This window comes from Lactobacillus sp. OTU4228, assembly GCF_001006945.1.
Lineage (GTDB): Bacteria > Bacillota > Bacilli > Lactobacillales > Lactobacillaceae > Lactobacillus > Lactobacillus amylovorus.
Genome location: NZ_CDLD01000004.1, coordinates 113,956 through 202,219, shown reverse-complemented (window position 1 = coordinate 202,219; position 88,264 = coordinate 113,956). Strand labels below are relative to the sequence as shown.

The 88,264-nt window shown below is 37.8% G+C and carries 94 protein-coding genes, 1 other RNA gene, 2 pseudogenes and 1 other annotated feature; of the genes and pseudogenes, 15 read left to right on the top strand and 82 right to left on the bottom strand.

The window, feature by feature from the left end; translation table 11 throughout:
* Positions 1 to 275: 275 nt before the first annotated feature.
* Positions 276 to 1,271 (top strand): NAD(P)/FAD-dependent oxidoreductase, encoded by a 996-nt coding sequence (locus BN1206_RS01825; protein ID WP_013641549.1) that lies wholly within the window; start codon positions 276 to 278, stop codon positions 1,269 to 1,271.
* Between the two features lie 8 nt (positions 1,272 to 1,279).
* Positions 1,280 to 1,930: a VTT domain-containing protein gene (locus tag BN1206_RS01820; protein ID WP_013641548.1), complete on the top strand. Its 651-nt coding sequence runs from the start codon at positions 1,280 to 1,282 to the stop codon at positions 1,928 to 1,930.
* 12 nt (positions 1,931 to 1,942) lie between these two features.
* On the opposite strand, the gene BN1206_RS01815 is transcribed toward BN1206_RS01820, so the two are convergent.
* Genes BN1206_RS01815 through BN1206_RS01795 form a run of 5 tightly spaced genes read right to left on the bottom strand, consistent with a single transcriptional unit; the run spans position 1,943 to position 5,659 of the window.
* Positions 1,943 to 2,551 carry a TIGR01906 family membrane protein gene (locus BN1206_RS01815; RefSeq protein WP_013641547.1) on the bottom strand — a complete coding sequence of 203 codons (609 nt, stop codon included), beginning with the start codon at positions 2,549 to 2,551 and terminating at the stop codon, positions 1,943 to 1,945.
* Entirely contained in the window at positions 2,548 to 3,318 is a 771-nt protein-coding gene (locus BN1206_RS01810; protein WP_013641546.1) for a TIGR01457 family HAD-type hydrolase, read from the bottom strand. The genes BN1206_RS01815 and BN1206_RS01810 overlap by 4 nt, the downstream gene beginning before the upstream one ends.
* Positions 3,318 to 3,947, bottom strand: a complete 630-nt coding sequence (locus BN1206_RS01805) for a YutD family protein (RefSeq protein ID WP_013437262.1) — start codon at positions 3,945 to 3,947, stop codon at positions 3,318 to 3,320. Before BN1206_RS01805 ends, BN1206_RS01810 begins: the two co-directional genes overlap by 1 nt.
* Positions 3,948 to 5,324, bottom strand: coding sequence for a bifunctional metallophosphatase/5'-nucleotidase (locus BN1206_RS01800; protein WP_013437261.1), 1,377 nt, complete (start codon positions 5,322 to 5,324; stop codon positions 3,948 to 3,950).
* A gap of 14 nt (positions 5,325 to 5,338) precedes the next feature.
* Complete coding sequence (locus BN1206_RS01795) at positions 5,339 to 5,659, bottom strand: hypothetical protein (protein WP_013437260.1); 321 nt, start codon at positions 5,657 to 5,659, stop codon at positions 5,339 to 5,341.
* Positions 5,660 to 5,752: 93 nt separating this feature from the next.
* On the opposite strand from BN1206_RS01795, the gene BN1206_RS01790 reads away from it, so the two are divergent.
* The gene (locus tag BN1206_RS01790) at positions 5,753 to 7,123 is read left to right on the top strand and encodes a glycerophosphodiester phosphodiesterase (protein WP_046433889.1); all 1,371 of its coding nucleotides are present in this window, start codon (positions 5,753 to 5,755) and stop codon (positions 7,121 to 7,123) included.
* Between the two features lie 54 nt (positions 7,124 to 7,177).
* Here the strand turns inward: BN1206_RS01790 and BN1206_RS01785 are convergent, their stop codons facing one another.
* Positions 7,178 to 8,179: a substrate-binding domain-containing protein gene (locus tag BN1206_RS01785; protein WP_013641543.1), complete on the bottom strand. Its 1,002-nt coding sequence runs from the start codon at positions 8,177 to 8,179 to the stop codon at positions 7,178 to 7,180.
* A gap of 145 nt (positions 8,180 to 8,324) precedes the next feature.
* Here BN1206_RS01785 and BN1206_RS01780 point away from each other — a divergent pair, with 145 nt between their 5' ends.
* Complete coding sequence (locus tag BN1206_RS01780) at positions 8,325 to 9,431, top strand: M24 family metallopeptidase (RefSeq protein ID WP_013437257.1); 1,107 nt, start codon at positions 8,325 to 8,327, stop codon at positions 9,429 to 9,431.
* Between the two features lie 48 nt (positions 9,432 to 9,479).
* On the opposite strand, the gene BN1206_RS01775 is transcribed toward BN1206_RS01780, so the two are convergent.
* Positions 9,480 to 9,854 (bottom strand): hypothetical protein, encoded by a 375-nt coding sequence (locus BN1206_RS01775; RefSeq protein WP_013437256.1) that lies wholly within the window; start codon positions 9,852 to 9,854, stop codon positions 9,480 to 9,482.
* Positions 9,855 to 9,871: 17 nt separating this feature from the next.
* Complete coding sequence (locus tag BN1206_RS01770) at positions 9,872 to 10,297, bottom strand: DUF948 domain-containing protein (protein ID WP_013641542.1); 426 nt, start codon at positions 10,295 to 10,297, stop codon at positions 9,872 to 9,874.
* 108 nt (positions 10,298 to 10,405) lie between these two features.
* Here BN1206_RS01770 and BN1206_RS01765 point away from each other — a divergent pair, with 108 nt between their 5' ends.
* Positions 10,406 to 11,251 (top strand): mechanosensitive ion channel family protein, encoded by an 846-nt coding sequence (locus BN1206_RS01765; protein WP_013641541.1) that lies wholly within the window; start codon positions 10,406 to 10,408, stop codon positions 11,249 to 11,251.
* 30 nt (positions 11,252 to 11,281) lie between these two features.
* Here BN1206_RS01765 and BN1206_RS01760 read toward each other — a convergent pair whose 3' ends face one another.
* The 4 genes from BN1206_RS01760 to murI all read right to left on the bottom strand — a co-directional run bounded on the left by BN1206_RS01760 (position 11,282) and on the right by murI (position 13,722).
* Positions 11,282 to 11,503: a hypothetical protein gene (locus BN1206_RS01760; protein ID WP_014565578.1), complete on the bottom strand. Its 222-nt coding sequence runs from the start codon at positions 11,501 to 11,503 to the stop codon at positions 11,282 to 11,284.
* A gap of 152 nt (positions 11,504 to 11,655) precedes the next feature.
* Positions 11,656 to 12,186, bottom strand: coding sequence for a transcriptional regulator (locus BN1206_RS01755; RefSeq protein ID WP_014565577.1), 531 nt, complete (start codon positions 12,184 to 12,186; stop codon positions 11,656 to 11,658).
* A 109-nt stretch (positions 12,187 to 12,295) separates the two neighbouring features.
* Complete coding sequence (locus tag BN1206_RS01750; RefSeq protein ID WP_013641539.1) at positions 12,296 to 12,916, bottom strand: XTP/dITP diphosphatase; 621 nt, start codon at positions 12,914 to 12,916, stop codon at positions 12,296 to 12,298.
* Positions 12,916 to 13,722, bottom strand: coding sequence for a glutamate racemase (gene murI / locus BN1206_RS01745; protein ID WP_013641538.1), 807 nt, complete (start codon positions 13,720 to 13,722; stop codon positions 12,916 to 12,918). The genes BN1206_RS01750 and murI overlap by 1 nt, the downstream gene beginning before the upstream one ends.
* 78 nt (positions 13,723 to 13,800) lie before the next feature.
* Between murI and BN1206_RS01740 the strand changes: the two genes are divergently transcribed.
* On the top strand, positions 13,801 to 14,220 hold the full coding sequence (locus BN1206_RS01740; RefSeq protein ID WP_013437247.1) for a YslB family protein: 420 nt from the start codon (positions 13,801 to 13,803) through the stop codon (positions 14,218 to 14,220).
* An 81-nt stretch (positions 14,221 to 14,301) separates the two neighbouring features.
* The gene (gene mscL, locus BN1206_RS01735; RefSeq protein ID WP_013641536.1) at positions 14,302 to 14,673 is read left to right on the top strand and encodes a large-conductance mechanosensitive channel protein MscL; all 372 of its coding nucleotides are present in this window, start codon (positions 14,302 to 14,304) and stop codon (positions 14,671 to 14,673) included.
* A gap of 51 nt (positions 14,674 to 14,724) precedes the next feature.
* Here the strand turns inward: mscL and trxA are convergent, their stop codons facing one another.
* From trxA to BN1206_RS01610, 24 genes and pseudogenes are all read right to left on the bottom strand, one after another.
* Positions 14,725 to 15,036 carry a thioredoxin gene (gene trxA / locus BN1206_RS01730; protein ID WP_052542799.1) on the bottom strand — a complete coding sequence of 104 codons (312 nt, stop codon included), beginning with the start codon at positions 15,034 to 15,036 and terminating at the stop codon, positions 14,725 to 14,727.
* An 80-nt stretch (positions 15,037 to 15,116) separates the two neighbouring features.
* Complete coding sequence (locus tag BN1206_RS01725; RefSeq protein WP_052542797.1) at positions 15,117 to 17,474, bottom strand: endonuclease MutS2; 2,358 nt, start codon at positions 17,472 to 17,474, stop codon at positions 15,117 to 15,119.
* Positions 17,475 to 17,533: 59 nt separating this feature from the next.
* Positions 17,534 to 17,845 (bottom strand): DUF1292 domain-containing protein, encoded by a 312-nt coding sequence (locus tag BN1206_RS01720; RefSeq protein ID WP_013437239.1) that lies wholly within the window; start codon positions 17,843 to 17,845, stop codon positions 17,534 to 17,536.
* Between the two features lies 1 nt (position 17,846).
* The gene (gene ruvX / locus BN1206_RS01715; protein WP_013437238.1) at positions 17,847 to 18,275 is read right to left on the bottom strand and encodes a Holliday junction resolvase RuvX; all 429 of its coding nucleotides are present in this window, start codon (positions 18,273 to 18,275) and stop codon (positions 17,847 to 17,849) included.
* Entirely contained in the window at positions 18,275 to 18,532 is a 258-nt protein-coding gene (locus BN1206_RS01710; protein WP_003549189.1) for an IreB family regulatory phosphoprotein, read from the bottom strand. The genes ruvX and BN1206_RS01710 overlap by 1 nt, the downstream gene beginning before the upstream one ends.
* 60 nt (positions 18,533 to 18,592) lie before the next feature.
* Positions 18,593 to 21,232 (bottom strand): alanine--tRNA ligase, encoded by a 2,640-nt coding sequence (alaS, locus tag BN1206_RS01705; RefSeq protein ID WP_013641530.1) that lies wholly within the window; start codon positions 21,230 to 21,232, stop codon positions 18,593 to 18,595.
* 240 nt (positions 21,233 to 21,472) lie between these two features.
* A complete protein-coding gene (locus tag BN1206_RS01700) occupies positions 21,473 to 22,834 on the bottom strand; it encodes a DEAD/DEAH box helicase (protein ID WP_013437236.1) in 1,362 nt (453 codons plus the stop codon).
* The gene (locus BN1206_RS01695) at positions 22,827 to 23,783 is read right to left on the bottom strand and encodes a DHH family phosphoesterase (RefSeq protein WP_013641529.1); all 957 of its coding nucleotides are present in this window, start codon (positions 23,781 to 23,783) and stop codon (positions 22,827 to 22,829) included. Before BN1206_RS01695 ends, BN1206_RS01700 begins: the two co-directional genes overlap by 8 nt.
* A 59-nt stretch (positions 23,784 to 23,842) precedes the next feature.
* Positions 23,843 to 24,964, bottom strand: a complete 1,122-nt coding sequence (dinB, locus tag BN1206_RS01690; RefSeq protein ID WP_022087054.1) for a DNA polymerase IV — start codon at positions 24,962 to 24,964, stop codon at positions 23,843 to 23,845.
* The gene (zwf, locus tag BN1206_RS01685) at positions 24,957 to 26,408 is read right to left on the bottom strand and encodes a glucose-6-phosphate dehydrogenase (protein ID WP_013437233.1); all 1,452 of its coding nucleotides are present in this window, start codon (positions 26,406 to 26,408) and stop codon (positions 24,957 to 24,959) included. The genes dinB and zwf overlap by 8 nt, the downstream gene beginning before the upstream one ends.
* Before the next feature lie 107 nt (positions 26,409 to 26,515).
* Positions 26,516 to 26,905 (bottom strand): preprotein translocase subunit YajC, encoded by a 390-nt coding sequence (yajC, locus tag BN1206_RS01680; protein ID WP_013437232.1) that lies wholly within the window; start codon positions 26,903 to 26,905, stop codon positions 26,516 to 26,518.
* A gap of 64 nt (positions 26,906 to 26,969) precedes the next feature.
* A complete protein-coding gene (gene ruvB, locus BN1206_RS01675) occupies positions 26,970 to 27,986 on the bottom strand; it encodes a Holliday junction branch migration DNA helicase RuvB (RefSeq protein WP_052542796.1) in 1,017 nt (338 codons plus the stop codon).
* 51 nt (positions 27,987 to 28,037) lie between these two features.
* On the bottom strand, positions 28,038 to 28,625 hold the full coding sequence (gene ruvA, locus BN1206_RS01670) for a Holliday junction branch migration protein RuvA (protein ID WP_013437230.1): 588 nt from the start codon (positions 28,623 to 28,625) through the stop codon (positions 28,038 to 28,040).
* Between the two features lie 2 nt (positions 28,626 to 28,627).
* Positions 28,628 to 30,508, bottom strand: coding sequence for a DNA mismatch repair endonuclease MutL (gene mutL, locus BN1206_RS01665; protein WP_046433572.1), 1,881 nt, complete (start codon positions 30,506 to 30,508; stop codon positions 28,628 to 28,630).
* Positions 30,509 to 30,510: 2 nt separating this feature from the next.
* Positions 30,511 to 33,087 carry a DNA mismatch repair protein MutS gene (gene mutS / locus BN1206_RS01660; RefSeq protein WP_136860415.1) on the bottom strand — a complete coding sequence of 859 codons (2,577 nt, stop codon included), beginning with the start codon at positions 33,085 to 33,087 and terminating at the stop codon, positions 30,511 to 30,513.
* A gap of 202 nt (positions 33,088 to 33,289) precedes the next feature.
* On the bottom strand, positions 33,290 to 34,921 hold the full coding sequence (groL, locus tag BN1206_RS01655; RefSeq protein ID WP_013437227.1) for a chaperonin GroEL: 1,632 nt from the start codon (positions 34,919 to 34,921) through the stop codon (positions 33,290 to 33,292).
* 21 nt (positions 34,922 to 34,942) lie between these two features.
* Positions 34,943 to 35,227 (bottom strand): co-chaperone GroES, encoded by a 285-nt coding sequence (gene groES, locus BN1206_RS01650; protein ID WP_013437226.1) that lies wholly within the window; start codon positions 35,225 to 35,227, stop codon positions 34,943 to 34,945.
* A 175-nt stretch (positions 35,228 to 35,402) separates the two neighbouring features.
* Positions 35,403 to 36,158 (bottom strand): LiaF transmembrane domain-containing protein, encoded by a 756-nt coding sequence (locus BN1206_RS01645; protein WP_013641519.1) that lies wholly within the window; start codon positions 36,156 to 36,158, stop codon positions 35,403 to 35,405.
* Complete coding sequence (locus BN1206_RS01640; RefSeq protein ID WP_014565570.1) at positions 36,158 to 36,613, bottom strand: LytTR family DNA-binding domain-containing protein; 456 nt, start codon at positions 36,611 to 36,613, stop codon at positions 36,158 to 36,160. Before BN1206_RS01640 ends, BN1206_RS01645 begins: the two co-directional genes overlap by 1 nt.
* Before the next feature lie 105 nt (positions 36,614 to 36,718).
* A complete protein-coding gene (locus tag BN1206_RS01635) occupies positions 36,719 to 36,994 on the bottom strand; it encodes a hypothetical protein (protein ID WP_041806866.1) in 276 nt (91 codons plus the stop codon).
* Between the two features lie 299 nt (positions 36,995 to 37,293).
* Positions 37,294 to 38,016, bottom strand: a complete 723-nt coding sequence (locus tag BN1206_RS01625; RefSeq protein WP_013437221.1) for an SLAP domain-containing protein — start codon at positions 38,014 to 38,016, stop codon at positions 37,294 to 37,296.
* Between the two features lie 13 nt (positions 38,017 to 38,029).
* Positions 38,030 to 38,920 (bottom strand): annotated as a pseudogene (locus BN1206_RS01620) (helveticin J family class III bacteriocin).
* A 220-nt stretch (positions 38,921 to 39,140) separates the two neighbouring features.
* The gene (locus BN1206_RS01615) at positions 39,141 to 39,950 is read right to left on the bottom strand and encodes a helix-turn-helix domain-containing protein (RefSeq protein ID WP_013437219.1); all 810 of its coding nucleotides are present in this window, start codon (positions 39,948 to 39,950) and stop codon (positions 39,141 to 39,143) included.
* 126 nt (positions 39,951 to 40,076) lie between these two features.
* The gene (locus BN1206_RS01610) at positions 40,077 to 42,026 is read right to left on the bottom strand and encodes a sucrose-specific PTS transporter subunit IIBC (RefSeq protein ID WP_052542794.1); all 1,950 of its coding nucleotides are present in this window, start codon (positions 42,024 to 42,026) and stop codon (positions 40,077 to 40,079) included.
* 221 nt (positions 42,027 to 42,247) lie between these two features.
* Between BN1206_RS01610 and BN1206_RS01605 the strand changes: the two genes are divergently transcribed.
* Both BN1206_RS01605 and BN1206_RS01600 read left to right on the top strand, forming a co-directional pair.
* Positions 42,248 to 43,696, top strand: coding sequence for a sucrose-6-phosphate hydrolase (locus BN1206_RS01605; RefSeq protein ID WP_052542793.1), 1,449 nt, complete (start codon positions 42,248 to 42,250; stop codon positions 43,694 to 43,696).
* A gap of 15 nt (positions 43,697 to 43,711) precedes the next feature.
* On the top strand, positions 43,712 to 44,698 hold the full coding sequence (locus BN1206_RS01600) for a LacI family DNA-binding transcriptional regulator (protein WP_014565567.1): 987 nt from the start codon (positions 43,712 to 43,714) through the stop codon (positions 44,696 to 44,698).
* A gap of 41 nt (positions 44,699 to 44,739) precedes the next feature.
* On the opposite strand, the gene BN1206_RS01595 is transcribed toward BN1206_RS01600, so the two are convergent.
* Positions 44,740 to 45,375 carry a redox-sensing transcriptional repressor Rex gene (locus tag BN1206_RS01595; protein WP_013437215.1) on the bottom strand — a complete coding sequence of 212 codons (636 nt, stop codon included), beginning with the start codon at positions 45,373 to 45,375 and terminating at the stop codon, positions 44,740 to 44,742.
* A 184-nt stretch (positions 45,376 to 45,559) separates the two neighbouring features.
* On the opposite strand from BN1206_RS01595, the gene BN1206_RS01590 reads away from it, so the two are divergent.
* The 4 genes from BN1206_RS01590 to BN1206_RS01575 all read left to right on the top strand — a co-directional run bounded on the left by BN1206_RS01590 (position 45,560) and on the right by BN1206_RS01575 (position 51,994).
* Positions 45,560 to 47,476 carry an ABC-F family ATP-binding cassette domain-containing protein gene (locus BN1206_RS01590; RefSeq protein WP_052542790.1) on the top strand — a complete coding sequence of 639 codons (1,917 nt, stop codon included), beginning with the start codon at positions 45,560 to 45,562 and terminating at the stop codon, positions 47,474 to 47,476.
* Between the two features lie 171 nt (positions 47,477 to 47,647).
* Complete coding sequence (gene oxc / locus BN1206_RS01585) at positions 47,648 to 49,360, top strand: oxalyl-CoA decarboxylase (protein WP_013437212.1); 1,713 nt, start codon at positions 47,648 to 47,650, stop codon at positions 49,358 to 49,360.
* A 34-nt stretch (positions 49,361 to 49,394) separates the two neighbouring features.
* Positions 49,395 to 50,738 (top strand): formyl-CoA transferase, encoded by a 1,344-nt coding sequence (gene frc, locus BN1206_RS01580; protein WP_014565565.1) that lies wholly within the window; start codon positions 49,395 to 49,397, stop codon positions 50,736 to 50,738.
* 68 nt (positions 50,739 to 50,806) lie between these two features.
* A complete protein-coding gene (locus tag BN1206_RS01575; RefSeq protein ID WP_052542789.1) occupies positions 50,807 to 51,994 on the top strand; it encodes a CoA transferase in 1,188 nt (395 codons plus the stop codon).
* Positions 51,995 to 52,055: 61 nt separating this feature from the next.
* On the opposite strand, the gene tsaD is transcribed toward BN1206_RS01575, so the two are convergent.
* The 21 genes from tsaD to rplJ all read right to left on the bottom strand — a co-directional run bounded on the left by tsaD (position 52,056) and on the right by rplJ (position 65,443).
* Complete coding sequence (gene tsaD / locus BN1206_RS01570; RefSeq protein WP_013437209.1) at positions 52,056 to 53,105, bottom strand: tRNA (adenosine(37)-N6)-threonylcarbamoyltransferase complex transferase subunit TsaD; 1,050 nt, start codon at positions 53,103 to 53,105, stop codon at positions 52,056 to 52,058.
* The gene (gene rimI, locus BN1206_RS01565; protein ID WP_013437208.1) at positions 53,102 to 53,674 is read right to left on the bottom strand and encodes a ribosomal protein S18-alanine N-acetyltransferase; all 573 of its coding nucleotides are present in this window, start codon (positions 53,672 to 53,674) and stop codon (positions 53,102 to 53,104) included. Before rimI ends, tsaD begins: the two co-directional genes overlap by 4 nt.
* A complete protein-coding gene (gene tsaB, locus BN1206_RS01560) occupies positions 53,658 to 54,392 on the bottom strand; it encodes a tRNA (adenosine(37)-N6)-threonylcarbamoyltransferase complex dimerization subunit type 1 TsaB (protein ID WP_052542787.1) in 735 nt (244 codons plus the stop codon). Before tsaB ends, rimI begins: the two co-directional genes overlap by 17 nt.
* 26 nt (positions 54,393 to 54,418) lie before the next feature.
* Positions 54,419 to 54,937: a folate family ECF transporter S component gene (locus tag BN1206_RS01555; protein ID WP_013437206.1), complete on the bottom strand. Its 519-nt coding sequence runs from the start codon at positions 54,935 to 54,937 to the stop codon at positions 54,419 to 54,421.
* A 54-nt stretch (positions 54,938 to 54,991) separates the two neighbouring features.
* On the bottom strand, positions 54,992 to 55,726 hold the full coding sequence (locus BN1206_RS01550) for an acyl-[acyl-carrier-protein] thioesterase (protein ID WP_052542785.1): 735 nt from the start codon (positions 55,724 to 55,726) through the stop codon (positions 54,992 to 54,994).
* 6 nt (positions 55,727 to 55,732) lie between these two features.
* Positions 55,733 to 56,587: a 16S rRNA (cytidine(1402)-2'-O)-methyltransferase gene (gene rsmI / locus BN1206_RS01545; RefSeq protein ID WP_022087064.1), complete on the bottom strand. Its 855-nt coding sequence runs from the start codon at positions 56,585 to 56,587 to the stop codon at positions 55,733 to 55,735.
* A complete protein-coding gene (gene yabA / locus BN1206_RS01540; RefSeq protein ID WP_013437203.1) occupies positions 56,588 to 56,938 on the bottom strand; it encodes a DNA replication initiation control protein YabA in 351 nt (116 codons plus the stop codon).
* A 10-nt stretch (positions 56,939 to 56,948) separates the two neighbouring features.
* The gene (locus tag BN1206_RS01535; RefSeq protein ID WP_014565564.1) at positions 56,949 to 57,806 is read right to left on the bottom strand and encodes a DNA polymerase III subunit delta; all 858 of its coding nucleotides are present in this window, start codon (positions 57,804 to 57,806) and stop codon (positions 56,949 to 56,951) included.
* Positions 57,806 to 58,126, bottom strand: a complete 321-nt coding sequence (locus BN1206_RS01530) for a cyclic-di-AMP receptor (protein ID WP_013641509.1) — start codon at positions 58,124 to 58,126, stop codon at positions 57,806 to 57,808. Before BN1206_RS01530 ends, BN1206_RS01535 begins: the two co-directional genes overlap by 1 nt.
* An 11-nt stretch (positions 58,127 to 58,137) precedes the next feature.
* Positions 58,138 to 58,776, bottom strand: a complete 639-nt coding sequence (gene tmk / locus BN1206_RS01525) for a dTMP kinase (RefSeq protein ID WP_022087065.1) — start codon at positions 58,774 to 58,776, stop codon at positions 58,138 to 58,140.
* A 102-nt stretch (positions 58,777 to 58,878) separates the two neighbouring features.
* Positions 58,879 to 59,115 (bottom strand): YaaL family protein, encoded by a 237-nt coding sequence (locus BN1206_RS01520; RefSeq protein WP_013437199.1) that lies wholly within the window; start codon positions 59,113 to 59,115, stop codon positions 58,879 to 58,881.
* Entirely contained in the window at positions 59,115 to 59,714 is a 600-nt protein-coding gene (gene recR / locus BN1206_RS01515; protein ID WP_013437198.1) for a recombination mediator RecR, read from the bottom strand. Before recR ends, BN1206_RS01520 begins: the two co-directional genes overlap by 1 nt.
* Complete coding sequence (locus tag BN1206_RS01510; RefSeq protein ID WP_013437197.1) at positions 59,715 to 60,044, bottom strand: YbaB/EbfC family nucleoid-associated protein; 330 nt, start codon at positions 60,042 to 60,044, stop codon at positions 59,715 to 59,717.
* A gap of 13 nt (positions 60,045 to 60,057) precedes the next feature.
* Positions 60,058 to 61,866 carry a DNA polymerase III subunit gamma/tau gene (dnaX, locus tag BN1206_RS01505; protein ID WP_013437196.1) on the bottom strand — a complete coding sequence of 603 codons (1,809 nt, stop codon included), beginning with the start codon at positions 61,864 to 61,866 and terminating at the stop codon, positions 60,058 to 60,060.
* Between the two features lie 62 nt (positions 61,867 to 61,928).
* Positions 61,929 to 62,009: signal recognition particle sRNA small type (gene ffs / locus BN1206_RS09355), an RNA gene on the bottom strand.
* Positions 62,010 to 62,060: 51 nt separating this feature from the next.
* On the bottom strand, positions 62,061 to 62,567 hold the full coding sequence (tadA, locus tag BN1206_RS01500; protein WP_013437195.1) for a tRNA adenosine(34) deaminase TadA: 507 nt from the start codon (positions 62,565 to 62,567) through the stop codon (positions 62,061 to 62,063).
* Between the two features lie 98 nt (positions 62,568 to 62,665).
* Entirely contained in the window at positions 62,666 to 62,848 is a 183-nt protein-coding gene (locus BN1206_RS01495; protein ID WP_013437192.1) for a hypothetical protein, read from the bottom strand.
* Positions 62,849 to 62,976: 128 nt separating this feature from the next.
* Positions 62,977 to 63,597, bottom strand: a complete 621-nt coding sequence (locus tag BN1206_RS01490) for a class I SAM-dependent methyltransferase (protein WP_013437191.1) — start codon at positions 63,595 to 63,597, stop codon at positions 62,977 to 62,979.
* Positions 63,598 to 64,443 carry an ion transporter gene (locus tag BN1206_RS01485; RefSeq protein ID WP_013437190.1) on the bottom strand — a complete coding sequence of 282 codons (846 nt, stop codon included), beginning with the start codon at positions 64,441 to 64,443 and terminating at the stop codon, positions 63,598 to 63,600. It lies immediately after the preceding gene.
* Positions 64,444 to 64,517: 74 nt separating this feature from the next.
* Positions 64,518 to 64,880, bottom strand: coding sequence for a 50S ribosomal protein L7/L12 (rplL, locus tag BN1206_RS01480; RefSeq protein ID WP_013641504.1), 363 nt, complete (start codon positions 64,878 to 64,880; stop codon positions 64,518 to 64,520).
* Between the two features lie 50 nt (positions 64,881 to 64,930).
* Positions 64,931 to 65,443 carry a 50S ribosomal protein L10 gene (gene rplJ, locus BN1206_RS01475; protein ID WP_013437188.1) on the bottom strand — a complete coding sequence of 171 codons (513 nt, stop codon included), beginning with the start codon at positions 65,441 to 65,443 and terminating at the stop codon, positions 64,931 to 64,933.
* A gap of 43 nt (positions 65,444 to 65,486) precedes the next feature.
* Positions 65,487 to 65,608 (bottom strand) — a sequence feature (ribosomal protein L10 leader region).
* 90 nt (positions 65,609 to 65,698) lie between these two features.
* Between rplJ and BN1206_RS01470 the strand changes: the two genes are divergently transcribed.
* A complete protein-coding gene (locus BN1206_RS01470; protein WP_013437187.1) occupies positions 65,699 to 66,070 on the top strand; it encodes a hypothetical protein in 372 nt (123 codons plus the stop codon).
* A gap of 1 nt (position 66,071) precedes the next feature.
* Here BN1206_RS01470 and BN1206_RS10215 read toward each other — a convergent pair whose 3' ends face one another.
* From BN1206_RS10215 to rpmG, 14 genes and pseudogenes are all read right to left on the bottom strand, one after another.
* The gene (locus BN1206_RS10215; protein ID WP_013437186.1) at positions 66,072 to 66,194 is read right to left on the bottom strand and encodes a hypothetical protein; all 123 of its coding nucleotides are present in this window, start codon (positions 66,192 to 66,194) and stop codon (positions 66,072 to 66,074) included.
* Between the two features lie 189 nt (positions 66,195 to 66,383).
* Positions 66,384 to 67,559: an AEC family transporter gene (locus tag BN1206_RS01465; RefSeq protein WP_013437185.1), complete on the bottom strand. Its 1,176-nt coding sequence runs from the start codon at positions 67,557 to 67,559 to the stop codon at positions 66,384 to 66,386.
* Positions 67,560 to 67,751: 192 nt separating this feature from the next.
* Positions 67,752 to 68,429, bottom strand: a complete 678-nt coding sequence (phoU, locus tag BN1206_RS01460; RefSeq protein WP_014565559.1) for a phosphate signaling complex protein PhoU — start codon at positions 68,427 to 68,429, stop codon at positions 67,752 to 67,754.
* 16 nt (positions 68,430 to 68,445) lie between these two features.
* Positions 68,446 to 69,201: a phosphate ABC transporter ATP-binding protein PstB gene (gene pstB, locus BN1206_RS01455; protein ID WP_013641503.1), complete on the bottom strand. Its 756-nt coding sequence runs from the start codon at positions 69,199 to 69,201 to the stop codon at positions 68,446 to 68,448.
* 1 nt (position 69,202) lies between these two features.
* A complete protein-coding gene (gene pstB / locus BN1206_RS01450) occupies positions 69,203 to 69,997 on the bottom strand; it encodes a phosphate ABC transporter ATP-binding protein PstB (protein ID WP_013437182.1) in 795 nt (264 codons plus the stop codon).
* A gap of 9 nt (positions 69,998 to 70,006) precedes the next feature.
* Complete coding sequence (gene pstA, locus BN1206_RS01445) at positions 70,007 to 70,894, bottom strand: phosphate ABC transporter permease PstA (protein ID WP_007126854.1); 888 nt, start codon at positions 70,892 to 70,894, stop codon at positions 70,007 to 70,009.
* A gap of 1 nt (position 70,895) precedes the next feature.
* The gene (pstC, locus tag BN1206_RS01440; protein WP_014565557.1) at positions 70,896 to 71,891 is read right to left on the bottom strand and encodes a phosphate ABC transporter permease subunit PstC; all 996 of its coding nucleotides are present in this window, start codon (positions 71,889 to 71,891) and stop codon (positions 70,896 to 70,898) included.
* A gap of 3 nt (positions 71,892 to 71,894) precedes the next feature.
* On the bottom strand, positions 71,895 to 72,761 hold the full coding sequence (locus BN1206_RS01435; protein WP_046433832.1) for a phosphate ABC transporter substrate-binding protein: 867 nt from the start codon (positions 72,759 to 72,761) through the stop codon (positions 71,895 to 71,897).
* A 189-nt stretch (positions 72,762 to 72,950) separates the two neighbouring features.
* Positions 72,951 to 74,108 (bottom strand): annotated as a pseudogene (locus BN1206_RS01430) (RNA-guided endonuclease InsQ/TnpB family protein).
* 267 nt (positions 74,109 to 74,375) lie between these two features.
* Positions 74,376 to 75,068, bottom strand: coding sequence for a 50S ribosomal protein L1 (gene rplA / locus BN1206_RS01425; RefSeq protein WP_013437179.1), 693 nt, complete (start codon positions 75,066 to 75,068; stop codon positions 74,376 to 74,378).
* 76 nt (positions 75,069 to 75,144) lie between these two features.
* The gene (gene rplK, locus BN1206_RS01420; RefSeq protein ID WP_013437178.1) at positions 75,145 to 75,570 is read right to left on the bottom strand and encodes a 50S ribosomal protein L11; all 426 of its coding nucleotides are present in this window, start codon (positions 75,568 to 75,570) and stop codon (positions 75,145 to 75,147) included.
* A gap of 126 nt (positions 75,571 to 75,696) precedes the next feature.
* Positions 75,697 to 76,254, bottom strand: coding sequence for a transcription termination/antitermination protein NusG (gene nusG, locus BN1206_RS01415; RefSeq protein ID WP_014565556.1), 558 nt, complete (start codon positions 76,252 to 76,254; stop codon positions 75,697 to 75,699).
* Between the two features lie 108 nt (positions 76,255 to 76,362).
* Positions 76,363 to 76,533 carry a preprotein translocase subunit SecE gene (secE, locus tag BN1206_RS01410; RefSeq protein WP_013437176.1) on the bottom strand — a complete coding sequence of 57 codons (171 nt, stop codon included), beginning with the start codon at positions 76,531 to 76,533 and terminating at the stop codon, positions 76,363 to 76,365.
* A gap of 8 nt (positions 76,534 to 76,541) precedes the next feature.
* Positions 76,542 to 76,691 carry a 50S ribosomal protein L33 gene (gene rpmG, locus BN1206_RS09350; protein ID WP_003549092.1) on the bottom strand — a complete coding sequence of 50 codons (150 nt, stop codon included), beginning with the start codon at positions 76,689 to 76,691 and terminating at the stop codon, positions 76,542 to 76,544.
* 185 nt (positions 76,692 to 76,876) lie between these two features.
* On the opposite strand from rpmG, the gene BN1206_RS01405 reads away from it, so the two are divergent.
* Positions 76,877 to 78,619, top strand: coding sequence for a 1-deoxy-D-xylulose-5-phosphate synthase (locus BN1206_RS01405; RefSeq protein WP_013437175.1), 1,743 nt, complete (start codon positions 76,877 to 76,879; stop codon positions 78,617 to 78,619).
* 166 nt (positions 78,620 to 78,785) lie between these two features.
* Here BN1206_RS01405 and BN1206_RS01400 read toward each other — a convergent pair whose 3' ends face one another.
* The 10 genes from BN1206_RS01400 to BN1206_RS01355 all read right to left on the bottom strand — a co-directional run bounded on the left by BN1206_RS01400 (position 78,786) and on the right by BN1206_RS01355 (position 88,195).
* On the bottom strand, positions 78,786 to 80,270 hold the full coding sequence (locus BN1206_RS01400; protein WP_013641498.1) for a gluconokinase: 1,485 nt from the start codon (positions 80,268 to 80,270) through the stop codon (positions 78,786 to 78,788).
* Position 80,271: 1 nt separating this feature from the next.
* Entirely contained in the window at positions 80,272 to 80,880 is a 609-nt protein-coding gene (locus BN1206_RS01395) for a hypothetical protein (RefSeq protein ID WP_013437173.1), read from the bottom strand.
* Between the two features lie 140 nt (positions 80,881 to 81,020).
* Positions 81,021 to 81,239 carry a P8 family protein gene (locus BN1206_RS01390; RefSeq protein WP_007126845.1) on the bottom strand — a complete coding sequence of 73 codons (219 nt, stop codon included), beginning with the start codon at positions 81,237 to 81,239 and terminating at the stop codon, positions 81,021 to 81,023.
* Positions 81,240 to 81,302: 63 nt separating this feature from the next.
* The gene (locus BN1206_RS01385) at positions 81,303 to 81,848 is read right to left on the bottom strand and encodes a sigma-70 family RNA polymerase sigma factor (RefSeq protein WP_013641496.1); all 546 of its coding nucleotides are present in this window, start codon (positions 81,846 to 81,848) and stop codon (positions 81,303 to 81,305) included.
* Positions 81,849 to 81,986: 138 nt separating this feature from the next.
* Complete coding sequence (rlmB, locus tag BN1206_RS01380; protein WP_013437171.1) at positions 81,987 to 82,739, bottom strand: 23S rRNA (guanosine(2251)-2'-O)-methyltransferase RlmB; 753 nt, start codon at positions 82,737 to 82,739, stop codon at positions 81,987 to 81,989.
* Complete coding sequence (locus tag BN1206_RS01375; RefSeq protein ID WP_013641495.1) at positions 82,726 to 83,169, bottom strand: Mini-ribonuclease 3; 444 nt, start codon at positions 83,167 to 83,169, stop codon at positions 82,726 to 82,728. Before BN1206_RS01375 ends, rlmB begins: the two co-directional genes overlap by 14 nt.
* On the bottom strand, positions 83,162 to 84,595 hold the full coding sequence (cysS, locus tag BN1206_RS01370) for a cysteine--tRNA ligase (RefSeq protein ID WP_013437169.1): 1,434 nt from the start codon (positions 84,593 to 84,595) through the stop codon (positions 83,162 to 83,164). Before cysS ends, BN1206_RS01375 begins: the two co-directional genes overlap by 8 nt.
* Positions 84,596 to 84,691: 96 nt before the next feature.
* Positions 84,692 to 86,191, bottom strand: a complete 1,500-nt coding sequence (gltX, locus tag BN1206_RS01365; protein WP_013641493.1) for a glutamate--tRNA ligase — start codon at positions 86,189 to 86,191, stop codon at positions 84,692 to 84,694.
* A gap of 76 nt (positions 86,192 to 86,267) precedes the next feature.
* Complete coding sequence (gene radA, locus BN1206_RS01360; RefSeq protein WP_013437167.1) at positions 86,268 to 87,644, bottom strand: DNA repair protein RadA; 1,377 nt, start codon at positions 87,642 to 87,644, stop codon at positions 86,268 to 86,270.
* Positions 87,644 to 88,195: a dCTP deaminase/dUTPase family protein gene (locus BN1206_RS01355; RefSeq protein ID WP_046433038.1), complete on the bottom strand. Its 552-nt coding sequence runs from the start codon at positions 88,193 to 88,195 to the stop codon at positions 87,644 to 87,646. The genes radA and BN1206_RS01355 overlap by 1 nt, the downstream gene beginning before the upstream one ends.
* Positions 88,196 to 88,264: the final 69 nt, after the last annotated feature.

Below are 88,264 nucleotides of genomic sequence, written 5' to 3'. Positions count from 1 at the left end.
TTCATCTCTTGCTTGACGACATTTAAATATGTTACCAGCTTCTTCTCCCTTTTGCAAGTACTTTTTTCATTTTATTGATTTTTCCTTTGCTCAGGCTTCTTATTCAAGCTGTGCCGCATCTCTCGAAGCGACTTTATTAATATATAATACTTGCAAACTAATTGCAAGCACTTTTTTATTAATAATTCGCCACCTCTAAAAACGTGACTTCAATAATATAACTTATTTGATCCGATCGAGCAAGCAAAATTTTCAAATGAATATTGCTCTAATTCATGTTAAAGTTGATACGTCAGCACTTAGAGGAGGTTTTTAAAATAAAAAAATATGATTTAGCCATTATTGGTGGCGGTCCTGTCGGATTATTTGCCGCACATTTTGCGCATTTACACGGTTTAAATACGATACTTTTTGATTCATTATCTGAATTAGGCGGACAACCGCAAATGCTCTATCCATTTAAACAAATAACTGACATCCCTGCCTTCGGCAAAATAAGAGCACATGAATTAATCCCAAGACTAACTGATGGGTTGAAGGATGAAACGGATATTGCAACTAACCATAAAGTAGAAAACATTGTAAAAACTACAGATGGTTTTACAATTGATGATTCAGTATTTGTACGTAGCATTATTATTGCTACTGGAGCTGGTGCATTTAAGCCAAAAGAACTTCCACTTAAAATGAATGAAGACATCAAAAAAAGAATTCATTACTTTATTAAGGATCCTAAAGAATTCGCTAATCAAACAATTGGTGTTTTCGGTGGTGGTGATTCAGCACTTGATTTGGCACTTGAGCTTGCAAATTATGCCGATATTAAGCTTATTCACCGTCGTGATCAATTCCGCGGCCTAGAATCTAACGTTCAAAAACTAAAATCTTTAAAAAACGTTGAAATTCTTACCCCATATCTTCCTAAAGATATTCAATTAATTGATAATAAGTTAGACATTAGTCTTAAGAAAATGGGTGGCGATGAAATACGTCATGAACAATTTGATCAAATTATGGTAGCATACGGCTTCAGAGCTAACAACCGCTTTGTTAAAAAATGGGGCATCGATCTTGATGGTACAACCATCCCAGTTGATCGTGCAATGGAAACTAACATCGATGGCATTTATGCAGTAGGCGATGTAGTTTCTTATCCTGGACGCGTCCCTTTAATTGCACTCGGTTTTGGTGAAGCCCAAATTGCTATTACATCAATTATGCGCAACCTATTTCCTGAAAAGACTTTAACAATTCATTCAACGAGTATATAGGGGTTTTTATGGCTTTAATTGATTTTATTCTGCATATTGACGATCACCTAGTCACGATCGTCAATCAATTCGGCGGTTGGTCTTACCTAGTTCTGTTCGCCATTATTTTTATCGAAACTGGTTTAGTCGTTTTTCCATTCTTACCGGGAGATTCTCTTATCTTTGCGGCAAGTGCAATGGCAGCCAATCCAAAGTACGGTTTAGATGTTTGGCTAATTTACGTAGTGGTCGCCTTGGCCGCAATTGTCGGTGATACGGTCAACTATGAAATAGGCGCTTGGTCTACTCGAGCTGGAGAAAAACATAGCTGGTTCAATAAACTAATCAATGAAAATAACCGATTGGCAGCTGAAAAGTTCTTCGAACGTCATGGTCCAACCACGATTGTTATAGGAAGATTTATACCATTTATTCGTACTTTTGTTCCGTTCATTTCAGGCGGCAGCAAGATGCATTATGGCAAATTCATTACATATAATATCGTAGGTGGCCTACTTTGGACGGGATTATTTACAACAATCGGATTCTTCTTTGGTAATATTCCATTTGTAGAGGATCACTTCTCAATGATCGTAATTGCTATTATCCTTGTTTCGGTAGTGCCAATTGCTATTGTTGCTTTAAATAAAAAATTGTCATTAAAAAAAGAATTCCATTAACGGAATTCTTTTTTATTTACGCAATAATTTTTCTGCAAAATAGAGTTCATAAATGATTCCCGCCACGGCAAAGCATGAAGCGAAAAATCCTTCGGTTAAAACATTAATAATCGGATCCGTATTAGGATCAAATAGCCAATCGTTGTTGTTGAACAAAATATGGTGAAATATCACAAAGAAACTATCAAAATTTGTCACCGCAAAAGGAAAAATAACAATCGGAAGCAAGAGCAAAATAAGTGCTGCTGATTTATTCAAATCTAGCAATGCTTTTTTTCTTTGCTTTTTAAAGATAAAATGCAGCACCAAACAAATGATAAAAACAAGTACGGCTAACACAAATAATTGCTTACATTCCGCAAAGTGTTCAGCAGCATTTGGTGATGTGGGAAAATCGTCCATTTTAAGCTTATTTTTAAAGGGCCAGATCAAATAAACCATCAACTGGTTATAGTTATGCATGACCTTAAATAAAGACATGTGAACCGTCTCATTTGTCTTCTGAACGATCATGAAAATAAAGAGCAAGGGCCAGCTTGCAATAATTGCCCCAACTACACTACTAGTTAAAGCAAATAAGAAGTGATAAACGACTGAAAAAATATTGTCTTTTGTGATCATAGTTTGAACTCGTCTAAATTATTAACCAAAATTGTTGGTTGTCTTTTGCCTTGAATATCTTCTTTTTGAGTCACGCCAGTCAAAGTTAACAATTGATCCACGTCACTATTAAAGCCAGCTTTAATATCCGTATTGTAATTATCGCCTACTAAAAGGGTATCTTCTTTGGTGTAGCCCATTTTATCCAAAGCCATATTAACAATAATTGATTCTGGCTTACCGATATATAGAGGCTTTACGCCACTAGAAGCTGCTACAAAGGCACATTGGGCACCGTTACCAGGGATTAATTCCCCTTCTGCCGGCAAATTCATGTCAGCATTTGTCCCAATAAAAGTTGCACCATTTCTAATTGCATTTGAAGCTACGCGTACCTTATGGTAGGTCAAATCCTTATCCATTCCGACAATCACATAGTCTGGATCTTTTTCATTTAGTTCAAACTCAGGGTGCTTCAAGATTTCGGTCCATAATCCAATTTCACCGATAATGTACACACCAATCTTTTTCTTATGATTGTGAGCCAGAATATAGCTAACCGTAGCCATGCTTGGAGTATAAACATGGCTAATATCAGTATCAACGCCGTGGCCTTTTAACTTATCAACCACCATTTGTGGTGTTCTGGTCGTATTATTAGTTAAAAATAAATAGTCTTTATTATGCTCGATCAAACGATGAACAAATCTTACTCCAGACTCTACAGTTTCTTTTCCACGGTAAACCGTACCGTCTAAGTCAATCATAAATAACCGGTAATCTTTCACTAGTTTCCCTTTCTCTTTTTAATAATAAATGAATGATGCCGTCCAAATTCTTTCTTTATTGCAATTGATTGCTTCTTCTTGAATTTAGTTTGATGAACGCGCCGTTTCTTAAATGGATTATTGTTATTATTCTCATTTTTACGCCGTCCCTTATAATGGCGCCGACTGCGAAAACGTTCTTTTTTATTATGCTCACGCTCATAACGTTCATGCGTCTTTTTCTTAGGATGCTGATAAAAATGCGTAGGATGCGTTAACTCCAAGATAAAATATGGTCCACCTGGATTACGATACTCCTTCAAGTAATCAACAATCGCCAACTCTTTTTTATCAATTGAAGTGCAGGCCTCATCTTTATAAAAGCCTTTCAAACGCAAGTGTTCACTAGAAACATCCCCCACTAAATAATCATATTGATCCAAATAGGGATCATACTTTTTACGCAAGGTTTCTAAATCCAGTGCATCCCTCTCATTGGCAATGATGCTATAAAGCTGATCATTGATTTTGATACTCCTACCATCTTGGACTACGTTAGCCAAGGGATGACGAAGCGGCTGTTCTTGTTCAAACTTATTCGTTTTCTCTTCGCTATTTTCTTCTGAGTTCTTCTTGTTCTTTTCAGTCATTTACTTCACATCTCTTGATAATGGATATTTTTTGGCTAAATAATTGCCTACAACTTCACGTAAAAATTGAGGGAATAAGAATTCATTTTCACCAACAATAGCCAACGTTGGGAAAAATGGAACCAAAACATAGTGGTCCAAACAGGCTAATTGATAATCTTTTTCTGGATCAACTTCACGACCATTCACATAAACAATTCGCTTACGCATATCTACTTTGATCCCTTTATAGTACATTTGACCAAAGATCTTGCCTCTGAAGCTCATGCCTTGCAAATGAAAATGATCAAGATAATGACGGTTCTTTTCAATTTCCATTACCAAACGCCACAAGTCGCTGCCCTTTAATGTTGAGCGCACCACGTGCATTGGGTGTGGCAAAGCGTTTTGTAAATCGAATTGAGTTAAAATTCCACTCTTAAATGGGGTTAAAAACAAACCTGAGCTTAGAATCGCCAAGTCAGTTTTCGCAAAATCAGCAATCGCATCAAGGGAAGCTTGAACTGCGGCTACCTTGTCATCTGCAAATTTTTCAGGTAAATCTGCCACTTTACGTTCAGACAGCAATTTTTTACCCTTTTCATAATAGCCGCGAATCACTGCTTCATCTCCTGGCTCTTCTGGCATAGATGCAGTAGCAACCGTATTCGGAACAATCTTAGTTACATGATGATCATCTAATTCAACATGAATGTCACCAACATAGTTACCCCATTTACCAGTTTGGGTAATCCAAGTATGATCTACTTTTTCTCCATGGGCGATTAAATCATGACTGTGCCCACCAACAATTAAATCAATTTGAGGATAATTCTTAGCTAACCAGCGATCCATCTTCAGGCCAACGTGTGTTAATAAAATAAGTACGTCATATTGACCATCGATTTCTTTAAGTTCCTTATCCATCGTGCTTCCTAGCATTTTTACGTGCCAGTGATTAGGACCATACGTCATTGGATAAGCGGCAGTCAAGCCGATTAAGGCAATGCGCGTATTCTTTTTAGTAGTTAAAATCTTGTGTCCTACTGCCCATTTAGGCATAGTTTCGTCTTCTTCACGCAAATTCGCCAAAATTGTAGGAAAATCAGCATGATCAAACAAACACTCTAACACCCAATGCGGGTTAGAAATTCCTTCGTTATTGCCAATCGTAAGGGCCGTGTATTTAAAGCCATTCATTAATTTAATATTGGCTTGACCTTCTGTGGCATCAGTAAGTGGATGGGAACGATCCATAAAATCTCCCGCGTCAAAAGTATAAACTTCATCAACAGAAGTATCTGCCTGCGCCTTTTTTAAATAGCGTCCTATCTTAGGAAAATGTTCAAAATGTGAATGAAGATCATTTGTATGTAAAATTCGCCATGTTTCTTCCATTTTTGTACCACTTTCTAACCAATTCGATTGGCTTTTAATACCATATTATACGCATCGAGGATTTTTCCTTTAGGCTTTTCCCATTCCACCCATTTTGGATTTTTCCAATCGTCTTCATTTGTTAAAGTCTGCAAATCATAAGTATCATTAATATATTTTTCGTATTCAATCAATGCCTTGGTTCGTGGAATATTCAGTTGCAATATTCTAACGCTCTTGATAGCGCCATGGTCTGCTGCTAATTCGGCAATCCCATTTTGATCGATATTAGAAATTTCATAATATCGACTGCCATCATTTCTTGTAATTTCTTCAATTAAATCCAATTGTTCCATCCAATCACCCTTAAGGAATAAAAGAATCATACTATAAAAAATAGAAAAAAATGTGTAACCATGCTATTGTAAGTATGCGATAGAGGTGTACACATGAAAATTAAAAGCCAAGTATTTTGGGCTATTTTTTTTAGCTTAGTCTTTTTTACAACTAGCGGTTTTACTGTCGTTGGTCACCGCGGCGATCCTATCAAATATCCTGAAGAAACAATTCAGGCTGATAACTCCGCCTTCAATTCTGGTGCCGACTACGTTGAACTCGATCTTCAGCTTTCTAAAGATGGAGTATTGGTCATCTCTCATGATGATGACCTTTACCGAGTTACTCATACACATGCAATTGTATCACAAAATGACTTTAAGACACTTAAACAGCTAAGGTACGATAATGGCGAACACGTCATGTCGCTGAATGAGCTTTTTAAGTATTATAAAAATAGGCCAAATACTAAATTTGTTTTAGAGACAAAAATAGATCATAGCATTAACCCTTCTTATGAGCTAGAAGATAAAATTGCTCAAGTAGTTAAAGAATATCATATGCAAAACAGAATTATGATCCATTCTTTTTCTGCCGCAAGTTTATTTCATTTAAGAGAACTAATGCCACATGCATATTTAATCCTAATTGTTGGTAGTCTTCGCCGCATTAACTTCAGTATTTTACCTCAGGTCAATGCAGTTAACGCCTCATCCGATATTGTTCAAGAGCATCCCTTCTTAATTCACTGGCTCCATAAATTGCATAAGCAACTTTATGTCTGGGCCAAAATGGATGAATCGCCTGCTTTATGGCATTGGCTAATCAACCGAAATGTCGACGGGGTTGTAACTAACTTTCCGGCTACTGGTTTTAAATATAAATTAGCCAAAAGTGGCACCAAAAAATATGCCATTAATCGTTCAGGAATCTATTTTGGCAAAACTAAAACTGCCACAATGATGAATCCTTATGTGCGAATCAAAGAAAAGAAATATGTCTATCCAGGACAAAAACTTAACGTAACTTATGGCGTACGAGTTGATGATCGTCTTTATTACCAAATTGCCGAAAAGACATTTATCTCTGCGGAATTTGTTAACTTAGATTTACGCCAGCAAGATATTGCCCCATATCAGAATAAAAAGATTATGGCTAAGCCCAACACTAAAGTTACGCTGTACAGTTATCCAGATAATCAGGCCCAAACCAATAAAGTTTTACCTGCTGACAAACTATTCAAGATTCAAAACTTTAACGGCAGTCCTAAAAATATGTGGCTCTACACCAAGCTAGGCTGGGTCAAAGCAAATCAAATTCTGTTCTACGGTTTCTTCAGTAAACAAGCTTTTGCAGATTACAAGAAATTGCCAAGAGTTAGTCATTACACTAACTTGGCCTTGTTAACATATAATCCAAATAACCCAATTAAAGAACTAACCTTTAGTGAAAAGCAAAAGGCCGTTAACCATATTATTTATTAAAGACAAAAAAGACCAGTTCCTACAAACTGATCTTTTTTAATTTACTGATTTTAATTATTGGTTTAAAGTACTTTGCTTCTTAACCAATTCATATGGCAATTCAATATGAGTATCGTCAACTTCTTCGTTGTTCATCAACTTAGTCAACATTCTCATAGCTACGGCACCCATATCGTAAAGTGGTTGCTTAATGGTAGTCAAAGCTGGACGAACAACTGAAGCCAATTGAGTAGCACTCGCAGTAACGATTTCAAATTCTTCAGGAACCTTAGTACCTGCATCCATTGCTGAATTCAAGATACCTACTGAAGAAATGTCACGAGTTACAATTACACCATCAATACCATCTTTAACGAGTTGAGGATATAAGTTGTAACCATCTGAGTAATCCTTAATGCCAGTATAAATATGTGGTTCACCCAAATTGTTTGCTCTAATGAATTCTTCGTAAGCTGGAATTCTATTTTCGCCATTAACTACGGCATCTTGATCGCCAACTACAATAGCCAAGTTCTTCTTGCCATCATGCATGAGCAAGTTCAACGCTTCGGTATCAGCCTTCTTGTAATCAATCGTAACTGAAGCGAATTCTTCACGATTGTCCTTGGTACCTGCCAAAACCACAGGCGTTTCAGTACGTTTAAATGCTTCCGCAGCCTTATCTGGCAAACGGTTTGACATATAAATTACACCGTCAACTTGCTTGTTAAGCAAACTTTGAATAACTTGATCTTCTTTCATCAAGCGATTCTCAATACTGGTAATGATAATGTTGTACTTGTACAAAAGTGCAATATCATCAATCCCCTTTGATAATTCCGCAAAATATAAATTGGTTAAATCTGGGACGATTAAACCAACAGTAGTGGTACGCTTAGAAGCTAAACCTTGTGCTACCGCATTTGGTTGGTAGTGCAATCTCTTAATAACCTCTAATACGCGATCACGAGTTTCTTTTCTAACATTATTATTCCCATTAACAACACGAGAAACAGTAGCCATTGAAACTTTAGCTTCTCGAGCAACATCATAAATAGTAACATCTTGCTTATGCATTCTCATCTCAGTCCTTCCTGAAACTCCTTCGCCCTAATAATGTATCATTATCTAGCCTCAAGCGCAAACGTTTACAGCTTTTCTTTCATTTTTTCATGCATAAATCATGATATACTTGTAATAAATTTAAGAAAAGAGGAACGCTATGAACTTAGATAAATTACAACAATGGTTGCAAGATTACGGCAATGACCTTGCCTTTATTTCTAACCCAATTACCATTTCATACTTCACTGGCTATTCAATGGATCCTCATGAACGAATTTTTGCCTTGGTCGTATTTAAAGACGCAGAACCATTCGTATTCTGCCCTGCTTTAAACGTAGAAGAAGCCAAAGATTCTGAATGGGACGGCGACGTTATCGGCTACCTTGATTCAGAAGATCCATGGGGTATTATTGCTGACAACGTTAGAAAACGCGCAAGTGAGCATCACAACTGGGCAATTGAAAAAGACGATTTATCTGTTGCCCACTACCAACGCTTACGTGGCGAATTTCCAAACTCCAGCTTCACTAACGACGTATCTCCTTTCATCGAAAGACTTCGTTTATACAAGACGCCTGAAGAAATTAAGAAACTTCAAGGTGCCGGTGCTGAAGCTGACTTTGCTTTCAAGATTGGTTTTGATGCCATTAGGACTGGCGTTACTGAAAGAAGCATCGCTGGTCAAATCGACTACCAATTAAAGATTCAAAAAGGCGTAATGCATGAAAGTTTTGAAACTATTGTGCAAGCTGGTAAGAATGCCGCTAACCCTCACCTAGGTCCAACCATGAACACAGTTCAACCTAACGAATTAGTTTTGTTCGACTTAGGTACCATGCACGATGGCTACGCATCAGACTCAAGTAGAACTGTGGCCTACGGCGAACCAAGCGACAAACAACGTGAAATTTACGAAGTCGACCGCGAAGCTCAACAAGCAGCAATTGAAGCAGCTAAACCTGGTATTACTGCAGAAGAACTTGATAGTGTTGCTCGTGACATCATCACCAAAGCTGGATATGGCGAATACTTCATTCACCGTTTAGGTCACGGTATCGGTAAAAACGTACACGAATACCCATCAATCGTTCAAGGCAATGACTTGGTACTTGAAGAAGGCATGTGCTTCTCAATTGAACCTGGTATTTACATCCCTGGCTTTGCCGGTGTTAGAATCGAAGACTGTGGTGTCGTTACTAAAGATGGTTTCAAGCCATTTACCCACACCGACAAAGACTTAAAGATCTTGCCACTCAAAGATTAAGACAAAAAGAAAAAGGCCGATTAAATCGGCCTTTTTTAGTAGATTTGATTAAGCTTCTGGCTTATCTTCTTCTGCATCTTCAGCGTTGTGTTCTTCTTCTGCGTTGTTTAAATCATCGACAGATTCTTGAGCATTGTCGCCTGCAGTAACATCGTCATCTTTATTTGAATCATCAATTACGATATCATCGAAGTCTTTTAATTCCGAATCATCTTCAACATTCTTTGGGAATGAAGCTAATTGATTCTTGACAATTTCAGTGCCATTATCGTATTTCTTCTTCAAATCTTGAAGCTTGTCGTTATCTTTAATTTTGTTCTTAACGTCATCTACTTGTTCATCACTAACAAGAAGTGAACCTGCGAGAAAACCTGCTGCACATCCAGCAACGGCACCTAATACAAAACTTGCAAATTTTTTCATGGTGAATTCCTCCTTTATTAATTTTCACCTCTGCGACGCTTACGTCTTGCGAATGCCGTCGCAGCTATTGAAGAAACAAGACCAGCATGGCTAAAATGATTGCTGCTAAAGCGTTTAGCGATCTTCTTGGATGAATCATTTAACTCTGATACGCTTTCGCCTAAATCTGCAGCAGCTTGAACTACTGGATCTAACGTCTTCATTTTACCATTAATATCGACCATCAGGTCATTAGTTTTATCCAACAAATCATTTGTTTGATCCATCAGACTATCCATATCTTCTGTCATCTTTTTTAATGATTCATTAGTTGTTTGAATAGTTGTACTGGTTTCTTTTAATAATTTTGCGGTTCTAGTAAGCATTGGAATTGTAAACAATACCAAAATCAAGAAAGCGATAGCCGCAATCAAACCAGCTAAAGCACCATAAGAAATTGTCATTTTTAACCTCCATTATTATCTAAAAAAAGTCTAGCATGAAAATGCTTTATTCTCAATCTATGTATTGTTATTATTTTATAGAATCATAATGTAAAGAAAGGACCATCTATGAAGCTTCCCTCACAATTAAATATTCAAAAAATAAAACTAGACTGGAATAAAATCGGTCAAAATTTACTTTCTACTGTTTGGCAGTTAGCAATTACGACCCTGATCTTTTATCTATTATCTCACTTTGGGCATAAATTAATTAACAATTATTTAGCTAAACACAATACATTAAAAAATAAACGCTCTAAAACAATTGCTGCTTTGATCAACAGTTTATTCCAATATACGTTGATCTTCTTTTATTTGTTTGGCGTCTTATCAATTTTAGGTGTGCCAGTTGGAACGCTACTGGCCAGTGCCGGAATCTTCTCCCTAGCTTTAGGGATGGGGGCCCAAGGATTCGTCAGTGATCTGGTCAACGGTTTCTTCATCTTGAGTGAAGACCAATTCGATGTTGGTGACTTGGTACAAATTGGCACTAACGTAGGAACTGTAGTTCAACTGGGGCTTAGAACCACTAGATTAAAAGGTTCAGATGGTTCAATTATCTACATTCCTAACCGTAATATTACCATCGTGCAAAACCTAGCTCATGGCGGTGTGGCACTTGATATTAACCTTGACCTTGATGCTGAAAACGATGTTACAGAAGTAAGCCGCCTCATCAAGCAATGCAATCAAACTATTCAACCCGAGAAAAAGACAATTGTTCAAGGTCCAACGATTACAGGAATCACGGAACAAACCGGCAACAAATTTGTTTACAGCATTCACTTTCAAGTTAAGCCAGGAAAACAAAGTGCAGTTAGAAATTTGTATTTAACTAAATACATTCAAACTTTGCAAAAAAATGGCATTAAATTTGCTAGTGTGCCTACCCCAAAAACAACCCAAGCTAAGTAAAAAATGTCCAGTTTTAAAAACTGGGCATTTTTATTTTTGATCAATATTTTTGATTTCTTTGTAAGTTCTATAAATAGCAATTATTCCTGAAAGATTGATCAGAATAAGTATCCACCAAACTTTTTTATCTGCCATGGAAATCGTAGTTAAAAACCAGATATCAAATAAAACATAAAGTAGAAAAATAATTAAAATATTCCAACATCCTAGCTTAGCCACATATCGTGAATAATATTTTCTAGTTACCGGCAAACACGCTGCCACCATCACAAAAATTGCTAGAATTCCGATTACCCATAATGCCTTAATTGCGCCTCTTTCAAAGCATGATTTATTTTTGCTATTTTTATTATCATGCTTTTAGTAGCACCCATTTACTTATTTCCGAAATCTCGGAAACCAATTTATTCACCATAGATCTGTTTAATTTGTGTAAATGCAACCTGAAAATCTGATTTCATATTTTTAAGTCCTAGAAAATCTAAATACTTAAACAAAGAAGCTATTTCAGTACTGTCATTATTCTTGGCATAATCAATCAAACTATGCATGAATTTTTTACGAATAGTTTCTTCCGCATACAGATTCATTATTTCTAACGTATCTAATTTTTCTAACAAACTTTCAGCTTTGGGCAGATCCTTTTTATTTAATGGCTCATCCTGATACCGCTTTAAATACTGCAACGAAATTGCTTTAAGCTGCTTGATATTATTTGCTCCATATGCATCGGCAATATCTTGAATTGAAAAATATAAATGTGAACTGACCGTATTTTCTAAAAATTCCATTGGTTGAACATGGATATTAAAAAGCAAGGCAATAACTTTACACCAGGATAAATTATCCTTGCCCTTTTCCCATTCTGCTAGCGTAGACTTGTTAGTAATCTCCTTTGCTGCATCAACTAAATTAATATGATGAGCTACACGCATTTTTCTAAATTTCGGGCCATAGATATTATCTTTTATTACATTTTCTTTTACAGAGGTCTCCTACTTATAAACACAAAAAGGTGTTCCAAAATGAACACCTTTTTTCTTTTTATTCAAATTGTTCAAGCCAAGCAGGTAATTCTTGTAATAATTTTTCTACTGCACGACCACGGTGAGAAATTTCATTCTTTTCATCAGTAGTCATTTGTGCAAAAGTTTTACCCTTTTCTGGTACATAAAACAATGGATCATAACCAAAGCCATCTTCACCTTGTGGCAATGGTAAAATGCGACCTGCGCATGTACCCGAAACGACTAAATCTTTATCAAATTCACCTGGCATCGAAACCACGATTGTGGTCCAGAACTTAGCCATTCTCTTTTCCTTGGGTACACCGCCAAGCTCAGCTAATAATTTAGCATTGTTTTTGGCATCATTATGAGCTTCACCAGCATAGCGAGCACTTCTTACGCCCGGTTCACCATTTAATGCATCAACCATCAAACCAGAGTCGTCCGCAATTGTTGGCATTTTACTAAAATCAGCCAATTCATGTGCCTTAATTTTAGCGTTGGCTTCAAAAGTATGACCACTTTCAATTGGATGTGGTGGATTTTCCAAATCCGCATTTGTTTTAATGATTACATCAACATCAGCTTGTTTGAAAGCTTCTTTTAATTCACGTGCCTTACCTTGATTGCTAGTCGCAAACAAAATTTCTTTAACCATTATTCGTTCTCCGTATCTACGTGTTTGGAAGTTAAAGTGTCATCATCCATAAACGTACGCGCTAATTTATCAAAGCTTGTTGAATTACCAGTAGTGTAGTATTCATGAACTGGCTTATGGCCTTCTTCACTAAACAAACCATCACGGCGCATTACGTTGAATGTATATTGTGCTACTTGATCAGCAGGATCTAAAATAGTTACATTTTCATCGTCAATTGCTTCTTTGAATTCTTGTTCAATTAATGGATAGTGGGTGCAGCCCAAAACCAAGGTATCAAAATCCTTACCCTTTAAAGGAGCTAAACTTTCTTTAACCACCTTTAAATTAGTCGCATGCTCTTCTTGTGCTTCAACTAATGGAGCAAGTTTTGGCGTAGCTAATTCTGTTACTTCAATTTCTGGATCACGGAAATGAATTTCTTTTTCATAAGCATGTGAACCTACGGTTACACTAGTTGCTACAACCGCTACCTTTTTATTCTTAGTAGTTCTAGAAGCTGCTAGTGCACCTGATTGAATAACCCCGATAATCTGCGGTTCAATTTCTTTTTCAATTGTCCCCATGGCCGCAGCGGTTGCCGTATTGCAGGCAAAAATTACCAGCTTCACATCATTATTAAGCAAGAACTTAACTGATCTGCGTGTTAAATTAATAATATCTTCTTTAGTTCGATTGCCATATGGCATATGTGCGTTATCACCAATAAAAACGGTGGATTCATTAGGCAGTTTTTCAATTACTTTTTTAGCGATAGACAGGCCGCCTAGACCTGAATCTAGTAGTCCAATTGGACGATTATCCATGATAAAAAACCTCTTATTAAGAAAAAAATTATTTTCTACTCCTACTAGTTTACGGTAAAATAAAAAAGAATAAAAGGGATGAACAAGTTTATGACAGAAAATACAGAACACTCTAACGAACACGTATATTTTATTAATCAGCTTTACCGCGACTTTCTTTTGCCAACCATTTTAGGCAACGATAATGCATCTATTCTTTACTGGGCCGGCAAACGAGTTGCTCGCAAATATGATCTAACCGATTTTGACGATTTAGCTGACTTCTTTGCCATGGCTGAATTCGGCAAACTCGAAAAGACCAAGGAAAGACGCTCTTCTACCACTTTTGAACTTAGTGGACAAACAGTAGAAGATCGTTTAGACAGCGACAGTAAAGAATTTTCACTTGAAAGTGGCATGATTGCTGAAGCAGTTCAAAAGGCTACTGGCAAGACTACCGAAAGTGAAATCAACATTTTGCCTAAAGAAAAGAAAGTGGAAATCACCGCTAGATTCTAAAATCTAGACTATAAATTAGGACTCCTATATAATTAATTTGTAACCGTATTACAACTAGATCTAGATATAGGAGTAAATAAAATGCTTAAGGAATTTAAAAAATTTATTGCCCGCGGAAATGTAATTGATTTAGCAGTCGGTGTAATTATTGGTGCAGCTTTTACTGCCATTGTGCAATCACTTGTTACGAATCTAATCAATCCTTTAATCGGATTATTCGTAGGCAGAATCAATCTTTCCAACTTAGTTCTTCAAGTCGGGGATGCTAAATTTAAATACGGCAGCTTTTTAAATTCAGTAATTAACTTCCTGATTATTGCCTTTGTTGTATTTTTAATTGTTAAAGCTGTTAACAAATCTACCAAAAAAGAGGAAAAAGAAGCGCCTGCTACACCAACTGAGGCAGATTACTTAAAAGAAATCCGTGATTTGCTTAAAGAAAAAGAAGCATAGTAAAAAGCCTGAGTCCGATTGGTCTCAAGCTTTTTTGATTATCTTTTTTCTTTAATCAGTGTATTGATCCAAAATTTGGTCCAACTTTTCCTTTGGAGTGTAACCAGTAATTCGATCAACAATGTTGCCATCCTTCTTGATAATCAAAGTTGGGATAGCCATAATGCCAAGGTTCTTAGCAGTATCTTGGTTTTGATCAACATCCATCTTGTAGAAGTTAACGTCTTGACGTTCTTCTGACAATTGTTCAATTACTGGTGATTGCATCTTACATGGACCACACCAAGTTGCCCAAAAGTCAACTAAAGCAACACCATCACTAGTTTCTTCATCGAAGTTTTGATCATTAATTGCATCAACCATAATATTTACCTCACTAAATAAATTTCTAAAGTTTATATTATTAGTATATTCATCTTACTTACTTTTCGCAAGTGAATTGCTTACTTCAATTCAACAATCGTTGCTCCGTTACCGCCTTCGTTAGCTGGCGCATAGTTAAAGCTCTTGACGTGTCTGCTGTTACGCAAATATTGCCATACTCCTTTACGGATTGCACCAGTACCAATTCCGTGAATTATCGTTACTGTGCCAAGGCCGGCTAATAAAACAGAATCGATATAACGATCAAGGTTAGTCATTGCTTCGTCATAGCGTTGACCGCGCAGGTCTAATTCACTATGAGCATTGCTTCTTCTAACTGCACTAGTAGCTCTAACTAGATGTTTAGGCTTAGTAGATTCGTTCTTTTCAATTCGCTCAATATCACGATCGCTAGCTTTTACCTTGATAATTCCCATCTGAACCTCATATTCATGTTCGGACAGCTTCTTGGTAATAGTCCCTGTTTGACCGTATGATAGGACTTTTACACGGTCACCTACACTTACATGATGACGACGCTTTTCACGCTGTAAGACCTTGTTATGGGCCAAATTGTTAGCCTGACGTTCCAGATTGTTTAATTCACCCTTAGCTTCAATGATCTTGTTTTCTTTTACGCCAGCATTCTTTTGCTTTTCAAGTTGTTCAATAATTTGATCAGCCTTTTTACGACGCTTGGCAATGATTTCATTCGCTCTTTCTTGAGCAAAATCAAGCTGCTTTTGTACGCGTTGGTTGTACCAATCAAGTGCTTGTTGCAATTTTTGTTCCAACTTTTGGCTACGATCTAAACTAGTCTCCAAACGATTGCGTGCACTAGTGGCCGCCTTAGTTTGCGCATTCAACTTAGAAATCATCTTGTTAATGTCTGAATCTTCGTCTGACATTAAGTTTTGCGCATTTTTAACTACGTCTTCACGCATCCCCAATCGACGAGCAATCGCAAAGGCATTACTGTGACCAGGAATACCAATTTGCAAATGATAAGTTGGTGACAAAGTCTTCAAATCAAATTCCATTGAGGCATTTGTAGTACGAGGACGGTTGTAGCCGTAAAGTTTTAATTCAGGATAGTGCGTTGTAACCATGATCTTGGCATCTTTTTGACGCAAAAAGTCCAAAATACTGATAGCCAAACTGGCACCTTCTTCTGGGTCGGTACCTGCACCAATTTCGTCAATTAAAACCAAGGTTTCCTTGTTCACATTTTTCATAATGGCTACGATGTCATTGATGTGGGATGAGAAAGTACTCAATGATTGCTCAATCGATTGTTCATCACCGATATCAGCGTAGACCTCTTCAAACACGCCAACTTTACTACCTTCTTCGGCTGGAATAAACAAACCAGATTGAGCCATTAATTGCAACAAACCTGCAGTTTTTAATGTGATAGTCTTACCACCGGTGTTTGGACCAGTGATTAACATCGTATCAAAATCATCACCCAAACGAATATCATTTGGTACAACTTTTTCAGGATCAATCAATGGGTGACGCGCGTTGCGTAAATTAATTGAGTGATCCTTAGTTAAAATTGGTTCGCTAGCCTTCATGTTTTTAGCCAATTTAGCTTTAGCTTGCAAGAAGTCTAGTCGTGTTAAAGCAGTCGCAATATTATTCAAACTGTCAATTTCCTCTCTAGCTAAGCCAGACAAGTGCTTTAAAATATTGCGGATCTCTTGTTTTTCTTGAGCAATCAAATTTTGTTGACGGTTGTTCAAGTTTAAAACTGCTTCTGGTTCAATAAACAAAGTTTGACCACTGGCACTTTGATCGTGAACTACCCCACCAAATTTTGCTCTATATTCTTGTTTAACTGGAATAACGTAACGATCATCACGAATAGTTACAATTTGTTCAGATAAGTATTTACTGCTGTTGCCCTTGGTATAAGCATTCATCTTATCCTTGATTTCTTCTTCATTGCTTGCAATATCGTGACGCAAACGAGCTAAAGCACTTGAAGCCGTATCAAGTACTTCACCATCATAATCAAGGGACTTCTTTAATTCTCTAAAAAGAAGATCTGGCACATCTAATTGATCCAAGATTGAATCAATAGCTGATAAATCTATTTTTTCATCATCAAGATCTTCCAAAAAACTATTAATTTCATTAGCCAAGCTTAAGACAAGCAATAAGTTGCCCAGCTCTTTAGCATTCAAATTTGCCTTTACGCCCAAACGTTTAGTACTTGGACGGACATCTTTAAAGTCAGTTAAAGGAAGTTGCCCTTTGATTCTAAGCAAATCTGCTAATGCCAAAGTTTGTTTTAATTCCGTTTGTACTTGGTCAAAATCATCACTTGGTACTAGCCTTTCAGCTTCTTTCTTAGCTGGTTCAGTAATAGCTAGTTCACTTAAGCGTTTGGTAATTTCGCCAAATTCTAAAATTTTTAAAATCTTTTTATTCATAGCTATTTATTTTTCTTAAAACTAACAAAAAGGACCAGCCACAGCCAGTCCTTTTTTATTTACTTACCACTCAAGCGGTCATCGTTTAAGAAAGTATTCAAAACTCCTTGGACCATGTCCCACTCATCATCAGATTCGATTTCGTGCAAATCACTGCTTGTTACATCGCCTGCATCATCTGCATCGTAACTGAAAGCTTGTACTTCGATGTCTTCATCATCGCCAACAGCGGCTGGATAAAGAAGCACGTATGATTTGTCATAATCATCAGAATGAAAAGTAAATAATACTTCATACAATTCTTCATTACCTTGATCGTCGATCAAAGTAATTTGACGATCTTCATCGTCACCATTAACTTGTGCTGCCATGTTAATCCTTTCGGTGTAAATCTAAATAATTTTGCAAGATGAGCACCGCTGCCATCTGATCAATCACTTGTTTACGTTTCTTACGGTCATGAATACCAGCATCTTCTACAAGTACTCGCTGCGACTCAATTGTTGTTAATCTTTCATCAGAATAATACACAGGTAAACCAAACTTTTCTTCAAGTCGTTTGCCATATGCCTTACTTCGTGCAACAGAAGATCCTGAAGTCCCATCCATATTCTTAGGCAAACCCAATACGAATCCTTCTGGATCATATTGTCTTACCAATTTCTTTAAGGGACGCATACCAAAATTATATTTGGTTTCATCAATTTGAATAGTTTCTAACTTTTGTGCAGTAATGCCTAGCTCATCGCTAACAGCAACCCCTACGGTTTTAGAACCTACATCTAGACCTAATAATCGCATTATTTATTCTTACCAAGATAACTCTTAACAAGTTCTTCAATAATCTCGTCACGTTCGTGCTTAAGAATCAAGTTACGGGCATCATTGTGCCGTGGAATATAAGCAGGATCGCCAGAAAGTAAGTAACCTACAATCTGGTTGATAGGATTATAGCCCTTTTCTTCAAGCGCATTGTAAACATCTTGCAGAGTATCATAAACATTTTTCCCCTTATTCTGGTTAAAGTCAAAATGCATAGTCTTATCTAGCGAACTCATATTTATTCCTCCTGTCAACAATTTTACTTGAAAAAAAGCGTAAACACAATTAATTAATGCTTAGTTCTTAGAAATTTCGTCAATAACAGCTTTAATAGCGTCATTCAAACCTTCTGGTTTCTTACCACCGGCTTGAGCCATGTTTGGACGACCACCGCCGCCACCACCAAAGATTGGGGCAGCAATCTTGATCAAGTCGCCGGCTTTAAGACCCTTGTCTAATGCCTTTTGGTCCAAGCTGATGATCATGTTAGCCTTGCCATCGTTATTAGCAGCTAATACCAAAACATCTGACTTGTTGCCACTCTTCCAGTTGTCGGCAAGTTCACGCAAGTCATTCATGTTGTTTACATCTGCAATAGCTGAGATTACAGTCAAATCGCCAGCTTGCTTTACATTGTCAAAGATTTGACCAGCCTTAGCTTGGTTGATCTTCTTAGTCAAAGCTTCAACTTGCTTTTGGCTATCGTGAAGGTCACTTTCAAGTGAGTCAATCTTATCAATAATGTTGTCTGGCTTAGTTGCCTTAACATCTTCTTGAATGTCATCAAGCAAGCTTGAACGTTCTGCTAAGTATTCGTAAGCCTTCTTTGAAGTTACGGCTTCAATTCTACGCATACCTGCACCAACAGCTGATTCGGAAGTGATCTTGAAGATACCGATTTGGTTAGTGTTGTCTACGTGAGTACCACCACAGAATTCAGATGAGAAGTCACCCATTTGTACGACACGAACCTTGTCACCGTACTTACCGTTGAACAATGCTAAGGCACCCATCTTTTCACCTTCTTCAGGTGTAGTGATAGTAGTCTTAACTTGAATAGCTTCCCAAATCTTTTGGTTTACTAATTCTTCAACAGTCTTGATTTCACGTGGAGTCATTGGTTCCAAAGCAGTGAAATCAAATCTCAAGTAATCAGGATCAACTAATGAACCTGCTTGGTGAGTGTGTTCACCCAATACTTGACGAAGGGCTGCGTGAAGAAGGTGGGTTGCTGAGTGAGAGTGACGAAGACCTTCACGACGTTCCTTATCAAGCTTCAATATGTATTCCTTACCCTTTTCTACAGGCAAAATAAGGTCAACGAAGTGTAAGTTTTGGTCGTTAGGAGCGTGTTGAACGTCAATAACCTTAGCAACAAGTTCGCCATCTTGGCTATAAATGTTACCATGATCGGCAACTTGACCACCACGTTCTGCGTAGAATGGAGTCTTATCAAATACTAAAGTTGCGTGTTCTCCATCAGCCTTGTCGACTAACTTATCGTCAACAACGATATCAAGCAACTTAGCATGTGGTTCTTCGTAAGTATCACGTTCAAATACTGACTTGTCCTTAATGTTCATCAAGGTTACATCTTGACGACCCATTGATTGAAGGTCACCACGAGCTTTACGTGCACGTTCCTTTTGAGCTTCCATTTCAGCATCGAAGCCCTTCTTGTCAACCTTAAGGCCAGCATCTTGAGCTGATTCAAAAGTTAATTCGTATGGGAAGCCGTAAGTATCGAACATCTTGAAGGCATCCTTACCTGAAATGGTCTTGTCCTTTGAGTTCTTAGCCTTGTCGATTAAGTCGTCAAGCAAAGTCAAACCAGTATCAAGAGTTGATTGGAATCTTTCTTCTTCGTTTTGAATAACGTTTTCGATGAAGCCACGTTGATCCATTACTTCTGGGTAGTGACTTTCCATGATCTTACCTACAACTGGTACAAGCTTGTAAAGGAAGGCACCCCTAATACCCAAACGTTGACCGTTTAAGTCAGCACGACGGATCAAACGACGTAAAACATAACCACGGCCTGAGTTTGATGGAAGAGCACCATCAGCAATAGCAAAACTTACAGCACGAACGTGGTCGGCAATAATTTTGAATGCAGTAGTGTCTTCTTTGTTTTCACCGTACTTCTTGCCATCAGTCATTTCTTCAGTTGCATGAATAATTGGCAAGAATAAATCAGTTTCAAAGTTAGTTGGTGCATCTTGCAAAATTGAAAGTACACGTTCAAGACCCATACCAGTATCGATGTTCTTGTGTGGTTGATCAACGTACTTACCATTTGGCAAGTGGTTGTATTGTGAAAATACGATGTTCCAAATTTCAAGGTAACGAGCATTTTCACCACCAGGGAAGTTTTCTGGATCGTCTTCAGCAACATCGTTGTTTTCTTGACCACGGTCGTAGAAGATTTCAGTATCAGGACCACATGGACCTTCACCAATATCCCAGAAGTTATCTTCAAGTTTTACAATGTGGTCTGCTGGCATACCAGCTTTTACCCAAACCTTGAATGAATCTTCATCTTTTGGATAAACAGTACAGTATAATTTATCCTTTGGTAAGCCTAACCACTTAGGACTAGTTAAGAATTCCCATGCCCAAGGAATAGCTTCATCTCTGAAGTAGTCACCTACTGAGAAGTTACCAAGCATTTCAAAGAAAGTTTGGTGACGAGCAGTTTTACCAACGTTTTCAATATCGTTAGTTCTGATAGATTTTTGTGAAGAAGTAATTCTGCGGTTCTTTGGTACAACTGAACCATCGAAGTATTTCTTCATCGTAGCAACACCAGAGTTAATCCACAAAAGAGTTGGGTCATCTTGTGGAATAAGTGATGCACTAGGCATAATCATGTGACCATGTTCTTTGAAGAAGTCTAAGAACATTTGACGAAACTCTGAACTATTTAGTTTCTTCATTAATAATTTCTCCCTAAAACAAATAAAAAACACCATTGCAGTTATTCAAGGACGCTCCGCGCGCGGTACCACCTTGATTGCAACAGTGTTTGTTACCTCTTAATATTCTTAATTATTAAACTTAAAGGAGCATTTCTTGACCATTACTAAGCCTTCCCATCCTTCGGCTCTCTCTATGAAATAATTAATCAAAAAACATATCTTAAGCTGAAAATAATTGTACTACAAAATTAACGTCTGTCAACGCCCTTGCTCTCTACGACGTTTTCTTTGTCGTTTAGCTTTCCTAATTTCATGACGTTGTTCAAGCTTGCGCTTTTGACGATTGTCTTCGGCAATTGCACGCTTGATCTTCTTCTTGTAGCCTGGCTTACGCTTTCTCTTTTCTTTCTTAACGTAGCCAACTAACTTGGTATCAAGCTTGCGGTTCTTGCTTTGACGATTTTCACGACTGCGGTAGTGCTTACGTGGTACAAGTTCGCCATTCTTAATTTCGACAAAGTCAAAGTGAACGCCCATCTTTTCAAGTTCTTCAATGCGGTTCATTTCTTCTTCACGAATCAAGGTAATAGCATGACCTGATAAACCATTTCGACCAGTTCTACCAATTCGGTGAATAACGAATTCAATATCACGTGGAATTTCGTAGTTAATGACCAAACTAATCCCATCGATATCTAGGCCACGAGCGGCCAAATCGCTGGCTACAACGTATTGATATTGACCTTGTTCAACCTGACGCAGAGTTCTTTTTCTTTCTCTTTCGGTAACTCCGCCGTGAATCTTGGCTACTTTTAAGCCTTGATCTTGCAAGTACTTGGTCAATTCATCAACGGTTTGTTTAGTATTGGCAAAGACTAAAGCCAAATATGGTTGGCCCATCGTAAGCAACTTGTACAAAACGCTCTTGCGGTTCTTAGAACCAATATCGATTAAGTCATTCTTAATCGTTGGTGCAATTACGCTTGGGTTATCAATGACGATTTGGTCAGGGTGAGCCATGTATTTACGCAAAAAGTTAGACAACTTAACTGGAATTGTAGCTGAGAAGGCTGCAATTTGAACATCCTTAGGCAACTTAGCGGCTACTTGATCGATATCTGCTAAAAAGCCCATGTCTAACGTCATATCAGCTTCATCGATGACAAAGGTCTTCACTTGATCTACTGCAAAAACCTTCTTTTGTACAAAGTCCAAAAGTCGACCAGGTGTCGCAATTACTAACTGTGGCGTATTATTTTGGTACTTTTCAAGTTGACGTTCTCTGTCAGTTCCGCCAGCCAAGTGAGCAATTGAAAAGTTCATCCCTGAAGCTTTTCTAAGTTCACGTGCTACTTGATAAAGTTGATCAGCTAATTCACGACTAGGCAAAGTAATAATTGCTTGCACAGTATGAGCAGCTTCATCAATTTCATTAAAAATTGGCACCAAATATGCATGTGTCTTACCTGATCCTGTAGCAGCTTGAACTACTACGCTTAAATCAGAAAGCATTGCAGGAATAACCTTTTCCTGCACCTTAGTTGGCTTTTCAAAGTGGATCTTCTTTAAACCGGCTTGAACGGCAGGCTTAATTCTGGAATCTTCAAAAATATTATTCATGATCTTCTTTATACTTCTTAGTTACTTCAACGACTTCCGCAAAGATTTGCTTTACTTCGTCCAAATCCTTGGCGTTGGCACCACTTGCAAGAGCATGGCCACCACCATCATGCTTAGCAGCAAGTTCATTAATAACTGGGCCCTTTGAACGGTAGTGTACACGGTAAGTGCCATCTGGCTTTTCTACAAAGACGTTCCAAGCCAAAACATCTTTAATGCGGCCTGGAGTTGATACTGCTACGTTAGATTGATCATCAGTTAACCCTAACTTCTTAAGGTCGTCTTGAGTCAAAATAGTGTAAGCTGCGCCAACTGGATCAATTTCCATCTTGTCCATTGCAAGTGCTTGAAGCTTAGCTTCATCAAAGGTTACATCGGCAATGTTTCTAGCGATTTCAGTAATATCAATCCCAGTTGAAGCAAGTTGAGCAGCTACCTTAAAGGTGTGTTCTGAAGTTTCAGGGTACATAAAGCGGCCAGTGTCACCTACAATACCTGCGTAAAGTGGGTAAGCAATTTCCTTAGTAATCTTGAAATCTTCAGCGTTTAAGAAATCAACAATGATTTGGCAAGCTGCAGGAGCATCTGGATCAACGTAGCTCATGTCTGCGTATGGATCAACATCTGGGTGGTGGTCAATCTTAATCAAGAAATCACCCTTGTTGTAAAGCTTGTTAGAAATTCTTGGTGTATTGGCAGTATCAGTAGTGATTACCAAAGCACCTTCATAATCAGTAGCCTTAACTTGGTCCATGTGGTTGATCCAAGCAAGATCGCCTTCGTCGTTTTCACCAGCACAAAGCACACGCTTGTCTGGGAACTTTTCCATAATTGCACGAGCTAATCCAGCTTGTGAGCCAATTGCATCTGGGTCTGGACTAGTGTGACGGTGCAAGATAATAGTTGGATATTGTAAGATTTTTTCGTAAATGTCATCAAAACTACTCATTGTTTTTCCCTCGTCTTCTAAAAATATCTGTATCTAGTTTAACAGAAAAACGCGTCTGATTAATAATCGAACAAATTAATTGCCTGATAATTTTCTTTTTTAAAGTCCGTCGCTGTTACGCCTAACAAACGAATACCATCTTCTAGAAAGCCATGTGTACTCTCAAATAATTCTCTAGCTACCTCATAAAAATCAAAACGATCGTCAGATGGCTTTACCAATTTTCTCCGTTTCGTAACCGTATCAAAATTATTATTGCGGATTTTCAAAACAATCGTAGAAGCGCGAAAGTTGCGCTTTTTTAATTCTTTTTCTAAATAATCACAATAAACGCGAATTCTGCTGAGAGCTTCATCTTGCGTGAAAATCGCTGGTTCATAGGTACGCTCGATGCCAATTGATTTTCGGTTGACCTCTGAATCGGTCACTACCGGATTTAAATCGATGCCACGCGCATGTTGGGCCAAAATATAACCCATCTTTTTAAACTTATTAAGCAAAACCAGTACATCAACTTGCTGCAAATCGGCACCTGTATAAACACCCAACTTATGCAATTGTTCCTGCGTTTTAGGGCCAACACCCGGAAACTTCTCGATTTTTTGCATCCCTAAAAATTGTTTAGCCTCACTTGGCAAAATCACGGTACGGCCAAACGGCTTGGCATATTCTGAGCCCATCTTGGCTAAAAATTTATTGTAGGAAACGCCAAAAGATGAATTTAACCCTATTTCTTTTCTGATCCTTTTTTGTAAATCAAGCGCTAACTTAACAGCTGATTCCTCACCCAATTTATTATGAGTTACGTCAAGATACGCTTCATCAAGTGCAACTGATTCTACTCTGTCAGTAATATCATGCATAAAAGAATGAATCTGAGCCGAAACGCTACGGTAAGTTTTAAAATCAGGTGCTACAAAAACTAGCTTATCCTGGGGAACCAAACGCACAGCCTGAATACTAGCCATTGCTGAGTGGACCCCATATTTACGCGCAACATAATTACAAGTTGCCACTACGCCGTGCCCATTATTCTCACACGGATCTTGTCCTACAATCAGCGCCTTATCTTTATATTCTGGATGTCTTCTAGTTTCCACTGAAGCGTAAAAAGCATCCATATCCAGATGAATAATCCGGCGATGGATGTCATTTTGCGGTAATAAATTTTCTTTATTCATAAATCCAATGTTCAGTTGGTGATTCAAAGATATTGTCTGCTTCCTTTGGACCCATTCTATATGGCAAGTATTGCGCAATTTCTGGATTGCCTGCTTCGTTTTCTTTTTGCCATGCATCTTCAACAGCATCAATGAATTCCCAGTAACGCTTCAATTCGCTCCAGTGAGTGAAGTTGGTTGAATCGTTAACAAATACATCATGAAGCAAACGTTCATAACCATCTGGCACCTTAGCCATTTCTTCCTTTGAAAAGACGTAGGTTAAATCTTCACGACGAATACCTGGTTCGTCAATCTTCTTACCATTGATAGTGATATAAATCTTACTTTCAGGATCAACTTCAATCGTAATGTTGTTTGAATGAGCTTGACCATATGGATTATTGATATGCTTTAAAACAATATCAATTCTGGTCTTCTTTTCCTTAAATTCCTTACCAGTTCTGAAGTAAATTGGCACGCCAGCAATTGGGCCACTTGTAAACTTAGTCTTACCAGCTACATAAGTTTCAGTAGTTGAATCAGGATCAACATTAGGTTCTTTCTTGTAAGCAAAAGTAGTATCGCTGCCTAAGTATTGGCCTCTTACAAAGTTCTTCTTAACTTCTTCTGGAGTTGGAATAATTAAACTCTTAAGCAATTCTTGCTTAGCTTGGTGAACGCTGTCTGATGACAAGTCTTTAGGTTCTGGCATTGCAAGCAAAGTAATGATTTGGAAGATGTGGTTTTGAACCATATCACGCAAAGCACCTGAAGTATCATAGTAACCACCACGTGCTTCTACACCTAAACGTTCTGCCAAAGTAATTTGAATATTCTTAATGTATTCGCCTGACCAGATATTCTTAATTAATGGGTTGGTAAAGCGCATTGGCATAATATTTTGAATCATTTCCTTGCCTAAGTAGTGGTCGATTCTGAAAATATCATTTTCATCAAATGAGGCGGTAATTTCTTTATTTAATTGTTCAGCTGAAGCTAAATCATGACCAAATGGCTTTTCAACTACGATACGGTTAAAGCCGCTACCGGTTAAGTGTTGATCATTGATGTGAGTGGCAATTGTACCAAAGAATCTTGGTGCCATAGCCATGTAAAATAGACGGTTACCTTGAGCTGAGTAGCGATCATCAAGTTCTTGAGCCAATTTCTTCAAAGTTACATAGTGTTCAACATTAGTAACATCGTGAGATTGGTAATAGAAGTGACTAGCAAATGCCTTTACTTCGTTTTCATCTACTTGATCATGAGTTTCGTGAATAGCATCTGAAACTTGTTCACGTAAATACTCATGTGACCATGGACGACGTGCAGTACCAATGACTGCAAAGTTGTCATGGATCAAACCTTGTTCATATAAATTAAACAAGGATGGGTAAAGCTTACGGTGAGCTAAGTCACCACTACCACCAAAAATAATCATTATAACTGGGATATTTTTCATAACTAAGTCCCTTTCTTTAATTCGTTATTTCATTCATATTCTATTTTACAACAACCAATTTTTAGGCAAAATAAAAAGCGCATTATTTTGCGCTTTTTGTTGGTCAATTATTTATCTTCTTTTTTAGCTTCATCTGAAGAAGCAGGCTTAGCTGGTTCTGCTGGTTTAGCAGCTTCGGCTGGAGCTGCTGGCTTAGCAGCAGCTGGCAATACACGACGAATAGCCATTCTTTCGAAAGTTAAGTAAATGCCGTCTGCATCAACAACAACAGTCTTATCACTGTTGATCTTGTCAATCTTTGCGTGCAAACCGTCTACTAAAATAACTTCGTCGCCCTTCTTCAACTTATCCATCATTTGCAATCTTTGTTGTTGTTGCTTCTTTTGTGGACGGATCATACCAAAGTAAGTAAAACCAATCAAAATAATGAATAAGATGATCATCATCCAGTTGTTGCCGGCAGCACCGCCAGCGTTTGCTAAAAATACAGTATTCAAATTTTTCACCTCATAAAACTATTAAATTTTTCAATATAATATATCCATTATACAGAAAATTTTGCTATTTATCACCCGGAATAGGCAAACCTAACTGTAAATATGCCTTATCGGTCACCATTCTGCCGCGGGGCGTTAATAAAATAAAACCATGTTGAAGCAAATATGGTTCATAGAGTGACTCAATCGTCTCCATATCCTCACCAATATTTGCGGCCAAAGTTCTAATACCAACAGGGCCACCATTATAGCCCTCAATCATGGTTCTTAACAATTTACGGTCAGTTTGATCTAGCCCTTCATCGTCAACCTGCAGCTGCTTTAATGCATTTTCGGTAGTGGCAAGCGAGATCGTCTTTTCGCCTTTTACTTCCGCAAAATCACGTACACGCTTTAACAAGCGATTAGCTACACGGGGCGTTCCGCGTGAACGACGAGCTAGTTCATGCGCAGCCTCTAGCGCAATTGAAGTATGGAAAACATCGCTTGAACGTTGCACAATCTTTTCCAATTCGTCAACAGTGTAATACTGCATGTGCTCCACGATTCCAAAACGGTCACGCAAAGGAGCAGATAACTGTCCAGCAAGTGTCGTTGCCCCAATTAAAGTAAATGGTGGAAGCGGCACGTGAACTGCGTGCGTAGTTTGCCCTTCACCAATTACGATATCAATGTAGTAGTCCTCCATTGCGGAATAAAGGACTTCCTCAACCGGTTTAGCAAGACGATGAATTTCATCGATAAATAAGACATCGCCTGGATCAAGATCAGATAGCAATGCTACCAAATCGCCGGCTTTTTCAATTGCCGGGCCACTAGTACTCTTTAAGTGAACGCCCAATTCATTGGCAATTACAAAAGCTAATGTCGTCTTACCTAAACCCGGTGGTCCATATAGCAAAACGTGATCTAATGCCTCATCACGTTGTTTTGCGGCTTTAATATAAATGGACATTTCTTTTTTAACACGCTCTTGACCCAAATACTGGTCCAAAGTTTGCGGTCTCAAAGATAATTCCATTGCTTCTTCTTCAGAGCCTTCAACTTGTCCTGAAGTTACTGCATCATCGTTTTCTGCCACCAGTTTCACTTCCTTATTAAAAATCCATTGCTTGTACTATTATAACAAGAACTACTTCTTAAGCAGCAATGCTAAACCTTTTTTAATATATTGATCTGCTGTATCGGCATCGACCTCGATTAACTTAGGCGTAATGCGGTCAACTTCTTTTTGGGTATAGCCCAAAGCAATTAATGCTAATAATGCATCATTTAATGCTGGAGAAATTTCTTCATCGTTATCCTTACGATCAAGACGAGCAACGTAGTCGCCTAACTTCCCCTTTAGATCAAGCACAATCTGTGAGGCGGTCTTTTTGCCCACACCAGGGAAGCGAGTTAAGTATTTAACTTCACCTTGTTCAATTGCTTCAGCTAAGGAATTGCTGTCTTCGGCTGCCATAATTGCCATGGCACTCTTAGGACCAATGCCGCTTACACTAAGCAACTTAAGGAAAAGTCCTTTGTCATCTTGACTCTGGAAACCATATAAAGTAATGCCGGTATCACGCACAACTTGTTCGATATAAACCTTGGCCTTTTGTCCTTGAGTATAAGCAAATGGCGTTGGACTATACACCTTATAGCCCACTCCGTTAACATCTACTACGATATAGCTTGGCGTAATGACGGAAATTATTCCTTCAAAATATTCATACATTATTAATCATCCCTTTTGAACATCTTTTTTAATTCATTTTGGCTCATGCGGACCAAAACTAGACGCCCTGAGGCATCATGATATGGATCAGCCGTTTTGCGCAAATCACTAATAATTTGTTTTGCTTCTGCGGCAGACAAATCGATTTTCCCCGTTACTGCATGTTTGGCTTCCATCTCAGCTACACGTTTAAACAGCTTCTCAGATTGACCCTTATCCAAATTCAGATAACTATCTAAGATTTGGCGAATCGTTTCTTCGATATTTTCATGAATCCAAGTTGGATATGAACGCACAATAAAACTATTTTGACCAAATTCTTCTAAGTAAATGCCAATCTGTTTAATCTGCTCCAGCTTATCTTTAATTTGGATAAAATCTAGATTGCCGAGTTCTAAGACAATTGGCGTAAGCAGACCCTGCTGCACAATTTTTTTAGAAGCTAGTATCTGATATGTTTTTTCAAATTGCAGTCTTCTTCTAGCTGCAACCTGATCGATCAAGAACAGATCCCCTTCATTCTCTGCAATGATGTAGGTATCGGTCTGACCAACATAGGCTAGACGTGGCAAATTATTGGCTAAAACTTCATCCCCGCTGGAAATCACCTCTTGATTAGCAGGAGAGGCACCAAAAGGCGTAAGTTTTTGCTGCTCTTCTACATTTTGATCCCAGGTTTTGGTGATAATGTATTTGTCATTTTCACGCGGAATGTTTAGATCAACGTATTTGCCAGTTTCCTTAGCAGCCTTAAATTTTGGTTTTTCTACCTGATCATGAATTTCTGGTACTTCTTTACGTTCTGTATTTACCACATCTTGATTCAAGTTGAATTGCAATTGGTCTACTAATGTTTCACGCTTATTTTCTAGATTGGCAAATGCACTAGTTTGCTCAACTTTTTCCACAAGTGCATTACTGATTGCAGTTGTAATCAATCGACTAAGTTCTTTTTCCTTAGATAAACGTACCTCTTGCTTAGTGGGATGCACATTTACGTCGACTAACAAAGGATCGACCTTAATAGACACAACAGCAATTGGATAATGCCGCACCTCAAGTTTGGAGCCATAACCATCCATAATTGCTGTATTCAGTTGGAAGTTTCGAATATAACGTCCATTAAGCAGAATTGAAATAAAGTTGCGGGTTGAACGAGTCAATTCTGGTTTAGAAATTAAGCCCGTAACTTTAAAATCAGTATCTTCTGCCTCGATGTCTTCCATTTTTTCCGCAATATGGCGCCCATAAACATTGGCAACAGTTTGTTTTAAATTACCATTGCCAGTTGTTCTGAGTAAAATTTTACCCGTATTCGACAAGGTAAAAGATACTTGTGGATAACCTAATGCTAAGCGATTAATAATATCCACAATCTTCATGATTTCGGTTCGCGGACTGCGCAGATACTTCAATCTCGCTGGCGTGTTGAAAAACAGGTCTTGCACCGTAATCTTGGTCCCTTTTTGCGATGCCGCATCTTCTTGACCTTTTTTATTGCCGCCACTAAAAGTAGCTCTTGTACCAATTGCTCCGTCTGTTGCCGTTAAAATTTCTACGTGACTTACCGCGGAAATTGAAGCCAGAGCTTCACCTCTAAAGCCTAAAGTCGAAACTTTAAACAGATCATGCTCGTTGCTAATTTTACTAGTCGCATGACGCGTAAAAGCCAGGTCAACTTGATCACGTTCAATTCCTGTACCGTTGTCCTGTACTACAATTTGCTTTAATCCTGCATCCACAAAATCTACTCTGATTCGGGTGGCTCCAGCATCAAGGGAGTTTTCCACCAATTCTTTAACTACGCTGGCAGGACGTTCAATAACTTCACCTGCCGCAATTTGATTGGTTAAAGTTTCAGATAATTCATGAATTTTAGGCATAATTAGTTATCATCCTTCAAGTCTTTTTGCCAATCCGCTACCATTTGCATAATTTGAAGTGGTGTCTTATCGGCCAAATAAAGATTAGAAATATCGTCAAGCACATCTTGTTCCGCATCGGTCATAGCTGGCTTGTCATTTTGTATTTGCTCTTCCTCATCTGAACTATCCACAGGCTCTGCGAATAAGTCTAATTGCTGACTAACTGGAGCAAGTTCACTGCCTTGTGCTTCAAGACGTTTTAATAATTTGGTTGCTTCACGCAATACGGCACGTGGTAAACCAGCAAGTTGGGCAACGTGAATACCATAACTTTGGTCGGCTGGTCCTGGTAAAATCTTGTGCAAAAAGATCAGCTTGCCATTTTCTTCAGTCGCACCAACGTGGATGTTCTTTAAATGATCCAGTGTCTCATCAAGTGCAGTTAATTCATGGTAGTGGGTCGCAAATAATGCCTTAGCTCCTACTTTATCATGCAGATACTTAACGATCGCCCCAGCTAAAGCCATACCATCGTAAGTTGCAGTACCACGACCAATTTCGTCAAAGAGAACCAAACTGCGTTTAGTTGCATATTGCAAAGCATCGTTTGCTTCGCTCATTTCAACCATGAAGGTACTTTGACCAGAAATCAGGTCATCGGCAGCACCAATTCGAGTAAAGATTTGATCAAATATTGGCAAATCAGCACTATCAGCTGGGACAAAGGAGCCCACTTGCGCCATGATTGCGATTAAAGCCATTTGTCTCATGTAGGTACTCTTACCAGACATGTTAGGACCAGTAATCAAGAAAATGTTGGTAGCTGAATCCATTTTGACATCGTTAGGGATGTAGGAACCGGCAGTCATAACTTTTTCAACTACTGGGTGGCGGCCATTAACCACATCGATATCCTGATTATCGGTATGGAAGTGAGGTCTGCAGTAATTATTTTGTTCAGCTACGGTCGCAAAGCCGCAGTAAACGTCTAAGGCTGCAAGTTGCCCACCCAATTTTTGCAAGGCAGGAATATACTTCTTAACTTCCTCACGTAATTTAACGAACAAGTCATATTCCAAGTCAGTTGAACGAGTTTGCGCCTCCAAGATTAAGTTTTCGTGTTCCTTCAACTCTGGCGTAATGTAACGTTCAGCGTTGGTCAAAGTCTGTTTACGCGTGTAGCGATCCAGTGGCACCTTGCTCTTATTACCATTAGATACTTGAATGTAATAGCCAAAGACCTTGTTATAGCCAACTTTCAAGTTATCAATACCGGTCTTTTGTCGTTCGTCAGCTTCCATTTGAGCTAACCACTTTTTACCATTATTCATGGCATCCTTGTAGCGGTCCAGTTGCTTATCAACGCCTTCGCGAATTAAGCCACCTTCTGTAGTCAAAATTGGTGGATCCTTAACCAAAGTCGTTGAAATCATTTCTGCTACGCCCTTTAATGGATCAATCTTTTGGGCAAAATCTTCTAGCACTTGACTATCTGATTGGTTCAAAGCATCCAAAATTACAGGCACAGCTTGAAGTGAGCGGGATAATTGCAAAAGTTCACGTGCATTAACATTGCCAAAGGCAATTCGACCAGTTAAACGCTCTAGGTCATAAACGCCCTTCAAAGCATCAATCGCATTTTCACGTGTGAAGTAACCATCAAGCAGAGCTTGCACCATTTCTTCACGGTGGTTGATCTCATCCACATTAAGCAGTGGTCGAGCTAACCATTGCTTAAGCAGACGCCCACCCATTGCCGTATGAGTTTTATCAAGAACCCAGAAAAGCGAGCCCATTTTTTTACCAGTTTTAGCAGATGCAACTAATTCCAAATTATTTTGAACAGTATGCGACATCTGTAAGTATTGGTTTACTTCGTAGCTCTTAGCAATTTGCAAGTGGGCTAAGCTTCTCTTTTGGGTAGATAAAAGATAGCCTACCAGTTGACGCGTAGCTTCTTTTTCTGCCTTATTGGTTAAATTTTGTTCAACATAAGAAATCTCGGCATGTTCGCCTTCAATTGGCGTAGGCGCGGAAACGGTGATATTAGCCTTATGCATAAAGTCCTTATTTTGTTCAGTCAAAGGACCATTGTAAACAACTTCGCGTGTTCTTAATGATAAAAGTTCATTAGAAACAGCTTCGAAGCTCTTCAAATGTGTCGCATAAATTTCACCAGTTGATAAATCACTGTAGGCTAAGCCAAAGCCACTCTTAGTAGTCACTACTGAAGTTAAATAGTTAGAATCCTTAGCATCATTGGGACCTTCATTCATCATGGTACCTGGAGTTACCAATTGAATAATGCCACGCTTTACCATGCCCTTAGCTTTTTTAGGATCTTCGAGCTGTTCGCAAAGTGCAACCTTATATCCCTTTTCAACCAAAGTATTTACATAAGTATCAACGGCCAAATGAGGTACACCAGCCATCGGAATTGGATTCTTAGTTTTATTTGAACGGTGTGTTAAAGTTAATTCAAGAATCTGAGCGCCCTTAACCGCATCGTCTTCGAAAAGTTCATAGAAATCTCCGACGCGATAAAAAAGAAAGGCATCAGGATATTGCTTTTTAATTTCGTAATATTGCTCCATCATTGGAGTCGTACTTGCTTTTGCCATACAATCTCTTTTCTATTCCTATGCTTGATCACTGGTAATTATTATACGCTATAAAGGAAGATAAAAGAAAAACTTCGAAGCTGAACTTTTTTGCTCAACTTCGAAGTCTATTTAAGTATTTATTTGGATTTGAACTAGAGTGAGAGTTTTATTCTTTTATCAGAAATTAGTTTCTAAATTACATACCCATTCCTGGGGCGCCGGCACCTGCACCACCTTGTGGAGCAGCTGGCTTTTCTTCAGGAATTTCTGCAACAACAGCTTCAGTAGTAAGGAGTAATGCAGCAATTGAAGCAGCGTTTTGTAAAGCGGTACGAGTTACCTTAGTTGGGTCAATGATACCTGCGTCAACCATGTTTTCCCACTTGTCAGTAGCAGCGTTGTAACCAACTTCGTTTTCTTGGTTTTCAAGCTTGTTCAATACAACGGCACCGTCTTTACCTGCGTTTTCAGCAATTTGACGAACTGGTGCTGAAAGTGCTCTTAAAACAATGTTGATACCAGTTTGTTCATCTGGAGTGTCACCCTTAAGGTCCTTGATAGCCTTTTCTACGTCTACCAAAGCAGTACCACCACCAGCAACATAACCTTCGTCAACAGCAGCACGGGTTGAGTTCAAGGCATCTTCGATTCTGTAACGACGTTCCTTAAGCTCAGTTTCAGTAGCAGCACCAACGTGGATAACAGCTACACCACCAGTAAGTTTTGCAAGACGTTCTTGCAACTTCTTCTTGTCAAAGTCTGAAGTTGATTCTTCAATTTGCTTTCTGATTGAATCTTCACGTTCTTGGATAGCGTCCTTTGAACCAGCACCGTCAACAATAGTAGTTGAGTCCTTGGTTACAGTTACACGACGAGCTTGACCTAATTGATCAATCTTAGCATCCTTCAATTCAAGACCTAAGTCATCAGTAATTACTGTACCACCAGTCAAAGCAGCGATATCTTGTAATTGAGCCTTACGACGGTCACCAAAGCCAGGAGCCTTAACAGCAACAACGTTGAAAGTACCACGGATCTTGTTCAATACAAGAGTTGGAAGAGCTTCACCAGAAACATCGTCAGCAATGATTAACAAAGCCTTACCTTGTTGAACGATTTCTTGAAGAAGTGGCAAAATGTCTTGGATGTTAGAAATCTTCTTGTCAGTGATCAAGATGTATGGGTTGTCAAGATCTGCTTCCATCTTGTCGTTGTCAGTTACCATGTATTGTGATAAGTAACCACGATCGAATTGCATACCTTCAACTACTGAAAGTTCAGTGTTGATACCACGTGAATCTTCAATAGTGATAACACCATCGTGACCAACCTTTTCCATAGCGTCAGCGATTAAGTCACCAACTTCTTTAGATGCTGATGAAACAGCAGCTACGTTAGCGATTTGGTCCTTTGATTCAACCTTGTGGCTGATCTTGTGTAATTCATCAACGGCAGCTTGAGTAGCCTTTTCAATACCGCGACGAATACCTACAGGGTTAGCACCAGCAGTAACGTTCTTCATACCTTCACGAGCAATTGCTTGAGTTAAAACAGTTGCAGTAGTAGTACCGTCACCGGCAATGTCGTTAGTCTTTTGTGCAGCTTCAGCAACAAGCTTAGCACCCATGTTTTCGTAGTGGTCTTTTAATTCAATTGACTTAGCAATAGTAACACCATCGTTAGTAATATCTGGGTTGCCGTAGCTTTGTTCCAAAACAACGTTTCTACCCTTAGGACCAATAGTGGTCTTAACAGTATCAGCTAACTTGTCAACACCCTTTAAAAGGGAACGTCTTGCATTTTCTGAGAATTTAATATCTTTTGCCATATTCTATATCCGCTCCTTTAATTACTTTTCAATTGCTAAAATGTCTTTTTCGTGAAGAACTAAATACTTTTCGCCTTCGTATTCAACGTTAGTGCCTGAATATCTGTCGTAGATAACTACGTCGCCCTTCTTAACGACCATAGGAATCTTTTCGCCGTTTGATGCGTAAGCACCTTCACCGACAGCTACAACTTCGCCTTCAATTGGCTTCTTCTTAGCATTTGATGCTAAAACGATGCCGCCAACTGTCTTTTCTTCTTCTTCTTTAACTTTAACGATTACACGATCACCGATTGGTTGTAACACGTTTAGTCCCCCTTATAACTTATTTTCTTCTTTTTAAAAGTTTAAAATCATTATTAATTGATTAGCACTCTTATTTATCAAGTGCTAACTTACAAATATGATAATAACCCGTTTACCAAAAAAAAGCAAGAAAAAATTAGCACTTTTTTATAAGGAGTGCTAATTTTGAATTTTCTTAATCTTTTACATGTTTAACAGTTAAATCTCCCATGGTATTTCTACCCTGTAAGATCAACTTTGTGCCAGTTCCTTTGCTGTGATCAATATCGACATCGCTCAAACTATTTTGCATATTATTTTCAACTTGCCAATCACTTGGAATATAAACATCAACATCACACATCGAAGTATTAATATTCATGATTACTTCATCCCCTGCAGCTTTGGCATCATCTAAATAAACGCTAACGTCTCCCATTGAAGAATCAATAGTAACTGTTTTCAAATTTTGCGAATGAATGTAACGTGAAGCTTCAGTCATCTTGCCACTAATCACAACATTATCGCTATCAACGCCAAAACTATTATCAGTGATGACATTATCTGCTTTAAAATTCTTATTTATCAAGTCCGACCAATTTGCATTAACCTTTTTCCCATTAATGATGATCGTGGGCTTAAAACTATTTCTAAAAATCAAACTAATTCCGGCAGAAACCAGAATTGCCACAAGCAAAATGGTCCAAGGAGATAGTGCTGAAATATGAAGTGGCTTAGCGTAGACAATTACCAAAAAGGCAATTGAGAAAATAGCCCCGTATAAATTCTTATTGATTACCGAAGTAATTAAACTAGCTACAAAAACTACTGTCCAAAAGATCGCCCAGAAACCTATCGTAAATGGTAATAAATGTAACTGGTCAATTACTAAGAACACGGCAGCTGCAATTAACCCAACGCCCCAGAAAATTCGACTCCACTTAGCTTTCATTAGTAAGTCCTTCTTTCGTTTAATTTATCTTTTAATTCGCGGTAGTAACGTCTAGAAACATAAACGGTTTTGTAAGAATGATGAAATTGAATCTGGCAATTAGAAATTGATTTAGTCAAAGCATAAATCTGATCTAAGTTAAGAATTGTTGATTTAGATACTCGCATAAATTGTCCGCCAAGCAAATTTTCTAATTCATACAACTTATATTTCACAGCATAGCTATGATTTATAGTATGTGCCATTACCTGTTTATCAGCAGTTTCAAAGAATAGAATCTGATTTATATCGAGATAATATGCTTTGTCATCCTTTACTCCAGTAATTTGATCAGGATGAGATGATTCATCTTGCAATTTACGATAAATTCGCTCTAGTTCTGGAGTAATTTTATTAGCTTTGATAATTACTTCCGATTCCTGGTTATCAGGATCAATTTCTAATTTAACCTTCAATTTTTTCATCCCCTTCATTTCTATAATCCTATTACACCGCGTTTTATTACGAAAAACTAGCCAATTTAACTAAGAGGTCACAAAATTGAAGTAAGCGGTCATTTTTTAAAACCAATCAAAAATTGAAGAAAATAATGCATCCCATAGTCCTTCGACCAAGGTATAAGATAATTGCTTTTTATAAGCCTTACCAAAGCTGGTATATTCATATGTTTTATTTGCTTCTTCATCGGTAAAGTAATATTTGCCATTTTTCCGACTGCACAAAGTTCTAATCAAGGCAACAAGCATCCCCAAAAGCATGAAAAAGATGACTAGAATAATTATGAAGACGATTCCTGCCCAACTTTGTAGGTAGTAGTTAAAGCCTAGCGAAACCATCTAAAGCAAATAGAAAATAAAAGTTAAACCACTAGTAAAAATGCGTGGCAGTTTTATTTTGGCCGTTAATAGAATTGCCGGAATAATGGGCAAAATTGAAAAGATGAGCAAAACTATGCCATAACTTTTAGTAACATTCTTCACTCCACTAAAAAAGATAAAAACTATGCTCAAAATGATGCAAGCAATGAACAATAACCAAGTTCGATTTCTTTTTACATTCATGATTATCCACCTTCTTTTTTGTAGCATAACATGAAAAATCGCTCAAGATTGTTTCTTGAGCGATTTTCTTCATATTAGTTTTTACTGTGTAGCCTATCCTGTTCTTTTTGTCTATTCTCTATAGTTTCCGCAAACTGCAAATCAATTCTTGGACGTTTTGTATCATTTGCATAGATATAAGTTTGTGTTCCTTTGATCCGGTAGAAGCAATAAACCCTGCTAGAAACATTATAGTTTTTCAAATTGAGTAAAGCATCAACTCTGACTTTTTGCCCCTTTTTAACCATCTGAGAAATTGGATTACCCGCATAATTATACAGATGAGCATCACGCTTAACAGTCAAAGTTAATTCTGTAGCGTAAACTGCGTATTTACCTATATGGCCCACATTGGCTGCTTTAACATAATTACCTTGCCCCATGTTATAGTATGGCTGCTTTTTAATCATGCGATATGAAACATAACACATCTTTTTTGGTTGACCATAATCGTTTACAAAAAAGTAGAATGGTGCATTAACCGGAAGTCCATCATACTGGCTTCTAGTATAAGGCATACTAGTATATGGATTAGTTACCGTTTTAGATGTTAAGTTACCAACTAACGTAACTTTTTCTCCCTTAAACAATTTCTTGTAGGAAGTCTTACGTTTACCACTTTTATCATATACATAAGTATTATGATTCAATGTACCAGTATAAGTTGCAGCTGATGTATTTTGTGAGAAGAAACAGAGGAAGCTCACCACCATAAGTACCGCAATGTAAAAGTTCAAATACTTTTTAGAATGTTTCATTCAATAGTCACCTTTATAAGATACCAAACACTTGATATATTCTACTTTCTACAACTGTGTTATTAGCATCATATTTATCATGGTACGATGCTGTCACATATACGTTTCCAGTTCCAGTAATTTGAATACTTTCTAACTCTGTATAATAATTATTATCTACTATACCATTTAATGAGAAGGCTTGACCATTATTATTAGACGAAGATCCCCACGGAATTTTTACAATCTTAGGATGAATGTCACTTTCTATAGTGGTAGATTTTTGACAAGTAACATAAATATTCCAGTTATTATCGATATCAAATCCTTGTACAGAATCGATATACGTATCTCCACTGCCGCCATTAAAAAAGTTATCAATGTGAAATGCATTCTTCTCTTTATCAAATACATTTATTGGAACTGGTGTTGTACCATAAGAATTCAATTTACTATTAATTGAATCTAAATTATACAAAGCAAAATGACCTGAATAATTATTTCAAATACCTGCGATCAGTAACTTATCATAATTAGGAGTTGCTGCGGCTTCTACTCTCAATAAGTGTTGACCATGCCAATTGGCATCTGTTGCTTCAACTAACTGAGATAACCGAGATAATTGAGTATTTTTGTCATAACTCTCTCCAAATTTCATTCGAGCAATCTGAGTACTCCATTTAATTCCCTCAGTAACTCGTTCATTAGGCTTCACACCCACAAACCAATTATTTTTTGTAGCATATTCCCATGTCTGAGTATGACCACTCGCAGTACCTGTCAACCAAGTTTGAGGTGACGGGAAACTTAAGTATTCTTGATCATTTCGAATTCTACTTACTAAAGTTTGATTTTTATACATCTGTAAAGCGTACACATACGTTTCACCAATGTTTCCTTTTTGTACCACTCTAGCATACGGCATCTTCAAAGTGTGTAATAATTGTACTTGTGCTTCAATCATAATAATTCTTCCTTCCAGTTTTACACAAGCCACATCAAACCAATAATTGTAGAAATTACTGGTGTTACCAATATATCCATATCTATACCTTCCTTCTTTTCTCACACCTTTGATATTAACCATTATCTTTTTAATTAGATACTTCCTTTACCAAACCTTGATCTTGTTTTCCAAATGGAAACTATTTCTCTGGTAGTCCACTTACTATCTTAGGGACAACTCGTTTTAATACGCTTAAAGTTTGTGCCAATTCCTTTTCATTCTTGAAAAAAACAGCATCATAATAATCACCCATTAGCTTATCTAAGGTCAATTCAGGAATTCCCGGTAAATTTTGTAAAAAATTGATATATTTTCGAGCCATTCTTTTAGCACGATAATCATATAAAACATGCAAATAATTAACGAAAATATTGCCAATACGCTTTTGTGTATCTAATGGATATTGATCTATCTTTTGATATTTCACCAACAATTTATTCATCAAGGTAGCTAAGAAGTTAAAATCAATTACTCTAGTAGAATTTCCAATAATTCTCAACATATCTGGATCATCCATCCAGGTAGCATCCCTTTCAAAATAATTAATTAACTTTGCGCTTAGTTCTTGCTTGGTTTCTTTTAAATTATTAGTCAAAACTGCAACTACTAATTCAGCCCGAATTTGTAACTCTTCCGCATCAGAAAAATCGGCTAATTGTTCTTTTACTGCCTTAGCCAATTTAATATCTGGCTTATAAAAAGCTTTAGTTAACTGATCTGCTAGTTCATTTAAACTATTCCGTTTTTTATCAATAATCTTTTTTCTAAAATTATTAACATCGATTTTTCTAGCATCTAATAATTCAAATAAGTCTTTTGCCTTTATGTCCTGAATATCATTTTCAATCTTAGAATAATGAGATACAGAAATAGATGTTCCTTCCACCATTTCTTTTTGCGTCAAATCCAAGTTTTCTCTTTCTTTTCTTAAAGCATCACCAATCGTCATAATTTTTCCTTCTAACAATTTAGAATTTTTAATCAATTATATTATTTAACATGAAAAATCGCCCAAGATTATCTCTTGAGCGTTTTTCTTTATTGTTAATTGTTTTAAGGAATAAGATATCAACGATTAATTACGAGCTGTAACAGCGATCAACTTATCACCGTGCTTGTCGCCAGCGTCGGTAATGCGTTGAACGTTTGCGTAGTTAGGGGTGTTAGTAATGACTACCATAACAGTAGTGTCGTAACCTGCCTTCTTTACAGCATCAAGGTCAACGCTGCCAAGCTTATCGCCTTTTTCAACTCTTTGACCTTGTTTTACAAAGCTTTCAAAGTGTTCACCCTTAAGGTTTACAGTATCAAGACCGATGTGAATCAAGACTTCTGCACCGTTATCTGACTTAATACCATATGCGTGCTTAGTTTCATAAGCAATAGTTACAGTACCAGTAACTGGTGAGTAAATTGTGCCATCACTAGGGATAACAGCGGCACCGTCACCCATTAACTTAGCTGAGAATACTTGGTCATTAACCTTAGTTAAACTTTCAGGAGTACCATTAACTGGTGAAACAATAATTTCATCCTTTAATGATAATTCTTCTTTACCAAGCTTTTCTGCCTTTTGGTTTTCTTCAGCGTAATCAGCAGCATCGTTTACTGGAACGTCTTGTTCAGCAACTTCTTCCTTCAAGTGACCCTTACCGTAAACGTAAGTTAAGATGAAGGCAACTGCGAAACTGATTAACACAGAAACGATCCACATTGGAATGGTCTTTGGATAAATTGAAAGGAATCCAAGGAAACCAGCTGAACCAAGTGCAGCAGCAGTAACATGTGTAAAGCCTGCAAATGCGGCAGCAACACCTGAACCAATCAAAGCACAGAAGAATGGAAACTTATACTTCAAGTTAACACCAAACAATGCTGGTTCAGTAATACCAAGAAGTGCAGATACACCTGATGAACTTGCCAAACCTTTCATCTTCTTGTTCTTAGTTAAGAAGTAAATTGCGAAGGTTGCGGCACCTTGAGCAACGTTAGCCATACATGCAGTAACAAAGATAAAGTCACCAGAACTTGCTGGATTCTTAGCAAAGGCTGCCAAAAGTTGAGTTTCAACGGCTGGAAAACTTTGATGAAGACCAGTAGTAACAATTGCTGAGTAAGTAAGACCAAAGACACCCATCCCAAAGGCACCAGTAGTGTTGTAAAGCCATACAATAGCATTAGTAATTGCATCTGAAACGCCCTTGAAGACTGGCCCAATAATTACAAAAGTTAAGAAACCAGTAATCATAATTGAAAGAAGTGGCGTAAAGGTAAAGTCAACTGCAGATGGTAAGCGTTTGTGGAAGAATTTTTCCAAAATTGACAATACCCAAACAGCTACTAAGACTGGAATAACTTGATATTGGTAGTTAGTTTGTGCAACTTGTAAACCAAAAATATTCCAGAAGTGATTTGCACCAAGAAGTCCTGGGGTAGTCATAATCATACCGATTGTGGCACCTAAGAATTGGTTAGCACCAAATCGTTTAGCAGCCGACATACCAACTAAGATTGGCATAAAGATAAATGGAGCAGCTGACATAACTTGAATCATTGCTGATAAACCAGCAATATTTGGAGCCATTTGAACAACTGACTTAGAACCAAACAAACCTGGTGAAGTCAAGAAGTTGTTCAAAGCCATCAACAAACCACCAGCAACTAAGGCTGGAATAATTGGTACGAAAATGTCAGACAAAAGTTTAATGAAGTCCATTACTGGGTTCTTCTTTTGACCCTCAGCTGCCACTTTCTTCAAGTCATCAGTTGATAGCTCCTTTAAACCAGTAATCTTAATGAATTCATCATAGACATCATTAACATCCCCTGGTCCAATAATTACTTGATATTGACCATTGGTCTTAAAAGTACCTTTAACATCAGGATCATTGTCCAATGCTTTTTGGTCAACTTTTGAATCATCCTTTAATACTAAACGCAAACGAGTAGCACAGTGCGCACCAGCGATAATATTGTCGTGGCCCACATCTTTAATTACTCGTTCCGCCACCTTTCTATGGTCCATATTTGTTTCCTCCTATGTAAACGTTTTATTTTCATTTTGCTAATTATGATAACGCATCCAAAAAATATGTCAATCGTTTGACATAAATTTCTTGATTTATTTTGTACACTTATGCATAAATAAGTTATTCTAGTGGTATAAGCAATGTGGTAAACGTTTGACATGTTTTTTGTTATCTACTAAAATAAAGTTAAAAGACACCGCTTACATGGAGGCATATTATGGAATGGACTAGAGAAAAACGTTACTTACCTTACAGTAAATGGGATGCTGAGACCTTGCTCGACTTGCAAGCAGAGGCCGCGAATTCCCCTTATCAAATGCATTATCATTTACATCCAATTTCAGGCTTAATCAACGATCCAAATGGATTCTCTTATTTTAATGGTGAATATCATCTTTTCTATCAATCATATCCATTTGGTGCTGTTCACGGCTTAAAGTCATGGGTTCACTTTAAATCATCAGATTTAGTTAACTGGGAAAGCTTAGGCTTAGCTGTTGAACCCGATACAATGGCTGATTCTCACGGGGCATACTCAGGTTCTGCTCGTGAAATTGACGGCAAATTATTCCTAATGTACACAGGTAACCACCGCGATGAAAATTGGGTTCGCATCCCTTACCAAGTTGGTGCTTGGATGGACAAAAATGGGAAGGTTGCTGATAAAACTATCTTATTTAAGAATCCTGACCACATTACTGAACACTTCCGCGACCCACAAATTTTAAAGCAAAACGACACCTACTACGCTATTTTGGGTGCACAAGACAAAGCTGAAAAACATGGTCATATTGATGTGTGGAAATCAAAGGATTTAAAGAATTGGGAAGAACTAGGCTTCTTAGACATGGGCACAGATGACTTAGGTTACATGATCGAATGTCCTAACATTGTTAGAGTCGATGGCCACGTTGTTGTAATTTTCTGCCCTCAAGGCTTAGACAAGAAGATTACCGACTACGATGACATCTACCCTAACATGTACATCATTGCCGACGACATTGATTTTAAAAATCATAAATTAATCAATCCTGGTAAATTGCACAATTTGGACAAAGGCTTCGACGTTTACGCTACCCAAGCATTTAACGCACCTAATGGCAAAGTCTATGAAATCAGCTGGGTTGGTTTACCAGATACCACTTACCCAACCGATAATGAAAACTGGGCCAACTGCCTTAGTCAAGTCAAAAAATTATCTATCAAAGATGGTAAGTTAATGCAAAAACCTGTTTCTGCTATGCAAGAACTTCGTTACAATGAAAAAGAAATTTCAGACGAAAACAAAGCTAGTCAACAATATGAAGCTGAACTCACAATTAAAGCTGGTCAAAAAGGCAGTCTTTATCTTGCCGCAAACGATAATTTAACTAGCGGCCTTAAACTTGATTTCGACACTGAAAACGGAACTTTAATTCTTGATCGTTCTAACGCTGGTCAAAAAGTTTCTGTCGATTATGGTGAAACTAGACAAGCTAACTTTGAGGCTAACACTGACTTAAAGTTAAACATCTTTATTGATCATTCATTAATTGAAATTTTCGTGAACCACGGCGAAGAAGTTTTAACCGGTCGTTATTTTGCAGATCAAAACAATACTAAATTCGCATTTGCACAAAAGACACACTATAATGGTAAATTATGGCAAATGAAAACTATTCTTTAGATTAAGGTGATATAGATGGCAGCTAAATTAAGCGATGTTGCCAAAGAAGCAGGTTGTTCAGTTACTACGGTTTCACGTGTAATCAACAACCATGGCTATTTAAGTCAAAAAACCAAAGATAAAGTTTTTGCGGCAATGCGAAAGCTAAATTATCAACCCAATTCTGTTGCCCGCTCTCTTCAAGGCAAAAGAATGAATCTAGTTGGATTGATTTTCCCTGGTATTATTAATCCATTTTTTGCGGAACTAGTGCAAAACATCGAAGAAGAATTATTCAAAAAAGGCTACAAAGTTATCATGTGCAACGCTGGTCGTGATAAAGAAAAAGAGCATGAATATTTACGCATGCTCCAAGCCAATCAAGTTGATGGTATTATCGCAGGTGCACACAACTTGGGGATTGAAGAATATAAGCAATTAGGTTTGCCAATTGTTTCTTTTGACCGTAAATTATCTGATAATGTCCCTATCGTAAGTTGTGATAACTACCAAGGTATCAAATTAGCCATGCATGATTTAATTCAAGCCGGCTGTAAAAAGATTTACTTTTTGGGTAATGAACATAAAAAAGGCAATCCTACCGATGAACGATTGGATGCCTATCTCGATGAAGTGAAAAAGCATGACTTAAAACCACATATTCGTTCTGTCGCTTTTTCTGATTCTTCTAACATTAAAAATATGCAAATTCATGACATGTTAGTTGAAAACCATCCTGATGGCGTAGTTTGCACTGACGATTTAACTGCTATCTTGGTTTTACAAGAAGCTAAAAAATTAGGTATTAAAGTCCCTAAGGAATTAAAAGTAATCGGCTTTGATGGCACTAAATTGATTCAGACTTATCATTCTGAATTAACCACCATCGCCCAACCTATTCACGATATTGCTACATTATTAGTGGATTTGCTTTTAAAGCGAATTGCACATCCCGACGAAGAGCTAAAGCAAATGAACTACACATTGCCTGTAAAACTAATTAAAAGTGAAACGACCGCATAAAAAAACGACTGAGTTGAATCTCAGTCGTTTTTGTTTTGGCATTAATTTTCTTTATCGCTGTCTAAGAAGTAGATCAGTGTTTGTAATTCAGTGGCTAAATCTACGTTTTGTACACGGACATTAGCTGGAGCAGACAATCTAATTGGAGTAAAGTTCATAATTCCCTTTACACCAGCATCTACCATTTCATCAGTTGTCTTTTGCGCTGCAGTTGAGGGAACGGTTAAAATTGCAATTGAAATTTGTTGGTCACTCAATTGTTGCTTTAAATCGTCCATGTCATAAACGGGAACACCGCTTAAAATACGACCAGTGATTTCCTTATTAATATCAAAAGCACATGAAATTCTAATATTGTTACTACGTTTAAAGTTGTAATTTAACAAAGCACGTCCCAAGTTACCTACACCGATCAAGGCAACATTAGTCAATGTGTCTTGATTCAAAATCTTCTTGAAGAATGTAAGCAAGTTCTTAACGTCGTAGCCATATCCACGTTTACCTAATGCGCCAAAATAAGAAAAGTCTCTTCTAATTGAGGCACTATCAACTTGAACAGCTTCTGACAATTCAGTTGATGAAACCTTATCTTTGCCTTCTTCATTCAAAATCAGCAAATAACGGTAATATAGTGGTAATCTTTTGGCTGTTGCCTTTGGAATCTTTATTTTTTCCATTTGAAGCCCTCCAAACTTATTCCATGTTTGTGAATGTACAATCAAGCACTACCATCATAACTGTTATTATACCTTTTGTGCAAGTATCTTTTTCACAAAGATACACTTTTTCACATATTGACATGAGAAAACCAGTAATATTAGGCTTGCATCATATGATAGAATAATGATTAGGTGAAAAATTATGATTATTGCACAAGGACACGATTTAGAACAACAATTTGGTGCCAACACGTTATTTAAGAACGTTACTTTTTCAATCGATTCAAATGCAAGAATCGGCTTAGTTGGCCCTAATGGGGTTGGTAAAACTACCCTATTAAAAATTATGACAGGCGAACAAGAACCTACTCGTGGTGAATTTACCGTTAATAAAGGTATTGATGTAGGTTATATCGCCCAGGAAAATGCTTTAGACGAAGACAAAACTATCTGGGATGAAATGGAATCCGTTTTTGCTCCTTTAATCAAAGAAGGCAAAGTATTAACCAACATGCAGCAACAAATTGCAGACTATCCTGAAGATCAGGACTTACTAAAGCAATATGACCAAAAGCAGTTCAATTTTGAACAAAAAGGTGGCTATACTTACCAATCAGATATCAAGAGTATCCTTAATGGCTTTAAGTTTCCTGAAGATACTTGGCAAAAACGCATTAGTAGTTTATCTGGTGGTGAAAAAACCAGATTAGCCTTCGTTAAGTTGCTTTTGCGTAAGCCTGCCCTGCTCTTACTAGACGAACCAACCAACTATTTGGACCTAGATACGCTTGATTGGCTGGAAGGCTTTTTAAAGAACTACAGCGGCGCCATTTTAGTAGTATCCCACGACCAATACTTTTTGGATCATTTGGCAACACAAATTTTTGAGTTGCAATTTGGTAAGCTGACTACTTTTAAAGGTAATTATTCTGCCTACGTAATGCAGCGTGAACAACGTGATAAAGATCAAGAAGCTGCTTACGAAAAACAACAAGCTGAAATCAAGAAAGATGAAGAGTTCATTCAAAAAAACTTGGTTCGTGCCACAACTACTAAGAGAGCACAAAGTCGCCGCAAGAAGCTAGAAAAGATCGATCGCATCAAGCCGCCTAAGCATAAGAACAAGGTGCGTATTCACTTTAGTAGCGAGCGTCCATCTGGTAAGGAAGTTTTAATCTTTAATGATTTAACTATTGGCTATCCTGAAAAAACGATGGTGAGTGACATCTCCTTCCAAGTAAACAAAGGTGATCGTGTCGCCGTCATCGGTCCTAACGGGATCGGCAAATCTACTTTACTGAAGACAATTATGAAGCAGCTGAAGCCAAAAGGCGGTTCAATCAAGTATGGTGCTTCGTTAGACATTGGTTACTACGACCAGGAATTGCAAGGACTCGATCCATCTAAGACTGTTTTGGACACCGTTTGGGATCGTCATAAGACTATGCCAGAACGTGACGTTCGTTCAATTTTGGCCAGTTTCTTATTTACGGCTAAAGATATCGATAAAACAGTTGGACAATTATCTGGTGGTCAAAAGGCGCGTTTAACTTTAACTGTCTTGTCACTTGAACATGACAATTTCTTACTAATGGACGAACCAACCAACCACTTGGATATTGAAGCTAAAGAAGTGCTTGAAAAAGCATTGAAGGACTTTGATGGTACTTTGCTCTTTGTATCCCACGACCGTTACTTCATTAACCAACTTGCCAATAAGATCGTTTCAGTTAGAGATGGTCATGCCAAGATTTATAATGGTAACTATTCTTACTACCTTGATGAAAAAGCAAAGCAAGCTAATGCCACAGCTAGCGCAACTGAAGATGCGGAACCTGTAAAGGCAGTTAGTGAACAAAAGCTTTCTTACCAGGAACAAAAACAGCGTGATTCGCAAAAGAGAAAATTGCAACGAGCAATCGATCAAGCGGAAAAAGAAATCGAAGACTTAGAAGCTAAAGAAAAAGATATTCAAAACGAAATGGCTAACCCAGAGATTGCTTCTAACTTTGACAAATTGGGACCTCTTCAAGAACAATTAGACGAGATTCAAAAGCAACTAGATACTGCTAACAACAACTGGGAAAAGGCTATCGAAGAACTAGATAACTTTGAATAAAAGACAGCCACTATAACTAAATAGTTATAGTGGTTTTTTCGCCTTATTATACATGTATTATAAATAACGTGGTTTATTCTTATAATTGCTTGTATCTTATTTTTAAGAGGTGTATCTTGATCTTGAATGTGAAGTTATAAGGATTTTTTATTTTAGAAAGAAGGATTTATCATGGTTGATAATACATCACTCACTGGTGCAGCACTTTTAATCGATGCTTTACAAGCCAATGGATTAAACAATATGTATGGTGTTGTAGGTATTCCAGTTACCGATTTTGCCCGTTTAGCTGAACTAAAGGGTATGAAATTTTATGGATTTAGACGTGAAGACTCAGCCGTAGATGCAGCAGCAGCTGCTGGTTTTATTACAGGTAAACCTGGTGTAGCTTTAACTGTATCCGCTCCTGGATTTTTAAATGGTTTAACAGCTTTAGCACAAGCTACTAAGAACTGCTTCCCATTAATTATGATCTCAGGTTCATCTGATCGTCACATTATCGACCTTGATCGTGGAGATTACGAAGGTCTTGATCAATACAACGTTGCTAAACCATTCTGTAAAGCAGCTTACCGTGTTGATCGTGCAGAAGATATGGGCTTAGCCGTTGCTCGTGCTGTTAGAACAGCAGTTAGTGGCCGTCCAGGTGGTGTTTATTTGGACCTTCCTGCAGCAACTGTTAGCGACACTGTTGCACAAAAGTCAGATGCCAACATCTACAAAGTAGTAGATCCAGCACCAAAGCAATTACCATCAGACGAAGCAATTAACCGTGCCGTTGAATTATTAAATAATGCTAAGCACCCTGTACTTCTTCTTGGTAAAGGTGCCGCATATGCTCAAGCTGAAGATGAAATCAGAGAATTAGTTGCTAAGACCAACATTCCATTCTTACCAATGTCAATGGCTAAGGGTGTTGTTCCAGACGACTCACCAGCATCTGCTGCCTCCGCTCGTTCATTTACACTTGGTCAAGCCGACGTTGTTCTTCTGGTTGGCGCTCGTCTTAACTGGATGCTTTCAAATGGTGGTTCACCATTATTCAGCCCAGATGCTAAATTCATTCAAGTTGATATTGATGCAACTGAATTTGATTCCAACAGAAAGATTGATGCTCCATTACAAGGTGACATTAAGTCAGTAATGCAAAAATTCAATTCTGCTGTTATTGACGCTGGTGTCAAGGCACCGCAAGATTGGCTTGATCAAATTAAGACCGAAAGTGAAAAGAACAACACTAAATTTGCTAAGAGAATCTCTGCTTCAGAAGCTAAGCCAACTTTAGGTTTCTACAGTGCAATCGAACCTATTAATGACCTTCTTCAAAAACATCCAGATACTTATATAGTAAGTGAAGGTGCTAACACCTTGGACATTGGTCGTAACTTAATCAGCATGCAAAAACCTCGTCACCGTCTTGACACTGGTACTTGGGGTGTTATGGGTGTCGGCATGGGTTACGCCATCGCTACAGCCGTTGAAACTGGCAAGCCAGTTATCGCCCTTGAAGGTGACTCAGCCTTTGGTTTTGACGGTATGGAAATGGAAACTATCTGCCGTTACCACTTACCTGTTATTGTCGTTGTTGTTAACAACGGTGGTATTTACAACGGTGATGTTAACGTTGTTCCTGACCAACCAGGCCCAACCGTCTTGGATCACGACGCTCACTATGGTGACATTGCTAAGGCATTTGGCGGTGACAGTTACCGTGTAAATAACTACACTGAAATGAAAGATGCCCTCGAAAAAGCATACGAATCAGGCAACCCAACAATTATTGATGCTCAAATCCCAGCATCAATGGGTAAAGAATCAGGTCACATTGGCAACTTAAACCCAAAGTTGGACTTAAGTTCTCTTGAAGAAAAGGAAAATAAATAATGGCTGAAGAATCTGAAGAAAAGGAGAATAAATAATGGCTGAAGAATCTGAAGAAAATAAATATGCACCTTTAAAAGGTATTAAGGTTGTTGACTGGACTCAAGTACAATCTGGTCCTTCATGTACTCAACTTTTAGCATGGCTCGGTGCTGACGTTATCAAGGTTGAACGTACCAACACTGGTGACCCAACTAGAAATGAATTGCTTGATATTCAAGATTCATGGAGTCTTTACTACTTGCAATTAAATGCTAACAAGAAGTCATTGACTTTGAATATCAAGACTGACGAAGGTAAAAAGATTATGTACGACTTAATCAAGAAGGCCGATGTCTTTGTTGAAAACATCGCTCCTGGTTCTGCCGAACGTAATGGCTTTGGTTGGGAAAAATTGCATGCAATGAACCCCAAGTTGATCTATGCTTCATTGAAGGGCTTTAACAAAGGCTCACGTTTTGAAAATGTTAAGGCATTTGAACCAGTTGCTCAATCTGCTGGTGGTGCTGCTTCTGCTACTGGTTGGAACAAGGGTGAAAACAATGTACCTACTCAATCAGCAGCTGCTTTAGGTGATTCCAACTCAGGAATGCACTTAACAATCGGTATTTTAGCTGCCCTTCTTCAACGTGAACACACCGGTGAAGGTACTTTCGTATACCAATCAATGCAAGATGCTGTATTGAACCTTTGCCGTATCAAGTTACGTGACCAAATCATGTTAGACAACTTGGGTGCTTTACCTCACTACGCTGTTTACCCTAACTGGAAATGGGGCAAGGCTATTCCTCGTGCTGAGAACACTGAAGGTGGTCAAGTTATTGGTTGGACTTACAAGGCTAAAGGCTGGGAAACTGATCCTAACGCTTATGTTTACATCGTTATTCAAAACAGCGATAAGAGCTGGGCAGCAATTGCCAACACTATGGGTCACCCAGAATGGATTACTGATCCTCGCTTTGATGGCTGGCAAAACCGTCAATTACACAAGGAAGAAATTTACCCATTAATTGAAAGCTACACTAAGCAATACGACAAGTACGAATTAACTAAGAAGCTTGGTGCTGCTGGTGTTCCTGTAGGTCCTGTTCTTGACTGGCACGAACTTGAAAATGATCCAGACTTGAACTCAGATGGTACAATTGTCACTATTGATCAAGGTGGCAATCGTGGCAAATTCAAGACTATTGGTTTACCATTTACTCTTTCTAACTACAAGCCTGATTACAAACGCGCTCCAGACCTTGGTGAAAACAACAAAGAAATCTTATCTTCACTTGGTTACGATCCAGATCAAATCGAAAAGTTAACTGAAGAAGGCGTAATTTCTAAGGCTAAAGGTCCTAAGAACCCGCGCACTGAAGTTATCAAAGGTGAATAATTAATTTACCGAAAAAAGCTGTTCAAAATCTGGACAGCTTTTTTCTTTTACATAGAAAGTGTGTCATAATGACCGAACCTAATTACAGTGAATTAGAAGCTAAAAATGTTCACTTAGATAAAGATAAGCCCTACCCCTTAAGCGGTATTTTAGTCGTCGATTTTACCCACGTTTTATCAGGCCCAACCTGTACCAGAATGTTAGCAGATGCAGGTGCACGGGTAATTCATATTGAACGAAAAACTGGTGACGATACGCGTCATATGGGACCATACATCGCTGATGGTTCTAGTGAATACTTTAGAATCTGCAATGCGGGTAAAGAATCCATTGCTTTAGATTTAAAAGATCCTAAAGACCATGCATTAGCCGAAAAAATGATTGCTAAAGCAGATGTTGTAGTTGAAAACTTCCGTCCTGGCGTTATGAAGCGTCTAGGATTTGGCCCTGAAGAAATGGTCAAAAAATATCCCAAATTGATCTTTGCCTCTATTTCTGGTTTTGGTCAATATGGTCCTTGGTCTAAACAAGCGGCTTACGATACGATTATTCAAGCTGTTTCAGGCTTAATGGATGCAACTGGTACGCCCGAAGGCAAACCAACTAGAGTCGGTACTTCAGTGTCTGATGTAGTGGCCGGTATTATGGGCTATAGCGCCATTATGACGGCCTTAGTTGCTCGTGATCGTACTGGTAAAGGAACTACTGTTGACGTTTCAATGCTTGACTCTACCTTCTCCTTAATGGTTCAGGATTTGATGCTCGCATTGGGGCCTCACGAGGTGCCACATCGTATCGGCAATCGTCACCCAGATATGTATCCATTCGATACCTTTGACTGTAAAGATCAGCCTATTGCCATCTGTTGTGGTAACGATCATTTATGGAGTCTGTTATCACATGCCTTAGGCCACGATGAATGGGTTGAGCAAAAAGACTTCAAAACTAACGACTTACGCGAAAAAAACTGGCAAAAAGTTAAGGATGCAATGCAAAGTGTCCTCAAGACTAAAGATGCTGCTGAATGGGATAAGATCCTGCATGATGCTGGCGTACCTGCCGGATTGGTTTTAAACGTTGATAAAACTCGCCGTTTAGATCAAATTATTACGCGTGGCATGGTCAAAACATTGCCTGATGGTAACGAAGTATTGGGCTCTCCAATGAAATACAGTACTTGGAATTCATATGGTTTACAAAAAGATTCACCAAAATTGGATGAAGACGGCGCTAAAATCAGAAAAGAATTTGAATAAAATAGTTTACATACTAAAAGACCTAGGAAATATCCTAGGTCTTTTATTTGTTTTATCTGTTTTAATTTAACATGCTCTTAGCATATGGCAATTCCAGTGATGGATCTGCATTCAATGTAAGATCCGCAAATTGACCATCATTGTAAAGGTTATATGCGGCTGCACCAATCATTGCGGCATTATCACCACAAAGCTTGATGTCTGGCAAAATAACCTTAGGTTGATCTTGCTTAGGCAACTTAGCAATTTCAGCACTCATGCGGTCACGTAAACCATGGTTTGCGGCAACCCCACCACCCATGATGAAGGTCTTAGGCTTGTATTGCTTAATTGCACGGATCGTCTTGTGAGCAAGAACATCAATAACTGCAGCTTGGAAACTAGCTGCTAAATCATACTTGTTCAATTTTTCATGAATTTGATCTGCATGGTGACAAGTATTAATAAAGGCAGATTTAAGACCTGAGAATGAGAAGTCATAGTCATCGTCTTCCATCATTGCACGTGGGAAGTTAAAGGTATCCTTACCTTCATGTGCCCATGCATCAATTGTCTTACCAGCTGGGTAATTTACGCCAAGAACACGACCGATCTTATCGTAAGCTTCACCAGCAGCGTCATCACGAGTATCACCGATAATCTCAAAGTGAACTGGATCTTTCAATAAAACAATTTCGGTATGTCCACCAGATACTTGCAAAGCAAGGGCTGGGTATTCGATCTCATCCTTCAATTGAGCAGCCATAATGTGACCCATAATGTGGTCAACACCGATTAAAGGAATACCGGTAGCCATTGAAGCAGCCTTAGCTGCACTAACACCAATTAAAAGTGCACCAACTAAGCCTGGACCATAAGTTACGGCAATTGCATCGATATCTTTCCAAGTACAATTTGCTTCACTTAAAGCTTCTTTAGTAATTTGGCTAATTACTTCAATATGGTGACGACTGGCAACTTCTGGCACTACCCCGCCAAAACGTTGGTGACTTTTGATTTGGGTTGCGACGATCAAACTCTCAATGTCACGTCCATTTTTGATCACGGCAGTGGAAGTTTCATCACATGAACTTTCGTAAGCTAAAATGCGAACATCTTTCTTTTCACTCAAAACGTAAACTTCTTTCTTTTAATCTGATGTGGCTTCAACCATAACACCATATTCATGGCATCAGTATGCGTATCTTGATAATAATCTTTACGAATAAAATTCCCTTTAAAACCTAATGATTGATACAATCTTTGAGCAATTTCATTATCGGTTTTAACCTCTAAAGTTACACTATCACTATCATTTTCACGAGCACGATCGATCATCATTTGCATTAAATAGCGACCAATGTGTTGGTGTTGATAAGCTGGTGCAACTGCAATATTAGTAATATGAGTTTCTTCAGGACTAAAGCGTGCCCCAATAAAGGCAACCAAAGTAGACGCTTGATAAACAACTAAATAAAGAGAATTGCGTCTTTTTCTTAATTCAGTTTCAAAAGAGAATTTATTCCAAGGTGTTCGACCCGAATATACTTGTTCTTCCAAAACCAATAAATCAGGAATATTATCATCTGTTGCTTGCATTATCTGCAAAATATTACCATTCACGTTTGCCATAAATGGCGTAAAGCTCATATCAATTCGATTAATTTGTGGATGGAAAAATTGATTAAACTTCTTCAACATAATGACTGTCAGGCTCGAATGGTTTGCCTGTCTTCTTATGCCAATCAACTTCCGCTTGAGTTCTGCGTAAGTAGCGTGGCAATAACTTGTCAGGATCAATTGGAGTAGCTGAAACAGCTAACTTACCAATTAAACCGGCATGAATTACATTTTGATCATCATCTCCGTATTCATAAGGAATATTTAAAGCCTTGATCTTTTCATCTTGCTTTTCAAGACCTGATCCTACGAATACGATCTTCTTTACTTCATTTTCAGCGGCATATTCTTGAATAGCCTTAATTAAAGCATCAATGTTGTAGTGACCATCTAGAATTACATTTTCTGGAATATCACCGCTCTTGTAACCACCAGCAAAGTAGTTATCGTTTCTCGCATCAAGACCAGCGATGACGAGTGCATCCCCAGCAACACCCTTAGCCAAAGCTTGCAAAGTTGAAATGCCAACTACTTCTTTATCTAAAATGCTGGCAAACATCTTAACAGTTGTAATCCCAATTCTTAATCCAGTATATGAACCAGGTCCAATTGCGACTGCAAAGCGATCAATATCTTTTAAAGTTAATTTGTTTCCTTTTAAAATTTCGTCAATTAATGGATCAAGATGTTCACTGTGATTACGTTCATCTCGTTCATTTTTTTCAACAATTACTTGTTGATCTTCATTTAAAGCTACGCTCAAATGATTAGTAGCTGTAGAAACACTTAAGATTTTCATTACTATTATTCTCTTTCCGCTTTAAATCACTTTTTTATTTTAACACGAGAAACAGCTTGCAATACAAAGTAGATTACTACCATTTGAATCCATGGTACGATCGTTTCTTTAGGTAAGCGTTGAATCAAAGCTGCTTTAAAATCTAGATTGTACATAATGTGCAGCCATAATGTATTCATGCCAATGTTTACGATAAGTGTAACCAAAATGGTTGAAGCGATTATCCGCCAAATTTTAACTGGCTTATCATACAAAAACAAAGCATAAATCAAGGGGCCAGCCATAGCGGTTAGAGTAAAACCAATAAAGAAGCCACCTTGATTACCAAAAATTGCTGAACTAACTAAGTCACTAATTCCGCCTCCAATAGTTCCCCAAACTGGGCCAAAAAAGTAGCCTAGTAATACACTCCCAATAAAACCTAGGCCTACCTTAACAGTAGTTGGTCCAATTGAAAATTGTCCAAGGATAATTTTCATTGCCACAACGATCCCTAAAAAGATCATTTGTTGTAAATTAGTTCGTAAAATTTTCTTAACACTCATTTGCTGTCCTCCCTCGACAAAAAAAGCATGACCCAAGTGTCATGTTTTTATTTATTATATCTTACGCCATTTTAATTCACAAACTGCTTGCTCAGTTCCATCATCAGTCTTGATGGCATGATATGAGGTAATATCATCATCCTGAACTAAAGTCATGCAAGAATGCACATTTTTTCCATAATGTACTTCTTTATCAAATTTAATATCAATGGCACTAATTTCATGATCTTTCAAAAAATCACGGTCCAGCATATCAATAAACCAACTGAAGTAATGACTGTTAGTTACATGATGGTTAGTGTCTAAATCATCGTAACGCGCACGGTATACTCGCTCATGATCGTATTCTTCTTGTGGTCGCAGGCGAGGAAAACGGGGCATCTTTTTAAGTAGCGGCGCCCCCCAATCTTCCATCATTTTTAAATCAGCAGGAACCATGTGACGCTTCTTCAAATCTAGCATCACCCATTGGCTCTTTACATCAACTAACGAATTACCTGCTTCATCGTCTACGCAAAAATCACGATATTCAAAAAAGCGATTATAGCCGCTAGCTATCGTACTCAATTTGACCTTGTCTTTGGGCTTAGGCAATTGGTTAATATCAAAGCGGTATTGCGTAACTACCCAGCCTAATCCGCGCTTTAATAAATCGTCTGTACCGGCACCACCTTGATCTAATTGGTGTTCTGAAGTCTGCATTAAGAGATCTACTAAGGCCGGTATCTTCAAGCGACGATTTTCATCACAATCTTTAAATTCGATTTGATAGTCTTCAGTATATTTCATTAGTAATTACCTTTGATGATATTGGTCATACAATTCATTCTTAGAAACACTGTACTCCTTGGCAACTTGCTTAATCGCATCTTTTTTGGATTCGCCTTTGTCTACCAAATCGTTTACTAAATCAATCAATTCTGGCCAAGATAATTGTTTAGGTGCTTCAGTATTTGGTGAAATCAAGATAACGAATTCGCCTCGTGGTGCATTTTCACTGAAATACTCAGTTACTTCTTTAACCGTGCCACGAATAAATTCTTCGTGAATTTTAGTTAATTCTCGTGCCGCCACAATTTGTCGATCCGCTGGTAAAACAGTGCTTAAATTCTTTAAGGTTTTAGCTAAACGGTGAGGTGCTTCATAAAAGATTGAGGTAGCCTTAGCTTCTTCCATTTGTTTAAAGTATGGCTTTTGTTCGGATGATTTTCTTGGTAAAAAGCCGTAGTAAGTAAATGGCTGAGCATCAAAGCCTGAAGCAATCAAAGCTGTCGCAAAGGCAGATGGACCTGGAAGAGGTACTACTGGAATATTATTTTTGATACATTCTTGAACCAAAATATAGCCTGGATCAGAAATTACCGGCATCCCCGCATCACTAATTTCCGCAATTACGGCCCCATCCTTCATCAACTTGATTAATTCAGGAGCACGTTCTTTAGAATTATATTTGTGAAATGAGATCATCTTATTGTGGACACCAATTTTTTCTAGCAAAATGCCACTCGTTCTCGTATCTTCTGCAGCAATATAATCGGCATCAGTTAATACCTTTTTTGCTCGAATAGTAATATCTTTCAAATTACCAATTGGTGTAGGTACTAAATAAAGTTTTCCTTCATCTTTGGCATAACTGCTTTGACGTTTCATTTATCTACCGTCCTTTTTAATACCCTTTTTTTCGCCAAAATTGTCTAAGATATCAAGACAAAACATACAGTCTGCACTAGGATCACGGTGAGAACCATAATACATATTGCAGATATGATAGCCTGAATCATAAATCTTCTTCAGTGATTCTAATCCACTTTGCGTTTTAGTTTCAGGTGCTGCTTGATTTGCGGTTAGTTTGTCTAACTTTTCGTGCAACAGTTGATTTTCAACTTTTAGCTCAGTATTTTCTTTCAAAGTATCTAAAATATCATTTTCAAGACTAGCAATAGTCTTAGCCATATTTTCTGTAGTTTCTTTTACCTTTTTTAATTTTGAATATGGATCCAACTTAAAACACCTACTTCCATTCTAAGGCAAGATAATCTAACGAATTACGTAAACTAACATTGCTCAACCGCATTTTATCTACCTCAATTAAGTTTTTGAGCATCTGTGCAGCCATTCCCATCTTTCGCGGATCATTTAAATCATGTTCTGCCAGCAGCTTTAACCTAACTAAAATGTAACGTTGCTCTGATACCAGCTTAGCATTTTCGGATAATTTATGCGCGCTAACTAATGCCAAACTGTTATGTTCAAGCATTTCTTGATAAAAATATTTGATCTCCTGGTCTCTTTTTTCCAGATTGCCTAATTCATCAATTTCATCTTTAGAAAAACCATTCTCAAGCAGTACTGCAGTTTTGCCATCAGGTTTTTCACCGTTATCAAAATTGATGATCTGTGTTCTTGAGCGAATTGTCGGTAAAATCTGATCGCTATTATTAGTAATCAAAATCGTGACCACCGGTGCAATCGGCTCTTCCAACAGATTAAGTAAACCATTAGCAGCGGATAAAGTTAATTTTTGTGCTTCATTAATAAAGAAGAAGCGTCTGCTGCTTTCGACCGGACTCTTAGCAAGTTCTTCTTTAAGTGGTCTTACCTGATCAATCCCCAAAGTTTGCTTACCTTCAGGTCCGACAAGTAAAACATCCGGATGGTTGCCTGATAATATTTGTCTGCAGTTTTGACAAGTACCATCAGGCTTATTTTTACCAGTGCAGTTAAATAAACATGCTAGCCAATAAGCTGTGTTAAGTGCACGATTTTCATCACTATCAACAAAAAGATAACTATGAGCTAACCTCTTCTGCTCATATGCGCAACGTAAGAATTGGGTTTGCTTCGTACCCACATTTGTAATATCAATCATTAGAATCGCTTAAACTCATCAACTGGGACAACAAAACAAGTTGCACCACCAACTGTAATCCTCAATGGTTGGGTAATTTCATATCCAGTAGAAAGCATGTGTGGTGTTGCAATCTCTTCTCTTGCCCGAGACTCTTGCTTAATTATCTTCAAAACATCGTCTACTTTTTCATCTTCACAACCAATTAAAAAGGTCGTATTTCCTTGACTTAGAAAACCACCTGAAGTTGCTAATTTAGTAGCGCGAAAATCATTTTGAACAAATGCTCTTTGTAAATTATTTGAATCTTCTCTTTGAACAATAGCGATTACTAATTTCATTTAATCAGTCCTTAAAATATCTCTGGCATTCGCTGTTTTAGTGTGGCAATTACTTGATCTACAACTTGGTCAATCGGTTGAGTTCCATCGATCGTCACAAAGCGTTCAGGATACATAGCCCTTACCTTCAAAAAGCCTTGGTAGACTTTTGTGTGGAAAGATAAATTTTCTTGCTCTAAGCGATCCTCTTGGCCTGGACGGAGTTTTTGAATTCGGCTAAGACCAATTTCAGGAGCGACATCGATAAAGAAAGTCAAATCTGGATCCAACTTATTTGTAGCAAAATCATTGATCTGCTTTACTTCTTTAATACCTAAATCACGGCCTTCGCCTTGATAAGCTAAAGAACTATCCACAAAGCGATCTGAAAAAACAATCTTGCCTGCTTCAAGTGCTGGCTTGATAATTTCTTCTACGTGTTGACTTCTCGCTGCAGCATATAAAAGTGCTTCAGTTTTGGCATCCATTTTATCATTGGCCGGATCCAAAATAATATCACGAATCTTTTCTGCGATCTTTGATCCACCGGGTTCACGCGTCACAAGATATTGTGGTTTAAGCTGAGAACCTATTTTAGCCAATACTTCCTTTAAAACTGTACTTTTTCCTGCGCCATCTGGGCCTTCGAAACTAACAAAATAACCTGTCATAAAATCCTCCATAGGTCTATTTTACAGAAGTTTCACAGAGATTAACAGTCCTTGTAGTTTTTTATTAGGCAAAATAAAAAAGCCCCAAAATTGGAACTAATTTTATTGAGTAATCGCGTTAGTGATACCACTAAATCTTGTGCCTCGATGACGAGCTTCATTATACAAAAAAGTATACTTGGCTCTTAAAATTTTGCCTTGGATATAATTATCATCAGATAAATCCAAAGTAGTTTGATCTAAATCTTGCTCTAACGCAATTTGATTTTGTAATTTTTCAATCTCGGCTACTAATTTTTGATCGCCGAGTTCTTTGATTTTATCTTTTTTTCTAGCCATTATAGAGTCGTTCTTCCTTGTACTGCCCGTTTCAAAGTAATTGAATTGGCATATTCAATATCGCTACCTACAGATAAACCTGCAGCTAAGCGAGTAACTTTAATACCAGCTGGTTTGATCAATTTGCTGATGTACATTGCGGTTGATTCACCCTCAGGAGTCGAATTAAGAGCTAAAATCACTTCTTTAACTTCGTCATGCTTTTGCAAACGAGTAATTAAAGATTTAATGTTGATTTCTTCTGGACCAATTCCATCCATTGGTGATAATACGCCGTGAAGCACATGATACAAACCGCTGTATTCACCCATCTCTTCAAAAGACATTACATCTTTAGGCTGTTCAACCACCATAATCGTTGTTTGATCACGATTAGGGTTAGAACAAATATCACAGATATCTTTTTCGGTAATATTGCCACAAATTGGACATTGATGGATATCTTTTTTCACTTGAATTAATGCTCTAGCAAAATCTTCCACATCTTCTTGCGGCATATCCATTGTGTAAAAAGCCAATCTAGTGGCGGTCTTTTCACCAATGCCTGGAAGTTTCATATAAGCATCAATTAAATGAGCTATTGGTAATGGATATTGCAATTACATCAAGCCTTTCGTGTATTTGCCTAAACTTGCTTGGGTTGCTTCATCGATTTGAGCTAAGCCTTTGTTAACCGCATCGATTACTAAATCTTGCAACATATCAGGATCGTCTGGATCGATTGCTTCTTTATCGATCTTGAGGTCTTTAAGCTTACGGTCACCAGTAAATGTAGCAACTACCATATCATCTGCTGACTTACCGGTAAATTCTTGGGCAGTAATGTTTTCTTGTTCTTCTGCCATTTGAGCTTGCAACTTCTTAGCTTGCTTCATCATTTGTTGCATGTTCATACCGCCCATACCGCCGAAATTAGGTCTTCTACTCATTGTTTTTATCTCCTTAATCTTTAATGGTTACTGCATCCCCGAATAGATCCTTAGCTTTATCAATTACTTCGGTATCTTCTTTGGAGTCTGCTTCTTCTTTATCTTCGATTTGTTGCTTTTTCTTAGCTAATAATTCAGCCTTGTGACTTTCAACGAATTCTTTTCTTACTGCCAGCCAATCACTATCTGGGACTAAAACGATACCATAATAATGTTTAGCAAACTTTTCGATATAACTCGTTAATTTTTCCAGCAAATCACTATCTGAACTAGCATTTTCAAACCACAAAGTATACTTGCATTTCATGACTACTTGATCAGGACTAGCTGCCACTGGTTCAAGTACATCAAGCAATGCTCTTTCAGAAACTGCCAAGACAGATTGCAAATCAGGCCACACATTTTTGATGGTATTTAAATTATCTCTAGTGGCGTTTTCAAGAACATGATAAACCTGTTTGCGATTTTCTGCTGTAGTTTTTTTGATATTTTTGACTGGCTTTTTCTTAACTGGTTCAGCCGGCTTGGCCTTCGCCTTAGGCACTGATTTTGGAATCGCCGTATCCAATTGAAAAACCTGATCTTTTGCAAAAGATGGTCTCTTGGAAAGCTGTTGAACTTTTTGCGTTAATTCAACCACTTGATTCTTTAAAGCGGCGAGTTCCGCAGAAATGTCCGTACTACCTTGTTGTGGTACTGGTGCAGTCTTAGCTACAAGTGCAGATGTTGATGCTGCTACTTGTTTCGATTCACTTGTAGTAGCCTCTACCAAGAATACTTCCAATGGAATTTGTTGCTGGTTAGTATAGCGCAAATCGTTCAATGCCTTATTAGCCAAAGTAATCAAACGATAATATGTTGAAGTAGGTACATCTTTTATTTTAGCGATAAAGTCTTCCGATAAAAACATATTTTTATCGTCATCGCCTGTTTTGATGATCATCAAGCTCTTGGTGGCCATATCGACTAATTCATCCAAGATGTTCTTGGAGCTAGCACCCTTATCTAATTCTTCTTGAGCTAGCTTCAAAGCAGCGGGTGCATCTTTACTTAATAATTTAAGCAAAATTTGTTCGACATTTTTACGATCAGCAAAACCAGTAATCTGCAAAGCATCTTCATAATTGACGCTTTCTTTTTCATAACTAAGCAGCTGGTCCAAAATGCTGAGCGCATCACGCATCCCACCATCAGCTACCTGTGCGATGACCGCAATTGCCTTATCTTCGTATTTAATATTTTCTTGATCGAGAATATACTTCATTCTCTTTTCAAGATCAGCCTTGGAAATTCGTTTAAAATTGTAGCGCTGCGTTCTAGAAATGATCGTAGCTGGTACTTTTTGCAATTCTGTCGTTGCCAAAATGAAAACGACATGCTCTGGTGGCTCTTCTAGCGTTTTAAGCAATGCGTTAAAAGCACCCATTGAGAGCATATGAACTTCGTCGATGATGTAAACTTTGTACTTTCCTTCTGTTGGAGCGTACTTTACCTTATCACGAATTTCACGGATTTCATCAACACCGTTGTTGGAAGCCGCATCGATTTCCATAATATCAGGCATTGATCCTTGATCTGCCGCAATACAATTGGCGCATTTATTGCATGGTTCACCATCTTGAAGATTAGTACAGTTTAATGCTTTCGCAAATATCTTGGCACAAGAGGTCTTACCAGTACCACGAGGTCCCGCAAACAAGAATGCATGAGAAACTTTGCCTCGGATAATCGCATTTTTAAGCGTATCGGTAATTGCTTCTTGACCAATCACACTATCAAAAGTCCGTGGCCGCCATTTTCGATATAGTGCTTGATAAGCCATAAATTCTCTTCCCTAGTAAAAAAGCTCCTAACTCTAAAAGAGCTAAGAGCTTGTTAATGTCCAATAAAGGGCACATGCCTGAACGACCTTAGTGCTGCTACCTTCCGGTCCTGACACGCTTCAGAGGTCAAACATTGCCCAAAAAGTATAATAACGTATTTTAGAACTTTTTTCTAGTTTATTGCCTCAAAAAATTAATTATTTTCTTCTTTTTGAGCTTGTTTTGCTTCTTTTTGTTTTTGCCGAATTGCTCTAAAGAAGTCTTTTAACATTTGGGCACATTGATCACGATAAAGACCGCGAATTGCATGAGGATGGTGGTTAAATTTTTCCACAGTAAATAAATCCACAACTGATCCACAGGCGCCTGCTTTAGGATCAAGCGCACCAAAATAGACATCCTTAATGCGCGAATTAATAATTGCACCAGCGCACATCGGACAAGGTTCTAAAGTTACGAATAAACTACAGTCAATTAGTCTCCACATGCCTAAATTCTTACATGCTTCTTTAATAGCAATCATCTCCGCATGTTGGGTGGCATCTTCATCTAATTCTCGCCTATTATAACCAGTGCCGATTACCTTGCCATCAGGATCAACTATTACGGCTCCGATAGGAACTTCTCCTTGCTTCTCAGCCTCTTTTGCCTGGGCTATGGCTAATTGCATGTATTTCTGTTTATCATCGCTAGAAAGCATTATTTTCACTCACATTCAATTTAAGTTCTTTCCATTTTATTTTACCAAAAAAGGACTAGCCATTTTGACTAGTCCTTTAATCTTTTAGTGAGTACTGATTATAAAGTACTGATGTTGCGATTTCTAAAGTTGTGGTAGAAGAAGATACCTGACAAAATAAGATACAATGCAGTGATACTTGCTGGGCCAGCAGTTTCGTTATCGCCTGAGATCCAACCCAACATAAATACACCAACGATTACAATTAAAACAGCAACGATATATTTCCAAACTTTTTTCATGACTAATTAACCTCTTCACATATTCTCTATCTTTATATCTTTATTATAGAGAGGCTAATCGCCAAAAGAAAGCATTTTTATAAACTCTAATATTGATCTAATAAGGCTTTTACGCAATTCTTATTTATTTAATTCTTAGTTGATTTTAAGATATAATAGCCTTTATCTCTTGTTAAAATTTCACAATTTTCGTAAATGGCAGTCATATTCTTACGGGCACTAGGTTCTCCCTGCTTTTTCTGGATTACTACTAAGAGAACGCCACCACTCACTAAATGCTCATTTGCACCCATTAAAATCTCATTTACGACTTTTTTGCCGGCTCTAATCGGCGGATTTGTTAATATTAAGCCAAACTTTTTATCATTATCCACCTGTGCATAACAATCAGAAGTGTAGATATCCACATTAGAGATATGATTATTCTTGGCATTTTGTCTAGCTAAATTAAGTCCACGCTCATTAACATCAACCATATCAACTGTTTGATCAGGCCAAAACTTAGCTGCAAACAAACCAATTGGGCCATAGCCAGTACCTACGTCCAAAATACCCTCTTTAGGAAAAGTTACGTCCTTCATGGTCTTGATTAAAACGCCACTACCGTAATCAATTCGCATTTTGGAAAAGACGCCGGCATCAGTGGTAAATTTCAAATCAATATCATCTACATGATAATCTACAACGTGCTCATCATGCTTAGCCGTAGGATCTGCCGCAAAGTACATTTGATTTTTTTCTTCGCTCATCTAATTATCCTTTCTTTTTTCAAACCAATCTTTTATTTTACTTAGTTCACTTGAATTTTGCTCGGTCTTTAAATTTTCAATTTCGGCCTGTAGCTTTTTATTTTGATCCGTTAAGGCCTGATTTTGCTTTTCAATATCATCAAGCTTTTTCAGAATTAATTCAATATTATCATGCGTCTCATGAGTATGAGCTCCATTCGTTCGCCGCATTAAATATGACGTAATGGATGACGTCAGCATACCGACAATACCAATACCCAAGAGCATTGTTATCAACGTGACGAACTTCCCTACAATACTGTGAGGCGGAATTGTTTTACCAAAAATTGCATCATAACCGACTGTTGAAGCAGTTGAAACAACCCACCAAAAAGCCGTATCCAGTGTCACATGTTCGGCAATCGCAAAGGCCTCAGCACCAACTAAAATAAACGTAATGGTAAAAAAGATAACGTAAAGTAAGCCGTTGGTATGAAAGATTTCCCTTAATTTTCCCATTAAACCGGCCAGTCGAATCAAACGTAATAATCGCAAGTCCGACACTAATCCAGACAAATTAAAGACGTTTAGTCCAACGAATAGCAGTCCCATTGGAATAATGCTCAATAAATCATAGATATGTGTTTTAAAGAAAACCTTTTTATCTTTTGCTTGTCTTAAATGATAAAAATAATCAATTGCAAAATAGACTACGATACCCGCATTTATCCAAAACCATTTGCTCGTAGGTTGATCGATGCTAATTACTGCCGCAAAATCTAATAAAATTAAAAAGATTGAAATAATGGATAAAATCGCCATTACCCATTGATATGGCGTTAATTTTTTATTTATACCTTGCATCATAAAATAAATTACACAAAAAAATAAGTCCTTCGCTATGTGCGAAGAACTTATTCTTAATTGCCCTAAGGCATTAATTATTTAAGGGTTACAGTTGCGCCAACGCCTTCAAGTTGTTCCTTGATCTTGTTTGCGTCGTCTTCTGAAGCGCCTTCCTTAACGATAACTGGAGCACCGTCAACCAACTTCTTAGCATCAAGTAAGCCCTTGCCAGTGATGTCACGGATTTCCTTGATAACCTTAACCTTTTCTTGACCTGCGTCAGTTAATTCAACGTCGAATTCTGACTTAGCAGCAGCAGCGTCACCAGCACCTGCAGCAGCAACTGGAGCAGCAGCAGTAACGTCAAATTCGTCTTCAATAGCCTTTACAAGGTCGTTCAATTCAAGAATTGAAGCACCCTTTAATTCTTCAATAATCTTATCAGTATCTAAAGCCATTTAAGTATCCTCCGAAAAATTAGAATTTAGATATTAAATACAATTGTTTATTATTCAGCTGAGTCTTCGTCCTTTGATTCAGCAACAGCCTTAACAGCATAAGCGAAGTCGCGGATAGGAGCTTGCAATACAGAAACAAGCATTGAAAGCAAACCTTCGCGGCCTGGGATTGAAGCAAGTTCTTTGATTTCATCCTTAGAAGTCAACTTACCTTCAAGCATACCACCCTTGATTTCGATAACGTCGAAATCATCTTCGTACTTAGAAACAATACGTGCAGGTTCAGTAATATCATCAGCGTTATCAGTGTAGATAACAGCAGTTGGGCCTACAAAAGTATCGTCAAGGCCTTCAATACCAGCCTTAGCAGCAGCACGTCTCAAGTAGGTATTCTTGATAACCTTCATCTTAACATCGTTATCACGAAGATCCTTACGCATATTAGTAACTTCTTCAACAGTTAAACCAAGGTAGTTAATTACCAAGATTGCCTTAGCAGCTTTAAGTTCTTCAGCAAATGCATCAACGAGCTTTTCCTTTTCAGCAATAGCAGCTTTACTCAATTAATTTCACCTCCATGATCGCATTGATAAATTCTATAAGGCCTTTTCAAAGCAAAAACTCCATGCCGAAAGACATGGAGCATAAAAATCTTCATTATCTTCTGGCCTCGGCGGGATTTTGAGGCGTCATGCCACCCGAGTCTTAGGTAGAATTTACAATTACTTAGTATAGCAGGCATTGCAAGAGATAGCAAGGATAAATTTACAAATTGTAGAATAATCTGTAAGATAGTACAAAAAAGATTGGAGAGAAATATGACAGATCAAGAACGAAAAGAACGTATTTTAACCAAATTACGCAACATTGTCTTCCTATTACTCGGAATTACCGTTGTCTTCATCAGTATCGCCAGCATCGTTTCCAACACCGCCTTTGGCAATATCGTTTCAAATGCTGTTTGGATTGTTTTAGCTTTATTTTTAATCGTTCAAGCTGCTATCAGTATTTACCAAAGTTTGACACCCTTAAAAACGAGAGCAAAAATCTTTTTACTAACCGACTGGGCCACTATTTTGCTTGGCATCTTACTTGCTAACTGTGCCTATTTTATGAAAAATAATTTTTGGTTAATCATCGGCATCGCAATTTTTATTGCAGGCTGCATCCCTATCAAAGATGCAAAATAATCTAATTTTTATCTTGCTTAACAATTTCTAGAATCTTTTGGACCATTCCATCAAGATCATCATTGGCGAAGATTTGATAATTGCCATACTTGCTATCATGATCAGCAGTTTCAGCAAAAGACAAAAATCGTCGTTTCAATATTATTTATATATGCATAATTTGCGGCTAGGGCAATTGTCTTCATCATCCACACCTACTATCAACTAAATTACATTTATTACATACTTTTCTATTAATTATTTTAACAAAAGAAAATAGACTTATAACGCAAAATAAAAAAGCTTCTCGCGAAGCTTTTTATTTTATCGTTTATTAGTGGAATACACCGGCGATTAGTGGTAATGCCCAAATCCAGAAAATACAACTTACTGCAAAGAAGACAGTTGAAACAGCAACTGAACTTGCACCTTCCTTAACATAAATGTTGTAACGACTAGAAATGATAATACCTGAAAATGCAGGTGGCAATCCGGTTGCTAAACAAAGCATTGAAATCTTCTGCGGGTCTGATCCCATACCACATAAGTATGCGGCAGCTACAATAATTGCAGGAGTTAAGAACAAACGGAAGAATGTATTCCAGATAACTTCTTTATCAATTGAGAATTTAACAGTTGATAAAGCTAAACCGGCAGCTAAAACAGCAACACCAGCATTAGCCTTAGCAATCAAATCAAACGTAGGAGCCCATGAACTAGGAACTCTAATTCCGATCAAAACAAGGATAACAGCGATAAGTGGAGCAGCAGCAACTGGCTTCTTAATCGCATCAAGAACTGATTTCAAAGTTGGATTCATATGCTTGCCATTGTCTTCGCCAGCATGATCCTTGAATTCAGCATGAACTAAATCAATTTCACGTTTAATTCCTTTTTCGCTAAGAGCTTTAGCTTCTTCGTCACTTACAGGTACGTCGTCAGGAACAGTAACCTTCTTGACCTTCTTAACAGCAGTACCCTTTTGAGGTAACTCAACTTCAACCTCAGTACCACCATTATTCTTCTTAGCCTTTTCCTTTAAAGCAGCTTGTCCTCTATTAATTAAAGACAAACCTAAAGGAATAGTAACCGCATTAACAACAATAGAAACAATCCCAATAACTAAGTTAGTTGTAGCATTATTGCCATAAATAGGATCAAGAACGGCAAATCCTAAAAAACCAATCGTTGGTGAGCCAGCAATCATCGCACAAACTGCAGCTTCTTGCGTTGATCTATGAAACATCAGCTTATCTAAATAATAGCTGAGCATGAATAAGCCTGTAACACCTACTAATGAGATCAATGTCAAAACTATGTCTTGTGCGAACATTTTTCTCGTAGCTTTGACAATTGAAATAAACAAAGCTGCAGGCAATGCAATATTTAAAACTAGTTTATTTAAACCTTGACGCTGATCGTCGTCAAAGAATGTAAACTTTCCACATACGTACCCTAATAGCATGATGACTAGTATGGGAACGATGTCATTAATCAAAATCGTAGTCATGGTTTCCCTCCACAGAAACAAGATATAATTTATTTTAAATAACACTATATATATTTAAAACACTTTACTTCTTTATTATGGTCATCATCTGTTTAAAAGTAAATTGAATATGGTCACTTTTTTATAGTATGATCATAAATAACGTATAGTTATTATTAATCAAAAAATAGAGGGACATATTGTCCCTCTATTTTATAAAGTTTGATTCTCTGTTGCGTTAGTCAACTCTTCTAGTTCACCAGTAGTCTTGTAAACTACCCAACTAGCCAAGTTAACGATGTGGTCACCAATTCGTTCTAGCAATCTAGTTACTACAAAGTAACTTGATGAAGCTGCAGCTTTGGATGGATCGTCCTCAATTCCATCAACAATTAACTTTCTTGCGCGTACATAATCATGGTCAATAATGCCATCACGACTGGCAACCTCTTTGGCCATTTTTTCGTCATCTTGTACGTAAGCCGTCAAAATTTGAATAAGCATGTGACGAACATTGTGAGTCATATTTGAAATGATCTCTTCAACTTCAGGAATTCTTGGATTACCCTTTACACGAATTGTTTCAAGAGCAATACTCATGGCATTTTCACCGATTCTTTCCAAATCAGTTGTTGCCTTCAAAATACTAATAACTACTCTGAAGTCAGTAGCTACTGGTTGTTGTAAGGCCATTAATTTCAAGGCCTTTTTTTGAATATCGATTGATTCAGTAGGAGTCTTTTCTTCATTATCAACCATAGATTGAGCTGTCTTCTTATCATGATCAACAAATGCGCGTGTGGCTTGATCGATTTGATCATTTACAAAAACACCCATTTCCATAAATTGCGTGTTTAATTTCTTTAATTCATCTAAAAATATTTCGTGCATCTTTATACCTCAAAATTTAACCAAAACGACCGTTAAGGTAATCACTTGTAATTTGCTTCTTAGGTGCAATAAACATTTCTTCAGTCTTGCCTGCTTCGATTAAGTCACCATTCATCAAAAAGGCTGTTTGATCGGAAATACGACCCGCTTGCTGCAAGTTGTGGGTAACCATAATAAAAGTATATTGGTGCTTCAAATCCATCAAGGTTTCTTCGATTTCACTACTTGAGATTGGATCTAGCGCACTCGTAGGCTCATCAAGAAGAACCACTTCAGGTCTGACAGCTAGCGCACGAGCAATACAAATTCTCTGTTGCTGTCCACCTGAAAAGGCCTGCGCATTGCGGTTCAAGTTATCCTTAGTTTCTTTCCAAATTGCGGCTTGCTTCAGACTTTCTTCAACACGTTGATCGATTAAATCTTTATCTTTTACACCAGCAATTCGCAAACCATAAGCCACATTGTCATAAACTGAGAATGGAAATGGGGTTGGTTGTTGGAACACCATTCCGACGTTCTTGCGCAATTCTACCAAATCCATCTTGGAACTATAAATATCTTGTCCCTCAAACTTAATCTCACCTGTAATATTGATATTTTCAATATCATCGTTCATCCGATTAAGGCAACGCAAGAAAGTAGACTTACCACATCCTGATGGTCCAATTAATGCCGTTAATTCTTTTTCCTGAAAATTAAGATTGATCCCATGAAGTGCTTCATAGTCACCATATTTTAGATGTACATCTTTTGCTGTAATAATTGTTGTCATTTTAACCAAAACTTCCCTGAATATAATCTTCAGTAATCTTTCCTTTAGGATTAGTAAAGATATCTGCAGTTGTATTATATTCAATCACATGACCCAAATGGAAAAACGCCGTATAATCACTAATTCTTGAAGCTTGCTGCATGTTATGCGTAACCATAATCATAGTATATTTACTGCGAAGCTGCTTTAATGTATCTTCTAGCTTCGAAGTAGATACTGGATCTAGCGCACTTGCTGGTTCATCTAAAAGTAAAATTTCTGGCTTAACAGCTAATGCACGAGCAATACACAAACGCTGTTGCTGTCCACCTGAAAGATCCAAAGCACTTTTATCAAGCTTGTCTTTTACTTCGTCCCATAATGCGGCGGCACGCAAACTTTCTTCAACTATTTTATCTAGTTCTTCTTTGTCATTTTGTCCGTCTGCTTTTAAAGCGTAAACAATATTTTCTCTAATTGACTTAGGAAATGGATTTGGTCGCTGGAATACCATTCCAATGTTTTTTCTTAATTCATAAACATTGATATTTGGCTTATTTACGTCCAAACCGTGGAACCAGATTTCTCCTTTTACTGTTGCTACTCGATCATTCATCCGATTTAGTGAGCGTAAAAAGGTAGATTTACCTGAACCTGAAGCACCAATTAAAGCTGTTATTGTATTTTTCTTGAATTGTAAACTAGCATCAAACAATTTCTGAATTTTTCCACCATATAAAACACTTAAGTCTTTGGTGGATAATTCCAAATCATCTTTAGCAAAAGTTTTTACATAGCTTTGTTCTAAATCTTGCATTACATCACCTTATTTAGCTGCGGTTAACTTGCGGTACAATTTATTACCCAAATAACGCGCACCTAAATTAAATACAATTACTACGATAACAAGTAATGCTGATGTAGCAGCCGAAACGATTGTGGCATCTGGAATAATACCTTCTGTATTTACTTTCCAAATATGCACAGCCAGAGTTTCAGCTGGACGCATTACATTTAATGGACTAGTCGGACTAAATGGATTCCAATCTGCATAATTTACAGTAGAACCACTTTGACCAGCTGTATAAATTAAGGCAGCCGCTTCACCGAAAATTCTACCTGCACTTAAAATAATCCCAGTTAAAATACCTGGTAAAGCTGCTGGTAATACGATGCCACGGATCGTTTTCCAGTTGGATAATCCCAAAGCAAGCCCGGCTTCACGCTGATCTTGTGGCACGCCTTTAATTGCTTCTTCAATGTTACTAGTCAAAATAGGTAAATTGAAGAAAGTTAACGCAAGCGCACCAGAAATAATTGAGAAGCCAAAGCCAAATTGAACTACGAAGAGTAAGTAACCAAACAAACCAACAACGATTGATGGCAATGAACTCAAAATTTGAATAGTAGTTCTAATCAAATTAGTTATCCAATTATCCTTGGCATATTCAGCTAGATAAATAGCTGCGCCTAACGCGATTGGCAATGAGATAATCGTGGTCAGGATTAATAAATACAATGAATTGAATAATTGATCTCTAACCCCACCACCAGCTTGATAAGATGAAGCCTCAGAGGTTAAAAAGTGCCATGACAAATGAGGAATACCAGTAATCAGGATATTACCCAAAATGCCCGCCAAGATCAAAACAACGATGCCAACTAAAATATAGATAATAACTGTTGCTAATTTATCTCTCTTTTTTGCGTCCATTCTACTTTTGACCTCTCTTTCCTACTAATTTAACTAGGAAGTTAAAGACTAAAGACATGATCAAAAGAAGCAATGCCAATGACCATAATGCGTTGTTAGGCAATGTGCCCATAACCGTATTACCCATTTGACTTGTTAATTGACTCGTTAATGTTGCAGATGGACTGACCAAATTGTATGGCATCAAAACTGCGTTACCGATTACCATTTGTACGGCTAAGGCTTCACCAAAGGCACGGGCCATACCGAAAATAACAGCAGTTAAAATTCTAGGAGTAGCTACTCGCAAAACAACATGATAAATAGTTTGCCAGTGAGTTGCACCAAGTGCCATTGAAGCTTTTCTAAAATGACTTGGTACTGCCTTTAAACTATCTACTGTTAATGAAGTAATCGTTGGCAAAACCATTACAAACAAAACTAAAGTAGCCGCTAAAATACCGAAACCTGTTCCGCCAAATAGATTTCTAATTGCGGGAACAATAATGGTTAACCCCAAGAAACCATAAACAACGGAAGGAATACCTACAAGCAATTCAGTAACTGATTGTAAGAAATCTGCACCCTTTTTAGATGAATACTCTGTCATGAAAAGAGCAATTGCGATCGCAAATGGTGTAGCAATCAAAGCTGCCAAAAGCGTTACCGCAAATGAAGTAACAATCATTACTGCAGCACCGACATGGTTCTTGCCTTCACCTGGATCCCAATCTGTAGAAGTTAAGAAATGGAACACATTAACATGATCGCTCACAAAAGTAGCTAAACCGTGGTAACCTACAAAGCCGATAATGGAAACCACCAAAACAATGATCAAACCGATTGCGAAGTAAGTTAAGCCTTTACCCCAGTACTCTTGATGAGTTTCTTTAGAAGGTTTAGTTAACTTATCAATGTCAACACTACTCGGTCCCATCTTATTTAATTTAACGTGAGGGACCTGTTGTTCAGCAATCGCCTGATCAACAACCTTTTTTAAATCTTCTTTGTTCTCCATAAACTATTTTCCTATTTGCGTAACTTGATTTTTACTATTACGAGTAACTTTCATATCATTAATACTCAAATAACCGATCTTAGGCACAAGATCTTTTTGTACCTTTTTGCCGAGCATATACTTAATAAAGGCTTTAGTTTGCTTATTAGGTTCGCCTTTAGTATACATATGCTCATATGACCAAAGTTTCCATTTATTAGTAGTAATGTTTTTGTTTGTTGGTTTAACATTATCAATACTCAATTTTTGAATATGAGTGTCGTGAGCATATGGGAATGACAAGTAACTGATGGTTCCCGGAGTACTATTGACAATTTTCTTTACTGCACCGTTTGAGTCTTGTTCTTGAGACTTAATTGGTTTTTGACCTCGCAAAATTATATCTTCAAAAGTACCTCTAGTACCACTACCCTTTGAACGGTTGATTACAGTAATTGCTTCATTTTTGCCACCAAGTTGTTTCCAATTGGTAATTTTTCCTGTAAAGATCTTGCTTAGTTCATTGGTAGTAATATTTTTTATACCAACATCTTTATTAACAATAGGTACAATTCCAACTACGGCTACTCTATAGTCTTTTAGCTTATTTGCTTGAATTCCTTTTTGAGTTTCCGCAAACACATCAGAAGTCCCAATTTGCACTGCGCCAGCTTGAACTTGGCTAAGTCCAGTACCGGAACCACCACCCTGAACAACAATGTTGCTATTAGAATGACTTAAGCGATAATCATTGCCTGCTTGTTCGGCTAAAAGTTGCATGGCACTTGAACCAACAATCGTAATTTTTGAACCATTATTGGCACAAGCGGTTGTAGCAACCAATGTCAACAACAAAAGTATGATTAATTTTCCTATCGAATGCCTTCTCATTGCCTTTGCTATATAAAACATGGAAATATGTAAAATAATTAGTTTTTCTACATATTAGAAAGATGTATATTTTCCTTTCTTTATTTTATTTACTGTCATCAATACCAGTATTCCGATATTCCAATTTAGGAGTAATCGCATTGACTAACTCTTACAGCTTAAGGACCTAGCCAACCCCGATTATTTTCTTTATTTTGCTAAAGCTAAAAGATTTAATACTGCATTTTCATCTCTATCATTATTATAGCCACACTGATAACAGATATACTCATTATGCTTTGTACCATGCTTCCTATTTCCCTGCAGAGTAATCTTTTCATCACCTTTTTTGACATAACCACGCTTTGTACATCTTTGTGTTGATGAATAGGTTTTATCAGCTAAGATTAATTTTTTTGCTATACCATTCACACTTGTAAGTTAATATCTGTCTGAATCTGCTAAAAAGTGATCTTTGCATGTCTTTTGAAGCTACATGCGTCATCATCATTTTTTTGATTGCCAAATCTTCAATTACAATTTGATCGTAATTATTCACTAACTTGGTAGTAAATTTTTGTAAAAGATCATTTTGGATATTAGCTATTTTACGATAATCTCTTTGCAGTTTGATTCTCACTGCTAAGTAATTATTTGATTTAATAGCTAGCTTACCATTAATTTCTCTTTTACGGGCTAACATTCTTTGATAATGCTTAATTCGCTTATAGAGCTTTTGCAATTTGGCTGGCAAGACATTGATTTGACCCTCTGTATAGTTGAAATGACCGACATTAACATCAACTGCAGTTTTTTGGTGGGTTTTAGTCTTAGCAGTAACTTTCTCTTCATAAGACAAGGCTGCATAATAAGTCTCATTTTCTTTAAAGATGCTTATCACTTTAACTTGGTTCATCTTTAAAGCTTCATAGCTTGCTAGATCGAACCAATTATCTTTGGAAATATTCATTGGCTTATCAAGCCGAAGCTTGCCATTAATAATTTTAGCTCGATCTGTTTTAAAGCCTTGCCGTGGAGCCTTCTTTGATTTAAATTTAGGCTTGTCCCAATCAGGTTGCGACTTGTCAAAGAATTTTTCCAAGCATTAGCTAAATCTTTGATAGCTAATTGAAAATACCTAGCAGACAAATCATATTGCCAATCTGCCTTGTTAACTACTAATTCATCACGAACTCTGCGTTCATTAGGGCTAGAGTTATCTTTAGCATTTAGGGTATAAGCCTCATACATTAATTGCCAAGTTTCCAGGCCCTTATTCCAGCAGTATCTGCGATAGTCACATAATGCATTAAGATGCTTCTGCATTGCTTTATTTACTTTTAGCTTAACTACTTGTGTTTTAATCATTGCCTTTTCTCCTTAATCGAACATCAGTTTAGCAGACAGGCAATTTAATACAAGCGAACAAAATATTAAATTTTACTCAGCTTCATTTTCCATATTTAACTTTCTAAGTGAAACTGATTTTTACTATTTTTTCTATGTTTATCTATATTTTTATTGGCTGCTAATCTTCCCCTTATATTTAAGATTTGATCGCAAAGATCAAATTAATAATACCATACAAAAAAGCGCCCCGCTATAACACGGAGCGCTTATTAAAATATATTTAAATTAGTCCAAGTTTAATGGATCAAGCTTGATACCAGGACCAAAGGTTGCTGAAATTGCAACACTCTTAATGTATTGACCCTTAGCTGAAGCAGGACGTGCACGTAAAATTACATCACGTAAAGCGTCAAAGTTTTCAACTAATTGGTCTTCAGTAAATGATACCTTACCAATAGGAGTGTGAATAGCAGCTTGACGGTCAACACGGTATTCTACTTGACCAGCCTTAACATTCTTAACGGCCTTTTCGATGTCCATAGTTACAGTACCAGTCTTAGGGTTTGGCATTAAGCCCTTAGGTCCAAGAATACGACCTAAACGACCTACCTTAGCCATCATCATTGGAGTGGCAACTACAACGTCGAAGTCTAACCAACCGTCTTGAATCTTTTGTACTAAGTCGTCTGAACCAACAAAGTCAGCACCTGCAGCCTTAGCTTGATCAGCTTGTGGGCCTTCAGCAAATACTACAACGGTTTGAGTCTTACCAGTACCATTTGGTAAAACAAGTGAACCACGAATTTGTTGGTCTGCTTGCTTAGGATCTACGCTCAAGTTGTAAGCTACATCAACTGTAGCGTCAAAGTTAGCGTATGAAGTTTCCTTAACAAGTTTCATAGCTTCTGCTACTGAGTATAATTTATTTGAGTCTACCTTCTTGGCAGCATCTAAATATTTCTTACCATGCTTTGGCATGTGATTTCCTCCTTGTATATGTGGTCAAACGAGCTTCTCTAACTCTCCCACCTAATGTGTTACCTAAATAACAGGATTAGTCTTCGACTTCGATACCCATACTTCTAGCGGTACCTTCAACCATGCGCATAGCAGCTTCGATGTCAGCAGCGTTAAGGTCTTTCATCTTAGTCTCGGCAATCTCCTTGACTTGGTCCTTGGTTACCTTACCAACTTTCTTGGTGTTAGGTTCACCAGAAGCCTTCTTGATCTTAGCAGCTTGCTTCAAAAGTACTGGTGCTGGTGGAGTCTTAGTTACGAATTCGAATGAACGGTCTTCGTAAACAGTAATAACTACAGGGATAATCATGCCCTTTTGGTCAGCAGTTCTAGCATTGAAGTCCTTAGTAAAACCAACAATGTTAATACCAGCTTGACCCAAAGCAGGACCAACTGGAGGTGCAGGGGTTGCAGCGCCAGCTGGAATTTGTAACTTAACTACGTTAATAACTTTCTTTGCCACGGTCAAAACCTCCTTGATTCCGTGATGCGGTTAAAATGGAGAATTTTCCTTTTTCTCCTCCCACAATAATAAACGTACCGTATTAGAATAACATCGTTTCAATACAATTACAACAATAATTTACAATTATTCGTTTTCGTCCAACTTCTTAACTTGATCGTAGTCAAGTTCAGCAGTAGTTGCACGACCAAACATATCAACTGAAACATATAATTTGTACTTATCAGGTTGAATGTCAGTGATCTTACCAACCATACCGTTGAAGGCACCTTCAGTAATAGTTACTGATTCGCCAATATCGAAGTTAGCAGTTGGTTCCTTAGCAGGTTGGCCTTGGTTCTTAAGCAAACGTTCAACTTCTTCTGGAAGAAGTGGTGAAGGCTTTGAACCACCACCGTGTGAACCGACGAATCCAGTTACGTTTGGTGTGTTTCTTACGATAAACCAACTTTCGTCAGTCATTACCATTTCTACTAAAACGTAACCTGGGAAAATCTTTTCTTCAACTTCTTGCTTCTTGCCGCGAACAGTTTCCACTTTTTCTTCTTCTGGAACCATTACACGGAAGATGTAGTCTTGCATCCCCATGCTTTGTGCACGTGAAAGCAAGTCTGACTTAACTTTGTCTTCATAACCAGAATAAGTATGCAATACATACCATTTCTTTTGAGCTGTTTCGACCATTTTAACTTCTCCTTAATTTAGGTAAACAAAAAAACCTCTACTCAGAGGTTTCTCTTCTTCGCTTTTATTATTATAGCATGAATCAAAGGTAAATTCTATTACCTACGATTACATAATTCTTTGAGTTAACCAACTGAAGAGCCAGTCAAGAGCGCCTAAATATGCTGCAAATAAAATTGAACTAGTAATAACAATTGCAGTGTCGTGTCTGTTTTGCTTAGCTGATGGCCAAGTAACCATCTTCATTTCTTGAGCTACACTCTTAAAAAACTTAATCATTAACTTCTTTACCTCGTTTCTTTATGCAAAGTCATCTTACCGCAATGCTTGCAGAACTTCTTCAGTTCAAGTCGCTGAGTGCGATTCTTACTTGCGGTGATTGAGTAGTTGCGTGACCCACATACGCTGCAGGCTAAGGCTGCTTTTTTCACTGCCATAATCTCACTTCCAAACTTTTATTAAAACACATACTTAAGGAGTATTGTATACTGATCTGCCCTCTTGCGTCAATAAACAAAACTAATGATAACCTATTCCATTTTTATATTTTAATTATGCGTCCTACTTATCTATAATAAGTGTGAGTAATAAGTATGAATATTTTGCAGAAAGGAAACTTATTATGAATAAACACCCAGAATATTTATTAAATAAAATTTCTGGTCCTAAAGACTTAAAGAAGCTCTCCATTCCTGAAATGGAAGAATTAGCTAAAGAAATTAGAACCTTAATTCTCGAAAAAGACGCAGCTGAAGGTGGCCACCTTGGTCCAGACTTGGGTATCGTAGAAGCAACTATTGCTTACCACTACGTTTTTGATGCACCTAAAGACAAGATCGTTTGGGATGTTTCTCACCAAACTTACCCACACAAGATGTTGACTGGTCGTGCTCTTGCCTGGATTGATCCAGATCATTACGAAGACGTAACTCCATATACTAACCCAGATGAAAGTCCATATGACTACTACGCTGTAGGTCACACCTCTACTTCAATTGCTTTAGCAACAGGTATGGCTAAAGCTAGAGATTTAATGGGTAGACACGAAAACATCATGGCTTTAATCGGTGATGGTTCAATGACTGGCGGCTTAGCTTATGAAGGTTTAAACAACGCAGTTATTGAAAAGCACAACATTGTTGTCGTAGTTAACGACAACCAAATGTCCATCGACGAAAACGTGGGTGGTTTAGTCACCGCTTTAAAGAAATTGCGTGATTCAAATGGTGAAACTAAAGAAAACCCATTTACTGCAATGGGCTTTGACTACCGCTACGTTGCTGATGGTAACGATGTTAAATCAATGATTGATGCCTTCAAGGCAGTTAAAGATGTAGATCACCCAATTTTGCTTCATATCAACACCTTGAAAGGTAAGGGCTATGAACCAGCTATCGACAATGAAGAAGCTCACCACTGGGTAATGCCATTTGATTTAAAGACCGACAAGACAACTGTTCCAGCCCCAGAAGGTCCAACTGCAAATTCTGTTGCAATGGATGTAATGAAGAAGCACATTGAAAATGGTGAAAAGATCATGGCTATCGATGCTGCAATTCCTGGTGTCTTTGGTCTTGATGAAATTAAGGATAAATATCCTGAAAACTACCACGATGTAGGTATTGCCGAGCAAGAGTCTGTTGCCTTTGCTGCAGGTATGGCTAAGGAAGGTGCAGTTCCAGTATTATTTGAAAATTCAACCTTCTTACAACGTGCCTTTGACCAATTATCACACGACGTTGCCGCAAACGACTTGCCTGTTGTCATGATGGTTGCCGGTGGCGGAATGTCTGGTACAAGTAAGACCCACCTTGGTATTTTTGATCAAGTAATGATTTCTAATTTACCTAACTGGATCTACCTTGCCCCTACCACCTTGGCTGAAGAAAAAGACATGATGGAATGGGCTATTAAGCAAAGAAAGCACCCAGTTGCAATCAAGATGCCAACTAAGCGTGTTCCTGCAGGCAAAGATGTTAGTCGTGATTACTCAGAAATCAAATATGATATCAAGCCTGGTAACGACGTCGCAGTTTTGGCTTTAGGTGACATGTACGAAATGCTTGGTAAAGAAGTTGCTGAAAAACTCGGTGCAAGTTTGGTTAACCCAATTTCAGCTAATATCTTAGACACCGCTTCATTAGATAAATTAGCTGATGAAAACAAAGTTATCGTAACTCTTGAAGACAACATTTTAGACGGTGGCTTTGGTGAAAAGGTTGCTTCATACCTCGGTGACAAAGACGTCAAAGTTTTGAATTACGGTCAAAAACGTGTTTACACTGATCAAGTTCCATTAAAAGACATTTTGAAAGATAACCGTATGACTGTTGATCAAATCGTTGAAGACGTTAAGAACGCCTAAAAATAAATATTTAAAAACAAACTAAAAATCTCTTCGGGTAATCCTGAAGAGATTTTTTTATGGCAAAATAAGTCGAGTACATTTCTAGATAATTCGGCATAATACAACATGTAAGGAGGAATAAAATTAGAACAAGAGGCTACATCGAAATGATGCCAATTAATGATTAATCTTTATTCACAAATTTTCTATAAGAAGCAGCCAAAGCATTTTTGACTTCACAATAAAGTGGGAACAAATTTTGATAAACAGCTGCTTCTTTTTGATTAGGAAAATACACTTTGTCTATTTGATCAAATTGTTTAATCTCACTTAGTTTTTCATTAAGACCTAACGCCTGTCTTGTCAAAAACATAGCAGCCAGCGTCCCACTCTGTTGCTCTTTCATGGTCACAATCGGCACGTTAAAAATATCAGCACAAAGCTGTCTTACAAAATCATTCTTTAAGAAGCCACCAGTTGCATTAATTGCGACTGGCTTTTTCGTATTTTTAATCAAACTAAAGGCCGCATCATACAGATTAAAAATAATACCTTCAATTACTGCTCGCGCCATTTCAGGCTTTTGATGCATGCGCGTTAAGCCAACAAATGAACCACACGCATTGGCATCCCAAATTGGAGCACGTTCTCCGCCTAAGTAAGGCAAAAAGATTAAGCCTCGGCTTCCTGCTGAAGCAGTTTGCGCAACATCCAAATAATCTTGCGGTGTCTCATCGGCATCAAACAAGGTCTGACGTGCCCAATTAAATACGATCCCGCCGTTATTTACTGGACCGCCCAATAGATAATGTTTTTTATCAACTGGATAACAAAAATAACTAGCCTTTTGATCGATCTTAGGTTGATCAACGATTGTTCTAACCGCGCCTGACGTACCTACGTTTAAAGCAAAATGATCACTATCAATTGCGTTAACCCCAATTGTAGATAAATAGCCATCACTGGCTCCTAAAACAATTTTAGTATCAGGATTTATCCCTAGTTTTTGCACATAATCCTCTTTAATAGGAGCAATAATTTCCGTCGGCTGTGCTATTTCAGGTAGCTGATCTCGCTTTACATTTAACAGATCCAACAATTCTTGATCCCAAGTTAGTGTTTCAAGATTGAGCATCCCTGTCCCAGCCGCCATCGTAGTATCGACGACTAGCTTACCTGTTAAACGAAAGATCAAATATTCCTTGATCCCAATCCATTTTTCAGCTTGGTTAAACAGCTCCTGCTTTTTATCTTTTAACCACAAAAGTTTATAAATTGGTGCCATCGGGTGCATTGGCATCCCTGTTTTTCGATAAATCTTTTGCGCCAAACCACTTCTTTTCGCATCCTGGACAATATTCTTCGCACAATTATCTGCCCACGTAATGCTATTAGTTAACAGGTCATTGTCTTTGCCTAAGCCAATCAAGCTATGCATCTGGCTAGACCAAGAGATAGCCGCAATTTCACCGTCTACCTTCTGCGCTAAAGCAAAAATAATTTCTTGAACTGCATCAAAAATCATCTTAGGATCTTCTTCAGCTTGTCCTATTTTAGTTTGAATTAATGGGTAACCCTTACTAGCCGAAAAAACAGCCTTACCCTTTTCATCATAAAGTACGCCTTTAGTTGCCGTTGTACCGACATCCATGCCAATAATATATTTCATTTTATTTCTGATAAAACTTCTTCCATTTCTTATAAGACTTATCTTGCCAAGATTTTGGCAAATCTTCCCAATCCCAGTGGCGGTCTTTTATCTTTTGTAGAAATAAACCTTCACTTCGAGCTAGTTCTTTAACTAATTTAAGATTCTTACCTCTTAAATTTAAGAAAATAGTTTCCCATTCATCCTTAATTTGAATAAAGAATTCTCGATGCTTTTTATCAACTAACTTAATAATTAAACTACCCTGCCATTTTAAAACGATATGCTTAATAATTTCTTCTAATTTATCAAAACCAATATTACGAATATTCTTACCTACATACTTACTATACTTTTTCGGATAAAATTCTGGTTCTAAATATACTTCTGCATAATTATATTCCATCATTGCAAAAGTTATCCTAGTAACACTCTCGGCAAAAGCAGGTAAATAAGACTTGTCACACCAATCTTGATAGCCATCATAGTAAGAATCCTCACGACCAATAGTTTTCGGTACAGTATCTAAATAATAATAAACTGTATTATCAGTCAGAAATTCAATAATGAGGTTCATTTCTTCAATTTCTTTTATTACTTGTTTGCGTTTCTTTTTCTTGCTTTTGCTCATAACTTTCCCTTTTCAATAATTTTTGAAAATTATAGCAAAAGATTATTTGAAGCACAAAAAAGACAGCTACCGGAGAGTAGCTGTCTTTGGTGGTCAAACATGCGTGACCACGGTGCGTAGAACATTGTTTTTAGTCGGATTTACTTCTTAAGATTTTCGTTAACGAAGGCTTCGATCTTATCGTCTGAGTCTTTCAAAAATGGAAGCATATCTTCTTCCGTCTTCATGGTATCTCTACCATTCTTTTCCATAAAGTAGTCCCAAAGGGCATCTCTAACTGGCATGTTTGAATCACTCCAGTCAAATACTTCCTTCATGTGACGGTCTAACAATGCAGTCTTAATAATTTCGTCTGCCATCTTAAATTACCTCCTAAAATATTCTACGTTTATTATTATACCGCACTTTCTTTTTATAGCATACTAAAAAAGCGCTTTGCGCATTTTTTGTAGGGCCCTTGATCTTGCTCTAATCAGTTGAATTGCCTCAATTTTCAAATGATCAATCACGTATTCCGCACTCATTTCACCAATAATCGTCATTAATGCGATTAATTCCAAACGCGATAAACTTTTGACGAATTCATTGTAGGTATCGTTGATTGGAATCGCTAATTCGCTCCGCCTTGGCTCCTGAATTCCCTGAATTTTGACACTTTCCCAGGAAATAGATTGATCATAAACCTGTCTTTTAAAAGCATTATTGTACCTAATCAAAGTTCGCGCATGATTCGACAATTTTGTTTTATACAAACTACCAAAATTACCTTTTTCACTGGAATAAACTAAGGCAGCTTCATAACAAATAATCATGGCCTCCTGTTCCCAATCATTGCGATCATAATGACCCAGGTAATACTTTTTTACAACTGAATTCACTAACGGTTTATATAATACAAATAATTTTTCTAAAGCCTCATCATCCCCGGCTTTAACTTTTTTAATTAACTTTCTCTCTTTTACTCTCATCTCTGTATCCTCTTTCAAAGTTCATTTTGAGGATACAGGTTGAGCTCTTAGCATGATAAGAGAACAAAAGTTTATACCGACAGATTGGTCATTTTGTACAAAAAAAGCCGACAAAATTCAACTTTTGTCGGTTTTTTCTTATTTTAATGGATGTCTACTGTTAAATGCTTGATAGAGCAAAACACCTGTTGCCACACTTGCATTCAATGACTGAACGTGACCAATCATTGGCAAAGTAATGGTTTGATCCATTTGTTTCTTAAGTAATGGAGCGATTCCTTTACCTTCGTTACCAATAACCAAAACTGTTTTACCATTGGCATTCCATTCACGGTAATCAACACCAGCCATGTCTGTACCAAAGATCCAGTAGCCGCGCTTCTTCAATTCCTTAGTTGTTTGGACCAAATTGTTTACACGAGCAACAGGAACATAATCGATCGCACCGGTTGAAGTCTTAGCTACAACCGAGGTCAAACCAGTGGCATGACGCTTAGGAATAATAATTCCGTCTACGCCTGTCGCATCTGCAGAACGTAAAATGGAACCTAGATTATGCGGATCTTCAATTGAATCAAGCATCAATAAAAATGGTTCTTTTCCTTCTTGGTCAAATTGATCAAGCAGTTGATCCAAATTGGCATACTCAAAACTAGAGATTGCCAAAACAAGCCCTTGGTGGTTGCCACCTTCAACTAAACGATCCAACTTATTCTTAGGAACGGTCTGAACCACCAATCTCTTTTTCTTAGTAATCGCATATACTTGATTAGCAAAGTCTTCTTGCACGCCATGTTGCAAAAACACCTTATTGATTTGATCAGAGTTATGCGTCTTCAAATAATCCAGTCCGGCATGGCGACCAAAAACAAAATCTTTATTCGAAGTCATAATCTTTTAGTCCGTCCTTTTCTACTGTATCAATGCACCATTTACTTAATTCTTGCACACGATCATCTTGATTTAACAAATTCAAGTAACCGATCATCGCCTCAAAACCAGTTGACAATTGATAAGTCTTAAGGCTAGTATGCTTAGCTTTAGTATGACTCTTGGCATTGCGACCGCGGCGAAATGCAGTTAATTCATCGTCTGTGAGCATTTCTTCATCCTGCATTTTAGTTACTAGTGCAGCTTGTGCTTTAGCAGAAACATAATGCGTTGCTTCACGTTGCAAAACTTGTGGTTTTACTATTCCGCCGCAAACTAAGTGGCGACGAATGATCACTTCATAGACCGCATCCCCCAAATAAGCCAAAGTTTGACCATTCAAAGTATCCGGATTTATATCTTCTTCAGTTAATTTTTTTATTTTAGTCACGAGTCCACCTTGTCCCTTGTGGGGTATCTTGAATCGTAATGCCCATTTCCTTTAATTGATCGCGCAATTTATCACTAGTTGCCCAATCCTTGTTAGCACGAGCTTCATCACGCTTTTTTACCAATTCTTCAATCTCATCATCATTTGAACCGGCATTTTGAGCACACAACTTTTCTGTATCAACGCCGAAGACTAACAACCAAGCTGCCAATTTCTTTTCAAAAAGTGTCAAAGTCTCTTTATCAGCCTTTTCACTGTTGGCATTGGCATTTACTGCTGGAAGCAAATCATAAATAGCAGTTAAGGCATTTTGCACATTAAAGTCATCGTCCATTGCAGTAACGAACTTTTGCTCAGTTTCTTCAATTGCCTTAGCCAAATCTGGTACTGCTTCACTAGCAGTATCATCTTCAAGACGGTAATTGATATTGGTTAAAGTATTCTTGAATCTATCTAAAATAGTAGCAGCTTGCTTTAAATTTTCTTCGGAGTAGTTAATTTGACGACGGTATTGCACGCTAGCCATGAAGAAACGCAATACTTGTGGATCAACTTCCTTTAAAATGTCATGCACAGTGACAAAGTTATGTAGTGACTTAGACATCTTTTCTTGATCCTTGCCCACGGTAACAAAACCGTTGTGAAGCCAGTAATTAACAAACTTCTTGCCAGTCTTTGCTTCACTTTGAGCAATTTCATTTTCATGGTGTGGAAATTCAAGGTCTTGACCACCACCGTGAATATCAATTGTGTCGCCCAAATATTTGGTACTCATCACTGAACATTCAATGTGCCAGCCTGGACGGCCCTTGCCCCAAGGTGAATCCCAAGCAATTTCATCAGGCTCTTTTTGAGCTTTCCAAAGAGCAAAATCAATTGGATCTTCCTTACGATTTTGTTCTTCATCGTTGATATGCTCTGAAGCACCTTCTTCAAGTTGTTCGATATTTTGATCACTAAGTTCGCCGTAGTGCTTAAACTTGCGTGCACGGTAGTAAACATCGCCATCTACTTCATAAGCATAGCCTTTATCAATTAAAGTTTTAACGAAATTGATAATATCTTTAATTTCATGAGTTGCACGAGGATGCAGTGTAGCAGGTTCAATATTTAAGGCAGTTGTGTCTTCCAAAAAAGCATTGATAAACTTTTCTGCAAGTTTAGGCACAGTCGTCCCTTCAGCGCGAGCTTCATTGATCATCTTGTCATCAACATCAGTAAAATTAGAAACGTATTTTACCTTATAGCCTTTATATTCAAAATATCGTCTGATCGTATCAAAAGCGATTGAACTACGAGCATTGCCGATATGAATATAGTTATACACGGTTGGTCCACAGACATACATGCTAATTTGTCCTGAAACCAGTGGTTTAAATTCTTCTTTTTTGCGCGTCAGTGTATTGTAGACTTTCAAAGCTAACACTCATCCCTTCTGTGAAAATAGCTAATTTTTATTTTAGCAGAAACAAAAAGAAGTTGCAGTCTTCTGCAGCTTCTTCTTTGCTTTATTCTCTTTTAATTAAAGATTGTTAGCACTCATTTGCTTCAAGGTTAAGTCAATGTGTTCTACAACACGTTCCTTACCCAAAAGTTCCATGGCTTCACCGATACCAGGGCCAACCATTGAACGAGTAGTAGCAATTCTGATTGGCATAAAGAGCTTTCTACCCTTAACGCCAGTTGCCTTACGAGTAGCTTGGATAGCATTCATGATTTGAACTGAAGTAAATCTTGGAATGAGGTCTAATTGCTTCTTGAATTCTTCAATTACGCCGCGACCATCATCGTTCTTAATTTCTTCAATTTCTTCGTCTGAAAGATCCTTAGCATCTTTAAAGAAGATCTTAGCCATGTCAACGATTTGCTTAGTGTATGACATTTGTACTGAGTAAATGTTAACCAATTGACGTACCCATTCCATCTTTTCTGGGGTTGGGTGTTCATCAATTAAGCCTGCTTCTTGCAAGTTGTTCAAAGCAAGGTCAAGCAAGGTATCACGGTCAGCCTTCTTGATGTATTGGTTGTTAATCCATTCAAGCTTCTTTTGGTCAAAGGCAGCAGGTGATTTAGACAAACGAGCTGGATCAAATTGCTTGATGAATTCACGCTTAGTGAAAATTTCGTTTTCACCCTTTGGTGACCAACCAAGAAGTGTAATGAAGTTGAACATAGCTTCTGGTAAATAACCAAGGTCACGATATTGTTCAATAAATTGAAGAACTGATTCGTCACGTTTAGAAAGCTTCTTACCAGTTTCTGAGTTAATGATCAAAGTCATGTGACCAAACTTAGGTGGCTTCCAGCCAAGTGCTTCATAAACTACTAATTGCTTAGGAGTGTTTGAAACGTGGTCATCACCACGAAGTACGTGGGTAATCTTCATCAAGTGGTCGTCAATTACAACGGCAAAGTTGTAAGTTGGCATACCGTCACGCTTTTGAATAACGAAGTCACCACCGATAGTGTCTGATTCGAATTCAAGGTGACCCTTAACGATATCATCCCATGAGTAGGTTTCCATTTCTGGAATGTGAATACGTACAACTGGCTTAAGACCCTTTGCCTTAGCTTCGTCTTGAGCTTGCTTAATTTCGTCAGCAGTCATACCTTCGTATTCGTAAGTGTAGTGAGGAGCAACACCCATAGCACGTTGTTCTTCACGTTGAGCTTCAAGTTCTTCCTCAGTCTTGTATGAGTAGTATGCCTTGCCTTCGTCGATCAATTGATCAATATACTTTTGGTAAATTTCTTTTCTTTCTGATTGACGGTATGGACCGTAGTCTCCACCCTTGTCAGGACCTTCATCCCAGTCAATGCCTAGCCAGTGAAGGTTTTCCATTTGAGACTTAGAACCGCCCTTAACGTTACGTTTTTGGTCGGTATCTTCAATTCTCAATACCATAGTACCCTTGTTGTGACGGGCGAATAAATAGTTAAAAAGTGCAGTACGTGCGTTACCAATGTGCAAGTGACCAGTTGGACTTGGTGCATATCTTACACGGATTTTTTCTTTAGCCAAAATTCATGCCTCTTTCAAAAATAGTAGATTCAAACAATCTTAGTTTACTCGTTATATAGGAAGAATTCAATTAGTGCTAATCAAAAACTAATTTTAATGCTTGTGGAATACTGGAAACTGGAATTACTTCGATGCCATAATCCTGAAGACCAGCATACATGTTGTGCCGCGGTACAAAGATTCGTTTAAAGCCAACTTTAGCGGCTTCTTTTACCCTAGCATCGATCTTGTCTACGCGGCGAACTTCACCGGTTAAACCAACTTCACCTACAAAGCAGTCCGTTGGTGAAATTTCTTTATCTGTGTAACTAGATGACACAGCCATAACAATAGCTAAATCAATTGCCGGTTCATTCAGTTTAATCCCGCCAGTTGCAGTTAAATAAACATCTTGATTTTGCAACATTAAATTGCCACGCTTTTCAAGAACGGCAAGTAAAAGAGCTGCTCGATTGTAATCAAGGCCTGAAGTTGTTCGCTTCGCATAGCCAAATGCCGTTGGGGTTACCAAAGCTTGGATTTCAGCTAAAAGTGGACGGGTTCCTTCAAGCGAAACAACGACAGCTGAACCAGTCGAGTTAGGCAATCTTTGATCAAGAAAAATAGATGATGGATTAGTAACTTCTTTTAGCCCTTCATTGACCATCTCAAACATGCCAATTTCGTTAGCAGCACCAAAACGGTTTTTAACAGAGTGCAGAATACGGTAAGAGTGGTGTTCATCCCCCTCAAAATAAAGTACCGTATCCACCATGTGTTCCATAATCTTAGGACCAGCAATGGCCCCTTCTTTAGTCACGTGACCGATAACAAAAATCGTGATCGCATTCATTTTAGCGATCTTCATGAGCTCACTGGTTACTTCCCTAACCTGTGAAGCTGAACCGGTCATCGAGTCCAAACTAGGTTCATTCATCGTTTGAATGGAATCGATCACCACAAAGTCAGGTTTAACATCATTAATCTGTTCACGAATATCATGCATGTCAGTTTCGGGATATAACAGCATGTTGCTTTGCCCTACGCCAAGTCGATCGGCTCTTAACTTGATCTGATTAGCTGATTCTTCCCCTGAAACATATAGTACTTTATATTTTTCAGATAAATCGCTCATGATCTGCAGCATCAATGTAGATTTACCAATTCCGGGATCCCCGCCAATTAAGACAAGCGATCCTGGCACGATACCGCCACCTAAAACACGATTTAATTCTTCAGATTTGGTAGGAATTCTTTCTTCTTTTTCTGCCTTAATTTTGTCTAACTTAACCGGTTCATTGACACCGGTCTTTTGAATTAAACGACTAGCTGTAGCCTTAGTAGAACGCTTTTGTACTTCTTCAGTCTCTTTTTCAAACTGATTCCAAGCACCACAATTAGGGCATCTACCCAAGTAACTCGCAGAAATATAGCCACAGGAGCGACATTTATATTGTGTTTTTACTCTTGCCATTAATCATCCTTCTTTTCATTAGTAGAACCAAAACCACTAATTCTTTGTCTACTGATTGGATCATCGTCGTCAGTTTTAAGATATTTGATAAAAATTCCTTGTGCAATGCGGTCACCCTTGTGAATATGTAAAGGACGCACGCCATAATTAAGCATTTGCACAAAAATCTCACCTTCATTATTAGGATTATTGTAATAATCCGCGTCGATTACGCCTACGCCATTAGGCAATGAAAGATTACGCTTAAAAGTATTGGATGAGCGGTTGGCCAAAATCAGTACTTCATCTTCAGGCATATAAGCTTTAAGGCCTGTAGGAACCAAAATTGGCTTTAATAATTGTTCTGCCATTTCATAATCACGTTCATAAAGTTGGTGACCATTTCTAATCAATCTAAAAATTCTGACAAAGTTAAGACGCCAGATGCTAGGAATAGTGATGTCTTCAGCCGCTTCAAGATCGTAGCCGGCACTAGCCAAGGTTTGTCTTCTAGGCAAATTGATTCCTTTATCTTGATACTTTTTTACTACTTCAAATCCACGTGTCTTCATTGTTAACTCCATTTACTACTTTTATTTTGACAGTTATCTATTTTACAATGTTTTGAGTAAACAAAAAAT

Coding starts and splice junctions, on each gene's coding strand:
- trxA (WP_052542799.1), bottom strand. CDS start 15,036: ATGGTTGATGCAATTAATGATCAAAACTTCGATGAAGAAACTAGTGAT.
- rsmI (WP_022087064.1), bottom strand. CDS start 56,587: ATGAAACGTCAAAGCAGTTATGCCAAAGATGAAGGAAAACTTTATTTA.
- BN1206_RS01700 (WP_013437236.1), bottom strand. CDS start 22,834: ATGAATAATATTTTTGAAGATTCCAGAATTAAGCCTGCCGTTCAAGCC.
- pstB (WP_013641503.1), bottom strand. CDS start 69,201: ATGACAACAATTATTACAGCAAAAGATGTACATCTAAAATATGGTGAC.
- phoU (WP_014565559.1), bottom strand. CDS start 68,429: ATGCACGAAATATTTTTAGATGAATTAAAGAAATTAAACACGCAATTT.
- BN1206_RS01805 (WP_013437262.1), bottom strand. CDS start 3,947: ATGACTGAAAAGAACAAGAAGAACTCAGAAGAAAATAGCGAAGAGAAA.
- frc (WP_014565565.1), top strand. CDS start 49,395: ATGGCTGAAGAATCTGAAGAAAATAAATATGCACCTTTAAAAGGTATT.
- BN1206_RS01390 (WP_007126845.1), bottom strand. CDS start 81,239: ATGGCAGACGAAATTATTAAGACTGCATTGTTAGACCGTCACATGAAG.
- radA (WP_013437167.1), bottom strand. CDS start 87,644: ATGGCAAGAGTAAAAACACAATATAAATGTCGCTCCTGTGGCTATATT.
- BN1206_RS01755 (WP_014565577.1), bottom strand. CDS start 12,186: ATGCGTGTAGCTCATCATATTAATTTAGTTGATGCAGCAAAGGAGATT.
- BN1206_RS01405 (WP_013437175.1), top strand. CDS start 76,877: ATGAATAAACACCCAGAATATTTATTAAATAAAATTTCTGGTCCTAAA.
- BN1206_RS01725 (WP_052542797.1), bottom strand. CDS start 17,474: ATGAATAAAAAGATTTTAAAAATTTTAGAATTTGGCGAAATTACCAAA.
- pstC (WP_014565557.1), bottom strand. CDS start 71,891: ATGGAGAACAAAGAAGATTTAAAAAAGGTTGTTGATCAGGCGATTGCT.
- BN1206_RS01465 (WP_013437185.1), bottom strand. CDS start 67,559: ATGACTACGATTTTGATTAATGACATCGTTCCCATACTAGTCATCATG.
- BN1206_RS01595 (WP_013437215.1), bottom strand. CDS start 45,375: ATGGAAAAAATAAAGATTCCAAAGGCAACAGCCAAAAGATTACCACTA.
- BN1206_RS01575 (WP_052542789.1), top strand. CDS start 50,807: ATGACCGAACCTAATTACAGTGAATTAGAAGCTAAAAATGTTCACTTA.
- BN1206_RS01400 (WP_013641498.1), bottom strand. CDS start 80,270: ATGAAATATATTATTGGCATGGATGTCGGTACAACGGCAACTAAAGGC.
- BN1206_RS01765 (WP_013641541.1), top strand. CDS start 10,406: ATGAAGCTTCCCTCACAATTAAATATTCAAAAAATAAAACTAGACTGG.
- BN1206_RS01720 (WP_013437239.1), bottom strand. CDS start 17,845: ATGGCAGCACAAGTTAATGGTGACGATGAAGATCGTCAAATTACTTTG.
- pstA (WP_007126854.1), bottom strand. CDS start 70,894: ATGGACGCAAAAAAGAGAGATAAATTAGCAACAGTTATTATCTATATT.
- BN1206_RS01485 (WP_013437190.1), bottom strand. CDS start 64,443: ATGATGCAAGGTATAAATAAAAAATTAACGCCATATCAATGGGTAATG.
- rplA (WP_013437179.1), bottom strand. CDS start 75,068: ATGCCAAAGCATGGTAAGAAATATTTAGATGCTGCCAAGAAGGTAGAC.
- BN1206_RS01510 (WP_013437197.1), bottom strand. CDS start 60,044: ATGAGTAGAAGACCTAATTTCGGCGGTATGGGCGGTATGAACATGCAA.
- BN1206_RS01635 (WP_041806866.1), bottom strand. CDS start 36,994: ATGGTTTCGCTAGGCTTTAACTACTACCTACAAAGTTGGGCAGGAATC.
- rimI (WP_013437208.1), bottom strand. CDS start 53,674: ATGTTGAAGAAGTTTAATCAATTTTTCCATCCACAAATTAATCGAATT.
- BN1206_RS01590 (WP_052542790.1), top strand. CDS start 45,560: ATGATTATTGCACAAGGACACGATTTAGAACAACAATTTGGTGCCAAC.
- BN1206_RS01495 (WP_013437192.1), bottom strand. CDS start 62,848: ATGAAAAAAGTTTGGAAATATATCGTTGCTGTTTTAATTGTAATCGTT.
- ruvA (WP_013437230.1), bottom strand. CDS start 28,625: ATGTATGAATATTTTGAAGGAATAATTTCCGTCATTACGCCAAGCTAT.
- murI (WP_013641538.1), bottom strand. CDS start 13,722: ATGGATAATCGTCCAATTGGACTACTAGATTCAGGTCTAGGCGGCCTG.
- BN1206_RS01770 (WP_013641542.1), bottom strand. CDS start 10,297: ATGACAATTTCTTATGGTGCTTTAGCTGGTTTGATTGCGGCTATCGCT.
- BN1206_RS01555 (WP_013437206.1), bottom strand. CDS start 54,937: ATGAGTGTTAAGAAAATTTTACGAACTAATTTACAACAAATGATCTTT.
- mutL (WP_046433572.1), bottom strand. CDS start 30,508: ATGCCTAAAATTCATGAATTATCTGAAACTTTAACCAATCAAATTGCG.
- dinB (WP_022087054.1), bottom strand. CDS start 24,964: ATGAATAAAGAAAATTTATTACCGCAAAATGACATCCATCGCCGGATT.
- BN1206_RS01775 (WP_013437256.1), bottom strand. CDS start 9,854: ATGAAAAAATTTGCAAGTTTTGTATTAGGTGCCGTTGCTGGATGTGCA.
- BN1206_RS01825 (WP_013641549.1), top strand. CDS start 276: ATGTTAAAGTTGATACGTCAGCACTTAGAGGAGGTTTTTAAAATAAAA.
- oxc (WP_013437212.1), top strand. CDS start 47,648: ATGGTTGATAATACATCACTCACTGGTGCAGCACTTTTAATCGATGCT.
- pstB (WP_013437182.1), bottom strand. CDS start 69,997: ATGCAAGATTTAGAACAAAGCTATGTAAAAACTTTTGCTAAAGATGAT.
- BN1206_RS01750 (WP_013641539.1), bottom strand. CDS start 12,916: ATGGTTAAAGAAATTTTGTTTGCGACTAGCAATCAAGGTAAGGCACGT.
- alaS (WP_013641530.1), bottom strand. CDS start 21,232: ATGAAGAAACTAAATAGTTCAGAGTTTCGTCAAATGTTCTTAGACTTC.
- BN1206_RS01520 (WP_013437199.1), bottom strand. CDS start 59,115: ATGGCTAGAAAAAAAGATAAAATCAAAGAACTCGGCGATCAAAAATTA.
- BN1206_RS01470 (WP_013437187.1), top strand. CDS start 65,699: ATGACAGATCAAGAACGAAAAGAACGTATTTTAACCAAATTACGCAAC.
- BN1206_RS01740 (WP_013437247.1), top strand. CDS start 13,801: ATGAACAAGTTTATGACAGAAAATACAGAACACTCTAACGAACACGTA.
- BN1206_RS01385 (WP_013641496.1), bottom strand. CDS start 81,848: ATGAGAGTAAAAGAGAGAAAGTTAATTAAAAAAGTTAAAGCCGGGGAT.
- rlmB (WP_013437171.1), bottom strand. CDS start 82,739: ATGACTTCGAATAAAGATTTTGTTTTTGGTCGCCATGCCGGACTGGAT.
- BN1206_RS01795 (WP_013437260.1), bottom strand. CDS start 5,659: ATGGAACAATTGGATTTAATTGAAGAAATTACAAGAAATGATGGCAGT.
- BN1206_RS01355 (WP_046433038.1), bottom strand. CDS start 88,195: ATGAAGACACGTGGATTTGAAGTAGTAAAAAAGTATCAAGATAAAGGA.
- mscL (WP_013641536.1), top strand. CDS start 14,302: ATGCTTAAGGAATTTAAAAAATTTATTGCCCGCGGAAATGTAATTGAT.
- nusG (WP_014565556.1), bottom strand. CDS start 76,254: ATGGTCGAAACAGCTCAAAAGAAATGGTATGTATTGCATACTTATTCT.
- BN1206_RS01785 (WP_013641543.1), bottom strand. CDS start 8,179: ATGCATAAGCAAGATGTTACTATTTATGATGTTGCTCGAGAAGCTAAA.
- dnaX (WP_013437196.1), bottom strand. CDS start 61,866: ATGGCTTATCAAGCACTATATCGAAAATGGCGGCCACGGACTTTTGAT.
- BN1206_RS01820 (WP_013641548.1), top strand. CDS start 1,280: ATGGCTTTAATTGATTTTATTCTGCATATTGACGATCACCTAGTCACG.
- rplL (WP_013641504.1), bottom strand. CDS start 64,880: ATGGCTTTAGATACTGATAAGATTATTGAAGAATTAAAGGGTGCTTCA.
- BN1206_RS01625 (WP_013437221.1), bottom strand. CDS start 38,016: ATGAAACATTCTAAAAAGTATTTGAACTTTTACATTGCGGTACTTATG.
- mutS (WP_136860415.1), bottom strand. CDS start 33,087: ATGATGGAGCAATATTACGAAATTAAAAAGCAATATCCTGATGCCTTT.
- BN1206_RS01790 (WP_046433889.1), top strand. CDS start 5,753: ATGAAAATTAAAAGCCAAGTATTTTGGGCTATTTTTTTTAGCTTAGTC.
- groL (WP_013437227.1), bottom strand. CDS start 34,921: ATGGCAAAAGATATTAAATTCTCAGAAAATGCAAGACGTTCCCTTTTA.
- BN1206_RS01435 (WP_046433832.1), bottom strand. CDS start 72,761: ATGAGAAGGCATTCGATAGGAAAATTAATCATACTTTTGTTGTTGACA.
- tmk (WP_022087065.1), bottom strand. CDS start 58,776: ATGACAGGTTATTTTGTTAGTTTCGAAGGCCCAGATGGCGCAGGAAAA.
- BN1206_RS01605 (WP_052542793.1), top strand. CDS start 42,248: ATGGAATGGACTAGAGAAAAACGTTACTTACCTTACAGTAAATGGGAT.
- secE (WP_013437176.1), bottom strand. CDS start 76,533: ATGATTAAGTTTTTTAAGAGTGTAGCTCAAGAAATGAAGATGGTTACT.
- BN1206_RS01780 (WP_013437257.1), top strand. CDS start 8,325: ATGAACTTAGATAAATTACAACAATGGTTGCAAGATTACGGCAATGAC.
- BN1206_RS01815 (WP_013641547.1), bottom strand. CDS start 2,551: ATGATCACAAAAGACAATATTTTTTCAGTCGTTTATCACTTCTTATTT.
- ruvX (WP_013437238.1), bottom strand. CDS start 18,275: ATGCGATTATTAGGTCTAGATGTAGGTTCTAAAACCGTAGGGGTTGCT.
- BN1206_RS01535 (WP_014565564.1), bottom strand. CDS start 57,806: ATGATTGATATTACAAATGTGGGTACGAAGCAAACCCAATTCTTACGT.
- BN1206_RS01645 (WP_013641519.1), bottom strand. CDS start 36,158: ATGAAAGCTAAGTGGAGTCGAATTTTCTGGGGCGTTGGGTTAATTGCA.
- BN1206_RS01695 (WP_013641529.1), bottom strand. CDS start 23,783: ATGAGTAGTTTTGATGACATTTACGAAAAAATCTTACAATATCCAACT.
- BN1206_RS01600 (WP_014565567.1), top strand. CDS start 43,712: ATGGCAGCTAAATTAAGCGATGTTGCCAAAGAAGCAGGTTGTTCAGTT.
- BN1206_RS01610 (WP_052542794.1), bottom strand. CDS start 42,026: ATGGACCATAGAAAGGTGGCGGAACGAGTAATTAAAGATGTGGGCCAC.
- tadA (WP_013437195.1), bottom strand. CDS start 62,567: ATGCTTTCTAGCGATGATAAACAGAAATACATGCAATTAGCCATAGCC.
- BN1206_RS01800 (WP_013437261.1), bottom strand. CDS start 5,324: ATGGAAGAAACATGGCGAATTTTACATACAAATGATCTTCATTCACAT.
- rpmG (WP_003549092.1), bottom strand. CDS start 76,691: ATGGCAGTGAAAAAAGCAGCCTTAGCCTGCAGCGTATGTGGGTCACGC.
- tsaB (WP_052542787.1), bottom strand. CDS start 54,392: ATGAAAATCTTAAGTGTTTCTACAGCTACTAATCATTTGAGCGTAGCT.
- BN1206_RS01710 (WP_003549189.1), bottom strand. CDS start 18,532: ATGAGTTCGCTAGATAAGACTATGCATTTTGACTTTAACCAGAATAAG.
- BN1206_RS01615 (WP_013437219.1), bottom strand. CDS start 39,950: ATGACGATTGGTGATGCTTTAAGAAAAGAAAGAGAAAACTTGGATTTG.
- BN1206_RS01490 (WP_013437191.1), bottom strand. CDS start 63,597: ATGAGCGAAGAAAAAAATCAAATGTACTTTGCGGCAGATCCTACGGCT.
- BN1206_RS01530 (WP_013641509.1), bottom strand. CDS start 58,126: ATGAAATTAGTAATCGCTATTGTTCAAAGAGAAGATTCAAATAATTTA.
- BN1206_RS01550 (WP_052542785.1), bottom strand. CDS start 55,726: ATGAAATATACTGAAGACTATCAAATCGAATTTAAAGATTGTGATGAA.
- BN1206_RS01395 (WP_013437173.1), bottom strand. CDS start 80,880: ATGAGCAAAAGCAAGAAAAAGAAACGCAAACAAGTAATAAAAGAAATT.
- zwf (WP_013437233.1), bottom strand. CDS start 26,408: ATGAAAAATATCCCAGTTATAATGATTATTTTTGGTGGTAGTGGTGAC.